The sequence below is a fragment of the Sphingobacterium sp. UBA3549 genome, assembly GCF_002376635.1.
Classification (GTDB): domain Bacteria; phylum Bacteroidota; class Bacteroidia; order Sphingobacteriales; family Sphingobacteriaceae; genus Sphingobacterium.
Genome location: NZ_DFOE01000029.1, coordinates 1 through 96,881, shown reverse-complemented (window position 1 = coordinate 96,881; position 96,881 = coordinate 1). Strand labels below are relative to the sequence as shown.

The 96,881-nt window shown below is 41.1% G+C and carries 81 protein-coding genes, 3 tRNA genes and 1 pseudogene; 35 read left to right on the top strand and 50 right to left on the bottom strand.

The features are described from left to right. Positions 1 to 317: TlpA family protein disulfide reductase (locus B2W36_RS15530; protein WP_293888543.1), on the top strand; the 317-nt coding region annotated here is incomplete at its 5' end. Between the two features lie 137 nt (positions 318 to 454). Here B2W36_RS15530 and B2W36_RS15525 read toward each other — a convergent pair. Further along, positions 455 to 2,014 (bottom strand): Fic family protein, encoded by a 1,560-nt coding sequence (locus B2W36_RS15525; RefSeq protein ID WP_293888542.1) that lies wholly within the window; start codon positions 2,012 to 2,014, stop codon positions 455 to 457. A 289-nt stretch (positions 2,015 to 2,303) separates the two neighbouring features. Here B2W36_RS15525 and B2W36_RS22690 point away from each other — a divergent pair, with 289 nt between their 5' ends. From B2W36_RS22690 to B2W36_RS22685, 3 genes are all read left to right on the top strand, one after another. Continuing rightward, on the top strand, positions 2,304 to 2,480 hold the full coding sequence (locus B2W36_RS22690; protein WP_409530109.1) for a thioredoxin-like domain-containing protein: 177 nt from the start codon (positions 2,304 to 2,306) through the stop codon (positions 2,478 to 2,480). 62 nt (positions 2,481 to 2,542) lie between these two features. Next, positions 2,543 to 2,701 (top strand): macro domain-containing protein, encoded by a 159-nt coding sequence (locus B2W36_RS15520; RefSeq protein WP_293888540.1) that lies wholly within the window; start codon positions 2,543 to 2,545, stop codon positions 2,699 to 2,701. Beyond that, the gene (locus B2W36_RS22685) at positions 2,677 to 2,859 is read left to right on the top strand and encodes a macro domain-containing protein (protein ID WP_409530108.1); all 183 of its coding nucleotides are present in this window, start codon (positions 2,677 to 2,679) and stop codon (positions 2,857 to 2,859) included. The genes B2W36_RS15520 and B2W36_RS22685 overlap by 25 nt, the downstream gene beginning before the upstream one ends. On the opposite strand, the gene B2W36_RS15515 is transcribed toward B2W36_RS22685, so the two are convergent. The 4 genes from B2W36_RS15515 to B2W36_RS15500 form a co-directional block, all read right to left on the bottom strand. Further along, entirely contained in the window at positions 2,825 to 3,586 is a 762-nt protein-coding gene (locus B2W36_RS15515; protein WP_293888538.1) for a S24 family peptidase, read from the bottom strand. The two genes, B2W36_RS22685 and B2W36_RS15515, sit on opposite strands and share 35 nt — an antisense overlap. Positions 3,587 to 3,731: 145 nt before the next feature. Beyond that, the gene (locus B2W36_RS15510) at positions 3,732 to 3,989 is read right to left on the bottom strand and encodes an Imm32 family immunity protein (RefSeq protein WP_293879448.1); all 258 of its coding nucleotides are present in this window, start codon (positions 3,987 to 3,989) and stop codon (positions 3,732 to 3,734) included. A gap of 76 nt (positions 3,990 to 4,065) precedes the next feature. Continuing rightward, complete coding sequence (locus B2W36_RS22590; RefSeq protein WP_313448050.1) at positions 4,066 to 4,977, bottom strand: RHS repeat-associated core domain-containing protein; 912 nt, start codon at positions 4,975 to 4,977, stop codon at positions 4,066 to 4,068. Positions 4,978 to 5,043: 66 nt separating this feature from the next. Continuing rightward, complete coding sequence (locus B2W36_RS15500; RefSeq protein WP_293888536.1) at positions 5,044 to 5,250, bottom strand: DNA/RNA helicase domain-containing protein; 207 nt, start codon at positions 5,248 to 5,250, stop codon at positions 5,044 to 5,046. A gap of 393 nt (positions 5,251 to 5,643) precedes the next feature. On the opposite strand from B2W36_RS15500, the gene tmk reads away from it, so the two are divergent. Both tmk and B2W36_RS15490 read left to right on the top strand, forming a co-directional pair. Beyond that, the gene (tmk, locus tag B2W36_RS15495; protein WP_293888534.1) at positions 5,644 to 6,279 is read left to right on the top strand and encodes a dTMP kinase; all 636 of its coding nucleotides are present in this window, start codon (positions 5,644 to 5,646) and stop codon (positions 6,277 to 6,279) included. A 43-nt stretch (positions 6,280 to 6,322) separates the two neighbouring features. Further along, entirely contained in the window at positions 6,323 to 6,784 is a 462-nt protein-coding gene (locus B2W36_RS15490) for a hypothetical protein (RefSeq protein ID WP_293888532.1), read from the top strand. Between the two features lie 81 nt (positions 6,785 to 6,865). Here B2W36_RS15490 and B2W36_RS22715 read toward each other — a convergent pair. Beyond that, positions 6,866 to 7,059: pseudogene (locus B2W36_RS22715) on the bottom strand (IS256 family transposase); the annotation flags it as partial. Positions 7,060 to 7,658: 599 nt separating this feature from the next. After that, positions 7,659 to 10,955 (bottom strand): TonB-dependent receptor, encoded by a 3,297-nt coding sequence (locus B2W36_RS15485; protein ID WP_293888530.1) that lies wholly within the window; start codon positions 10,953 to 10,955, stop codon positions 7,659 to 7,661. A gap of 465 nt (positions 10,956 to 11,420) precedes the next feature. Here B2W36_RS15485 and B2W36_RS15480 point away from each other — a divergent pair, with 465 nt between their 5' ends. Beyond that, positions 11,421 to 11,897, top strand: a complete 477-nt coding sequence (locus tag B2W36_RS15480; protein WP_293888528.1) for a hypothetical protein — start codon at positions 11,421 to 11,423, stop codon at positions 11,895 to 11,897. Between the two features lie 72 nt (positions 11,898 to 11,969). On the opposite strand, the gene B2W36_RS15475 is transcribed toward B2W36_RS15480, so the two are convergent. The 4 genes from B2W36_RS15475 to B2W36_RS15460 form a co-directional block, all read right to left on the bottom strand. Continuing rightward, a complete protein-coding gene (locus B2W36_RS15475; protein ID WP_293879454.1) occupies positions 11,970 to 12,782 on the bottom strand; it encodes a M48 family metallopeptidase in 813 nt (270 codons plus the stop codon). Positions 12,783 to 12,907: 125 nt separating this feature from the next. Next, positions 12,908 to 13,558, bottom strand: coding sequence for a glycerol-3-phosphate 1-O-acyltransferase PlsY (gene plsY, locus B2W36_RS15470; protein ID WP_209577890.1), 651 nt, complete (start codon positions 13,556 to 13,558; stop codon positions 12,908 to 12,910). Positions 13,559 to 13,572: 14 nt separating this feature from the next. Beyond that, the gene (gene nadC, locus B2W36_RS15465) at positions 13,573 to 14,430 is read right to left on the bottom strand and encodes a carboxylating nicotinate-nucleotide diphosphorylase (protein ID WP_293879455.1); all 858 of its coding nucleotides are present in this window, start codon (positions 14,428 to 14,430) and stop codon (positions 13,573 to 13,575) included. A gap of 77 nt (positions 14,431 to 14,507) precedes the next feature. After that, entirely contained in the window at positions 14,508 to 14,966 is a 459-nt protein-coding gene (locus tag B2W36_RS15460) for a DUF4783 domain-containing protein (RefSeq protein WP_293888527.1), read from the bottom strand. Between the two features lie 171 nt (positions 14,967 to 15,137). Between B2W36_RS15460 and gpmI the strand changes: the two genes are divergently transcribed. From gpmI to B2W36_RS15445, 3 genes are all read left to right on the top strand, one after another. After that, positions 15,138 to 16,670 carry a 2,3-bisphosphoglycerate-independent phosphoglycerate mutase gene (gene gpmI / locus B2W36_RS15455; protein ID WP_293888526.1) on the top strand — a complete coding sequence of 511 codons (1,533 nt, stop codon included), beginning with the start codon at positions 15,138 to 15,140 and terminating at the stop codon, positions 16,668 to 16,670. Beyond that, positions 16,651 to 17,238 carry a hypothetical protein gene (locus B2W36_RS15450; protein ID WP_293888525.1) on the top strand — a complete coding sequence of 196 codons (588 nt, stop codon included), beginning with the start codon at positions 16,651 to 16,653 and terminating at the stop codon, positions 17,236 to 17,238. Before gpmI ends, B2W36_RS15450 begins: the two co-directional genes overlap by 20 nt. A 700-nt stretch (positions 17,239 to 17,938) precedes the next feature. Further along, a complete protein-coding gene (locus B2W36_RS15445) occupies positions 17,939 to 20,233 on the top strand; it encodes a TonB-dependent receptor (protein ID WP_209577885.1) in 2,295 nt (764 codons plus the stop codon). A 54-nt stretch (positions 20,234 to 20,287) separates the two neighbouring features. Here B2W36_RS15445 and B2W36_RS15440 read toward each other — a convergent pair whose 3' ends face one another. Together B2W36_RS15440 and B2W36_RS15435 are read right to left on the bottom strand one after the other, a co-directional pair. Next, positions 20,288 to 20,842 (bottom strand): ferritin, encoded by a 555-nt coding sequence (locus B2W36_RS15440; protein ID WP_293888522.1) that lies wholly within the window; start codon positions 20,840 to 20,842, stop codon positions 20,288 to 20,290. 170 nt (positions 20,843 to 21,012) lie between these two features. Next, on the bottom strand, positions 21,013 to 21,669 hold the full coding sequence (locus B2W36_RS15435) for a tetratricopeptide repeat protein (RefSeq protein ID WP_209577883.1): 657 nt from the start codon (positions 21,667 to 21,669) through the stop codon (positions 21,013 to 21,015). Positions 21,670 to 22,012: 343 nt separating this feature from the next. Here B2W36_RS15435 and lon point away from each other — a divergent pair, with 343 nt between their 5' ends. Continuing rightward, positions 22,013 to 24,490, top strand: a complete 2,478-nt coding sequence (lon, locus tag B2W36_RS15430; protein ID WP_209577882.1) for an endopeptidase La — start codon at positions 22,013 to 22,015, stop codon at positions 24,488 to 24,490. A gap of 59 nt (positions 24,491 to 24,549) precedes the next feature. On the opposite strand, the gene dctA is transcribed toward lon, so the two are convergent. The 8 genes from dctA to B2W36_RS15390 form a co-directional block, all read right to left on the bottom strand. Then, positions 24,550 to 25,812: a C4-dicarboxylate transporter DctA gene (gene dctA, locus B2W36_RS15425; RefSeq protein ID WP_209577881.1), complete on the bottom strand. Its 1,263-nt coding sequence runs from the start codon at positions 25,810 to 25,812 to the stop codon at positions 24,550 to 24,552. A 132-nt stretch (positions 25,813 to 25,944) separates the two neighbouring features. After that, a complete protein-coding gene (locus B2W36_RS15420) occupies positions 25,945 to 27,855 on the bottom strand; it encodes a class II glutamine amidotransferase (protein ID WP_293879472.1) in 1,911 nt (636 codons plus the stop codon). 120 nt (positions 27,856 to 27,975) lie between these two features. Continuing rightward, positions 27,976 to 29,853, bottom strand: coding sequence for an Nramp family divalent metal transporter (locus B2W36_RS15415; RefSeq protein WP_293879463.1), 1,878 nt, complete (start codon positions 29,851 to 29,853; stop codon positions 27,976 to 27,978). A gap of 84 nt (positions 29,854 to 29,937) precedes the next feature. After that, positions 29,938 to 30,540 carry a 2'-5' RNA ligase family protein gene (locus B2W36_RS15410; protein ID WP_293879464.1) on the bottom strand — a complete coding sequence of 201 codons (603 nt, stop codon included), beginning with the start codon at positions 30,538 to 30,540 and terminating at the stop codon, positions 29,938 to 29,940. Between the two features lie 90 nt (positions 30,541 to 30,630). Then, positions 30,631 to 32,586: a gamma-glutamyltransferase family protein gene (locus tag B2W36_RS15405; RefSeq protein WP_293879465.1), complete on the bottom strand. Its 1,956-nt coding sequence runs from the start codon at positions 32,584 to 32,586 to the stop codon at positions 30,631 to 30,633. Between the two features lie 122 nt (positions 32,587 to 32,708). Continuing rightward, positions 32,709 to 34,385 (bottom strand): sodium/sugar symporter, encoded by a 1,677-nt coding sequence (locus B2W36_RS15400; RefSeq protein ID WP_209577878.1) that lies wholly within the window; start codon positions 34,383 to 34,385, stop codon positions 32,709 to 32,711. Positions 34,386 to 34,436: 51 nt separating this feature from the next. Then, a complete protein-coding gene (gene xylA / locus B2W36_RS15395) occupies positions 34,437 to 35,765 on the bottom strand; it encodes a xylose isomerase (RefSeq protein ID WP_209577877.1) in 1,329 nt (442 codons plus the stop codon). Between the two features lies 1 nt (position 35,766). Continuing rightward, positions 35,767 to 37,251, bottom strand: coding sequence for a xylulokinase (locus tag B2W36_RS15390; RefSeq protein WP_293879473.1), 1,485 nt, complete (start codon positions 37,249 to 37,251; stop codon positions 35,767 to 35,769). 121 nt (positions 37,252 to 37,372) lie between these two features. Between B2W36_RS15390 and B2W36_RS15385 the strand changes: the two genes are divergently transcribed. The 4 genes from B2W36_RS15385 to B2W36_RS15370 are packed head-to-tail and all read left to right on the top strand — an operon-like array spanning position 37,373 to position 40,488. Continuing rightward, positions 37,373 to 38,395 carry a LacI family DNA-binding transcriptional regulator gene (locus tag B2W36_RS15385; RefSeq protein ID WP_209577876.1) on the top strand — a complete coding sequence of 341 codons (1,023 nt, stop codon included), beginning with the start codon at positions 37,373 to 37,375 and terminating at the stop codon, positions 38,393 to 38,395. A gap of 27 nt (positions 38,396 to 38,422) precedes the next feature. Further along, positions 38,423 to 38,980 (top strand): hypothetical protein, encoded by a 558-nt coding sequence (locus tag B2W36_RS15380; protein ID WP_209577875.1) that lies wholly within the window; start codon positions 38,423 to 38,425, stop codon positions 38,978 to 38,980. 1 nt (position 38,981) lies between these two features. Further along, complete coding sequence (locus B2W36_RS15375; RefSeq protein ID WP_293879466.1) at positions 38,982 to 39,455, top strand: hypothetical protein; 474 nt, start codon at positions 38,982 to 38,984, stop codon at positions 39,453 to 39,455. A 10-nt stretch (positions 39,456 to 39,465) separates the two neighbouring features. Further along, entirely contained in the window at positions 39,466 to 40,488 is a 1,023-nt protein-coding gene (locus B2W36_RS15370; protein WP_293879467.1) for a WD40/YVTN/BNR-like repeat-containing protein, read from the top strand. Positions 40,489 to 40,565: 77 nt separating this feature from the next. On the opposite strand, the gene B2W36_RS15365 is transcribed toward B2W36_RS15370, so the two are convergent. Next, positions 40,566 to 42,641, bottom strand: a complete 2,076-nt coding sequence (locus B2W36_RS15365; RefSeq protein ID WP_293879468.1) for a Na+/H+ antiporter — start codon at positions 42,639 to 42,641, stop codon at positions 40,566 to 40,568. A gap of 88 nt (positions 42,642 to 42,729) precedes the next feature. Further along, positions 42,730 to 44,112 (bottom strand): phosphoglucosamine mutase, encoded by a 1,383-nt coding sequence (gene glmM / locus B2W36_RS15360; RefSeq protein WP_293879469.1) that lies wholly within the window; start codon positions 44,110 to 44,112, stop codon positions 42,730 to 42,732. Positions 44,113 to 44,312: 200 nt separating this feature from the next. Between glmM and B2W36_RS15355 the strand changes: the two genes are divergently transcribed. Both B2W36_RS15355 and B2W36_RS15350 read left to right on the top strand, forming a co-directional pair. Next, positions 44,313 to 44,894, top strand: a complete 582-nt coding sequence (locus B2W36_RS15355) for a phosphatase PAP2 family protein (RefSeq protein WP_209577870.1) — start codon at positions 44,313 to 44,315, stop codon at positions 44,892 to 44,894. Then, positions 44,894 to 45,703: a ZIP family metal transporter gene (locus tag B2W36_RS15350; RefSeq protein ID WP_209577869.1), complete on the top strand. Its 810-nt coding sequence runs from the start codon at positions 44,894 to 44,896 to the stop codon at positions 45,701 to 45,703. The genes B2W36_RS15355 and B2W36_RS15350 overlap by 1 nt, the downstream gene beginning before the upstream one ends. Positions 45,704 to 45,707: 4 nt before the next feature. Here B2W36_RS15350 and B2W36_RS15345 read toward each other — a convergent pair whose 3' ends face one another. Then, positions 45,708 to 46,157, bottom strand: coding sequence for a MarR family winged helix-turn-helix transcriptional regulator (locus tag B2W36_RS15345; protein WP_209577868.1), 450 nt, complete (start codon positions 46,155 to 46,157; stop codon positions 45,708 to 45,710). Between the two features lie 129 nt (positions 46,158 to 46,286). On the opposite strand from B2W36_RS15345, the gene B2W36_RS15340 reads away from it, so the two are divergent. The 4 genes from B2W36_RS15340 (at position 46,287) to B2W36_RS15325 (ending at position 50,554) form a co-directional block, all read left to right on the top strand. Continuing rightward, a complete protein-coding gene (locus B2W36_RS15340; protein WP_209577867.1) occupies positions 46,287 to 46,526 on the top strand; it encodes a FeoA family protein in 240 nt (79 codons plus the stop codon). Further along, positions 46,526 to 48,628, top strand: a complete 2,103-nt coding sequence (feoB, locus tag B2W36_RS15335; protein WP_293879470.1) for a ferrous iron transport protein B — start codon at positions 46,526 to 46,528, stop codon at positions 48,626 to 48,628. The genes B2W36_RS15340 and feoB overlap by 1 nt, the downstream gene beginning before the upstream one ends. Positions 48,629 to 48,635: 7 nt before the next feature. Next, the gene (locus tag B2W36_RS15330; RefSeq protein ID WP_209577865.1) at positions 48,636 to 48,797 is read left to right on the top strand and encodes a FeoB-associated Cys-rich membrane protein; all 162 of its coding nucleotides are present in this window, start codon (positions 48,636 to 48,638) and stop codon (positions 48,795 to 48,797) included. A 338-nt stretch (positions 48,798 to 49,135) separates the two neighbouring features. Beyond that, positions 49,136 to 50,554, top strand: coding sequence for an amino acid permease (locus tag B2W36_RS15325; RefSeq protein ID WP_293879471.1), 1,419 nt, complete (start codon positions 49,136 to 49,138; stop codon positions 50,552 to 50,554). A gap of 128 nt (positions 50,555 to 50,682) precedes the next feature. Here B2W36_RS15325 and B2W36_RS15320 read toward each other — a convergent pair whose 3' ends face one another. Next, a complete protein-coding gene (locus tag B2W36_RS15320; RefSeq protein ID WP_293888520.1) occupies positions 50,683 to 51,747 on the bottom strand; it encodes a PA0069 family radical SAM protein in 1,065 nt (354 codons plus the stop codon). Between the two features lie 226 nt (positions 51,748 to 51,973). Continuing rightward, complete coding sequence (gene mnmA / locus B2W36_RS15315) at positions 51,974 to 53,065, bottom strand: tRNA 2-thiouridine(34) synthase MnmA (protein WP_293882942.1); 1,092 nt, start codon at positions 53,063 to 53,065, stop codon at positions 51,974 to 51,976. Between the two features lie 187 nt (positions 53,066 to 53,252). Here mnmA and B2W36_RS15310 point away from each other — a divergent pair. Both B2W36_RS15310 and B2W36_RS15305 read left to right on the top strand, forming a co-directional pair. Next, positions 53,253 to 53,325: transfer RNA gene (locus B2W36_RS15310), tRNA-Phe, on the top strand. A gap of 42 nt (positions 53,326 to 53,367) precedes the next feature. Further along, positions 53,368 to 53,440: transfer RNA gene (locus tag B2W36_RS15305), tRNA-Phe, on the top strand. A 127-nt stretch (positions 53,441 to 53,567) separates the two neighbouring features. Here B2W36_RS15305 and B2W36_RS15300 read toward each other — a convergent pair. The 7 genes from B2W36_RS15300 to fucP all read right to left on the bottom strand — a co-directional run bounded on the left by B2W36_RS15300 (position 53,568) and on the right by fucP (position 60,542). Further along, positions 53,568 to 54,359, bottom strand: coding sequence for an SDR family oxidoreductase (locus B2W36_RS15300; protein WP_209577861.1), 792 nt, complete (start codon positions 54,357 to 54,359; stop codon positions 53,568 to 53,570). A 180-nt stretch (positions 54,360 to 54,539) separates the two neighbouring features. After that, the gene (locus tag B2W36_RS15295; protein WP_293882945.1) at positions 54,540 to 55,367 is read right to left on the bottom strand and encodes an amidohydrolase family protein; all 828 of its coding nucleotides are present in this window, start codon (positions 55,365 to 55,367) and stop codon (positions 54,540 to 54,542) included. Positions 55,368 to 55,391: 24 nt separating this feature from the next. After that, entirely contained in the window at positions 55,392 to 56,249 is an 858-nt protein-coding gene (locus tag B2W36_RS15290) for a fumarylacetoacetate hydrolase family protein (RefSeq protein ID WP_209577859.1), read from the bottom strand. 40 nt (positions 56,250 to 56,289) lie between these two features. Continuing rightward, entirely contained in the window at positions 56,290 to 57,054 is a 765-nt protein-coding gene (locus tag B2W36_RS15285) for an SDR family NAD(P)-dependent oxidoreductase (RefSeq protein ID WP_293882948.1), read from the bottom strand. Between the two features lie 218 nt (positions 57,055 to 57,272). Beyond that, positions 57,273 to 58,934 (bottom strand): UxaA family hydrolase, encoded by a 1,662-nt coding sequence (locus B2W36_RS15280; RefSeq protein WP_293882950.1) that lies wholly within the window; start codon positions 58,932 to 58,934, stop codon positions 57,273 to 57,275. Beyond that, entirely contained in the window at positions 58,934 to 59,266 is a 333-nt protein-coding gene (locus B2W36_RS15275; RefSeq protein ID WP_209577856.1) for an L-rhamnose mutarotase, read from the bottom strand. Before B2W36_RS15275 ends, B2W36_RS15280 begins: the two co-directional genes overlap by 1 nt. Before the next feature lie 10 nt (positions 59,267 to 59,276). Next, entirely contained in the window at positions 59,277 to 60,542 is a 1,266-nt protein-coding gene (gene fucP / locus B2W36_RS15270) for an L-fucose:H+ symporter permease (RefSeq protein ID WP_209577855.1), read from the bottom strand. Between the two features lie 143 nt (positions 60,543 to 60,685). Here fucP and B2W36_RS15265 point away from each other — a divergent pair, with 143 nt between their 5' ends. Then, entirely contained in the window at positions 60,686 to 61,549 is an 864-nt protein-coding gene (locus B2W36_RS15265; RefSeq protein ID WP_293882953.1) for an AraC family transcriptional regulator, read from the top strand. Here the strand turns inward: B2W36_RS15265 and B2W36_RS15260 are convergent. From B2W36_RS15260 to B2W36_RS15225, 8 genes are all read right to left on the bottom strand, one after another. Continuing rightward, positions 61,538 to 62,509, bottom strand: coding sequence for an NAD(P)H-quinone oxidoreductase (locus tag B2W36_RS15260; protein ID WP_313448038.1), 972 nt, complete (start codon positions 62,507 to 62,509; stop codon positions 61,538 to 61,540). The genes B2W36_RS15265 and B2W36_RS15260 overlap by 12 nt on opposite strands. Further along, positions 62,506 to 65,178, bottom strand: a complete 2,673-nt coding sequence (locus B2W36_RS15255) for a TonB-dependent receptor (protein ID WP_293882955.1) — start codon at positions 65,176 to 65,178, stop codon at positions 62,506 to 62,508. Before B2W36_RS15255 ends, B2W36_RS15260 begins: the two co-directional genes overlap by 4 nt. A 224-nt stretch (positions 65,179 to 65,402) precedes the next feature. Beyond that, positions 65,403 to 65,930: a ferritin gene (locus tag B2W36_RS15250; RefSeq protein ID WP_209577852.1), complete on the bottom strand. Its 528-nt coding sequence runs from the start codon at positions 65,928 to 65,930 to the stop codon at positions 65,403 to 65,405. Positions 65,931 to 66,255: 325 nt separating this feature from the next. Then, positions 66,256 to 66,630: a DUF6686 family protein gene (locus B2W36_RS15245; RefSeq protein ID WP_209577851.1), complete on the bottom strand. Its 375-nt coding sequence runs from the start codon at positions 66,628 to 66,630 to the stop codon at positions 66,256 to 66,258. 177 nt (positions 66,631 to 66,807) lie between these two features. After that, a complete protein-coding gene (gene hpf / locus B2W36_RS15240) occupies positions 66,808 to 67,167 on the bottom strand; it encodes a ribosome hibernation-promoting factor, HPF/YfiA family (protein WP_209577850.1) in 360 nt (119 codons plus the stop codon). A 14-nt stretch (positions 67,168 to 67,181) separates the two neighbouring features. Further along, positions 67,182 to 68,063: a tyrosine-type recombinase/integrase gene (locus tag B2W36_RS15235; RefSeq protein WP_293882958.1), complete on the bottom strand. Its 882-nt coding sequence runs from the start codon at positions 68,061 to 68,063 to the stop codon at positions 67,182 to 67,184. Between the two features lie 100 nt (positions 68,064 to 68,163). Next, positions 68,164 to 68,358 carry a 30S ribosomal protein S21 gene (gene rpsU / locus B2W36_RS15230; RefSeq protein ID WP_209577848.1) on the bottom strand — a complete coding sequence of 65 codons (195 nt, stop codon included), beginning with the start codon at positions 68,356 to 68,358 and terminating at the stop codon, positions 68,164 to 68,166. A gap of 90 nt (positions 68,359 to 68,448) precedes the next feature. Then, on the bottom strand, positions 68,449 to 69,081 hold the full coding sequence (locus B2W36_RS15225; protein WP_293882961.1) for an HAD family hydrolase: 633 nt from the start codon (positions 69,079 to 69,081) through the stop codon (positions 68,449 to 68,451). An 89-nt stretch (positions 69,082 to 69,170) separates the two neighbouring features. On the opposite strand from B2W36_RS15225, the gene B2W36_RS15220 reads away from it, so the two are divergent. Then, a tRNA-Ile gene (locus tag B2W36_RS15220) sits at positions 69,171 to 69,244 on the top strand. A 79-nt stretch (positions 69,245 to 69,323) separates the two neighbouring features. On the opposite strand, the gene B2W36_RS15215 is transcribed toward B2W36_RS15220, so the two are convergent. Both B2W36_RS15215 and B2W36_RS15210 read right to left on the bottom strand, forming a co-directional pair. Next, positions 69,324 to 70,352 carry a pectinesterase family protein gene (locus B2W36_RS15215; RefSeq protein WP_293882964.1) on the bottom strand — a complete coding sequence of 343 codons (1,029 nt, stop codon included), beginning with the start codon at positions 70,350 to 70,352 and terminating at the stop codon, positions 69,324 to 69,326. Positions 70,353 to 70,455: 103 nt separating this feature from the next. Then, a complete protein-coding gene (locus B2W36_RS15210) occupies positions 70,456 to 72,102 on the bottom strand; it encodes a glycoside hydrolase 43 family protein (RefSeq protein WP_293888518.1) in 1,647 nt (548 codons plus the stop codon). A gap of 441 nt (positions 72,103 to 72,543) precedes the next feature. On the opposite strand from B2W36_RS15210, the gene B2W36_RS15205 reads away from it, so the two are divergent. Genes B2W36_RS15205 through B2W36_RS15180 form a run of 6 tightly spaced genes read left to right on the top strand, consistent with a single transcriptional unit; the run spans position 72,544 to position 80,605 of the window. Then, positions 72,544 to 73,068 carry an RNA polymerase sigma factor gene (locus B2W36_RS15205; protein WP_209577845.1) on the top strand — a complete coding sequence of 175 codons (525 nt, stop codon included), beginning with the start codon at positions 72,544 to 72,546 and terminating at the stop codon, positions 73,066 to 73,068. A 43-nt stretch (positions 73,069 to 73,111) separates the two neighbouring features. Next, positions 73,112 to 74,128, top strand: coding sequence for a FecR family protein (locus B2W36_RS15200; RefSeq protein ID WP_293882972.1), 1,017 nt, complete (start codon positions 73,112 to 73,114; stop codon positions 74,126 to 74,128). After that, positions 74,115 to 77,363 carry a SusC/RagA family TonB-linked outer membrane protein gene (locus B2W36_RS15195; RefSeq protein ID WP_293888516.1) on the top strand — a complete coding sequence of 1,083 codons (3,249 nt, stop codon included), beginning with the start codon at positions 74,115 to 74,117 and terminating at the stop codon, positions 77,361 to 77,363. Before B2W36_RS15200 ends, B2W36_RS15195 begins: the two co-directional genes overlap by 14 nt. 19 nt (positions 77,364 to 77,382) lie before the next feature. Continuing rightward, positions 77,383 to 78,762, top strand: a complete 1,380-nt coding sequence (locus tag B2W36_RS15190; RefSeq protein WP_293888514.1) for a RagB/SusD family nutrient uptake outer membrane protein — start codon at positions 77,383 to 77,385, stop codon at positions 78,760 to 78,762. 42 nt (positions 78,763 to 78,804) lie between these two features. Next, positions 78,805 to 79,458: a hypothetical protein gene (locus tag B2W36_RS15185; RefSeq protein ID WP_293888512.1), complete on the top strand. Its 654-nt coding sequence runs from the start codon at positions 78,805 to 78,807 to the stop codon at positions 79,456 to 79,458. Positions 79,459 to 79,465: 7 nt separating this feature from the next. Continuing rightward, positions 79,466 to 80,605 carry a cytochrome-c peroxidase gene (locus tag B2W36_RS15180; protein ID WP_293888510.1) on the top strand — a complete coding sequence of 380 codons (1,140 nt, stop codon included), beginning with the start codon at positions 79,466 to 79,468 and terminating at the stop codon, positions 80,603 to 80,605. Between the two features lie 57 nt (positions 80,606 to 80,662). On the opposite strand, the gene B2W36_RS15175 is transcribed toward B2W36_RS15180, so the two are convergent. From B2W36_RS15175 to B2W36_RS15155, 5 genes are all read right to left on the bottom strand, one after another. Continuing rightward, positions 80,663 to 84,307 carry a M1 family aminopeptidase gene (locus tag B2W36_RS15175; protein ID WP_293888508.1) on the bottom strand — a complete coding sequence of 1,215 codons (3,645 nt, stop codon included), beginning with the start codon at positions 84,305 to 84,307 and terminating at the stop codon, positions 80,663 to 80,665. Continuing rightward, on the bottom strand, positions 84,300 to 85,184 hold the full coding sequence (locus tag B2W36_RS15170) for an ABC transporter ATP-binding protein (RefSeq protein WP_293882988.1): 885 nt from the start codon (positions 85,182 to 85,184) through the stop codon (positions 84,300 to 84,302). The genes B2W36_RS15175 and B2W36_RS15170 overlap by 8 nt, the downstream gene beginning before the upstream one ends. A 171-nt stretch (positions 85,185 to 85,355) precedes the next feature. Next, positions 85,356 to 87,110, bottom strand: coding sequence for a DUF885 domain-containing protein (locus B2W36_RS15165; protein ID WP_293888506.1), 1,755 nt, complete (start codon positions 87,108 to 87,110; stop codon positions 85,356 to 85,358). Between the two features lie 40 nt (positions 87,111 to 87,150). Next, the gene (locus B2W36_RS15160; protein ID WP_293888505.1) at positions 87,151 to 87,672 is read right to left on the bottom strand and encodes an STM3941 family protein; all 522 of its coding nucleotides are present in this window, start codon (positions 87,670 to 87,672) and stop codon (positions 87,151 to 87,153) included. 3 nt (positions 87,673 to 87,675) lie between these two features. Continuing rightward, entirely contained in the window at positions 87,676 to 88,209 is a 534-nt protein-coding gene (locus B2W36_RS15155) for a hypothetical protein (protein ID WP_209577835.1), read from the bottom strand. 198 nt (positions 88,210 to 88,407) lie between these two features. Here B2W36_RS15155 and B2W36_RS15150 point away from each other — a divergent pair, with 198 nt between their 5' ends. Further along, a complete protein-coding gene (locus B2W36_RS15150; protein WP_293888503.1) occupies positions 88,408 to 89,226 on the top strand; it encodes a hypothetical protein in 819 nt (272 codons plus the stop codon). Positions 89,227 to 89,366: 140 nt separating this feature from the next. Then, the gene (locus tag B2W36_RS15145; RefSeq protein ID WP_293883001.1) at positions 89,367 to 90,455 is read left to right on the top strand and encodes a DUF6688 domain-containing protein; all 1,089 of its coding nucleotides are present in this window, start codon (positions 89,367 to 89,369) and stop codon (positions 90,453 to 90,455) included. Between the two features lie 68 nt (positions 90,456 to 90,523). Here B2W36_RS15145 and B2W36_RS15140 read toward each other — a convergent pair whose 3' ends face one another. Beyond that, a complete protein-coding gene (locus B2W36_RS15140) occupies positions 90,524 to 91,243 on the bottom strand; it encodes an outer membrane beta-barrel protein (protein WP_293883003.1) in 720 nt (239 codons plus the stop codon). A 234-nt stretch (positions 91,244 to 91,477) separates the two neighbouring features. Here B2W36_RS15140 and B2W36_RS15135 point away from each other — a divergent pair, with 234 nt between their 5' ends. Both B2W36_RS15135 and B2W36_RS15130 read left to right on the top strand, forming a co-directional pair. Then, positions 91,478 to 91,792 (top strand): hypothetical protein, encoded by a 315-nt coding sequence (locus B2W36_RS15135; RefSeq protein WP_209577832.1) that lies wholly within the window; start codon positions 91,478 to 91,480, stop codon positions 91,790 to 91,792. Between the two features lie 125 nt (positions 91,793 to 91,917). Next, positions 91,918 to 92,796, top strand: a complete 879-nt coding sequence (locus tag B2W36_RS15130) for a pirin family protein (RefSeq protein ID WP_293883006.1) — start codon at positions 91,918 to 91,920, stop codon at positions 92,794 to 92,796. 71 nt (positions 92,797 to 92,867) lie between these two features. On the opposite strand, the gene B2W36_RS15125 is transcribed toward B2W36_RS15130, so the two are convergent. After that, positions 92,868 to 96,734, bottom strand: a complete 3,867-nt coding sequence (locus B2W36_RS15125; RefSeq protein ID WP_293888501.1) for a TIM-barrel domain-containing protein — start codon at positions 96,732 to 96,734, stop codon at positions 92,868 to 92,870. Between the last annotated feature and the right edge of the window lie 147 nt (positions 96,735 to 96,881).

The window sequence follows — 96,881 nt, the reverse complement described above, 5'->3', positions numbered from 1 at the left end:
TGTACTTGGTAGGATGGATACCCCCATGCAGGGAAGACCATAAGAAAATAAAATTAATGTCGAAATCATTGAAAGATAAAAAAGTCGAAGTTATCGGTCTTTCAACAGATGAAAATATTGCAGAATGGCAAAGATATCTACGAAACAATGAATATGATTGGACAAATTATGCAGTACCTGAAACAAATATGCTTCTCAATGATCTTAAAATAAGTTCTTATCCTTCTTATTTTCTCATAGATCGTAACTATAATTTCATAGGTGTTTTTGCAAATATTGATCAATTTCAATATGATTTTTTGGATAAACTAAAATAATTTACTTTCAGACTCTAAAAGCTCTACATAATTTTATTCTGTGATTTCTCAAATATTTTATGATCTTTTTTACCAGTAAAAACATTTTTACACTCCAAAAGCACTGCATATTTATCTGTATCACTGAAAAGGTATAGTTATGCCGGCAATTCAGCTACAGCTTTTCCTTTCATTCCCTCGTTAACCAGATAACCAACAAAAGCAGCAAAAGGAGCAATATCCTGATCTACGCTTGCTTTTTCAAGCGCTTGCATATATTCACCTCTTCTTTCCACGGGTATCACTGTCCAAGGATAGCCTCCAGAAGCCAGCATGGCATTCATTAAGAATCTTCCAATACGTCCGTTACCATCCATGTAAGGGTGAATGAATACAAATATAAAATGTCCTAAAACAGCCCTAACAGATGCTTCTGGTTCTTCTTCGAGCATTTCAAACAATATAGGCATAGCATCTCTCATAGCGTCTACGCTAAGTGGAACATGCTTTGAATTACCTATATATACCTGATGGTTACGATAACCGGCAAGATCTGATGCTTTCAGTATTCCAGCAGTTACGCTTGGGTCAAACAGCTCTCTATACCATTTTGAATGATCCATATCTGCTTGTATACCGGCATTTTTCCCTTGTAAAACAGCTCTTACACTTTCTTTTACAGAAAGGAAAGCTTGATAGTAGCCTCTGGCAGCCATCGCATCACGTTGCTTAAGGTCTTCCTCATTTTCCTTGGCATTCCATTCGCCTGAACTTACCTTGGCAATAAGCTCGGGCGTTACTCGGTAACGCTCAATGGATAGTGAGTGATAAGCATCTGTCAAATATATATCGTCTATATTTTTAATATACAAATCATGATTGGCTGGAATGCCGGGTGAAGCAGGAAAGCTTTTGATCACAACTTCACGCATTTGTGTCCACATCAGGCGTATACGGTTTGCGTAGGGTGAACGTTCACGGGTGGACAACTTTAGGTCCAGTTTGCTTTCAAAAGGATCTTCTTCACGGATATCATAGTCTGCCTGCTTAAAAGTGTCTATAATTTGATCGGCTATCTTGTCCCTGTCAATATTACGGAAAGCGCCGGCAAGGCGTCCGGCTAAAGTAGTATGTCCGTTCTCTAGAAGTACTGGTAAAAGCTCCGAAGCATCGCGTATCAGTGACAATACTGTGCGTGCATCAATAGCATTACGGGTATAGGTGCTGGCAGAACTGTATATTAATGCCGACTGTAGATTGTACATCCGGATACCATTTGGAGTTACCATAAGCTGATCTGCAGATGGCAGCTCTCCACGCATATTGAACAATGAAGTATTATGTGGCAACGGCGTAGGATTGTTGTTTCCTTGCGGCGAACGAACAAGCAATTGCTGTGGTACCGACTGATTGGCCGCATGTAGCAATAGTGACTGATCGGCAGACAGGCACCAATTATCACCATACTTTCTTTCCAGAAATACAGCAATAAAATCCCAATAAGAGCTATACCAGGCTATTGTCTCACCATCCTTTTCCTCCGGACTGGTGGTGATATACCATCCTTTAGCTACCTCTCGTATAAAACCATTCTTGGAAAGTATCTCACGGTATTTCCGGTTCGGCATATCATCGGTATGAATGCCTACAATCCCCTTTTCCTGTAGTTCTTGCAAGAATTTTAAGGCTTCTACAAATCTTTCACGTGGTGTTGCCATAACCTTATAAATTTATTAAACACTGCTGTGTTATTTTTATTAAAAATAGATGTGATAAATTTAGTAAATATTGTTGTGATTTTTTTATTAAAACAAGACGTGTTTATTTTATTTTATTATGATGTGGTAATTATATTAAACAGTGTTTTTTTTTAAATAATACAGAATTTTCGTAAACTTTACAATTCTGTAAAACTCATACTAAATAGAGGCATTTGTGCAACACCTGAGAAGTTATGAAAGCCAGAACACCGCCTTCACGGAGCATGTCCGTTCCCTTTAATATTATTTGCTGGACTTTTGGTATTTGGGCTGCACCCCATGCAGGGATGACCATACGAAAATGAAGTTAATTTCGAAATCATTGAAAGATAAAAAAGTCGAAGTTATCGGTCTTTCAACAGATGAAAATATTTTAGAATGGCAAAAATATCAAAGAAACAATAAATATGATTGGACAAATTGAAGATATATTAGACTTCAACGCAATCAAGGACATTAAATTCACTCGATTCCAATGCAGAGGCGTTGGTTAATACTGTTAATACGGATGGTGTAACGGGAAAAGGTATTGCACTACAATTTAAGAATGAATATCCCGGCAACTACAAAGAATATCGTAAGCGTGTAAAAACGGAGATATCGGTATCGGCAAGTTATTCGTGTACGAGGAAGAAAACCTCTTAGGCGGGAACAAACTTATAATTAATTTCCCAACAAAGACAATCTGGAGAAAGCGATCTGAATACTCCTATATAGAAGCTGGATTAAGAGATCTAATCAAAATTATAAAACAAAGAAATATTAGATCTATTGCCATCCCCCCCCCCTTTGGGAGCTGGTAATGGTGGACTTGACTGGAATACTTTTAATGGTATAATTGGCTCCAAAATCGCGATCCTCAAAACTACTAGATTCAACCAAACAGATCAATCCGTTTCTGGAACCACCTTGATAACGTTCAAATAAGCAGATCGAACCATTGGAAATAATCTTATTCATGGATTCCCCAATCACTTTACAGGCAAAATAACGTTTTGGATCCTGATAGCATCCTTCAACTTCAATATACTTATACTGCAAAGTCTCACTTTGCTGTAACTCGGAAAAACTGCCTGCTGCGATTTCTAGATCGTAATATGGTATAGAGCCTGCTGTAGGTTCGGAACTAATACGACATGAAGGAATGACTTGTGATTCGTTTTCGCTATTACCTGTCACAACCTCCATATGCTGACTTAAATAGGCTTTAAGATTTGGATTACACACATAAATGTAGACGCCCCTAATCCCTCTAAACATCAATGTCTTGTAGATATTTTTGACATAGAATAATAAATCAAAGTCATCGGTGCTATTCTTCCCATTTGTATCTTTATATTCATCCCGATACACCACGATAGTTTTAGCAATAGGATCATAGTCGATCTCTTTACCAAAAACAATAGCGATATAATTAAGGTCATTGCCAAATACGGTATGTATACTCCCTACTTCATTTATCGCATTTTTTGAATTGATCCAATCTTTAGCTGTCGAATTCCAACGAAGATCTATTCCCTCAATGGTCATATCGTAAAGGTGCCTATTTTTTTATCCTTGGTCTTATATTCCCAGCTAAAGCCTGCAACCAATCTGGACAGTCCTGTCTCTGCTTCTTTGTGGAAAACCTGTTATAATTCAATAAATTTCACATTCAAGCTTATCCTAAAAAGAGCTATAGCTTATGAAAAATTAATGGTATCGATCCCTCTTCTAAGGAATTGTACTCATCCAAATGATAATGATAGTCTTTAGGCACATTATCCTGAGCTAGAGTCAATAATTGCTTTGCTATTGAAACAAGTGCCGCTTTATTAGCTGAAATCATTAAAGATCCGCCCTCTATTTTTGCCTCGATTTCAAACCCATGTTCCCAAGTAATTTGAAAGCCCTTATCTTCTGAATATTCAGGTATTATAACATCTATAGTCATTTTAATCAATTAAAAATATGTGATAATTATCTTTCACCATCATTTTTCCCTGTTTAGCGGGATTAGGAATTAAAGTTTAGAAATTGACATGCGGCCCTCCTCCATGTGCACCTGTAATATCACTCACTCCCATTCTAAATAGTCTTTTACCGTCAGAAGAAATAAATCTCCCACTCCCTGGAACTGCTTCTTTGTATCCCTTTCCAAGAAATTGTTGAGCCATATCCAGCACTTCATTTGCAGACATCCTCATTCCGTCTCTAAGACCTAATTTCGCTAAAGATTTATATGTAATGGTAATATCATTAGCACCTGAAATATTTAACCCTGTTGATAAAAAACCAATCCCAGCTAAAAGATAATTTGGTTTATTTGAAAAACTACCAGAGCCATATTTCACTAATTGATATAACCCTCCAAGAACCGGCCATTCAGAAATCTCTTCATCAGCTTTATCAGCTTTTTTACTAAGTTTATCAACGGCAGATCTATTTGATGAAATCTGTTGAGCTTCCTCAGTATTCTTAGGACCTGACCCCGACCCAATACCCATCATAGCCATTAACTTTTGCAACCATCCATCATCTCCTCCTTGCTGATGATAAGCCATGGCTTGATCAAGGCTTACATCATTCCCTTGCTCATCGCGGTATCGTTGTTCATCATAGTCATAATACATACCATGTTGACCAGCTCTAGGTGCCATTCCGTCAGGATCAATAAACCTGATCGGATTGTTGAAAGCATAATTATACGGACTGTGCCTCCTCATCATATCCGCTGCCGGATCAACTACATTCCATCTTCCTATCTCCGCATCATAAAAACGTGCTCCGTAATCCAGCAGCCCTTCCAGTACATAAGAACTTCCCAAGGTATGCGCACCACCATTCAGGTCAGTCTGCATCTCCTTGCCATTATAAAGATACTTATTATTGATACTCGTTGCAATAGATTTCGTCTTACCGAATGGATAGTAATCCTGCATCTGCATCACTGTAGCAACTGGTGCTGTCGCCGTACCTGGACTTGCAAATAAAATCGGTAGTGCTAGTTAAGCAGTGTAAATACATCCCACCTGATCTATCCCAGCATCTTCGTATGCCCAGTACTTTGACTTCGGGATGCCACGGCACATACCCTTCGTCTTTTCATCTGCATTCCAGGGACGGATATAATAGCCTATAATGACATCTTTTTTCAATTCTCCGTCGGCCTCAGCCTGCTTAGTCCAAGAAAAACCTGTCAGAGACTTTAACATGAATTGTGTAATGGAACAATTAAATAAAATTTTTATATCTCTTCTTCTTTTATTTCAAAAACATTTAGAATAGTAGCCAAATCTGATTAGCATCTGCTCCTTTTATTCCCATTGCAGCAAATATATCCGGTGTAGGTAGGTCATTTTTAATCTGTTTTAAGAAGTCAATTAACATTACACGAATATTTTCTGGAAATGGGAACCTACTCTATAGGTAGACCTATTTTAGCGGACAACGATTACATCTCCAAATATTTTGAAAATAAAACAAATATTACCCACTGTGAATTTTGTAATAAATGCCACTATTATTCACGTAAAAAAGATTTTATTGAATGCAGCGTAAATCAAAAATTATTTTAAGCTATATTTGCGTACTAATATCGAGATGTAATGACGCGAAACAATCTATTTATAGTTTTTGAAGGTATTGATGGTAGTGGTAAAAGTACCCAAGCAAAATTGTTGAAAGAAAAACTTGTAAAGGAAGGGCACAAGATATATAGCACATTTGAACCTACCGATAGTCCTATTGGCTCTTTAATACGGAATATTTTCAATCGGAGAATTATTTCAGATAATCGAGCAATAGCAGCTTTATTCGTTGCAGATAGAATCGATCACCTTTTAAATCCTGTAAATGGAATATTAAAAAAACTAGAAGAGGGCTATACTGTTGTATGTGATAGATATTATTTTTCTTCATATGCGTATCATGCTGATGATATAGATTTAGAGTGGTTAGTTGAAGCAAACTCAATTAGTCAAAATCTTTTAAAACCTGACATAAATATTTATATAGATGTTTTACCGGAAGTTAGTATGGAGCGATTAAATAAAGATAGAAGCTCTTTAGAAATATTTGAAAACCTTGAAAATCTAAAAAAAGTAAGGAGTAAGTATTATGAAGCTTTTGATCATTTAAAAGATGTCGAAAATGTGTCAATTATAGATGGTAGTCGTAGTATAGAAGAAGTAAGTTGTGATATTTTCGATAAAGTCAAAGAATTACAATTCGTCGTTAGGTAATTAGCAATTGTGTATAACTAAATTATTGAGAGGATGGTCAATAATGAAAAATAACATATCTTCTATCTATTCCACATTAAAAGAGAACATCAAGCAAGAGGGATTATTCTGGAGGATAGCAAGACCCGATACTTTTGTGGATCTTTTAATGCTTCAGGCTGGTAAAGCCTCCAAACATGGTATTGATGACAAATTAGCAATAGAAGTTATATTAATAGCTGTAAAGGCGATTATAAATGGAAAACTTGGTGTTAAGGATTTTACTACAGATTATGAACAATTGAATAAAGAATTATTTGACGAACAAGATTTAATACTCAATGAAATAGAGGGTATTATATCATACGGGTTATTAAAATCAGAAACGACAGTCAATCCTCTTCCTGTATCAGACGATTTGAACTATTTCAAAGTTCTAAACAACTTAGAATTAGAAAACTATTCACCCGAAGTATTTGAAAGGATACTGGAAACTTTTCTTAGCTACATTAAATCGAAAGACTGATAATAACATATATGTATTATTAAGCACCCTACAAGTGCAATTCGGGGAGTGTAACGTCAACTTTGTCATTAGATTAAAATCTTAAAAAACTCTTTCCAGTGTGAGTCTGTCCCCAAATCTAATATAAAGTTGGGATATGGTCAAACCCCAGTTATGCATTGGCATCGTCCATTTTTTTGCGATATCCTTTATGATCAAATACATTAATTTCATTAGGTCTGTTGAGAACTGAAAGCGCCTTTAGACTTAGGGATTTTTCGTATCTGACCGTACATTTCTCTCCAATAAATGTATCCGCCCTATGAACTATAGATCTGCTGATTTTTTGAAGGTCTGCGGATAAAGATCCTTTCGATTTTTATGGTTTATGGATGCAATATTAAGCAACGTATTTTTCAGCCATTGGAATATAGTTATGCTGGCAATTCAGCTACAGCTTTTCCTTACCGTGGTATTTAGTTAATCCATTATCAATGATAAACTTCGTGTACGCTTTTTTGTGTTCGTCTATAGTAAATCATCCCTTTCCACTTTTATCTACGGCATTGACAAATTCAACTTCATTGACAGATTTTGGCTAATAGATCAAAACGCTACTGATGCCTTGCGTCCCAAAAGTAAACAAAGTTCTTTTCTGTAGTTTAGTTGTACTGGATAAGTACTCTTATTGTACTTGTCTCCTTTGTCAATAGGCCTACGCAACTGTTGAGTAAACAGCGCTATTACTGTGTTATATCCATTCTTATGAAGCGCTTTATCCATACGCGGGATAACAGCATAAAACACTACTTTAATTATCAGTTTTATAATAAAAACACCCCAAAAGCTATCATCAAGCTTTTGGGGTGTCGTAGATTAATTTATTATATTATTCTTAGTTAAATTTAAATTTAACACCGAACTGCATATAATAAGTTGATGAAATCGATTCATTAACACGCGTAGTTGATCGAATGATATCTCCATTTGCAGCACCTAATTGGAATGTAGGTTTCGTAGTTCCATCGCCTAAACTTGAAACGTTTCTTGGATTAAGTAGGCCATTGTTAGCAAATTTATAAACTCCCCACGAAGGATTCAATAAGTTTCCAACATTGAATATATCCCAAAAGAATTCTAAAGAATTTTTCTTGCCTCCAATTCCGTTGAACAACTCCTGAGATAACCTAAAATCGAATTGATGTCTCCACGGCATAGCTCCGCCATTACGTTCAGCATATTGTCCTTTTCTACTACTCAAATATTTATCACCGTCAACTAGATTCCAAAAGATTTCAGATTGTTCTTTCGCTGTATAGGCTTTACCTGAATAGTCTGATAAACCAGTTGGAATATCGACAAAGGTAATTTCTGATGCATCTTTTGGTACATAGATCAAATCATTTCCATTCCAACCGTCTCTATTAAAGTCCGCCGTATAGTAATAAGATATGCGACCTGTAGAAGAACCAGAATAGAATAATGTCATTGAAGTATTAAGGTTCTTGATCCACTTATTTGTATAACTTGCTGATGCCACAATACGATCAGGAACAATGTTGGATGTATAGCTTAGACTTGCATTGTTAGGGTTTCCAGAACTTTGCATTGGAAGGCTCCATAAATTAGCAATTTGGTCTCCAGACCCATCACCGTAGTTTTTAGCTCCACTACGAACATATGCAATTGAGGCGGCAAAACCTTGATCGAAGCTTTTAGCCAATTGAACAGATGCGGACCAATAATGACCACCTTTTGCATTTAGCATCTTAATCGCAGAGAAACTACCTGTCGCTGTAGATGAAGCTTGCCCATTAGCATCTAATTTATTGATATATTTATCAATATTAGCATTCGGATAAATCATCCTATTATCACCATATCCACTAATACCTAATTCTTTAGGATCAACCAAATTCATATTCTTTGCAACAACAGCATTAATATCTTTATTATAAATCCCCTCTACAGTCGCAACGATTCCATACGGCAATTTATAATCGACAGCTACACTTGATTTCCACGTTGAAGGAAATTTCAAGTTCTTATCCATATAAGATATACTTGATGGAATTTTAGTACCTCCTTCAGGCTTAGTCGTAGGGATATTAGCTGTAATATTTGGGTCGAAATCAGGCATATTTGGGTTTGTCTTACCACTATATGTATCTGTAAATTGGAGCATTCCAGCATCCCCTGATTGGGCTACTATCCAAACAAAAGGAATTCTTCCTGTAAATACACCTGATCCACCTCGAACGATCAACGAGCGATCTCCAAGAGCGTCGTAATTAAAGCCAAATCGAGGAGATACCATCACCCTAGATTTCGGTAGAGTGCCAGTATTAACTTGTTCACCATCTGCAAATGATAATTTTTGTACTAATGGATGGGTTTTAATTTCTGCTACACCAGGAAAGGTCGGCAATTCAAAACGTAAACCACCTGTTAATTTCAATTTTTCATTTACAGTAAATTCATCCTGTAAATACAATGAGTACTGATTAAATTTAAAACTTGGATACGCTTGTGAACCATCAGCCGTTAAAGGATAAGTGATAGCATAATTACTTGGTTTCGCTCCAGATGTAAAGTCCGCCCAAGAATCAAACACGTAGTATCCTGTTCCAAAACGTTGAAAGCCATTCTTTGTCGTACTTGTTTCGAATTGAAAACCTCCAGTGAAATTATGATTATTTACAATATAGTTCAAGTCATAATTAGCAGTAACAGTCGCTACGTCCCTTAAATTGCCATAGGTAAATGGTTCATAACCAAATGTAGTGATAACAGATGCTCCGTCTTTTATATCAACTAATGGAAACAATGCACTATTCGAACTCCTTGGTTCGTTTTGTTTAACATATGAGATCCGTGCAGTGTGATTAAGATTAGCGCCTAAATTTCCCGTATACTCCATCGTTCCTGAATACAAATTCGAATTTTGTAAGTAATTTGAATTAGAAAAGTATAATGCGTTATTAGAAAGTCTGTTATTTGCACTGGAGAATGATACGCCTGAATTTGTCGTTGAAGAACTCAACCCACCAACGTCATGGCTTTTTACTTGGTTATATTTGAAACTTAACTTATGCTTATCGGCTATATTCCAATCTAATCTACCAAAAATTTTGGTGTTACTAATATCATTATCATAGCCTTGATATACACCTGGATCATATCCGTATGTCTTTAACAAGTAATCTTTAACTCCATTCAAAAATGTTTCGGATGGTCTCACAATGTAACTAGCAGATCCCGCAGGCGCAGCCTCTGTAGAGGCAACTTTGTTTGTACCCGGCTCTGTTGTTTCACTTCTTTCAAAATTAACGAAGAAAAACAACTTATTTTTAATGATAGGTCCACCTAAACTAGCCCCAAATTGTTTTACTGACAACTGATTTACAGGAATGGTTACGTCTTTCACCCTTGTACCTTGCTGATTATCAGACCTACCTGTATAGAATGCTGTACCAAAGAAATCATTACGTCCGGAACGGGTAACAGCATTCACGGCAGCCCCTGTAAAACCTGATTGACGTACATCAAACGGTGTCACATTTACTGATATTTGCTCAATCGCATCAATAGAAATTGGCGAGCCATTCGCTGGAATATTTTGACCAATACCGAATTGATTATTGAAATTAGCTCCATCTACGGTAAAGTTATTCGCTCGATAATTCCCACCACCAATAGCTGTTCCATTTGCCTGAGGCGTTAATCTTGTCAAATCATTTACACTACGTGAAATAGATGGCAAATTTTCAATCTGGCGACGTCCAACGATAGTGGAAGCTCCATTCCTTTCACTTTTTAAAGTATTTACTCCAGTTACTACAACCTCTCCTAGTGTGGTACTGTTGTCACTGAAAACAGGGTTCAGGACGAAAGGCTCACCTAATTGCAAATAAACATCTTCATATACAACTGGTTGTTGTCCTACATACGTAACTTCAACCTTATAAGGTCCGCCAACACGCATCGCTGGTAGGTTAAAGCGACCGGCTGCATTTGAAGAACCAGAGTAAACTGTTCCTGAAGGGACGTGCGTAGCCTTAATCGTAGCACCCGAAGTTACACTGCCGTTTGCCTCTTTTACAATACCTGTAACGCTACTTGTTGTAACCTGAGCTTGTACAGCACCATAACTAGCCATAACAAGAGCGAAAAAGAGTAAAGATCTTTTCATATAATGTGATTTGTTAAAAAATGTTAAGCAAAATTACTAAGAGATTTGAAATTACAAAGGACTTAATATAAACTTAACACACTAAACCACACCCATTTCATGAAATCCACACCAAAAATCAGACATCGACATATAATTTATCACGAAAAAAAACGTTGTAAGATGTTTTAAACCAGCATTTACATTCTAATTATCTGATGAAAAATAGTTTTCCACATCGATTCTGGATTTTTTTTTTGTAACAACATTCTTCCAATCGGAATTTAATTTTTTAAAAATTTTTAGCTAATTTCCTAACAGTTGAAAATTACCTTATACAATTGAGTTTCCTGTAGCAATTGCACGACTAGAGCCTAACGAATTGAAAAAATCTAAACGATTGTATACGTTGGACGTTTTGTATAAAAACTTGTTTCAAAAGCCAAGAACATTTCTGAAATTCGCACACCTAATATTTTACGCTTCATGGAAGACGGTATTCAAAATTCTTCTTTTCTAGAACCTGCAGACCTTAAACTGTCTCCAGCAGGACTCGCTTTTTTAGCTTCAGCAGCAAAATGGGCTAATTTTTTGGCCATCGTTTGTTTTATTTTCATCGGCATCTCAGCCATCACCATGGTTAGCCTGATCTTTGGCGCAAGCGCATTGTCACTCGGTGCAGACGAATATGTCACAGCGGGGGCCTTATCCACTTTCGGTGTCCTGTACCTGCTCTTTCTTGCTTTCTTTTGCCTTCCCATCTATTTTCTGTATAATTTCGGATCTAAAGCGAAAAAAGCAATTGAAAACCGCGACACCATTCAGCTGGAGCTGTGCTTGGACGCGTTAAAAAAACACTACAAATTTATTGGCATCATGGTTATCATTACCATCGCTTTTAATTTTATGGGATTGGTCATCGGTGTAGTGCTCGGCGTTAGCGATGCGCTAGCCGGGGTGTAACTTGATAAAATATGATGCAAAAAAAGAGGGATCTGCTCGCGCAGATCCCTCTTTTGATATCCTATCAATCGATTATTTTTTATAATATTTCATCGCATTCGGAATTAATTTTTGAATATCCGCAATACGTCGCTCATCGCTGGGGTGTGTACTCAAAAACTCTGGCTGCCCTTTCTGACTTCCCGAGGCCATACGCTTCCAAAAATCGACCGCTTCGTTTGGATTATATCCCGCCAAGGCCATAATAATCAATCCGGCTGCATCTGCATCGGATTCATCGCTTCTGGAGAATTTCAACTGCGCCAAATTCCCTCCCAAACCGTAAAGATTATTGAAAACTCCAAGGGTACTGTTGCCAGATACCCCGGCTGCGGAACCTAAAATCTGTCCGCCCAATTGCAAAGCAATCTGATTCGAAGCCTGCGCTACGGAATGCTCCTCAATCGCATGGGCTATCTCATGCCCCATTACTGTGGCAAGTCCGGCTTCAGTACGTGTAACAGGCAAAATTCCGGTATAAACCGCCACTTTACCACCAGGCATACACCAGGCGTTCACATCATCGCTCCTTACTAAGTTGAATTCCCAATTGAAGTTAAATTGATTGGCGCGACCAGTGCTTTGCAAATATTGGTTCACCGCTGTGGCCAGTTTATTGCCCACACGTTTAACCATTGCCGCATCAGAAGTTCCAGTGACTACTTTTGAACTATTCTTCGATAAAAAATCTTTATAAGCCAATGCAGCTTGCTCGTTCACTTGATCAGCACTGACCAATTTCAAATATTTTTTCCCGGTAACAGCAGAAGTTGCACAACCTGACAACCCCGATGCCAGTGTTACACACGCTAATACCATAGCTGAATACTTAAACATTCCGTTCATAGTTTATATTTTATTTCAAGGGCCATATGGAGTTTCAAAGCGAAAGATAATCGCTTATCAGCGCATCCAACATGGATATTTTACAATAATTTATTAATCCATCGTAGCGGATGCAATTATTGTGCCTATTCTTTTTCCTTCGCTTTTTTCTTAAAAAGGTAGATCTTGGACTCATGCCCCTTTAACAGACGCTCTATATTCTTTTGGTGGGTAATCAACAAGAGGATACAAATCGCTATTCCGTAGAGAAGCACCGAAGGTATCGTTGTTTTGAATATAAAGGCCAAACTGAATGGAAATGCAAATCCTGCCGAAATGGAACCCAATGAAACGTAATGGGTGGTCAGTAGGATAATAACAAATACAGAAACACAAACCAAGGCTGCAGGTGTATGGATAGCGAGAATCATACCACAGAGCGTTGCTACGCCCTTCCCTCCTCTGAATCCCGCAAATACAGGAAATAAATGCCCCAATACCGCGATAACGCCCAATGCCAACTGAAAGTTAACAAACTGAACATCGCTCGTATTTTGCCCCAGTTCTATTAGATAAGCCAGATTGGTTGCTGTCCAGCCTTTAAAAATATCGACAAACATCACGATCGATCCCGCTTTCGGTCCCAACACACGAAAGGTATTAGTCGCCCCAGCATTACCACTACCATACTCACGAACATCTACCCCATAAAATGCCTGTCCCAACCAAACAGCCGTTGGTATGGACCCAAACAAGTACGCTAGTAATACTGCAATTACTAAATAAATCGATATCATTAATTAATTAGTTCTTATATTAATTTGGCCTTCAGACTAAGATCCAGGCTCTTCACACTGTGTGTCAAAGCACCTACTGAAATATAATCTACCCCGGCCTCCGCATATGACCTAATCGTGTCAAATGTTATTCCCCCAGAGGCCTCTGTCTTGAACCGACGGTCGATAATCTGAACAGCTTTGGCAACATCTTGCGGTGAAAAATTATCTAACATGATTCGATCCACTTCGCCAAAGTTAAGAACTTCATCAAGTTCCACAAAATTTCGGACTTCAATTTCTATTTCTATCGGTTTATTTAGGCTTTTTCTATAGGCATTTGCCCGCTCTAGCGCCGGTACAATTCCGCCACTATAGTCTACATGATTATCCTTAATTAAAATCATATCAAAAAGACCAAAGCGATGATTGGTGCCACCACCAATGCGCACGGCTTCTTTCTCTAGCACACGTAATAAGGGCGTCGTTTTTCGCGTATCCAAAACTTTTGTATCTGTACCTGCTAACAAATCCACATACTGCCGGGTTGTTGTGGCTATACCACTCATACGCTGCATCACATTCAGCACCAAACGTTCGGCCAATAAAATACTTTGGATATTTCCCCTGACATAAAAAGCAATATCACCCATCTTAACCCGACTTCCATCCTGGATAAAGACCTCACAGGCCAAACTATCGTCCACATAGGCAATAATTGCCTGCGCTACTTCGACACCTGCAAGTATGCCGTTATCCTTCACAATCAACTTCGCTTCACCTTGTGCGCCGGCTTCAATTGTCGACAATGAGGTATGATCTCCATCGCCCAAATCCTCCGCGACAGCTTGTTTTACAAACTGGGCCAAATAGTCCTTGATTTCCTTCTCCATAAATGCTATTTATTGGGCTAAGATGTGGAATAATTTTTTAATCGAAAAATAGATTGATAAAAAAAATAGGATCAGGATCAATTTTTGTCGATCCTCAACTCTTCGATGGAGTGGTTATTACTCCCTGCTCCTATTTTCACAAAGACCCGATAATTGGCCTGTTCTGTGGCTAAGGTAAAGGTAAAATATTGATAGCCATTGTTGGCATTGCTCGACTGCGTCAGTTTTACTGTCTTGGGTTTATGCTGATTAAAAAATGTCCCCAACATGATTTCTGATTGGTACTTTGTATAAATACCATTTTCCCCTAAAATCGACAAGGTGATGTTTGAGGCAAAATACTTGGCTATGTTTTTTGCATTACCCTCTTTCAAATATGATTTTAGCTCTTCCGAAATTCTTTCCAAAGAATCATCAGCCCCGGGCAAGTTTTCTTCCATCCGTGGATTTACAGGCATCGAAAAATGACCAAACGCAGCATTGTGTAAAAAAAGATTCGTAATAAGTATAAATCCGCAATGGCTTAAAAGTTTCATATAGCTTAACATGTATAGAACAGATTCTGTAATCAAAATCAATCCTTAGGCAGTTCCATTTATGATGGAACACAAATGATGCCACAAACCTATAAAAATATTGGTGATTAACAAGGGAAGTTTTTAAGATGCGTTGATAGATTCTAAAATTAAGATTATCTTTGTTATACGATGAATAAGAAAAAAGTTGCACTCATGATCCTAGACGGACTAGGATATGGAAAACACGATAAATCAAATGCAGTTGAAGCTGCAAACACCCCATTTTTAGACCATTTATTAGAAGCATATCCAAACTCAACTTTAGAAGCTTCGGGCGAAGCTGTTGGCTTGCCTGCCGGCCAAATGGGTAACTCTGAGGTAGGGCACATGAATCTTGGTGCCGGAAGAATTGTCTACCAAGAATTGGGACGTATTCACAAAGCGGTCAATGACGGCGTATTCAATTCGAATCCAGTGATTCAAGACGCATTTAAATATGCTTTAGCAAATAACAAAAAGGTACATTTTATCGGTTTGCTTTCCGATGGTGGCGTACACGCGCACACGAAGCACTTAAAGGGTTTATGTGATGCCGCAAAACATGCTGGACTGAGCAGTGAACAAGTATTTGTACATGCTTTCTTGGATGGCCGTGATACGGATCCAAACTCGGGCATTAATTACGTGAGAGACTTACAGGCGTATTTGACAACAACAACAGGTACCTTCGCATCGGCAATCGGTCGGTACTATGCGATGGATCGCGATAATAGATGGGAGCGCGTAAAATTAGCATACGATCTTTTAGTAAAAGCGGAAGGTGAAAAATCCAATGACCTGGTGGCCGCTATCCAAAAATCATACGATGAAGGGATAACAGATGAGTTTGTGAAACCAATTGCCTTGGTAGACGCCAACGGAGCTCCTGTGGCTACAATACAAGAAGGCGATGTGGTATTCTGTTATAATTTCAGAACGGATCGTGGCCGCGAGATTACGATCGCACTAACCCAGAAGGCATTCCCAGCATATGATCTAAAACCGTTGGATCTATATTATGTGACCATGACCTCTTATGATGAAACTTTCCAAAATGTGAGAGTGGTTTTTCAAAAAGATAACTTAACCAACACGTTGGGAGAAGTATTGGAGGCTAATCATAAAACGCAAACGCGTATCGCCGAAACAGAAAAATATCCACACGTCACATTTTTCTTCTCAGGAGGCCGTGAACAAGAATTTAAAGGTGAAAACCGTTTGTTGGTTCCATCACCCAAAGTGGCGACCTACGATCTTCAACCGGAGATGTCTGCTCAAGGAATTACAGCGGCTATCGTTAACGATATGGAAACACTTCAGCCTGATTTTATCTGCCTGAACTTTGCAAATCCAGATATGGTAGGCCATACCGGAGTTTTTGACGCGGTCATTAAAGCCGTAGAAACTGTGGATCAATGTACCAAAACGGTCGTAGAGACAGGTCTTAAAAATGGTTACTCCTTTATAATTTTGGCCGATCATGGCAATTCTGAGTTTATGGTCAATGATGATGGGTCGCCAAACACCGCACACACAACAAATTTGGTTCCCTGTATTTTGATTGACGATCAGTACAAAAAAATAGCCAATGGTAAATTAGGTGATATTGCCCCAACCGTCTTACAAATTTTGGGCGTCAATATCCCAGCTGAAATGACAGGAAATGTATTGGTATCAGAATAGTAACGTACATAAAATCAGTAGCAGCGCACGCTCCTTTTTTGCGGGTAGTGCGCTGCTTTTTTGGAGTTGTGGATCACCTTCCGCAACAAAAAGCCCTCAAAAATTTTCCGACATATTTTCTGTCGATTCGTTTTTTAATGCGGAAGTCAATCGCTTGCAACAGCTCAATCCCGCTGTGCTAAAATCTGTCAGCAAAGATGGAGAAAAAGAACAGCGCGAGCTGAAAATTGGGAGCTGGAAAAATGAACTGTCCGCTTTTCAAGCTGCTGATATCAGCAAAAATTTCGATCCCTCATTGTATGAAGTCAGTGCTGTCGACTGTGTGACCGAATTTACAGCGAAAAAGAAAGATCTGCAGATACAGAAACTGCGTATTGAATTTGATAAGAACGAAAAGGTGAAACACATCCATATCGATAAAAACATAACAAATAGCTTATACGATAGTCAAGAAAAATTAGACTACTTCAGCGATTCGCTTTATCGCATTGTCAAATTGCAAGACGTTCAGGGACTAGATGCCAATCAATATGAAATTGTCGGCAAGTTTATTCCTCCCAAAAAGTAACACGATAAGTCTTATACATCAGCAAAAGGCGCTTCTGAGACATTGATTCAGAAGCGCCTTTTATTATTCTATCATATTAATAAATGCAACACGATTGCTTTATATTTTATTTTCATTATCTTTGACCCGATTAATAAAGTGATCCGAGTGACAGCTTGGGTTTAAACGTAGTGATTTCAGCGTGAAAGATATCTCATTGAACAAATTCGCAGCATTCGTGCTCTTGATGACCTTCTTAATTGGTCAGTTCATTGTGTACAGTCATGAACATCCCCAGGCTGCACTGCATATCGTAGATAGCCCAGCAAAAAAACATCAGGCTGATCACCCCAAATGTGCTATCTGCGACCAAAATTCACATCCTCAACTGGTTTTTAATTTTACGCAGGGTGAATTCATACTTCCTGTTAAAATCGTTGAATTTGGTCTTTTCATCATTGGAGACCAGATAGTCAGATCACTGATTTCTGGCAATCGAGGCCCACCCCTCTATTCATTTCTATGCTAATTTCAATAGTGCGTGTTAACATAAGTTGACCACTATTGCTACCAGGACTCCATAAGGGTCTTTACAACTCAACAGTCAAACGATGCATACGACCAGCTATCGGTTCAACCTTGGCACAATAACGCCTTGGTAGCTGATTCAAGCTTCGTCGTTTGTACCGCTGATATTACATACGTAGAAATTATAGTACAGATGAAACTTAAAATTATAGGCTGCATTTTTATGCTTGTCTCCTATTTCTCCATACTTCCGGCTCTTGCCTCAACGATTAGCGGTAAAGTTACGGATGCCAAAACCAACCTTCCAATTGCTGGTGCTACCATATCACTGCAGCAGCTTCGTTCGAGCACGGCATCAGACCAACAAGGTCATTATAGCTTTAAATCTCTTCCTTCAAGTGGACGCTACTTGGTTGAGGTCCGTTTTTTGGGCTATCAGTCCGTTGTCAAGGCCGTTGATTTAACTTCGGAAAATCTTTCCCTTGATTTTTCCTTGACAGAAAGTATTATCGAAACGAATGAAGTAGTCGTTACAGGCACACTCGTCACTTCTCAGAGCCGTCGCAACAGCACCTCAGTAGCTGTTATTTCCAAAGATGAGTTGCAGGGAAATGGAACAAATCTTATTGATGCACTTGCGCGACAAGTTCCCGGGCTAAGTCAGATCACAACGGGACAGGGAATTTCAAAACCTGTCATACGAGGTCTGGGATATAATCGGGTTGTCACGGTAAGTGATGGGGTAAAACAGATGGGACAGCAATGGGGCGACGAACACGGCATTGAAATCGACCAAAATCAACCCGACCGTGTCGAGGTTTTACGTGGCGCGGCTTCATTGATGTACGGATCTGATGCCATCGGTGGAGTGATCAATGTACTTGAGCCCAATGTTCCTACTGAAGGACATATTAAAGGTGAATTACTGACAAGCTATGCTACCAATAATGGGCTGACCAATAGTTCGGTTATGCTAACAGGTAATGAAAATGGCTTCGTATGGCGTGGCCGTGGATCGTATCAAAATGCGTATTCTTATAATACCCCTGCAGGAAGATACGGGAATAGCGGCTTTAACAACAGCAATGTCAGTGGTATGCTCGGGCTAAACAAACAATGGGGCTATTCGCACCTTAATTTTTCGTACCTAAAAAATAACATCGGTTTTTACGATGCCGAACCGGGAGACCCGCTTTACACAAACGCTAAAAGCCGTACATTGGATTTCCCCAAACAGGACATCCGTCACTATAAATTGGCCCTCAACAATAGCTTTGTTATCGGCTCGGGCAATTTAAAACTTGACTTGGGCTATCAAAAGAATCAACGTCGAGAATTGGAAGAAGCTACCCCCTCCCTATTCTTTGACCTAAATACCTATTCCCTCGATGCCAAGTATTCTTTAAGTGAAAGAAATGGCTGGCAACATGTATTTGGCATTAGCGCCAGTCAGGAACACAGTGTAAATAAAGGCAGTGAATTTTTAATTCCAGCCTATGATCAGCTGGAATTGGGAGCTTTTGGTTATGCAAAGAAAAGCTGGGGCGAAAACACGTTTAATGTAGGTTTACGCTATGACTATGTCAACAACAAAGGCAAACAGCTGTTTGTTGAAGATGAGGAGCAATTTCCTGGTTTTAAAAACAGCTTCAGTAATGTCAGTGGCGCCCTTGGTTATACGCATGTTTTCAATGAGGATCTCAACTTTAAAGCAAATGCAGGCTCAGCATTTAGAGCGCCCAACCCCGCAGAGCTCGGCTCCAATGGTGTTCATGAGGGTACTTCGCGGTATGAGGTCGGTAATGAGAACCTGAAACCCGAAAGAAGCTATCAAGCGGATGCGACACTGGAGTTTGGCCATAGTATCGTTACTGGAAGTATCGGAATCTACGAAAATTATATTCACAACTTTATTTATGCATCGACAACAAAAGGGGATACAAAAACTGTGGTTGGTGAAGATGGCGATTCACATACTTATGACGTATACCGCTATGGACAGGTCAACGCCAATCTATACGGTGTTGAGGGAAGCTTGAATTTTCATTTGTTGAACTGGATTCACCTGGACAACACGTTCAGTTATACTCAGGCACAGAATAGAACCTTTGACAGACCTTTGGCATTGATTCCAGCTGGCGTAGTACACAATACGCTGCGCCTCGAGCCTAAAATAAGCGGATTGAATGCCTTCTACTTATCTGTGGGGTTGGACAATTATTTTAAACAGAGCCGCATTGATGAAACCTTCGAAACGCCAGCAGACGGCTACACATTGTTGAATGCCGGAATTGGTACAACATTACACTTCGGGCAGCAGCAACTGAAAATATTTGCGGCGGCGTCCAACCTGACCAACAAGCGTTATTATGATGCGTTAAGCCGATTGCGCCCGGGCCGGCTATCGCAAGAAGATCCTAATTTTGGCGTCTACAATATGGGCAGAAATATCACATTCGGTGTCTATCTACCGCTTAACATCAAATAAAAAAAATGAGGAATCCCTGAAAAGGATTCCTCATTTTTTTTATTCAGTATAGTTTTATTTAGGATCGTCTGCCGTTGCTTCTCTTGCTAAAGTCACTTCGTCTGGCATAGCTTCCAAAGAGGAATCCAAGGCAAATAGTGATTCGTCCGATGCACGGTCTCCACCGGCAATCTTCAATTTATCAATCAATTCCAGCGCTAGCTTCTCTTCTTCGATCTGTTCTTTTACAAACCATTGTGCAAAATTCCACGTTGCCCAGTCTTTCTCGGCCATCGCTAGATTGACGATGTTATAAATTGCTTCGGTATTATCTACTTCGTGTTTGAAAACGCGGTTAAAACATTCTGTCAACGTTTGCGGGTCCGCTGGAGGTTGTGCTATGGCTTCAATTCGTGGCCGGCCACCCCGTTCCAGAATATACCCCATAATCTTCGTCATGTGGTTACGCTCTTCCTGTGCATGTCTATACAGGAAATTGGCCACTCCACCATAGCCCTGATCATCTGCCCAGACCCCTAATGCCAAATAAATTTGTGCCGCCTCAGCTTCCTTAGTCATTTGCTTGATTAAAGTTTCTTGCATTTCTCTTGACAATCGATTCGTTTCCATATTTATTCCTTGTTTGATTTAGAATAATAACAGAATAACACAGTCTTTCGTTTTCATATTGGCAAAGAAAAAGTAGTGGGCCGACTTACTTATACGCTAAAAAGCTTTAGAATTTTAAACAAAAAAAGGGAATTCCAGCCGGAATTCCCTCTCTATAGGCAATAGTGATACTATTTTAAATTATCTCTATATACTTTTGCTTTTTTGATTTCAGTTTGGATGTCTTTCTTCGACGAATCAAAGCTTAACACTTTTTCATAATCTTTGATCGCATTATTATAAGCATCAGTTGCCATCGCCTTGTTATAGTTTGGCGTGCCTGCTGTTCCAATCAAAATACCTAAGTCACGATTAGCAATCGCTCTATTTTGATAGAATTTGGAATCGTTCGGTGTAATGGCAATTGCCTTTGTATAATCTTCGATAGCTCCCTTCAACAACTGTTCTTTATTGGCAACAGAAGCTTTATTTGTCGATTGAACAGCAAGATTGTTAGTCGCTTTTGCTTTGAAATATAAAGCATTCGCATTTTTACCATTTAACGCAACGACTTTACCAAAAGTTTCTGCTGATTTTTTATAGTCACCATTTTGAAACTGGGAATAACCCAACATATATAATACATCCGGATCTTTTCCTTCTTGAGGCAGTGCTTTTGTCAAGTATGACTCGGCATTCTTGAAATCACCATCCAAAAGAGCTTTTTGCCCCATTCTCACATTAGCGTTGCTATGTTCAGCCTGTTTTGGTTGTTGTGCATTTGCGCTAAAAGCAACTAAGGCAAAAACCCCAGTAAACAAACCCAATTTAAATGATTTTAAATTCATATCTAAATAGTTACTTTTTTATATTCACTTCATAATGATCGCCAGCGATCTTTTCTACGTCTCTGAAAATAGCTTCCGTATGATTTCTATAAAATTAGAAACTGCCATCAGCGCCTTTTCACATTCCAATATTACAATTATTATGCCTATTTCTCCAATAAATGGCAGATAAATTTTATTTAACCTGCCTTTTTTTCCTATTCTGGAAAATAGATTTGTAATTTTGCTGACTTCTAGCAATTGGCACTCCCCTTGCATTACAGGGGAAACATTATTAGAAGCTTAAAATTTGAAAGTCTGCCGTCAACATGTCAGCGACTGCCAAATACACAAAATAAACACTATGAGCAAATTCGAAACTTTTGATTTCAGTCAAGCAATTCCAATCGTTGCAGAGGATACCGAATTCTTTCCCTTACTTACGCAAGAGGATGAAGATAATATGGCGAATGCTGAAATTCCAGAAGCATTGTCAATTTTGCCTTTACGTAATACCGTATTATTTCCCGGTGTTGTTATTCCGATTACCGTAGGTAGAGATAAATCCATCAAATTGGTGAAAGAAGCTTATAAGGGCAGCAAGACTATCGGTGTCGTTTCTCAAAAAGATATGACCGTAGAGGACCCAGGATTTGAAGAACTAAACAAAGTGGGCACCGTTGCTCATATCATTAAAGTGCTTCAAATGCCTGATGGTAATACCACCGTCATCATTCAGGGTAAACAGCGATTCAACCTATTGGAAATTGTTGGAACCGAACCCTATTTAAAGGCACGTGTTGAGAAATTCAATGAGGCAAAGCCGAAGATGACCAAGCACTTCAAAGCGACTATTTCCACTTTAAAAGAAATGGCGCTGCAGATCATCCAACTTTCGCCAAACTTACCTAGTGAAGCTGGTATCGCTATCAAAAATATTGAAAGCCCTTCTTTTCTAATCAACTTCATTTCGTCGAATATCAATGTCGAAATGACAAAGAAACAGGAGCTGCTTCAGATACCGAAAGTAGAAAACCGCGCCAAACTTTTACTGGAACTATTGACGACAGAAATCCAGATGCTGGAACTAAAGCACCAGATTCAGAATAAAGTACGTGTGGATCTTGACAAACAGCAGCGTGATTATTTCTTAAATCAGCAGCTGAAAACGATTCAGGAAGAGCTGGGCGGAAATACGCCTGATCTTGAACTGGAAGAGCTTAAAAAACGTGGTAAGTCAAAGAAATGGAGTCATGAAGTTGAAAAACATTTTACAAAGGAACTGGAGAAGCTCTCCCGCATTAACCCTGCCGCGGCAGATTATTCGGTACAGCTCAATTACCTCGAGCTCCTTTTGGATCTGCCCTGGAATGAAACAACAAAAGATAATTTTGACTTAAACAAAGCACAAAAAGTACTCGATAAAGATCATTACGGACTCGAGAAAGTGAAAAAACGTATCATTGAATACCTCGCTGTATTGAAATTAAAAAATGATATGAAGGCGCCTATTCTTTGTTTGGTAGGCCCGCCGGGAGTCGGTAAGACATCGTTGGGAAGATCTATCGCCAAAGCGCTGGGCCGTAAATATACCCGCATGGCTTTAGGTGGTGTGCGCGATGAAGCAGAAATCCGAGGCCACCGCAAAACCTACATCGGAGCAATGCCAGGCCGTATCATTCAATCGTTGAAAAAAGCCGGGACAGCGAATCCTGTATTCATTTTAGACGAAATCGATAAGATGAGTGCTGATTTCAAAGGCGACCCTTCTTCGGCATTATTGGAGGTATTGGATCCCGAGCAAAATACGCATTTCTATGATCACTATGTGGAAATGGAGTTTGACCTTTCCAAAGTGATGTTTATTGCAACAGCCAATTCATTGAGTTCCATTCAGCCAGCTTTATTGGATCGGATGGAGATTATTGAAGTAAATGGATATACCATCGAGGAGAAAATCGAAATCGCCAAAAAACACCTTTTGCCAAAACAACGGGAAATGCATGGGATGGCTTCTAAGAATGTCAGCCTAAAAGGTAAAATTATCGAGAAAATAATCGAGGACTACACACGTGAATCTGGTGTACGTGGATTGGAAAAAAAGATTGGCTCTGTCGTTCGGGGTATTGCGACACGCATTGTTATGGAGAAAGATTACAATCCAAGTATCAGCGAACAAGACCTGCTCGATATCCTAGGTGCGCCAATATTTGATAAGGACATGTATGAAAATAACAATGTGGCTGGGGTGGTGACTGGATTAGCCTGGACGTCCGTAGGTGGCGACATCTTGTTTATAGAGTCATCACTAAGTCCGGGGAAAGGCCGTTTGAGCCTGACGGGTAATCTGGGCGATGTGATGAAAGAATCTGCATCGATTGCACTGGCGTACCTGAAAGCGCACGCTGCTGATTTCGGAATAGACTATCGCGTATTTGACCATTGGGATATTCACATCCACGTTCCTGCGGGCTCCATTCCAAAAGATGGTCCTTCGGCGGGTATCACCATGCTCACGGCACTGACATCGCTCTTTACGCAACGCAAAGTGAAAGAAAAATTAGCCATGACAGGTGAAATCACCCTGCGCGGAAAGGTGTTGCCCGTGGGTGGTATCAAGGAGAAAATTCTTGCCGCTAAGCGTGCTAATATCAAGGATATTATTCTTTGTAAATCCAATGAAAAAGATATTCTGGAGATCAAGGAAGATTATATCAAAGACATGGAGTTTCACTACGTGACTGAAATGGCTCAGGTGATCAAACTCGCCCTCTTGGAAGAAAAAGTAATCGGTGCCATCAATTTGGCGCAAGATGTAGAAAATACAAAAAAAGAGAATTAGCATATTCTCAAATGAACATGGATTAAAATTGGCCCGGAAAGACTGTTTTCCGGGCTTTTTTATCTTTTTGAGCCTAGCTTTTCATGCAGGATCTCCTCGTCCAAACTGTTTTCATATTTCGAAATGACCAGTGTTGCCGCTGAATTTCCGATTAAATTGGTTATTGCCCGAGCTTCACTCATAAAACGGTCTACGCCAAAGATCAACGCAACCGACTCCACAGGCACATGACCAACAACTGGTAATGTTGCAGCAAGGGTCACAAAACCACTTCCAGTAACACCGGCTGCGCCCTTGGAAGTTAACAGCAAGACCAACAATAGCGTAATTTCCTGCTCCAAGCTAAGGTGCATATTGAGCGCCTGTGAAATAAAGACCGCGGCCATTGTCAGATAGATACTTGTTCCATCCAGATTGAAAGAATAGCCCGTAGGAATGACAAGCCCGACGACAGGTTTGGCGCAGCCGGCATCTTCCATCTTTTGCATGATACCAGGCAATGCCGACTCGGAGGATGAAGTTCCCAATACAATCAGAATTTCCTCTTTAATGTATTTTAAGAACTTAAATACGTTTACCTTAAGATAGAAATACAATACTCCTCCAATGACGATAATCACAAAAATGAAACAGGTCAGGTAGAAACTCACCATCAACATACCCAGTTTAGACAAGGCCTGAATTCCAAACTTACCGATCGTAAAGCCCATGGCTCCCATTGCTCCAATTGGAGCGAGATACATGATCATTTTGATAATGGAAAAAAGTACCTTTAGAAACGACTGCAATACATTGAGTACAGGCTCGGACGCTTTCTGCCCTATTTTTGTCATACCAATACCAAAAAGGACTGCAAACACGAGCACCTGCAACATGTTGTCTGAGGCTACGGCAGCGATAACGTTACTTGGAATAATTCCGATGATGAAATCCATAAAACTATGCGGTTCTTTGGATTCTGAAATGTAATGGGATACCGAAGATACATCGAGGCTTGCCGGATCAGCATTCATCCCGGTACCCGGCTGTATCCAATTGACAAAGACGAGACCAATAATCAGGGCGATGGTGGTCATGATTTCGAAATAGATAATCGAAGTCAGGCCGATTTTGCCCACTTTTTTTGTATCCTGCATTCCAGCGATACCGATTACAATGGAACTGAAAATCAATGGTGCAATGACCATCTTAATCAGTTTTATAAAAGCATCGCCCAATGGCTTTAACTTAACAGCAAAGTCAGGGTAATAGATTCCACAGATGATGCCCAGCAGTATACCCAATACGACTTGAAAATAGAGGCTCTTAAAAATATGTTTCATGATCGGTTTATTTACTGACAGCAATCCCCTTTGCTATTGATCGGTCTTTTTATTTAGGATTCAGAATTTTCTGAGTACGAAGATAAAAAAAAGGGATGCATAAATGCATCCCTTCCACTGATATTTTTGAACTTAATTACTGAAATATGCTCTCACATTCTTTCCTTCAATCCAGTTCATATACGCTTTGTTGACAACCTTGTTTCCACCAGGTGTAGGATAATCGCCTGAAAAATACCAATCACCCTTATGATCCGGGCAAGCTTGGTGTAAATTGTCTAAGGTTTGGTACACAACCTCCAGTTCAGCTTTGAGGTGGTGCGGTCTCACAATACGAGCGATTTCTTCGGAGATCTCCTTATCGGTAAATGGGGCGTAGATGGCTTTGACATAATTCTCAATCTCATTGACATCTTGCGTCATCGATAACACACATTTCTGATAAACCTCATCGATAACATGTGCCATGCCACTTTGTTTCAAAAGGTTGATTGCTGCTTCGAATGCAACAAATTCACCCATACGTGACATATCAATACCATAACAATCCGGATAACGAATCTGTGGCGCCGAAGAAACAATGACAATTTTTTTCGGGTTCAGACGATCTAAGATCGTTAATATACTCTGTTTCAAAGTTGTTCCTCTAACGATGGAGTCATCAATGGCAACAATGGTATCTTCATGATCTTTTACAATACCGTAGGTGGTATCATAGACGTGCTGCACCATATCCGTACGGTCTGCGTCTTGCGTAATGAATGTACGCAATTTAGCATCCTTCACGTTGAGTTTTTCAAAACGAGGTTTAATACTCAAGATTTCATCCAATTCTTCATCAGAAATTTTTTCTGAACGATTCAATAAAGTCTCTTTTTGAAAATCACGAACATAGGTATTAATACCATCCATTAGTCCATAGTAAGATACTTCTGCAGTATTTGGAATAAATGAGAATACGGTATTTTTGATATTATTTTTGACAGATTCCAATACCTGAGGTACCAGTAATCTTCCCAGTTCTTTACGTTCTTGATAGATGTCAGCATCTGATCCACGGGAGAAGTAAATCCTTTCGAAAGAACAAGAACGTTGTTCTACGGGTTGTCTAAACATCTCTTGGGATACGGTACCATCTTTTTTGGCAATCAGGGCATGTCCCGGTTTAATTTCCTTAACAGCACCAATAGGGATATTGAACGCTGTCTGGATGACAGGTCTTTCTGATGCGACCACCAGAATTTCCTCGTCCTGGTAATAGAACGCCGGACGGATACCTGCCGGATCGCGCATGACGAACGCATCACCATGGCCAAAGATACCTGCTATGGTGTAACCGCCATCCCACGTTTTGGCCGAACGCTTCAAAATCTTTGATACATCAATATTTTTAGCGATCAGCGAGCTGATTTCAACATTAGAATAACCTTCTTTTTTGAATTGGTCGAATAGATCTTGATTTTCATCGTCCAGGAAATGACCGATTTTTTCCAAAACAGTCACCGTATCAGCCTTTTCTTTTGGATGCTGTCCCAACTCATATAGCTGTTGCAACAATTCGTCCACATTGGTCATGTTGAAGTTACCCGCTACAACCAAATTGCGAGACATCCAGTTGTTTTGTCTTAAAAACGGGTGACAGCTTTCGATACTGTTCTTGCCATGTGTTCCATAGCGCAAATGTCCTAAAAGTACTTCTCCGGTAAAACTTACATTATCTTTTAACCATTGCGTGTCTTTTGACTCCTCTGGAAATGCTTTCTGAACAGAAGCAAATTTTTTCTGCACATATTCGAATATATCTGCCACGGCAGTTGAGCCCATAGCTCTGTAACGCGAAATGTAACGATTTCCAGGTTTTACATCAAATTTAATGGTTGCAATCCCAGCCCCGTCTTGTCCACGGTTGTGCTGTTTTTCCATTAATAGGTACAATTTGTTGATGCCATAAAATGGCGTACCATATTTTTCCTGATAATAAGATAAGGGTTTTAACAGGCGAATTAGTGCGATTCCGCACTCGTGTTTAATAGCGTCGCTCATATCTTGATTTGATGTCGCAAAAGTAAGCATTATTTGGCACTTAGCGATCTACCGGCTCACTTTTTAAGCAATAAAATTACAGTGAATAGACAGACGGTGTTCGTCATAGCGCCTGAGGACCTATTTCGCAATAAAAACAGGTACTTTTACTGCATGTCGCAGCTTGTTGACCGTCTCCCCAAAAATAAAATCCTTTAAACCGCTGTGCCCATGACTGCCAACCACCAACAGATCAGCCGCATATTTTTCACAAACTGCTGCGATACTCTTGATCCGGTTATTATAGCCCAATTCGTATTCCGTCTGATACCCTTTCGATACGAGAAAGTCAGCATATAATTTCAGACGCTCTAAGTCTTGACGTGATTCAAAATCATCTGTCGACTCTCCAGTATATTTTACCGAGGCGCTCTCAACAATATGTACCACGACAAACGCCGTGTCTTTATGAGATAGCTGCAAAGCATATTGAATGATCTTCTGATCCGAACTGGAGAAGTCCAGCGCAATAACCACCTTCTTGAAGGAGCCTTTATGTTCAACATGCAGCGCCTCAAATGGAGGATGGACCTCCAGATCTATCGCTTTAGATTTTAGTAAAATTGGATATAATACCGTCATGACTAACAAAGCGAACAACCCTACGGCGCCCATTATCAGTACCACCGTTACCACAATATTATTGGCTTCGCCAATCCAGCCGACCACTTCGTCATACACCAATTTCAGATTCAGCACAGCGATAATGGCAGCAATCAGCCAGGCCACTCCCTTTGTTAACGGCTTGATGGCAAAATCCCCCATAGTTACTTTATCGCTGACAAAATGGATCAACGGAATGACTGCAAAGGCGAGTTGCATACTCAATATAACCTGGCTAAAGATGAGGAGCTGTCCCACGCGGCCTTCACCCGAAATCAGGATAACCAATATCGCTGGAATAATGGCCAACAGCCGGGTAATAATCCTCCGTAAGGTTGGACTAATCCGCAACCGTAGATATCCCTCCATGACAATCTGGCCCGCTAAAGTACCTGTCACTGTCGAACTCTGCCCGGCGAGAATCAAGGCAACAGCAAATAATTTCGATGCCCATTCCGTTCCGAGAAGGTTGCCCAACAGATGATAAGCATCTTCGAGTTCGGCCACGTCATGCCTACCATTTTTATGAAAAACGGATGCCGCAAGAATCAAAATCGCCGCATTCACGAGAAAAGCCAGATTCAAGGCAATGGCACTATCCCAAAAATTATACTTTAACGATTTTCGGATGGAGCTGTCATCGCGATCAATTTTCCGCGTTTGCACAAGTGCCGAATGCAGATACAAATTATGCGGCATGACGGTTGCACCGATAATACCTATGGCGATATAGAGTGCGGCACTATTGGGGATACTGGGTATAAATCCGGTGGCCACCTCTGCAAAGTCTGGTTTAGCCAAAAACATTTCCACCATAAAGCACATGCCAATAAGCGCAATCAGTCCAATGATAAAAAGTTCCATTTTTCGCATCCCGAGCTTCTGGAGATAAAGCAATAAGAAAGTATCTGCAAAACTGATCATTACGCCCCAGATCAGATCAATACCGAAAAGGAGGTTGAGACCGATGGCCATACCGAGCACTTCGGCCAGGTCACAGGCTGCGATGGCAATTTCAGCAAGCACATACAATACAAAATTCATCCGCTTAGGGTAGGTCTCCCGATTACACTGCGCAAGATCTTTGCCGCGCACAATACCAAGCCGTGCACATAAATTCTGGAGCACTAAAGCCATGATATTACTCATCAGTAAAACCCAAATCAGGGTATAGCCAAATTGGCTCCCGCCGGCAAGATCCGTTGCCCAGTTACCTGGATCCATATATCCTACACTAATGAGATAGGCAGGTCCAAAGAAACTAAGTATCTTTTTAAATTTGGATTTTCCTTTATTGACATCTACACTTTCGTGGATATCAGAAAGGGATTTATGATGGGATTCGTCGTAATGCATAAGGTACTGTAAGTGCAATATCGTCTATTGTCTGGCTTAAAGATAAAAAGCTTTAAACGATTTGGCAATTAAACAGTGATATAATTAGAATTTAAATGCGAGCTGCCCGGAATTCTCTTTTGACTGATTGCCAAATGGTATAAAATCAATGGTTTCGTACTGGCCTAAATCCGGTTTAAACTGTCGCACATGGACACCCTTGCACATAAAACTTAGGTCAACTGACCTGAATTGCTGCTTGGCGATCTCCAGCCATTCTGGCTCAAGCTGCCGCCCGATTGAGATATGAGGTTCGTCGCTAATGTCGATCAAATCAAACTCCGTTAAGGTCTGAACAACTTTTCTCGCGCGATCCTTGAGGTAACTGCGCGCATGTACCGTCGGCGCAATATAGAAGGCACCACTGGAAAACGACGAAAAATGATCAAAGTAAACATACTGGCTCCGTTCGTACACCAAGGTTTCCTGTAAAGCCTCAATGGCCCTTACCAATTTACGCTCATCGGCCTCGAAAGCACATATAGTGACATGCGCCTTGGCATTACAACTGCGGTACCAGCCTTTGTTTGTGTCGGGAAATAGTTCGGCTAACGACGCACGTAACCGTCGCTTCAAACCATCCACCAAAGCAATACCAGCTTCATCAGGTTGAAAAACAAACGAATATGTATTGACACTACCCTCCATAACAAAAATCAATTTTCGATCAGTAGGTAAGATAACAAATACCGCGCAGATAACAAAACCTTAGGCTAGCCTTTTAAACAACAGTACAGCTTACCAACCGATGCCGTAATCCTCTCCATTATTGCTACTACCGCCCCAAAGCGTGTGATGTTGTTCGTCAAAATAAATAGCATTGATCGGTCCGCTGGTACGCTCGCCTAGCTGAATGCTGTAGCCCATTTGCTTTAATTGTTCGATCACAGCAGGCGCAGTATCTTTCGCTAATAATAGGCTACCTGAGCGTGGCTTCCGATCATCGGTCTTGGTTCCACCCAGCGACAGCCAAAGCTGATTACTATTGATATTAGCCGCCTCGCTAGCCTGCTGGGGCGTCATACCAAACTCGACCATATTTAAGAAAAACTGAAGTAAGTTTTGATCTTGTGTATCGCCGCCCTGTACCGCAAAAGAAAGGAAGGGCTTGCCGTTTTTTAAAGCCATTGACGGGCTAAGTGTTACACGCGGTCTTTTGCCGGGCTCGACCACGTTGAACGGGTTAATCAGTGAATCCAGAACAAAACTCTGTAAACGCTGACTCATACCCACTCCAGTGTTGCCTGCGATACAGGCCGGTAACCAGCCGCCACTTGGCGTAATCGAAACAACCCAGCCTTCCGCATCTGCTGCCTCAACGCTGGTGGTTCCCCTTAATAGCCGGTCCATATAGGCACTATCAACGGATAGCGAAGCCACAAGCGCCGCCGCCGACAAGTCCTTCACATAAGAACTTGAGCGTGCGTCATGTTTAGGGACAAAATCATTTTTCAGTTCGGTGTTTGGTTCAAACTGCTGCCGACGTTGCTGCAGCAGCGGAAGATAGGGGTTCTTTTTACCGACATACGGATACGGATCTCCAGGTAGCACATTGGGGTTATTTCGGGCAGAATCAATTGTTGCGGCCCTCGCCTTCGCATAGGACTCATGCAAAAGACCTTGAATAGGTGTCTTTGTATTGCCATAGGGATCACCATAATAAAAATCCCGATCTGCAAAAGCCAAGTTCATCACCTGATAGAGTGTATGAATATAGGAAGCAGAATTATAGCCCATAGCCTTCAAGTCAAAGTTTTTCAACATTTGTAGACTCTGCAGCATCGCTGGCCCCTGGGTCCATTCCTGCAATTTATAGACGTCAACACCTTTATAATTAACGTGCAGCGGTTCCTCCTCGATAGGTTTCCAGCTGGCCAAGTCTGCCTTTGTAATTAAGCCCCCTTGCTCTTGGCTACCACGAACAAATTCGTCCGCGATATCGCCAGTGTAAAAACGATCATAGGCAGCCATAATAGCCGCTTTTCGGTCTTTGCCAGCCGCTATAGCGTTCTTTTCCGCTTCGACCAATTTAGACAGGGTGTGAAGAAGATCCTGTTGCACAAAAACCTCCCCCGCTTCGGGGGCCTCCCACGATTTACCTTCATGTACTAAAAACACCTTTTTACTGTAAGGCCATTCCTTTATGCGTTCCTTGCCTCGCTCGATACTTGTTGCCGTTTGTGCATCAATAGGATATCCTGCAGCCATTTCAAGAGCTGGCGCGAGTACTTCCGCTAAGCTTTTGGTCCCATATTGCGCCAACATATAACACAATCCACCTGGTGTGCCTGGTGTAACAGCGGCAAGTGGACCGTATTCGGGCGGAAATTCATAGCCCTTTGATCTAAAAAAATTGACTGTTGCTCCAGTAGGCGCTACTCCCAATGCATTTATGGCAATGACCTTCTTCAATTTTGGATGATAAATTAAGGCTTGTGTTTCACCTCCCCAGCTCAGCACATCCCACATCGTACAGGTAGCTGCAAGCATTGCGCAAGCAGCATCTACCGCATTTCCGCCCTGTTGAAAAAGTTGAGCCCCTGCCGTTGCTGCTAAGGGTTTTCCGGTAATCGCCATCCAATGCTTACCATGTAACGGTGGTTTTTGCGTACGCTGGGCAGAACTCAGCATTGGCGTACCGGCAGTCAACAGTCCGATAAACATCATCATCAGCGCAGGGTATCTTCTTTTCATAGCAGCAATCTTTCGTTAAGCAAGCGTTTTTAGTAAAAGCAAGATAGGGATTTTTAGGACAAACAAAAAACTCCTGCCAACCGAGGATGACAGGAGTTTTAACTATCTTAATTTCTATTGGTTTACCAATAAATGGAATACAATGCTGTAACTAATAAGGCTACAATCAATGCGATGACCAAGAACGCTCTGTGCGGTTTAAACATGGTGGTATCAATCTCCAATCCAGCGGGTACTACACCACGCTTATTGTCGATGATACTAATAAGAATCATACCGATAATACAGATAATGAAGACAAATCCCATACGATCCAAAAATGGAATCTCGTAAATTCCTGTTGTCGGATTCGGAACGGAGAAACCTGTCGATGACAAGAAAGAAAGGTCGACCCAATCCGGCAATTTCTTGAAGATAATGGAAAAAATAAATCCACCAATTGTCGCGAATAAAGCGGCATTGGAAGTCGCTTTTTTCCAAAAGAATCCCAAGATGAACATAGCGAAAATCCCTGGAGAGACAAACCCCGTGTACTCTTGAATGTATTGAAATCCACCTTTTTTATCTATCCCCAGATGCGGGGCAATCAGCACACCCAAAATCATGGCAACAACGACAGTTAATTTACCAATATTGACCAATTTCTTATCAGATGCTTCGGTATTGAATACTTTCTTATAAATATCCAGGGAGAAGATTGTTGCAATACTGTTTGCCTTACCTGCCAAAGAAGCGACCACCGCAGCTGTCAATGCAGCGAAAGACAGTCCTTTCAGACCGGCAGGCAACAAATTCAACAAAACAGGATACGCATGATCCGGATTGACCTCTCCATGTTGCATCATTTCATTTTGAAACAAGCCATCTTTCCACATTACGTAGGCTGCAATACCCGGCAATACAACAATAATAGGCATCAATAACTTTAAAAATGCTGCAAACAGAATTCCGTTTCGGGCAGTTTTAAGATCTGCCCCCAACGCGCGCTGCGTAATGTATTGATTACATCCCCAGTAATTGAGATTAACGATCCACATCCCTCCGATTAAGACGGTTAAACCCGGCAAATCGAGATAATTTTCATTTTTACGATCAAGAATCATATGGAAGTGGTCAGAAGCCTTTTCGGTCATCAGGTGATAACCTTCCAATACGCCTGATCCGCCATAATGTTCCGAAACAAGGTTCAAGGCGAGATAAGTCGTCGCCAAACCTCCCAATACCAAAAAGAAAACTTGAATAATATCCGTGTAGCCAATCACCTTCATACCACCTAAGGTAATGATAACCGCAAAAATTGCTATGGCATACATACACGCTTCAAGACTGATACCCGAGATACTGCTTACTGCAATTGCTCCCAAATAAAGGATAGAAGTCAAATTGACGACCACATACAACAGTAACCAGAAGACGGCCATAATCATCGCAACAGTTCCATTATAACGTTTATGGAGAAACTGTGGCATCGTAAAAATTTTGTTCTTTAGATATACCGGTATAAAAAATACGGCAACAACAATCAGCGTGATGGCAGCCATCCACTCATACGTCGCAATAGCCAATCCCATCTTAAATCCGGAACCGCTCATACCGATAAATTGCTCGGCAGATATATTGGATGCAATCAGTGATGCTCCAATAGCCCACCAGGTCAATGACCCCTCAGCCAGAAAATAATCTTTAGATCCTACAGATTCAGATTTCTTGCGATAATACACCCATAATCCGTAACCGGCTACAATGACAAAGTAGATCAGGAAAACGATGTAATCTTTTGTGCTTAAATAATTATTCATGTAATGGTAATTGGTTTAATTCGATCGCCTAATATAGAAATATTTTTAGAACTATATATATCTGTTGATCAAATTTTCTAAATACTCCTGCTTACCACTAATCGTTTTTGGTTCTCCCAATTCTACGGCTAAATCTCTTAAGTTCTCCAATGTCAATGCCTGTCCTTCAAATGATGCGCCATGGCCGGTATCAAAAGAGGCATAACGCTCTGCCCGTATTTTTTTGTATTCCGAGTCTTGCAGGATACGATCTGCTGTAAGCAATGCGCGGGCAAAAATATCCATCCCACCGATATGAGCATAAAACAAATCTTCAGGATCTGTCGAGTTGCGGCGTATCTTGGCATCAAAATTCACACCTCCACCTTGGAGTCCGCCACCCTCTAAAATAATCAACATCGCTTCGGTCAATTCATTGATATCGTTTGGAAATTGATCTGTATCCCACCCGTTTTGATAATCGCCACGGTTGGCATCAATGGACCCCAATTTGCCCGCATCTACTGCGACCTGCAACTCATGCTGAAAGGTATGTCCGGCCAATGTCGCGTGGTTGACTTCTAAATTTAATTTAAAATCGTCCAAAAGATTATACTGACGCAAGAAGCCAAGTACGGTAGCCGCATCGTAATCGTACTGATGTTTTGTCGGTTCACACGGTTTGGGTTCGATAAAGAAAGTTCCTTTAAAGCCGTTTTTGCGGGCATAATCTTTGGCCATATGCAAAAATTGTGCAAGGTGCTCCTGCTCGCGTTTCATATTGGTATTTAAAAGACTCATATAGCCCTCTCTTCCGCCCCAGAACACATAGTTTTCACCGCCGAGGGCAATTGTTGCATCCAATGCTGCCTTAACCTGAGCGCCACCATGTGCTAGAACATGAAAATCAGGATTAGTCGCCGCCCCATTCATATAGCGCTTATGGCTAAAAAGGTTGGCTGTTCCCCAAAGCAATTTGATACCGCTTTCCTGTTGTTTCTCCTTTGCATAATCAACAATAGTGGACAGGCGTTTTTCATTTTCAACAACATTATCCGAATAATCCACTAAATCAACGTCGTGGAAGCAGTAATAAGGTATATTAATTTTACTGATAAATTCGAATGCCGCATCCATTTTATCTTTTGCTCTGGTAATTACGTCGCTGCTTTCATCCCATGGAAATTGATGTGTCGGTCCGCCAAATGGATCAGATCCATTACCGTTGAACGAATGCCAGTACGAACAGGCAAATTTAAAATACTCTTCCATCGTCTTTCCCCCAACAAGTTGCTTAGGGTTGTAATAACGGAAAGCCAATGGATTTGTGCTGTCTTTCCCTTCGAATTGAATTTGGCCTACGCCTTTGAAAAATTCTTTTTTCCCTTTGATAACATTCATCTTAATTGCTATTTATTTGTTTGTTTAATAATTCTTTCCATTGTTGATAATGCTCTTCATATTGCGCTACAAACTGCGGTTCCACGGTATATACAGGCTTCAAAGAGCGAAAGGCTTCTTTAAAATCTGCATAATACCCACTTCCTATTCCTGCTCCGAGGGCGGCTCCTATACTTCCATCGTGATTGAAAATCTCTACAGGAACGTTTGTGGCCCCCACAAATGACTCTCTGAAAACAGAGCTCAAAAACAAATTGGCATAACCTGCACGAATCATATTTGGATACAAATTGTTCTCGCGCATGATATCAAGGCCGTAGCGAAAGGCGTAGGCAATTCCTTCTTGTATAGCGCGCAAGATATCGCTGGTCTCATGTCTGTTCAGGTCTATCGCTGAAATTGAAGCGCCAACGGTTTGGTTATTGAGCATGCGTTCGGCACCATTGCCAAATGGGATAACCTGTAGTCCTTTGCTGCCGATAGGTGAAGCTCCGGCCATCGCATTGATCTGTTCATACGATAGATCACTTCCTAGCATCTTTCTGCCCCAACTGTTCATAATACCTGTTCCGTTGATACAGAGCAATACCCCTGTTCGGATATCGTCCTCGCCATAATTCACGTGCGCAAATGTATTTACGCGTGATTCGCGGTCAGCGATTAGCTGGTCGCTGACCCCATAGATCACACCGGAAGTGCCTGCGGTCGCAGCAACTTCTCCAGGCTGTAGGACATTGAGTGAAAGTGCATTATTAGGTTGATCACCGGCTTTATAATTGATGGTCACAGCAGCAGACAGTCCGAGTTCCTCGGCCACAGTAGCTTTAATCTGACCATGTGTTGAAAAGACAGGTAAGATCTCTGGAATAAGATGATCATCAAAACCATAATAGTCCATTATTGTGCGCGACAACGCATTATCTTTAAAATCCCAGAATATACCTTCCGAAAGCGCGGATATGGAGGTTGTCACTTGTCCCGACAGCTTCATCGCTATAAAATCTCCCGGCAACATAATCTTGTCTATCTTTTCATAAACCGCAGGCTCATTTGCTTGGACCCAGGCCAACTTGGACGCCGTAAAATTACCTGGAGAATTCAAATGATGGCTTAAATTAAAAGACCGTCCGATTTCTTCAAAAGCGATATTACCCAATTCAACAGCCCTGCTGTCGCACCAGATAATTGCATTGCGTAGCACCTGCTGCTCTTTATCAACGACAACCAATCCGTGCATCTGGTAAGCAATTCCAATGGCCGAAATTGCTTTAGGATCGTAAAGTCCCAGCGCATTGGCTTTCAATAAAGCCTGTTTAAAATAATCCCACCAGTCGAGCGGATTTTGTTCAGCCCAATTGGGTTCTACAGTAATTATTGGAGCTTCTACATCGGGATATTGCACCGAGCACACCTTGTGTTGCGAAGAAGCTTCAACAATTGAAACTTTCACAGAAGAAGTACCTACATCTATACCTAACAAATACATGGTAATTAATTCTAATTGGTTATAAAAAACAACGGCGGCTCCTATCTTGCAACCGGTTGCATAAAAGTAGGACATGTTTCTGACTATTCAAAATATTAAATAAAATTATTTACTTTGGAGCGTGAATAAAAAAACAACCATTTACGATATCGCCCGTGAGCTAGGAGTAACAGTCTCTACTGTATCCCGTGCATTGAACAATGTGCCTACGATCAGTGAGTCCACACGAAAAATAGTGCTGGAAAAGGCAAAGGAATTAAATTATAGTGTCAATAAGCTGGCCTCATCCCTTTCTTCGGGCAAGTCCAATACCATCGGTGTCATTGTACCAACCATGCAAATTCATTTTTTTGCGGAAGCCGTACACAGCATTGAAAAAGAATTAAAGAAACACAACTATAGTTTATTGCTCTATCAATCGAATGAATCGTTTGCCGACGAGGTCAATGGCGTAAAAACTTTACTGGAAGCGCAAGTAGCTGGTATCATCGCGTCTTTGTCTCTGGAAACTCAAGAAACACAGCACTTTCAAGAAGTGATCAATCAGCGCAAATGCCTTGTTATCTTTGACCGTACCCACAAAAATATTCCTGCACCCGTGGTAAAACTCGACGATTATAAAGCGGGTTATCTTGCAACACAGCATCTACTCGAAGAGGGATACAAAAACATAGCCTTTATTACAACAGACAAAGAGATCGCAATTTTCCGGGATCGGTTCCTCGGTTTCGAAGCCGCGTTAAAGGATGCGCACATTTCACCGCGCGAAGATTTTATTATCCGCGGCGACTTATCTATTGAAGCCGGTATTAAAGGCACGGAACAGATTCTACAATCTGCCATCCAACCGGATGCCTTCATTGGAGGCGATGACTTTACAGCTGTAGGGATTATCCAAGCCTTAAAAGCTGCCCATATTGATATCCCAGCAACGGGTGTTATCGGTTTTGCAAACCAAACCTTTTCCTCCTTCATTACCCCCACACTATCCAGTATAGACCAACAGGCCAACAAAATGGGCGAAGAATGTGCAAAGTTATTTTTGAAAATGGTCAAACAAAAAAGTCCTTATGACATGATCGAGCAAATTGTTCTTGATCCTGTATTGATAAAAAGAAAATCTACCCATAGAATAGACAAATAATCCCTACCTTTGCCTAAATTTTTTTAAATGCAAGCCCGGCACAGATTTAGGACAGCAAGCATCTGCTTATTATTTGTCATTCAGGCCCTTTTTTTATTGGCCATCTTTGTAGAAAATAGAAATTCTTATCTTATACTGGCCTTTATAGGTCTACTCTCCTTACTTATTTTATACAGTTACCTTCGTTCGCCGATTCATCATCATAAACATGAATATGAGTCCATCCGAATTGCCGTTTGGGTTCCTGTCGGAGCGATTATTTCCTACTATTTCAATCATACATTTGGGTTAGGTCCGGTCTTGGGTGCTGCACTCACAGGTACACTGGGCTCCTTCATACCCAATATCAATAAAGATTCAACGTATCTCCCTCATCTTCCGGCGGCAATTTATTGCGGTGCGTTTGTAGGCATGTCCAATGCCCAGGTAGCTCATGGCTTCTCCTTTGTTCTAGCCGCCAGCATTTTTACTGCGATCTTTCTGATTGTATCGAAAAGCCTGTTAAATGGGGTCGGTGGCAAGCTGGGTACATTGGCTTTTCTCGGTGTTTCGCTGACCTACCTACTGTTGTACATTTTTAAGTAATATGGAAACATTCATTTTATACCTAGTTGGTGTTATCGCGAGCACGGCCACCTACTACGTCAATACCAAATTTAATCAAGGTGCGGTACGTTCCTCGGCATTGCTGACATTACTTGTCGCTGGCTTTCTTCATTTTTTCCCGCAAACTGTCACGCCTTATCTGGCTCAATATATTCCTCCGGTTTTTATTGGGGCCTCATTTATAGGCATGGTATCCAAAAGCCAGTTATCAACCTATTTCGGTTTGGCCCTTGCCGGCATTATCTTTACGACGATCCTGCTCCACACGAGCAAGTTTTTTGCCGGGTATGGTGGCGCACTGGGCACATCAGCCTGCATTGCTTTATTGGTCGTTTTAAGTATTCCTTATTTCAAATCACGCCGAAAAATGACCGTTGGCTTTCTGCAGCTCCGTAAAACAATCTTAAAAAAACAAAGGAAAGTATCGAAAAGACAAGTAGATTTGTTTAAATAAATATTTAAACATGAAACCTTTATTTCTGGTCTTTATTATTCAGGCCTTCTGGCTAAAAACGCTAATTGCTCAACAGGCAAACCTTAGTTTGGTCAATCAGGAGCGCAACAGTAGCTACAGAGGGCTTAGTGTGGTCGATGATGAGACCGTATGGGTGAGCGGTAGCAATGGCACCGTTGGACTCAGCACCGATGCTGGAAAAAACTGGCAGTGGGTCAACCCAATTGGCTATGAAAAAACAGATTTTAGGGATATTGAAGCGTTTGATGAAAATGAAGCCATCGTTATCTCTGCGGGTTCACCAGCCATCATCTTACGTACCCGCGACGGCGGGCGAAGCTGGAAGGAGGTTTTCAGTGACAAGCGACCAGAAATATTTTATGACGGTATTGCATTTACATCAGCAGGTGTGGGTATTGCTTTCGGCGATGCCATTCAAGGTAAAATGCCGCTATTAAAAAGTGTCGATTTCGGAGAGTCATGGAAAGATATCACAGCAAATATGCCCTTTTCGATAACTGGTGGAGAAGCTGGTTTTGCTGCTAGCGGGACATCCATATACTGCAACAACACAGGAACATACTGGATTGCCACTGGGGGAACAGTTTCCAATATCTATCGCAGCGACGACCAGGGAAATACATGGGTACGTTACAGCTGCCCGATCCTGCAGGGAAAAAATAGCACCGGCCCCTTTTCTATTGCTTTCTATTCATCAACGACTGGAATTGTCGTTGGCGGAGATTACAAAGACGACACAAACAAGGAGAAAAACAGCTTTCTGACCAAAGATGGTGGTAAAACTTGGTTTGCACCACAATCAGCGCCCGCTGGATTTAAATCCGCTGTTGTTTACCGCTCCAAAAAACAACTCATCAGCACGGGTACTTCGGGCACAGACTTGTCGAATGACGGTGGTAAAAACTGGATAGCGATCGGAAAGGAAAGCTTCAATGCGGTTCAAAAAGCCAAAAAAGGCAGCGCCATATATCTGGCCGGAGATAAGGGAAAAATAGCGAAGTTAACATTGTAAGTTAACTTCGCTATTGCTCGCCACATCATGATCTTGCCCTTATCGGGCATAAGCCCGTGATATGGTATTAATACCGATTATTTACGCGACAAACGCGATTCTTCCAGATCTAGAGAATACTCCATTTCTCTAATGACATCGCTATCGTAAGCCTTACTTTCTTTGATCTTATACAATCCATCTCGACGTAAGGCCAGAAGTTCCAACATTATTTTATTATACAGTCCTCTCACTGCCGAAAGCTGTGCACGTGTATCTTCTTCTTTTGCACGCTCGGAAGCATTTACACTTCGGATGATCTGCTCTTTCACCCGGGCGATGGTCTCATACTCCAACATTTCCTGTGCATAGTGCTTATCCAAATAGGCAATAGATTCTTTACCAAGGCGTAAGCGGATCTCATCAATCTGCTCTTCCATGGAAACTTGCTCGTCGACATCTTCCATCTTTATCAGCTTAATTAAAAAGGGTAATGTTAGCCCCTGAAAGACAAGCGTCACCAAAATAACGACAAACGTAATAAACAAAATCAGATTACGGTGTGGGAAAGCTGTGCCATCATATAAAGTCAACGGAATCGCTAATGCTGATGCCAACGAAACCACCCCTCTCATTCCTGCCCAGCCAATAACCAAGGGCAGTTTCCATCCCGGGCTTTTTTCCTTTACCCGAATCCGCTTAAATAATATTCTAGGAACAAAAGCCGAAAGATAGACTGCAATCAATCGCAAAATAATGACGATCACGGCGATCGCCAGCGCATAGTTAATGGCCTCCGCCATCGAATATTCGCCCAATCCATTAATGATAACGGGTAACTCCAGCCCAATCAAAATAAAGACGAATCCATTTAAGAGAAAACCTACCGTTGCCCATACTTCTTTCGTTTGAATACGGGTATGATAGTTGAGATAATCCCCTGCCCGAAAGGAGAGAAACAATCCACCACTTACCACAGCCAAAACGCCCGACCATTCAAAATGTTCTGCGACAATATACATTAAGTAGGGTGCGATGAGGGTAATAGGTGTTGATATGCTGGATGATTTCGCCACATACCTTAAGAAGACATAGAGGATGTGGCCGATCACCAGGCCAACCACAACGCCCATCACCGATAATACAAGAAATTGCGTCGCCGCATTGGTCATTACAAACTGGCCCGTAAGAATTGCAATCGATGCAAATCGAAACACAGTAAGTGAGGCAGCATCATTGACCAGGCTTTCTCCTTCCAATATCGCTATTCCTCGTTTCGGAATACTGATACCTTTCAATACTGAACTCGCCGCAACAGCATCGGGAGGCGAAATGATCCCGCCTAGCAAAAAGCCAAGTGCTAGGGTAAATCCGGGAATAATACTCACTGAAAAGTAGGCAATGGCCAAGGATGTGAAGAAAACCAGACCGAAGCCCATGATTAAAATAGACCTGCGCCACTTTAAAAAATTACCCCAATTGGTGTACCACGCGGCTTCAAAAAGTAAAGGGGGCAAAAAGACCATAAACACAATATCAGGGTCCACACTAATGACTGGGACACCGGGAATCAAGGAAATCACGAGTCCACCAATCACTAATAAGATTGGATAAGAGACCTTTAAGCGTTGACTCAGCACAAACAACATGGCCATAAAGAAAAAGAGCAGCATCACCAATAAGAGATTGCTATGAATTTTCTGGCCAGCCTTTCCGCCTATTCCAGCTTTCACATCCGAATAGGGCGCCAAAACTGACATACTGTATTGACGGATCTTCCACACATTGTCCAGCTTGCTCAGTACCCCTACTCCACGAAAAGACTTGGTATTAATCTTAAAAGATTCATCAAACCAAGCAATGGTACTATCTGCATTGAAGCTGATATGCCTAGTGTCATACGTGTATGTCCATGCATTCTTGGGATTGAAATATTGATTGGCGAACTTTTCAGCATGTGCTTTATCCCATCTTTCATTCTGATCAGTCCCCATAATGATTCCATCGGAAGCAATCACATTCAAAAATGGGCCATACTTCACCTCACCTGAAGACTTGTGCCATTGCGCTAACACCCTATTGATTTCTTCTACAGTTTGCTGGGCGCTTGTTGGTAAGGCGAATAACACTACATGAAGAAAACAACATACACTTAAAATGATTTTTCTAATCATAAATTCTAAAACATCTTTCTATCTAGGCCTATTTTGTATTCGTCAACTTAGTCCTAAAACAAAAAGCTGCAGATGCAGCTTTTTGTTTTTATTTGATTATTTCTTCAATTTCACTGATAATCTTCTGCGCGATCTGCTCAGCAGCTTCGGGCGTCGGGCCCTCAGAATAGATGCGAATGATCGGTTCGGTATTCGATTTGCGTAAGTGCACCCATTCATTTTCGAAGTCTATTTTCAGTCCATCAATGGTGGAATGATCTTCATTTTTATATTTCTCCTGCATTTTCGCCAATAGATTGTCAATATCTAATTCGGGCGTCAGGGTAATCTTATTTTTGGACATAAAGTACTGCGGTAAAGAAGCACGGTATTCTGATGCCTTTTTACCAAGTTTTGCCAAGTGCGTTAAGAAGATCGCCACACCGACCAGCGCATCACGGCCATAGTGAGATGCCGGATAAATTACGCCACCATTTCCCTCTCCGCCGATGACCGCATCGACTTCTTTCATCTTTGTAACCACATTGACTTCACCCACGGCCGCTGCATAATATTCACCTCCATGTGCTTTAGTGACATCACGCAGTGCACGTGTAGAAGATAAATTAGAAACGGTATTTCCTTTTTTATGCTGCAACAGGTAGTCTGCTACGGCCACTAGTGTATATTCTTCACCGAATAATTCGCCGTCTTCCATCATAAAGACTAATCGATCGACGTCCGGATCCACAGCAATCCCCAAATCAGCCTTGTTCTCGACCACTGCTGCAGACAAATCTGTAAGATGTTCTTTCAACGGTTCGGGATTATGCGGGAATTGGCCATTGGGTTCACAATGGATCTTATAAATGGTTTGTACCCCCAGTGCATCCAACAACGCAGGGATAAAGGTACCGCCCGTGCTATTGACTGCATCTAAAGCGACTTTAAAATTAGCGGCTTTAATGGCTTCTTTATCGACATATTCCAAAGCCAAAACAGCGTCTACATGTTTCTGCATGTAGGAATAGTCTTTATGGAGCTGTCCTAATTCCCCCACTTCGGAAAAATCGAAGTCCAAAGACTCGCCAAGAGCCAATACTTCCTGTCCTTCGGCATCTGAAATGAATTCACCCTTCGCATTCAACAATTTCAGCGCATTCCATTGGCCAGGATTATGTGAAGCAGTCAAAATAATACCGCCAGCTGCCTTTTCCATCGGTACAGCAATTTCTACTGTTGGAGTCGTGGATAGACCCAGGTCAACCACATCAACACCGATACTCTGCAAGGTACCTATCACCAGATTACTGACCATCTCACCAGAAACACGCGCATCTCTACCGATGACAATTTTTTTGATACCGCTCTGCTTGACAATGATTTTGCCATAAGCTGCTGTAAACTTAACGATATCTATGGGGGTAAGTGCTTCTCCAGCACGCCCGCCTATCGTACCTCGTATCCCTGATATTGATTTAATTAAAGTCATTTCTTTTGAATTGATTAACGCGTAAATTTAGCACAATGGCAATAAAATATCGAATTAAAATTATAAATAATAAATATTTAACGTATATTTGTTGCAACAAAGTTGTTTTTAACAGAAACAGTTCTTTGCAATGAAATTATTTTTACTTTTGAAAAACGAGTTTTTAAAGTTTGGGAGTTTCATTGTCATCAGCAACATTTATGATTCAACAGTTAATACACATCGATCAAGAGATTTTTCTAGCCATCAATCAAGGCTTGAGTAACCCGGTGTTTGATTGGTTATTGCCTATATTGCGCAATCCATATACCTGGGCACCTTTGTATTTGTTTCTGGTCATATTTTTCATTAAAACCTACGGTAAAACAGGTATACTCATTGTTGCCGTGACCCTGGCCACCTTTGGAATTTCCGATGGTCTGTCTTCTCATTTGATCAAAAAAACTGTCAAACGTATTCGACCTTGCAACGATGTGGAGTTTAAGGAAAATATTAACATCCGGGTGCGCTGTGGCTCTGGCTTTAGCTTTACTTCTTCGCATGCTGCCAATCATTTTTCCCTAGCGTTCTTCTGGATTGTTCTTTTTCGGAGAAGGTGGAAACATGTGCTTTGGCTTTGTATTGCCTGGGCGACGTTAATTTCAGTCGCTCAAATTTATGTTGGTGTTCATTACCCTTTTGATATCCTCTGTGGTGCCGTTTTAGGTATCTTGGTTGGTTTGGCAACAGGTTATTTATTCAAACGATTTGTACCAAGCTTTTTTAAAACTGAACAAGTATAATGAATTCAATTTTATTGATTTTAATTTTATTCGTACCTGCATTTGCAAGTGGAATTGCCGTATTTTTTGTACAAAAGAAAGGGACTAATTTTCTTAAACTGATCCTTTCTTTCAGTGGAGCCTATTTATTCTCCATTACTGTACTTCACCTCATGCCCCATGTTTATCAGTCGACCAATACCTCACCCGAAGTATTGGGTATCTATGTGTTAGCTGGATTTCTTTTTCAGCTTTTTCTTGAACAGTTTTCCCAGGGGATCGAACATGGCCATATCCATGCGGACAATGACCACGACCATCATAACCATCGTTTTCCAATCGGTATTATGTTCAGTCTATGCCTTCATGCATTCCTCGAAGGTATGCCCTTGGCTGCGACGCACCAGACAGAGCTTGCACTGGGGATATCCATTCACCATATTCCAGCAGCATTTGCATTGGGAAGTATTTTACTCAGTACGCATGTAAAGAAAAATACCATCCTGATTACGCTCGCTTTATTTGCGGCAATGACCCCTTTTGGGTTTTTACTGAGTAAAGCTATCAGTGCAGGAGAAGTGGGCAATATCCAACAATATTTCGATAAAATCATGGCAGTAGTTATTGGTATTTTCTTACACATATCCACGACTATACTTTTTGAATCGGGCTCTATTGACCATCACAAATTCAATAAAAAGAAAATGATAGCTGTGATAGCAGGAGTTGCCATTGCACTGGGAAGCTTCTTATTTGTTGGAGATCATGACCATGGGCATGATCAGCATCATCAAACGCATGATCATGAACATCATGATCATGCGCATTAATTTTTTAGCCACGAAGTTTATCTAGCAAGGCATTTAATGCAATAGCTTCTTCCTCGCTGATTCGGTTGGGCAAAATATCCATCATCAACATATCCTCATCAAGTCTTTTTAGAATTTCCAGGCCCTTGTTTGTGATAAAAAGATCCACAGCCCTTTTATCCGCTCCCGACTGACAGCGCGAAACCAGTTCTTTAGAAACCATACGGTCTATCATACGCGAGATATCTGGTGTAAAACTCAGCATTCTTGACCTAATGAGACTATTGGTTGCAGGCCTAGGATATCGTCCTCTTAATATACGCAGGACATTAAATTGTTTCAAAGTGATTCCTTCTTTAGCAGCTCGCTGTTCGAGCGCGTTGCTTATACAGTTATAGGTGTAGAGAATATTCACCGTACAACGATGCCATTCATTGCTGAATTTATTTACTTTGATTTCGTCCTCAATCTTCATTCTGGTTGATAATTAATCGTTTTATAGCATAAAGATAGCTGTTTTTTAGTAAATACATAACTATGACATTAGAATCATTCTAAATGGCGGAAATTCTGTATATTTGAGAAATTCAAAAAAAACAGGCAGATGCGTAATAGAACTAGCTTAGATAAGCTAAAAAAAGGGGAAAAGGCGGTAATTATTGATTTTGAATCACACGATATTCCAGCTAAATTTTTCGAATTGGGCTTTATACCCGGTACTGAGGTCGAGGTAAAACATATTGCCCCGCTCGATGGGCCAATATGCCTAAATATCCGTGCGAATAACGCCCTTATTGCTATCCGCAAATCAGAAGCTAAAGTCATCCTTATTGATCAGAAATAATGAATAACCCGATTATTGCACTTTTGGGGAATCCAAATGTGGGTAAAACATCTCTATTTAACCGGATTACAAAATTAAATCAGAAAGTAGGAAATTATCCTGGAATTACGGTCGAGAAACGTGAGGGGCAAGTAAAAGCCAACAGTAAAACGTATCGTATCATTGATTTACCCGGAACCTATACTTTGTTTCCAAGTTCGATGGACGAAGAGGTTGTTTTCAACACTTTAGTCAATAAAGATAGTAGTTTCAGACCAAACCTTGTCGTTGTCGTTGCCGAACCCACCAATCTAAAACGGTCGATCATCCTTTATCAGCAAGCTCGCGAGCTTGGCCTACCGGCTATCTTTGTCATCAATATGATCGACGAAGCCAGGGAAAAAGGTATTACCATAGATGTTCAAAAACTTGAGCATTTGTTAAATACCAAGGTATACCAAACCAATGCACGTACAGGGCAAGGTGTAGATCAGTTAATCAAAAACTTTGATGCTGTTCCACCCATGTATATCAGTACATTTAGCCTACCAAAGGAAGCGGATGCTGCATTGGAAGAAACGAAACGTCTCTTCCCGTTAGAGACTGAATACCATACCTGGCAATATTTAGCTAAGGGCGAAGTATCGTTTTTGTCGAAGGAAAAGAATCAGGCTATTCAGCAAATCCGCGAGAAATATCAATTAAGGGCTGATAAACTACAGAAAGAGGAGGCCATATTACGCAGCAAATCATTAGATAATAGCCTTGGAGAAATCTATGTAAAAGATGAGGCTTCGAATAAGAATAAAACAAATTCGATTGATAGCATTCTGCTTCACCCGATTTTTGGTTATGTGATCTTTTTTGGAATCTTATTTCTTATTTTCCAGGCAATTTACACGTGGTCTGGACCTGCGATGGATTTTATAGACGGTCTTTTTGGCGATCTTGCGGCCTATACACAGTCGGCACTTCCTGCGGGACCATTGACAGACTTGTTGAGTAACGGTATTATTAAGGGAATCGGCGGGATCGTCATCTTCATTCCGCAGATCGTCATCTTGTATGTCTTTATTTCGATTATGGAAGAAACGGGCTATATGAGCCGTGTCGTTTTTCTGATGGACCGCTGGCTTCGTCCCTTCGGATTGAGTGGAAAATCAGTCATTCCGTTGATTTCTGGCGTTGCCTGCGCTGTTCCTGCAGTGATGTCTGCACGTAACATCGAAAATAGCAAAGAGAGATTAGTGACTATTCTAGTGACACCTTTTATGACCTGTTCTGCACGTCTGCCTATTTATATTGTGCTGATCGGACTGGTGATACCAGATACACGAGTAGGTGGATTTCAAATTCAAGGGATTGTATTGTTTGTCATGTATCTCCTCGGGATATTTGCAGCCCTGCTATCTGCTATTATCCTTACCAAAGTGATTAAATCGAAGCACAAATCATTTCTCATCTTTGAACTTCCCACTTATAAGACTCCGGATTGGAAAAACGTTGCCTTAAATGTATGGGAAAAAGCGTCCAGTTTTGTCTTTGGTGCTGGTAAAATCATTTTGGCGATTTCCATTATACTATGGGCATTGGGCAGCTTTGGACCGAATGACAAATTTAGCCGGGCAGAAGAATATGTAACAAAGAATAACCCGAATTTACCCGAAGCAGATTTAGAACATGAAGTTTCATCTTATCGACTGGAGCACTCTTTCCTGGGCTATCTTGGCATGGCTATTGAACCTGTAGTTGAACCATTGGGGTACGATTGGAAGATGGGCATCGGTCTAATTTCTTCTTTTGCTGCACGTGAAGTATTTGTTGGCACAATGGCTACGGTATATAGTCTCGGAGATGAAGTGGATATCGAAGATGAAGCGTCTAAAACAACGGTATTAGGCAAAATGAAAAGTGAAATTAACCGAAATACCGGTTTACCCGCTTACAATTTGGCGTCAGGTGTATCCTTACTATTGTTTTACGCATTCGCTATGCAATGTATGAGTACGATCGCGGCGGTAAAAAGGGAAACAGGATCTTGGAAATGGACTTTAATACAACTTGGTTTTATGACGGGCGTAGCCTACCTCAGTGCATTAATCGCTTATCAACTTTTAAAATAAAAGAGCTATGGATAATGTAACCGTACAATATATCATCGTGGGAATTCTCGTTTTGGCGGCTATATGGTATGTCGTTAAAAATGTCCGAAAATCATTAAAGGGCAAGTCGAGCTGTTCCAAAGGTTGCGGATGTGACTGCAGTGCTGAAAAAGCTTCAAAAGCAAATTAATTTGTCCTTTTAAGTAGCATTTGCAAATAAGATTTCGTTATTAGTTAGCGTGGCCAAAAATCACACTAGCTACTATAAAGTAAAGCGCCGTTTTTTTTAAGAAAATTACGGCGCTTGCTGTTTCTTAGCAATAATGTGCACAAATACCTAAGTGTTTTATTAACTTTATGCGCTTAGAACAAAATATGGGCTGAGGAGCCACGTTATTCAAACGCAATTTCGCTCGACAGTATTCATTTTGGACAACCTGATTCTGGCTGAACGCTACCGCTATGGTTGGAGGCTTTCCGAACCAAGAACCAGATCAAAACAGATTAGTAACCGTATTAACCATTCATATGGAGAAACAGAACAATAAGGAAGAGTTAAAGAGAGGTCTTCAAAATAGACACATTCAATTGATTGCCCTCGGCGGTGCAATCGGAACTGGCTTATTTTTAGGCATTGGAAAAGCAGCCACATTGGCCGGACCTGCCGTTATCCTTGGTTATGCATTTGCTGGGATTATTGCTTTTTTTATAATGCGACAATTGGGCGAGATGGTGGTCGAGGAACCTGTTTCAGGAAGCTTTAGCTACTTCGCCAATAAATACTGGGGCTCTTTTGCCGGTTATGCTTCGGGCTGGAACTATTGGGTCCTTTATATTTTGGTAAGCATGGCCGAACTGACCGCAATAGGTGTTTATGTACAGTTTTGGTGGCCCGAAATACCGTTATGGGCATCAAGCCTATTTTTCTTCTTTGCGATCAACGCCCTGAATCTGGCTTCCGTAAAAATATATGGGGAGACGGAATTTTGGTTTTCCATTATTAAAGTAGTCGCCATTATTGCAATGATTGTTTTTGGTGTTTACCTGCTTCTAAGCGGTACGGGAGGTGAGCAGGCAAGCCTCAGCAACCTGACTTCACATGGCGGTTTCTTCCCCAAAGGCTGGTTTAGCGAAACAACGGACGGCAATTTTGAAGGACTCCTTTCTGCCATGGCCTTGATTATGTTTTCTTTTGGCGGACTGGAATTGGTTGGTATCACCGCCGCTGAAGCCGAAAATCCGGAAAAAAATATCCCGAAAGCAACCAACCAAGTGATCTATCGGATTCTGATCTTTTATGTCGGCGCTTTGATCATTCTTTTCTCTTTGACACCATGGACAAACATCACCGCCGATACAAGTCCCTTTGTACTGGTGTTTGACAAACTCAATGGATTCGAATTTACCCTCTTTGGAAAGACTTTTTATTTCACTAAAATTATCGCAAATGCGTTAAATCTTATTGTCCTTACAGCAGCATTGTCTGTCTATAACAGTAGTGTATATAGCAACAGTAGAATGTTATATGGATTGGCAGAACAGGGTAATGCTCCTCGTTTTCTATCAAAACTCAACAAAAACCATGCTCCTATCAATGCGATTTTGGTCTCTGCATTGTTTGCCGCTGTTTGTGTATTTATCAACTATGTTGCACCAAAAAATGCCCTGGAGATTTTAATGTCACTGGTGGTTTCTTCACTGATTATCAACTGGGTCATGATTTCCATTACACATTTGTACTTTAGAAAGAATAAACTCGACGCGCATTTACAAACCAAATTCCCATCTTTTCTATATCCATTGAGTAATTACATCTGTTTGGTCTTCTTAATTGCCATGCTCGGCATTATGTGGCTAACAGGCATGAAGCTACCGGTAGAATTGATTCCTGCTTGGCTTGTATTACTTTATGTGAGTTATGTATTGATCAAAAGAAAGAAATCTTAGTTCACTGGAACCTCGATCTTATCAATAAAAAAAGCCTGATTCATTGCATGAATCAGGCTTTTTTGCTAAAATTTAAAGCGGGTATTCCTCCTCGAGAATAGCAAATTCATAATTGTCGCTCCAACCATCTAAAACAAACCCAGCTGCGTGCCTGCATCGGGTAAGCGGAAAAGATCCCTTCTCAAGGATGGAAGCACCCCATTATCCATATACTTCTTGACGGAAAGCTTAAATAAATGCTGTAAGCTCTCGGCCATATGGCCATCCCCTTTTATCCTTCGTCCGAAATCGGTATCGTTAATTTTTCCGCCATGGCAGGCTTCAATCCAATGCAATACTTTTTCAGCACGATCAGGATAGTTCTGATAGAGCCAATTCTTAAAGATGCCACCGATCTGTCCATTGAGCCGCACGATGGTATAAGAGGCTGTAATTGCTCCCGCATCTGCTCCCGAACGAATCAGATCTGAAATCTCATCACTATTGATCCCCGGAACGATGGGCGCCATCATCAGCATGACGGGTACACCAATCCCTGTCAATCCCTCAATCAATTTCAACCGGGCCGATGCCGTAGCCGTACGGGGTTCCATTTTCTGACGTACCTCCTCCCGCAACGAATTGATGGTCACGGCAACGGAAACCAGATTTAGTTCCGCAAGTTCGCGCAAGAGATCAAAATCCCGTCGCATCAGTACATTTTTACTGATGATAGAAACAGGATGCTGGTATTTAACCATCAATTCTAAGATCGATCGAGTGATGCCCAATTTTCGTTCAATAGGTTGATAACAATCTGTATTCCCGGAAAGCATAATCAAATCAGGCTGATAGCTCGCTTTCCTGAATTCCTGTTCGAGCAGCTGCGCCGCATTATGCTTTACCAAGATCTTCCGTTCAAAATCCAGTCCTGCACTGAACCCCCAATACTCGTGTGAATTGCGCGCGTAGCAATAAATACAGCCATGCTCACAGCCCTGATAAGGATTAATAGACCTTTCGAAACGCAGGTCAGGACTATTGGATTTGGATATAATCGATTTCGGATGTGTCGGAATAAACTGCGTTTTTGCAGTACCCAAAAATTCCTCATCCAGCCCCTCGACATGCTCCTGCACATATTGGTTCACAAAAAACTTGTTATTGGGATTAATCTGTGCCCCTCTACCCTTTAAATATTCCGACCAATTCATAGGTTAAAATTACTAATTATTTTAGTAAAAACAAAACAGGCAATAATTAGTTGAACTTTTAACCTTAAGGTGTAAAGCTAAAAATTGCTATTAAATAGGTCGATCAAACTCGTCTACCCTATAGTAAATTTAAATGGATAGTATATAGAATGAATAAAAAATCCCTATACTGTATCTACAGCATAGGGATTAAAACTCTTATTCTAAATCTCAGGTCAGATTCCTATTATTTCATTAAGAAACCACCACCGAGTAGATCATTCCCTTCATAGAAAACGGCAGATTGCCCTGGAGCAATACCTTTTACATTATGCACAAAGTCGATACGGACTTTATCATATTCTTGCGAAATGGTCGACAAGGCACCTGAATCTTTATAACGCACTTTTGAGATAGCTTCCATCGGTTGATCCAGTCCTGCATATTTCACAAAGTTCACATTACGAACGTACGCGTGTGACTTTTCAAGTTCATGTTCTTCACCCAAGACCACCGTATTACTTTCTGGAAGAATTTCGATCACAAACATCGGTTTACCTAAGGCAATACCTAAGCCTTTACGTTGACCGATGGTGAAATAAGGGTAGCCAATATGTTTACCGACGACGGTACCATCAGATAGGATAAAATTACCCGGACCAATTTGTTGATCCAATGTTGGCACCTTATGTCTCAAAAACGCACGGTAATCGTTGTCAGGAACGAAACAGATTTCGTAACTCTCCGACTTATTGGCCAGTTCCTTTTGTCCCATATCTAAGGCCATTTGGCGAATCTCTTTTTTCGTGAAAGATCCTAAAGGAAACTGGGTGCGGGCAAGGTTCTCTTGTGAAACGCCCCATAAAACGTAGGATTGATCTTTATTCTCATCTTTACCTTTGGAGATCACATAGCGGCCATTGTCGTGCATGCGAATATTTGCGTAGTGTCCTGTAGCGATAAATTCACAGTCCAATTTGTCGGCACGTTTCATTAAAGCCTCCCACTTGATATGGGTATTACACAATACACATGGGTTCGGCGTGCGACCAGCAATATATTCTTCAACAAAATTATCAATTACAAAGTCCCCAAACTCATCGCGTATATCCAATATATAATGCGGGAAACCATAGTTTACGGCTAATGTACGAGCGTCATTAATGCTATCAAGGCTACAACATCCGGTCTCTTTAGACGAACCACCTGCGGATGCATAATCCCACGTCTTCATCGTGATACCGATAACCTCATATCCTTGTTCGTGGAGCATAACAGAAGCAACGGAGCTATCTACCCCTCCACTCATTGCAACTAAAACTCTTCCTCTTTTACTCATCTCTATTTATTGAAGTGCAAAGATACAGCTTATTCCTTTTTCTGTATGTTAGTTTCTTGTAATTTTATCTCAATCAAAATCAACATGTTCGAAAAAAGTACGAAAATAATCTGCATAAAAGTTTTAGAATTCAAATTATCAGACTATATTTGCATCGCAATAGGGGAACAAACCCATAGCAAAAAGCGGTGCCATAGCTCAGCTGGTAGAGCAAAGGACTGAAAATCCTTGTGTCCCTGGTTCGAACCCAGGTGGCACCACGCTTCAATCTGATGATCACAGATTTAAATAAAAGGTCAACTGGTGCCATAGCTCAGCTGGTAGAGCAAAGGACTGAAAATCCTTGTGTCCCTGGTTCGAACCCAGGTGGCACCACAAAAAAAGCTTGTTCAAATGAACAGGCTTTTTTTATTTTAATAATACACTACTGCATAAATTTTGGAAATTGAACGAAAGTCTCACTTATGCTAAAGTCCAATTTCCAACATCCAATCGCTGTTTACTACGATTCAGCGATAATCGAACGGTCTAGATGCACATATCCACCATCGACATGAATCAACTGTCCTGTTGTATGGCTTGACTTATCGGAAAGCAGAAAGACTGTTGTATCGGCAATTTCCGCAGCTGTTGTCATCCGATGCCCTAACGGAATGCGATCCGTTATTTTTTTCAATGTCTCTTCTGGATTTGCTAAAGTTTGGATCCAGGTATCGTATTGGGGTGTTGCGCATTCTGCTACGATAATAGCATTTACACGAATCGAATAAGGCAACAATTCTACGGCCCATTCCCGTGTAAGCGCATTACGTCCACCATTAGATGCCGCATAAGCTGAGGTATTCCCCTGCCCTGTTTCGCCAGTTTTGGAAGAAATATTCACGATACTGCCTTTCGATGCTTTCAATGCATCCAAAGCATGATGGGCCATTAGGTAATAGTGAATTAAGTTCTTGTGTAGAGAAGCAACAAATTTCTCGTAATTTCCAGAAGCTAGTCCAACACCGTCATTCTGTCCGGCATTGTTCACCAAACCATCAATGCGACCGTATACTTCCAATGTCTTTTGGACCGCTCTTTCACAATCTTCGGGCCTAGACAACTCTGCTTCAATACAGAGTGCCTCAATACCAAACTGTTGGATTTCTGCCTTTACTTTTTCATTATCGGCCTGTTTACGGCCAACAATGACCGGAATAGCCTGTTCTTTAGCCAAAGCATGGACTACTGCGCGTCCGATGCCTTTTGCTCCACCGGTAACAATAATAACTTTATCTTTTAAATGAAGATCCATAATACTTTTATTGAATGGTTTGATTCATTGATTGTGGTTAACATTCGCAACAATGAACCTATTTCACTGGTTATTGATTAATTTATATTGACGTCATTGTGCCTATTAACTAGCTATATGACCAACAAAAGCTTCAGCATGCTATTTTTCATTTTCATAACATGCTGAAGCTTTTCTTTGTTAAAGATTATACACACGTATAGCGTTCTCTGCCCAAAAGGCATTCTTTTCTGCAGCTGTAAATTGCCCCAATTTATTTTCGACGATGGCAATACTCTCCTCGTAAGATGCCGCTAGGAGGCATACTGGCCAATCTGACCCGTACATGATACGTTTCTTCCCAAAACATAAAAATATATGTTCCACATATTGTTTGAAATCATCCAGCTTCCACCCCTCCCAATCGGCCTCTGTAGCTAGCCCCGAAACTTTACATACGACATTCGGAAAAGCGGCAAGTGCATCAATAAATACTGACCATTCATCAAATTCCTTTGATTTGATGGGTGGCTTTGCAATATGATCCAACACAAACTGAAGTTCGGGATTTTGTCGTACACAAGCGAGCGTTGAAGCGTAATGACGTGGGCGAATAAGCAGATCATATGTGTAACCATAGTCCGCCAAAGCTTTCAGCCCATTTAAAACTGCCGGACGAATGAGAAAATCGGGATCCGCTTCCCCTTCAACAACATGACGAAATCCTTTGATGACTGCAGTCGACTGATACGCGTCCAATTGTTGGCGGATATCTTGAGCCTGAAGATCTATCCAGCCCACAACCCCTTTTATAAAAGAGTAATCGTGGGCCAATTGAACCAAATAAGCGGTTTCCTCGTCAGATTCTTGCGCCTGAACAGCAATACTTCCTCCAAATCCATTCCGCTCCAGCAAGAACTGAATATCTAAAGGGGTAAAATCACGTTTTATAACTTGCATTTCTTCTGTAATCCAACTATATCTAATTGGATCGAATTTCCAGAAATGCTGATGGGTATCTATACGCATAATGAAAAGAAAACTTGTGAGCAATTAGTTTTTTGAATAGGCGACAACAGTCTGACGGGATTCACCAAGACCATCGGCTCCTAATTCGATCACATCGCCAGGCTTCAAATAAATAGGCGGATTAAACCCTAAACCTACTCCCGCAGGTGTGCCGGTTGAAATAACGTCGCCAGGCAACAGGGTCATAAATTTAGATACATACGATACAACATGTGCTACCGAAAAGATCAGATCCTTCGTATTTCCATCTTGATAGGTTTTTCCGTTTACCTTTAACCATAGACGTACGTTGTTGATATCTTTGATCTCCTCTTTTGTCGCCATAAAAGGTCCCATAGGTGCAAAAGTATCACATCCTTTTCCTTTATCCCATGTACCACCGCGTTCCAGCTGATATTCACGCTCAGAAACATCGTTGTGCAATACATAACCGGCTACATAGTCCAACGCTTCACCTTCTTCTACATACGATGCTTTCTTACCTATGACAATACAAAATTCGACTTCCCAATCGGTCTTTAACGAGTCTTTTGGAATCATTACGTCGTCATATGGACCAATCAACGATGTGGTCGATTTCATGAAGATGATTGGTTCGGCCGGAATAGGAGCATTTGTTTCCTTGGCATGATCTAAATAATTTAATCCAATACAAACAATTTTGGATGGGCGGGCAAATGGTGCTCCTATACGTTCGCTTTGGGGAACTTCAATCAACTTACCATCATTTGCTTTTACAAATTCTTCTAAACGAGCTATACCATTCTCTGCAAAGAATTGTTCATCATAGTCACCACCAAATGCGCTTACATCGTAATTTACGCCATCGATCTGAACACCGATATTCTCTTTGCCTTGAGCTCCAAAACGTATTAATTTCATGTTTATAGTATTGAGATAATAGATATTTATTTTTAGCTTATTAATTATTCAATTTAATAAAACCACCATCAATCGGGTAGTCATTTCCGGTAATAAAGGCTGCATCATCACTGCACAAGAAAAGGGCTAATTTTGCAATTTCTTCCGGTTGTGCCATACGGCCTATTGGCTGGCTTGCCGATAACTTTTTAAACATCTCGTCCTCTTTGCCTGGATAATTTTTTGCAATAAATCCATCCACAAACGGTGTATGTACACGCGCAGGGGAAATACTATTGCAACGAATCCCATAGGCCATGTAATCTCGTGCAACAGACATCGACATCGCATGGATAGCGCCCTTGCTCATCGAATACGCGAAACGGTCGGTGATACCCACCCATGCCGCAATTGAAGCGAGATTAAGGATTGCTCCTGAACCTTGTGCTTTCATCAAAGGCACCACAGCAGACAATGCATTATAAGCGCCTTTGACATTCACGTTAAAAACACGGTCAAAATCTTCTGATTGACAATTTTCTAAATTACCAACATGAGCAATGCCAGCATTATTTACTAAAATATCAATTTTTCCGATATTTTGTGCTATAGAAGTAATTTCTTGCTGATCAGTCACATTGCACCGATGAAGCACAGCTTGTCCTCCCGAAGCCAAGATCTCGGTAACCACAGCCTTGCCCCCCTCTTCATTTAAATCCAAAATATGAACTTTTGCTCCTTCTGCAGCAAATTGCAAACTGATCGCACGGCCTATCCCACTACCACCCCCTGTAATAACAGCTACTTTTTGTTCTAATTTTCCCATTTTCTATTTACTTATTAGCGTCAACCCCAAATTTCCTTAATCTGTCGATGCAACAAATTTCTCGCGTTGACTATTCTTTTTATGACTATTCAATCGTTTTACTTTCCAATAAAGGCATCTACTTTTTCACCTGACTTTTTCATTTATCGGCAAGTACTTCCTTTACCGATTTTTTCCAACATCAGGTGCTTCCGCGCAAGCCCTGTGGTATTTTATCGCTACAAAGAAACACCTCGACGCCAAGGGATGAAATCATCTTGCCCCAACAACACGGCCTTTGGCTGTATTCTGCCAGAAGCAACTTCAATCACATAATCCAAAATGCGGTGTGCGGCTTCCTCAATAGTTTCTGTTCCTTCGATGATCGTACCACAGTTTAGATCCAGTATATCCGGCATTTTCTCAAAAGTCTTAGTATTGGTCGAAAGCTTTACCACTGGAGCGATTGGGTTTCCTGTCGGTGTACCCAGCCCTGTTGTAAACAGGACAATATTGGCACCAGCTGCCACCTCTGCAGTGGTACTTTCTACATCGTTACCAGGAGTACATAATAGGTTTAATCCCGGGCGGTTAGCGAGTTCAGGATAATCGACCACCGCTATAACAGGCGATGTTCCTCCTTTTTTTGCAGCTCCGGCAGACTTAATGGCATCAGTTATCAAACCGTCTCGGATATTGCCTGGTGAAGGATTCATATAGAAACCTGAGCCGTCCGCTTCGGCTTTTGCATTATATGTACGCATCAACGACATAAAACGATCTGCTGTGGGCTCATCGATACAACGATCACTCAACTCTTGTTCTACACCACATAACTCTGGAAATTCCGCCAAAATCACAGAACCGCCTAAAGTCACCAAAATATCCGATACAAAACCTAGTGCTGGATTGGCAGAGATGCCTGAAAAGCCGTCTGAGCCGCCGCATTCCAAGCCGATACACAATTTGTCCAGCGGAGCTGGTCTGCGTTCATTTTGATCGGCTTGCATCATCCCTGCAAAAGTTGCTTTGATCGCCTTTTGCATAAGTTCCCTTTCGGTTCCCTCTTTCTGCTGCTCGAAAATATATAAAGGCCGATCGAAACCAGGACTTCGTTTTTCGATCTCCGCCTTCAAAATTGACGCCTGCGCATGCTGACATCCTAAACTCAACACGGTTGCCCCTGCCACATTTGGATGCGTGATATAGCCAGCCAAAAGGCCACATAGCGCATCCGAATCCATACGCGTTCCACCGCATCCCATCTCGTGATTTAAAAACTTGATTCCGTCAACATTTTTGAACAGACGGTCGTGCTCTCCCCCACTCGAATTCGCCAATAGCTCGTGGTTAAGGATGTCGTTAATATCCGCACCAGACTTATAGCGCTCAATCAAATCTTCTACCTCGGAAACATAATTATTTGCTTTTACTTTATAGCCGAGTTTCTCCTCAAAAGCAGTTTTTAAAGTCATTACATTCCTGTTTTCACAGAACACTAACGGAATAACCAACCAGTAATTTGCCGTCCCCACAGTACCATTGGAACGGTGAAAACCATTAAACGTTTTATCCTTAAAGGCCGAAACATCAGGTTTTGTCCAAGAGGTCTTCCGGTTACCCATTCTAAAATCTTCCGAAGCATGACGCAAGTTTTCAGTGGTAATAAGTTCACCTGCATTTAAAGGGATATTCAATTTTCCAACTAACACTCCGTACATCAATACTTCAGCATCTTGCTCCATGGGCTGGATGGTAAATTTATGTTTGGCAGCAACAGCTTGCTTTAATGGAAATTCTTTACCATTAAAAACAATCGTTGTTCCCTCGTCCAAGTCTTGTAAAGCGACAAGGACATTATCCATTGGATGGATCTGTAAATAGCGCTGTATAGCCATCATTATACTAATTCAAAAATTTTAGTCATCATTACCCATTTCTCCCCTGGCTTTGTCCCCGGAATTGCAGCCTGATATTTCCACATCAGCTGCTCCCATTCCTGCACCTTTTCATTGGCTTCATCCATAGCTGCTTTTCGCTCAAATGAAAAGTCGTCGCCCACTTCCATATTCATAAACAATCTATTTTCAAAACGATAGATTTCCATCTGCAGAACGCCGGCATCCAGAATCGAACGTTTTATTTCTGGCCATACCTCACGGTGATAATCCTCATACTCCCGGATCAATTGCGGATCATTCACGAGATCCAATGCCATAACATATCTTTTCATTTTAACTAATTTAATGTGATTTTAGACTTTCAGTTTCCACAATACTGACCCTTCTATTTTGGAAGGCAAACAACAGAACAACAATAAAACAAACCAAAGGCACAAAATAACCATATTGGAAATTTCCTGTTTTATCAGAGATAAAACCCAAAATTGGAGGTAACAAAGCACCGCCCACAATTGACATGACGATCAGACTGGATGCCGACTTCGTATCTGCTCCGATCCCCTGTACACCAAACGCAAAAATCGTTGGGAACATAATTGACATAAAGAAAGCGATACCAATTAGCGCATATAAGGTTTGAATGCCTGATCCGAAGATGACGAATAGGGATAAAAGGATGGCGATAAAGGAATAAATAATCAGCAGTTTGGATGCGGATACAAAACGCATAAAAAATGTACCTATAAATCGTCCCAGCATAAAAGCCAGTCCGGCAAATCCGGCGTAGTCAGCCCCCTCTTTACCCGATATGCCGGCAACTTCCGTAGCAAACAATACCAGAAAACTTAAAACACAAACCTGGGCTCCGACATAAAAGAACTGAGCCACCACTGCCCATCGAACATTTGTGTGACGAAAAGCATGAAAAAAACCTGCCTTACCTTCTTCTTCCGCATCTTTGATATCAGGCAATTTTGTAAAGAAAAACAAGGCTGCGATCAATAAAATCAATATACCCAATACCACATAAGGCAATTTTACAGAAGCTGTTTCGGACTGGATATAAGCCATTTTTGCCTGTTCAGCCAATTGCGCCAGTTCCTCCTGCGATTTAGGCTCATGAGATAAAATAAATTTCCCACCAAAGATCGGAGCCACAAAGGCTGCCAGACCGTTAAAGGACTGTGCAAAATTAAGTCGCTGCGCCGATGAAGCCGGATCCCCCAATATAGCGACGTAAGGATTGGCAGCGGTTTCTAGAATCGTAAGACCACAGGCGACAACAAATAAGGCTCCTAAAAAGAAAACATAACTGATCGTGTTGGCAGCAGGTACAAAAAGAAAACAGCCAATCGCAAAAAAGATCAATCCGATCAAAATGCCAGCTTTATAGCCGTATCGTTTCATAATAATACCTGCAGGAATGGCCATCACAAAATAAGCGATGAATACGGCAGAATCGACCAATGAAGCTTGAAAGTGCGTTAAACTAAATGCATTTCTCAAATGCGGAATTAAGATTGGATCTAGGTTATGAATAAATCCCCAAAAAAAGAATAAGGATGTCACCAAAATCAAGGCAAATGTGTAACTCTTTTTATTCGTCATATCTTTCAAATGGTTATAAGTAGTTATTTATGTAAAATAAGCTTAAAAATCCTAGACAACATTCAAGTATATTATCAAATTATTAAGCTATATTACCATATCCAAACTCAAATTGGTAACTTTACAGCATATATTTCACAATTATGAAAGCACAGCTGCTTCATTTAAACAGTAACCCTGAGCATTCATTCAATGCCAGAAGAGACAATACCCCGCAATACCACAACCTTTGGCATTATCACGAAGAACTGGAGTTGATTTATTTTGCTAAAGGCTCAGGTACTCAATTTATTGGTGATAGCGTTAGGCGTTTTGAATCGGGCGACATCACACTGGTGGGTTCAAATTTACCTCATTACTGGCTGTTTGATGCCATTTATCTGCAGCAGGAAAAAGCAGAATGCGCAGATATCCGTGTAATTCATTTTAAAGAAAACTTCTGGGGAAATGATTTTATCAATTTACCTGAAAATAAAGCCATCAAAGAGCTTATTCGGGTATCCAAGAGAGGCATTTCATTAGCAGCGCATAGCCGATTAAAAACTATGCAATTAATTGATGCTATTTTGACGACAACCGGCACACCACGTATTATTCATTTACTGGAGATCTTAACGTGCATTTCGGCCGAAGAAAAACATGATTTATTGACCAGCGCCACTTTTACCATCCAACTGCAAGATCAGGATGCCAACCGTATGCAGGTTGCGATGCACTTTATAGGTGAAAATTACCGCGACCAAATACGGCTGCAGGACCTTGCTTCGCTAACGGGTATGACACCAAATTCATTCTGTCGCTTTTTCAAGTCACAGACCGGAAAAACACTCTTTCAATTTCTGATCGAAATGCGCGTGAAGACAGCCTGCAATTTATTAATAGAAAACAAACAGACGGTGAAGCAAATCTGTTTTGAATCCGGTTTTCAAAACTTCTCCAGCTTTCACAAGTACTTCAAAACCGTAACCGGCACTACTCCCCTCAACTTTCAGCGATCAAAAGCTTAAGACGATCTTACCCAATAAGCTTGAGTCTTCCATCAGCCGATGAGCCTCAGGGGCCATAGCAAAAGGAAGCACTTGGTATATAGAAGGTTTAAAATGTCCAGCACTGAGCTTGGGCCATACCTGAGACCAGATCTCGTCACGTAGTATTTGCTTAAATTCGCGGTCTCGCGAACGCAGTGTACTTCCAGTTAAAAGGATGCGTTTTTGCATCAATTGCAGCAAATTCAATTCAACTTTTGCGTTTTCCATCGCGTTAATATACACCAGTCGGCCATCGGGGTTCAAGAGACGGATATTTTTCTCAAAATATGAGCCACCAATGCTGTCTAAAATAACATCCACACCCAGCCCCTTGAGCTGCTGCTCGAAATCTTCTGTTTTATAATTTATAGTTTTGACGGCTCCCAATGATGCGCAAAAACTGGCTTTCTCGGGTGAGCTGACTGTCGTATATACTTCCGCACCAAACAAAGAAGCGAGCTGAATTGCTGTACTACCAATCCCACCAGCACCACCATGTACCAAAAAGTGCTCACCTGTCTGCAATTTCCCCCGTCGGAAAACATTGTCCCATACCGTAAAAACGGTTTCTGGAAGTGAGGCTGCCTCGGCAAAATCCAGATGATCTGGAATAGGCAAACAATGCCCTTGATAGACTTTGGCATAGGTGGCATAACCTCCGCCCGCTACGAGTGCACAGACGCGGTCGCCGATATTCCACTCGGTGACATCCTTTCCTTTCTCAACGACAATACCAGCAATCTCCAAGCCAGGTATCCGAGGATTTACTCCGGCTGGCGCAGGATAACTTCCTTTACGTTGGAACACATCAGGTCTATTGACTCCTGCCGCTTTTACTTCCACTAAAACTTCGTATTGTCCGGGCTGCGGCATTTCCTCATCGCTAACTTGCAAAACTTCCGGCCCACCGGGTGCAGTAATAATAACAGCTTTCATCATGATTTTTTAGGGTATTTTTGTAATCTTATATTAAGGGAAAGCATAAAATAACGCGCCAGTCGATTATTACGGACATCCAAAATGTCATTTCCTAAGACGACACGCGAAATCCCGGTATTCTGGTTCATTAAATCGAATCCCTGAAAACGCAGCATACCGAGGTTATTCCGTCCAAAAGTATATTCCATATACGCATTGATTATCGTCGGGCTAATATTGTTCCACGAGCTTGAATATCCTGCGTTAAACTTTTGGGAAAGCTCAAGTCCCATCGTAAAATGTGTACCCAGATATGCTTTAGATCCCAGTCCAACAATACCCGAATGCACGGTGATATTATCTTGCACAGGCCAATCAAATGTCGCCCTGTTCAAGGAATAGTTACCATTTAATTCGGCTTCGAAGATATCACTCCAGGTATAGCGAAACTGAATCGCTTGAGTAAACAAGAAGTGTCCACCAAAGCTCTTCTTATCGTTTACATAAGAGATATTGTTATAATAATCGGCATTTCCGTTCAAGCTCATCTGCAGGTTATCGGACAATAACGAGGCTGTAAACAAATAATAACTCTTAACATCATAATATCCTTCTGTGTTGCGATAGGTCGTTTTTTGTATGGTCGAATTGGGATCAATTGTACGGTTGGCAACAATCTTATCATTCACCAGATTAAGAGCAAGACTAGCTTCAAAGTACTGACCACTGCGTGTCATTGATTTCCGGTATTTTGAAACAAAACTATGTGCAAATTCCGATTTTAGATCTTTATTTCCGACCACAATATTTTGTGTGTTGGTATTGTCCACCACAGGTTGTATTTGATAGAAACTCGGTTGATTATTACGCCCATAATAATCCATCGAAAGATCCTCCTCTTTGCTGAATTTCCATTTCAGTCCGGCAGAAGGTACAAGGTTCACATTGGAATAAGAGGTTTTTATCAGCTTGTCTGTTGAACTTCCTGTAAGCTCCGAAGGCTGAACCGCAAAGCCGAAACTCACTTTCACTTTGTCACTCAGATCTTGCCGATAAACCATACCGACTTTATTGCTTGCAAAAGCATAGTCGTACTTCAAACTCAGCGAATCCACCAAGAGAGGTCCATTGTCAAAGTTGTTGTCAAAAGTGGAACGTCTAGCATCAATCTTGGTATAGTCAAAATCGTAATTGATTTCTAAAGTCCCTCCTAAATCAACGGGTTCGACCAGGGACAGGCGACTTTGGATATTTTTATTTTCACTGCTGGAACGGACGCCTTGATTGAGATACGTCTCCGTTATTCTGGGCACATTTGAGCTACTATCGATTGCTTTATTAAAGTCGCGGACTTCCTCGTCTTTATCCAACGAATTAAAGTCAGTATGCAACGTATAAAGCACTTTCCGCCCCGGTTTGGTAAAACTTCTGACATAAAAAAGATCTAAAGCTGCCGCCGGACTTTCCGTGCTACTGCCCGCATCATAGTTACCCGTACTACTCAACAAATTATTTTGTATCCTCCTATCTTTCAACGTATTGCTTGTAGCATTGGTATAAGATAATTTGGGCGATATTTTAAGCTGATCTTTGGGAGACAGCTTGATATCAAAGTCCCAGTCCATTTTGTGTGTACGATCAATCGATTTTATGCTGTAGTTTTCAGAATTGCTGATCAAATTATTCCCCCCTTTCCCATATCCGTATATGGACTGCAACAAAGAATTTCCCTGGATGTAATTATTCCGCTGCGTAAAAGAATATTTACCACTGGCGGTCACATTTTTAGAAAGCGGACTGGAAAAACTGCCTCCTACGGATCCGATTTTATTCAGTCCATCTGTAGGGTCTGCAAAGTCGGCAAGTTCGCCCATTTCCCGCTCCCGCTCTCCACCATTGGGGGAACCAAAAGAAAAGAGGTTTGTGTTGGTATTGTTTACTGATGTGATAATAGAATATTCTCTTCCATCATTAAAGCGGTTCAGCCCAGCACTACCCAGATAACGATCGGCCGAACCACCGCCCAATGTGGCCTGTCCAAAAGTAATTTTCTTCTTATCATCTTTGAGGACGATATTGAGGATCTTTTCCGATTCAGCACTTTTAATTCCTTTTGCTGTAGCCTCGTCTCCATAAAAATCGATCACCTGAACACTTTTTACAAAATCTGCGGGTAGATTGCGTGTTGCTGTGAGCACATCGCCGCCAAAGAATTTTTTTCCATCGACCTTAACGGAGGATATAGGTTTGCCAAAGGCATAGACAGAACCATCCCTTGAAACCTGAACATTTGGCAACGCTTTGAGAGCCTCCTCCAACAGCGCGCGGTGATCGAATTGGAAGGCATCCAGATTAAATTGAACGGTATCCTGCTTATAGACGATAGGTTTATATTTCAGTACAACAACCTCTTTCAGCAGGGATACATGGGGGAACATCGTTAATTTTCCGACATCCAATGTCGCTGTTGTACTATTGTACAAGGGATAGCTACGTTCCAATATACTTAGGCCCAGCTGACTACAACTGATACGAATATCATTACCTTGCACACGGCTGAAATGAAAATAACCTGTATTGGACGTTGATGAGAACAAGGTATCGCGAGAGCTTGTCAGATGGACACTCACACCGTTTAACGGTTTTCCTGCTGTATCTACAACAATACCATACACCTCTTTTTTTGACACCTGCCCTAAGGCGCTTTTAGGTAAAAAAAACAAGTTCGTTATAGCTAAAAAAAGTACTAACCGGATAATATTCCCGTCCCTTAGTTCCATCAAACAGACTTTGCGATAATACAATTCAATATAAGAATTCTTAAGCTATTAACGTAAAAAGTTGTGATTTTGTATATAAAAAAACGAGCTGTCGGATAAACAGCTCGCTTTTTTATACCTATTTTTAAAAATTACTATTCACCTGGAAAACTAACTTTAAGAAGGTGTTTGTCAATTTCCCAACGGCCAGTACCTTCTTCACCGATTACATCGAATAATTCAAGAATGCGTCTTGCTACATACTCTTCTTCCACCTGCTCTGCCAAGAACCATTGAACAAAATTAAAAGTAACATAATCTTTTTCTTTCGCACATCTATCAGCGATGTTATTGAATTGTTCAGTAACAAACATTTCCTGCTCCAGTGTTTGTTCAAACACGCCACGGAACGACTCAAAATCTTGAGGAATACCGATCACCTCCGGAGAAATTGCACGTCCACCGCGATTGTTGATATAATTGAAAAGCTTCAACATGTGTTCACGCTCTTCGTTGGATTGCTTTGCAAAAAATTCTGAAGCGTTTTCCAAACCTTGATCATCACACCAAGATGACATAGCCAAATATAATGCAGAAGAGTGAGCTTCAACTTTAATTTGCGCATTCAATATATTTTCGATCTCTTCTTTCAAAGAAGATTTTAATTTCAATAAATCTTTCATATTTACCTTAAGTTTAAATTCTAAAACATGCACAGGTGAAACACATCCTCACCTGATTGTATCACAAAGATACAGCAGAACTTTAAAATTTGTATCAAGAATATGTAATACGAATTCAGTCTAAATTAGGCCAAGCGGGCACAACTTGTTTAGAATCAATACAATTACAAATACAGCTCATCAATACTTTCGATAAGCGATCAATTAAAACGATTGGAGACATTATTGTTGAAAATAGTGTATGGCAACAAAAGAGAAAGGACAGCAGTATGAACTGCTTGTTTAAAATAAAAATTAGCTTAATACGATTCGTTTGATGTATTTACTACGCAAAAACTGCAAATGGCGAAACCTGAAGACACGTTCTGATTACGCTATTCAGCTCGATCATAAATTTAGCTCCGTCTAATAATTCACGTAACTGAAGCACATCTTCTACCGCTAAGATGAAACATCTTTCCGTACGGAAGGGCATGATGATTTCGAAATCCGACGAACGGGTAGTGTCATGAAGCATATGTTCGACATCAATGGCATCTATACGTTTTTTGAACATTAAAAAATCAGATACCGAGAAAGAAGTAGTCTCCTTATTATATTCCAACCAGAAACAATTTTTGCGGCTACATTGATAGACTTTACCTGTTGTAGTTGAAAAAACTTCCTCCACCTGTGCTAACGGACAAACCAATTCTGACATTTTTATTTCGCTTATCATTTAAATCGATCAAAAATAAATATTATTTATAATCAATCCAACTAAAACTGTAGATTATTTTGATTTAATATAAATAAGCCTTTTAATTCTTCACTATCCATAAAAAAAGAGGCCAGTTGATACTGACCTCTTACATGAATAACTTTATTTCAATCGTTTTTAATCGTATTCTTCTTCCTCTTCTTCCTCTACTACAAGAACGTCATTACGACTATTAATCACGGTATTTTTAGTTTTTGTTTTATGCTTATTTATCTGTCTACGAAGAGATTCCACGGCAATATCTGTTGCCTCTTCAAAACTTTTTGCCTGCCCCTTTGCAAAAAGCTGACTTCCTGGGATATTCAATTTAATTTCCGAAATTTTGTTTGCCTCATCATCGACATTTTCCAATCGCAGATAGCATTCGCCACCAATAATGGAATCCAAAAACTGCTCCAATTTTCCTGTTTTCTTTTTAATAAAATCGATTAGCTTTTGATCAGCAGTAAATCGAATAGATTGCACAGTAATGTTCATTTTTCCTCCTTTTTTTAAGCTTTTGGATGAGCTTGTTTATAAATTGACTTCAATCGTTCTGCTGAGTTATGCGTGTATACTTGTGTTGCCGCAAGTCCTGCATGCCCCAGCAGCTCTTTAATTGCATTTAAATCTGCCCCATTATCCAATAGGGCCGTTGCGAACGTATGCCTCAAAATATGAGGACTTCGCTTACCTTGTGTGGAAATAAGTGTCAACTGCCGATGTACGATATCGTAGATCAGCTTGGCGTATGCCGGCTTCCCCTCTTTAGTAACGATCAGTAAGCTATTATTAGTATCAACAAATTGTGTCGCTTTTTGTTGTAAATAGTTTTTCAATTCTTTCAATAAAAGATTATTGATCGGAACGAGGCGTTCTTTGTTCCTTTTACCTAATATAAGAATGTTTTTATTAAAAAAATCAATATCCTGTTCTTTAATTTTCAACAATTCCGCTAATCGGATGCCTGTACCAAACAATAATTCCATCACCATATAATCACGGCAGGATTCAAATCCATCCTGCTCCTGCTCCATCTGATCCAATAAGCGCACCAATTTTTCCTTTTCGACAACTACCGGTAATTTTTTAGGAGTTTTTAACGCTTTGATAAGTGTCATGGGATTTTTGGCAATACATTCCTCACGTTGCAAAAATTTAAAATATGTTCGCAATGCAGACATGCTTCGGTTTACGGAGCTGGCATTCTTTCCAGATTCCACCATTTGCGCAAAATAATGCCGCAAATCACGGTACACGATATCCTGCACCATCAGTCCTTCCCGACCCAAAAAATAATGAAACAGATCCAGCTCATGCTTATAAGCGACAACTGTGTGTTCTGAATATCTTTTTTCAATTTGCAAAAACCGAATAAACTCCTTTTCCAACATTTTTCCCTTGCTATATGGCTTAAATTACAAACTTAAAAGCACAAAAAAAAGGGAAAAGCATTGCTTTTCCCTTTATATTTTGAAATTATCAACGAATCAACTAGTTAGCTAGATCTTGATTCAAAGATTGTTTGTAAATCGCTTTTTTCACTTGAATGCGACGAGTTACAGATCTCTTTTCGTAAGCTTGACGTGAACGCAACTCTCTTAAAACTCCAGTTTTTTCGAATTTCTTTTTGAAACGTTTCAATGCTCTATCTAAAGATTCTCCTTCTTTTACATTTACGATAATCATGCGTTATATATACCTCCTTTCGCCGCTTTTAAATTTAAAGTGGGACAAAGGTAAGCTATTATTTTTAAAAAGGGAAACAAAATTATTTTTTTATATCAATTTGAATTCTTCCAGTAAAATTTGCAGGGGTTTCTCTTTGGTACACAATGCCGTATGCCATCCCAACTGATTAGCTGTTGCCAAGTGCTGCGGACTATCATCGATGAACAAAGTTTCTGCAGGGTCCAATTGTTGTTCTGTCATAACCAACTCAAAAATCTCCGCATCAGGTTTACGCATTCCCACCAAATGAGAGTAATAGGTCTTTTCAAAAAAAACTTCATTGTCTGCAACGCCATATTTCTGCTGGATATCATTCATACAATAGGCATAGTGAATAGCATTGTTATTGCTTAATAAGAAGGTCCGATATCGATCTTTCAACTGAAGTAAAATTTCATGATTACCTTGTGGCACACCAATCAGCAGGCTATTCCAGGCAGCGTCTATCTCGTCGTCCGCCAATGCCGAATTTTGGGTCAATTCTCTTATTCCATCCCGAAATTGAGCCGAATCAATTTTTCCTTTATCAAAATTATCAAAAAGTGCACTTTGACCATGATGTCCAAATACAGCATCTACATTCCCTATACCTAACTGAGTAAAAGCATCTTTCAATTTCACAAAGTCGATCATAAAGATCACATTCCCATAATCAAGAACAATATTTTTAATTTTTTCCATCGAATTATTTTGAAATATCGATACAAATATCGATAATTGCATCGTCAAAAGTGCACAACAGCTGTTTAAATTGACAAAATTACAGACCTGCTCCTATAGCTCAGTCGGTTAGAGTAGAAGACTCATAATCTTTTGGTCCCTGGTTCGAGCCCAGGTGGGAGCACAAAGCAAAAAAGCGGATTTTCTAGCTAGAAAATCCGCTTTTTTGCTTTATCACACCGACCGCCTTTTTGGTGCAACAGCTACGGCGTGATCATCTTTTTAACGTTCCAATCGCCCAGTACACGATCCAGCTTATATATATCCCGTTTTTTTTCCGGAAGCTGATGTGACCATTCCACACGCTTGGAAAGATTCAATGCCCCGGCTCCTTTCGATCCCAATTCGGCGTAAAACACGGTTTTATGCTTATCTGGAAACAAGCTATCACCCTTCCATTCATTCCACCCTTCAGGAACAATATGAGCTCCCAAAGTACAATCTACCAACACCGTATTGGCGTAGGGACGCCATGGTCTGCCGAGAAATACTTTATCGACAGCTGCATCTGCAGCGACAAAATCACACTGCTCAAAGACATAACCGTACTTTTGCCCCTGAGGTGTAGCAGCAGCTGTGACATACGAATTTCGCAGGGATAGAATCCGGCATTGCTGAAAAAATGCAATGCCCGGCCCGAAAATAAAATCTGTTGTTCCGCTGATACTGCAATCGAAAAAATAGCTCCTTGCGCCGCTTTTACCCAGATATAAAGTATCCTGAAAACCCAAAAGACGGCAGTTGACCAATGCTATCTGGTCACCTTCCAGATGAAGTGCCACCGCCTGCCCCACTGGACCAGCTGCATTTTCGATCGTTAAATCCTTGATGAGCACCCTACTTCCACGAACCAATAAGGTATAACTACTGAATGTCCCAAGCGTAAGATCCCCTCGCTCATCTGGACAGTCAACCTGCTTACCCGCATAATCATTAAAAACAATCTTGGTATGGATAGCATCCTCACCTATAAGCTCAATATTTTCGATATACGTTGGGATCACTATTTTTTCATGATAAATCCCTTTCCTGATCCAAATCCGAACGGCCTGTTCACCGCGAAAAGCACGAACTGAATTTACTGCAGCTTGTATACTTGTAAAATCACCCTTTCCCTGTTGGTCTACTGTAATCAATTCGGGAGGAGCAGCCCGCCCACATAGCGCGGTGAACAGTATACCCAACAGTAGGCCGACAGGCAGCATCTTAAATACATTTATTTTTCTCTTCATGAGTGTGTTTTTAGCATAAACCCTATTGCTGAGCTTATTATATTATCATACAATTTTAACTACCCTAAACGGTCAATAAGACTAAAGTAGGATAGCAGCATCCTTATTTTTCTATTCTAAACCAGTCTACTTCAGCATAACCACTATCATTGCTGTGCTTTTCTCTACTTGCATAGAGGCCTAATGCTGCACCAACCCACTTCCCTGGCTTAGCCTCAAATTGACCTCCAACGGGTATATAACTTTTGCCATCCAAACTATATGACCATTGACAGGAATTTCCATCTTTGACTACTACACGGATATACACAAAGTCATCCGGCAAAGAAGAAACGGACTGCACATTTTCCGCATGACCAGCATAGGCCCCTGAACAACGACCAGAGTAAAGTTGAAATTGACCTTTATCTTTACGTATAAAAAGCTGGGAATAATCTTCACCGACCACCACCAGTCCTGCTTTTTCACCAAGTTCCTTCTCATTGGGACGCAGTCGTATTTTTGCTGTCGCACTGAAATTTTCTGCAGGAAACTTTTGCGTCATAATATAAGGCGCCGACATTAGGTTTTTACTTCCTTGAGGCTCTTGTTGGCTATAGAGCCGGAGCTTACCCTCATGTGATGGCATAAGCCAAGTGCCATCCGGATTAGCCTGCCATTGCCACTGCAATCCTAAATGAGGAGACTCAAACTCGTCAGATTCCCGAGGATTGACCGAAGCAGAGACCTGCTTTCCGACGTTAGGTTTTCTATAGGTCGTCACGGGGGTACCTATGCCATTTCCATCGCTATCCTCGCCGATGATGGGCCAATTCTCTTTCCAGACCATCGGCTGAAGATGCACCACACGTCCTAGGGCTTCTTTATCCTGAAAGTGGAAAAACCAGTCCTCCCCAGAAGGAGTATCTACCCAAGCACCCTGATGCGGACCATTAACTGCCGAATTGTTCTGCGCCATAACCACCTTACGCTCATAGGGCCCATAAATATTTTTCGAACGCAAAACCAATTGCCAGCCCGTGGAAACCCCACCCGCTGGTGCAAACAAAAAATAGTATCCATTCCTCTTATATACTTTGGGTCCCTCAATTGTAGGGTCCAATTCATGCCCATCATAAACAATTATACCGCGATCCAATACACGAGTTCCGTCAGCGCTCATCGTTGCTATTGCCAGAACACTTTTCAAGCCTGCACGGCTCCCCGCATAGGCATAAGCTAAATAAGCACGACCATCTTCATCCCAAAACGGGCAGGGATCGATCAATCCCTTTCCTGGGAAAACCAACGTTGGTGCTGACCATGTCCCCCGGATATCCTTTGTTTTTATTTGATAGATTCCAAAATCCGGATCGGGATAATAGATATAAAACTCGCCATTGTGGTATCGAATTGAAGGTGCCCATACTCCTCCGCCATGTTGCACGCTACGGAATACTGCTTCGGGCACTTGCCGCTGCAGCGCATGACCTACAATCGTCCAGTTGATCATATCTCTGGAATGTAGAATGGGAAGGCCTGGACTGTGATGAAAACTGGAGGAAACCATATAATAATCTTTCCCTACACGGATCGCGTCCGGATCGGAATAATCGGCATGGATAATAGGATTTTTAAATTTTCCATTTCCAAGATCCGGACGCCACACCTCAGAAGTGTAATTCTGTCCGAATGCTAATAAACAGCTAGTCAAGGTCATATAAGCGATCAGGCAACTCGTTCCAATCGTTTTATTTTCAATTCTTATCATAAAATTCGAGCATAAAATATTCATTTAAATTCTTAAGCTCATTTCTATAACCAGCATGCTATGAAATGACACCTTAGGTTTATCTGCTACTTTTTAAAAATTGGTTACCAGTTAAAAATAGCTTTTTACGAATGTATTCTACTATTTTTTCTACGCAAACGATCTCAAAAGAACCATCGAAACCGACCATTCAATCTGCTTAACTAGCAATCGTCTTTGAACGCACCAACCGCCAATCATACGCTATTGACCTTTAAGGCTTTTGCTGCAACTTTTTAACAATAGTCAAAATTTAATCGACGGGAAGAATGAGAAATACGTTTGATCTAAGCCACGTGATATCAACAGCAAGAAGCGAATAGATCCATTCAAGCGCGATCCAAACAGCAATCTTATTTGTAATTATTCTAAATAAAAATGTAGATTTGCGCCATTCACACCATGAGACAACATTGGATAGCTACATTGAAAGGGTCGAGTGAGGCCTTTGAATCCTTATATGACTTAGTATACAGAGAGCTTTTTGCCTATGGCATGATGCTAGGATATTCGCGTGAAGCCGTAAAAGATGGTATACAACATCTATTTTTAGAATTATGGGAAAAACGTGACCGCCTGCCTCCTGTCGATAATATCAAATCATATTTGATGACATGGTTGCGCCGTATTCTGAATGACCGTCGGTTATTGGATGAAAAATTGGCGATAACAAATTATCGGTCCAATGACAATGCTCCTTCACACGAGACGGTCCTCATACAACAGGAATCCATTCGCGAAGCGAGTACCCGTTTAATTCAAGCTTTGGAATCCCTCACCCCGAAACAAAGACAGGTGATTGATCTCAGGTTTTTTCAAAACAAGTCTTATGAACAAATTGCATCTGAAACTGGAAATAGTCAACGAACAATCTATAACCTTGTTTATGAAGCCATTAAGGTTTTAAAGAAAAAAAATGAAAAATAATCCGGTAAAAATCTGGATTTCTCTCCTCTACACTCATATATACATGAAAAAAATTTACAACGACAGCGTTGATTTAGTAACCGATGAGAGTTTTGTGTCTTATCACAATGGAAACGCAAAACGAGCGGAAATTCATTTTTGGACGACATGGATTGCAGAAAATCCAGATAAATTACATCTTGTTACTGAAGCAAGGACCATGTTGGATGCCCTAAACGTGCATATCAGCGAAGGGGAATTGCAAGTTGAAAAAGATAAACTATTTGCAAAGCTGGAAAGCAAAGCAACTGCAAAAACACATCAGCTAGGAGGAAAATGGCGATGGATTGCTGCAGCTTCTATCCTACTCATCGGTGCATTTTCATTCCATCAGATTTTTCTTAAAGGCACGACTCAACCTACGCTCGCCTTACATCCTACCTCTACTGAAGAATGGCTTCATGTCGCTACCAAAAATGGCAGAATGATCAAGGTTAACCTCAGTGATGGAAGCCAGATTACGTTGATGGGTGGAAGTACACTACATTATCCAAAACATTTCAGTAAGGATACCATGTGTGTTCTGCTGAACGGTGATGCACACTTTAATATTTCAAAAAACGCAGGCCGCACATTTGCAGTAAAAACAGATAATGCCTTAGTGACGGTATTGGGGACACAATTTTTGGTGGAGCAAGTTGATTCAAAAAACACCCGTGTAAGTTTGTTTTCCGGAAAGATTAAACTGACCAACCGCAACAATAAAAAACAAATTCTGCTCAATCCTGGGCAACAGGGGTATGTCACCACTACGAATATCCATCTCGATAAATTTGCGCCCACACAGATCAATAATTTTCCGGAAGGTATTTTACATTTTCAAAATGCTCCTTTCGCTGAAGTCGCCCGGAAAATGACGCAATATTATGGCATCCACCTCTCCCTCCGCAAACCCGATGCGCGATGGAGATATACCGGGCATTTTGAGAAGCTGCCTGTTGAGGCTGCACTCGCCGCGATTTGTTTTTCAAAAGAATTGTCATCAAAAAAAATAGCAAAAGATACGTATGTGCTTTATTAAAGAAACAGTAAGACGAACCTTCTTATTGAACACCATTTTCCTACTATCCGCTGGGGCCGTTTCCGCACAAAGCACGCCCGGGCAAGGAACCTTGGAAACTGCTTTTAAATTATTGACCCAGCAGCACGCCGTACATTTTTCCTACGACGCTTCCATCGGACTGCAGCGCCGTGTTCCTCTTCCCACGGCCAAAGAGAACATAGACACGTATTTGTCTAGGCTAGCATCGACACATCAGCTGCGCTTTCAGCGAATCAAACGCTCTAACGTTATTGCCGTCAGCAAGGCAGCTAAGCCCATATTGCTCAACGGTGTAGTGACAGATGCAAAAAAAGGCTTGCCATTGGCCGGAGCGACGCTAATACTTAGGAAAGAAAACAAAACCTATCGCACTGATAGTTTAGGACGATATCGCATACTGACCGCAGCTGAAAATCGCGGCCAGGAAATTGGAATACGTTACTTGGGCTATCAAAATTACGACATTAAGGTGGATACCGCATTTCAGCGGATCAAACTGGTTCCATTAGATCAACAACTTGAGGAAGTATTTGTCAGCAGCACCTACGAAGCACCGAAACTACGCGAAGAGATGATTGGGAGTGTGTATACGATCAGCGCCAAGGATTTGCAAGCCGACCGGCCAATAGAAAGCGTAGATAAAATGCTGGAAGGACTAGTGCCGGGATTATATGTCGAACCCAGCACTTCCCTAGGCACCCCTGTTAAGCTTCATATTCGCGGCCAGGGAACACTGACAAACCTAACAAGCAATACCGGACGATCGACCTCTTCGCAGCCGCTGTACGTTGTTGATGGTGTTGTTGTACAAGAACAGGAAATAGGCGATGCCAATTCACTATTCACGGGGGAGACCTTGCTGAATCCGATCGCAGGAATCAACCCATTGGATATTGAATCCATTTCAGTACTTAAGGATGCTGCCGCAACAGCAATCTATGGCGCAAACGCGGCAAATGGTGTTATTTTGATCACGACCAAATCTGGTCGCAGTGGCAAGGCACAGCTAACAGCCTCTTACAATACCGGGGTCTCCACGTTTATCAACCAAATGAAATTACTCTCCGGACCGCAATACTACGAATTACTGCGAGAGTTTTATATAAATACGGGCTCAACGGCAACTGATGCCTCAAAAAAGGCAGGTAGCAACACCATCGATACCGACTGGTTTGGACTGACGTCACGTAATGCACGTTATGATAATATCAATCTGTCTCTTTCGGGCGGGAAAGGTAAAGATACATATTATCTTTCCATGGGCTACCGTAATCAGCAAAACGCCAGTCCTGGAAATGGTTTGAAGCAATACACAAGCTCTATACGTTATTATAATCAGTTTAGCGACAGGCTTCAAATGACCACCACCATATCGCCGGCACTGATGCGGCGGGAAGGTCTCGACCAATTCGCCAATGCCGCTTATATGCCGCCCAATATACCCCCCTATCAGGAAGATGGAAGTTACAGCACCTTCTTAGGCCTCGTCAATCCAGTCGCAGCATTAGCCGAAAATACGGATAAAGCGTTGGCTTTTACAGGGACCGCACGGATCGAACTGCAATATGCACTTTTACCTTTTCTAAGCTTGCGCGGAGCGATAGGCGGAAATATGCTGCAGTCCAAGCAGGAAACTTTTCTTTCGGGTATCGCCGGCGCCTCCATTGCCAAAGATGGGCGTCTGCGCATCAATGACCGAACGACATACAGCTGGACTTCCATGCTACAGCTTACCTACAGTCCAAAATGGCGAAGTGGACACCGCTTTGTCGGAATTGCGGGGATGGAGCTAAAAGATCAATACAGCAATTTACTAGTTGGGCAGGGTAGCGGATTTACCTACGACCGCGTCATCGCAATCGGGCTCGCAAGCACCAAGACGTCTTCTTCGTCGAAAATCTCGGACGCGACAGTATCCAACTATGTCCAGATGAACTACGACTATGACAAGCGATTTTATGCTTCTCTCAGTGGCCGTGCAGATCAGTCGTCTATGTTTGGTGGCGACAAACAGGTGGCGCTGAATGGAGCGCTTGGATTGGGATGGAATATCAGCAATGAAAAATTTATGCAAGCCATTCAGGCAATAGACTTTTTGCGTTTACGCGGTAGCTTCGGAACGACAGGCAATTCGCGGATTGGATCCTATGCGTCGAGAGGTTTATACAAATTCAACAATGTGACCTATGGCGGACAGATAAGTGCAAGCCCATCTTCTTCTGCGGCGGAAAATCCGGACTTAGGCTGGGAAACGAATATCAAGTTTAATGTTGGCGTTGACCTGAATGCTTTCAATAGGTTACGTGTGGCACTGGATTTATACCGAAACAATATCCGCAATCTGATCGCAAATATCAGTGTGCCACTGGAAACAGGTTATGGTGGTATGCCGCTCAATTCAGGAAACATGTACAATCAAGGACTGGATTTGAGCGTTGCCTACCAATGGTTAAAACAGTCCAAGGTCACATGGAACAGTATGCTTATCGGTGGCTGGAATAAAAACAAGGTGACTTCGTTTAATAATCCATTGATTGAGCTGTATGCTGCAAACTCCTCAGATAACATAGGTGCAGGCCAGCGGGTAGGATACAGCGCTACATCATTGTGGGGGATCAGATGGGCCGGCGTAAATCCCAATACCGGGGAGGAAGGTTTCTACACCCCCAATGGTGATGTGGTCAACAGAACCGAAATACGGGCTTTGGGGCAGAGCGCCTACCAATTGCTGGGGAATGCGATGCCCGATTTTCAGGGTAGTCTTATTAACAATTTGGGATGGAAGGGATTTCAGCTTACGCTCAATTTACAATATAATCTTGGCGGCAACAAGTTTGTAGCCACAACCTATTTACGGGATGGAAATAGTCTGTCAAACTCCAATATGTCGGTCAATTTACTGGATCGATGGCAGCAGGTGGGCGATATCACGGCAATTCCAAAGCTAAACTCCAGCTCACCACTTAATAACTCTTCCCGTTATTTGTACAGCATGACCTATATCAAGCTAAGTAACGCTTCCTTAAGCTATCGTCTGGCCGATCGTTTAATGAAACGGATGGGTATAGGACAGACAGCATTGAGCTTCAATGTGACCAATGTATTCTATTGGTTCAAAGACAAAAGTCCGGCGGGCAGAAACGGCATCCGCGAATACCGATTTATCTATCCTGAGACACGTAATTTTTCGATTGGTTTACGAACCACACTTTAATCTTTCAATAATTCCAGTTATGAACATAAAGACACTAAGTGTTGCTTTCCTTTTGGCCTGGAGCACAATGAGCTGCTCAAAATTCTTAGATAAAGAACCGGAAAACGAGGTTTCGGTAGACCTTATTTTCTCCGATATGCAGGGCGCAAAATCAGCCCTTGCAGGGGTGTACAACAACCTATTTCAGTCGGACTACTACAATGGTGTACGCATGGTTTATCCCGATCTACTCGGTGGCAATTTGACATTTGCCGCAGCGGGTAGAACAACGCTGTTAGATGTCTATTCATTTGAGACTGATGCAGACAATGATTCGATGAACAAGCTATACAGCTATCAGTACACGTTGCTCAATGCCATCAATAATATCATCAAACGCGTCCCGGCAATAACCAATATCAGTACACTTGAACGCAACCATATCATGGCGCAGGCGTATGGCTTGCGGGCATTGGTTCATTTTGATCTCGTACAGTTCTATGCGCAGCCCTATCTTTATACAAAGGATGCTTCGCATATGGGTATCATACTTGCCAAAAGCACAATTCTCCCTAAAGATGCACAAATAGCACGTTCTACGGTGGCAGAAGTATACCAACATATCGAAAGTGATCTGAATCTGGCTGATTCGTTATTTGCCAATAGCAAAACCGTATTTGAGGGCAATACCAAAATATACATGAACCTACAGGCAAGTAAAGCGCTTCAGGCAAGGCTGGCCCTCAATCGCAACGATTGGCAAAAGGCTTATGCCTTCAGCGCCGAACTGCTCAAAGCAAACTATTCCCTTTATAACCATGCTGAGTACATCGACAGCTGGAAACAGGCCAATACCAAAGAATCTATTCTTGAGCTGGCCGTTCCGAGCAATTATTCCGGCAACTCAATCGGTAGTTACTATGTCAAGGAGGCCAGTAATTCCTATTATCAGTTTAGGCCAAGTCAGGATCTCCTCGGACTGTTTGGCCAAGATGATGTAAGAGCAGCCGGTGGGATATTTAAATATCCAACACTACAAACGGCAGTAACTAGTGTCAAGTTGATCCGCCTCTCGGAAATGTACTTGATTCACGCGGAGGCAGCAGCTGAACTAGGCTATACCGATGAGGCTGTTTTGAGTTTGAATGCCATCCGACTCCGCGGTAATCCGAAGCTCGGAGCTTACGTTTTCAACACAAAAGATCTGTTGATCAATGAGATCCTCGACGAACGTCGCCGTGAGCTTTGTCTTGAAGGACTTTTATACCTTGATTTGATGCGCAGGGGGCTATCTGTTAAGCGCAATGACTGTACAGGGACAAACTGTAACGTCACTTTTCCAAATGATCATATGGTATTGCCCATCCCAAAGCAGTCGGTGCTTTCCAATAAGCGCATGATACAGAATCCTGGCTATTAATATTAATCAGCAACACTAAAATACAAATTAATAAAATACGACATGAACAGTTTAAAAGCAATCCTTAAGTTATCCAAATTCGTCACTATCTGCAGTATCCTATTTTTCACCATCTCCTGTAGTAAAGATAGTAATGTGGCTCCAGAGCCCGAATATGTTCCTAAGCCGGACAACAATGCTATAGCTACCTTTACCAGTACAGATCCTTATTTTGAACTATACATCTACCGCTTTGATGACGCCACAGAAACCTGGGGAAAACGTATTCGGGCACATTATCCTACAGTGTCCACAACGGACACCACCTATATGGGATTTACGAATCCCTATGTAACAGATAGTGGCGTCAATCTTTTCCAGATGGTCACACTATATAGCGATAAGATCGGTACGACAAACATTAAAACGGCAGGTATCAATGTGGACCAGGTATTGCAATTCTTACCAGATCAGCATAACGACCAGCTCGGCAAAGTGACTGTAAAGGAGCAACAGGTAAAAATCTACAAGAAAACCGAATCTGCCACAGAACGGAAAGATATGGAATTTTTCGAAATCGGTATCAGTGGTGCGGGGACGTATGATTTAAAACAAGGCTTAATCGACCTGGAGGTGAATTTTAACGAAACAGCGATCGGTGGATCCAATAAAGTATCCCGTAAATACAAATTAAGCACCAAAGCGTTAGAATTGTAAACAACAAATGATACGAAGATTACTTGTATTTGGTTCATTGGGCGTCATCCTGATCTTACTGTCTTTTGTGCAGGATCAGGATATTCCTGATATTGCCTTATGGCGCAAATTATATTCCTCCGGCGATAGCAAGCGATGGCCGAAACCACATCTGGATGATGATGTAAAGGCAAATTTTGTCGATATTGGCACCTTGCCCAATGTTCAATATCCTGCCGATAATGCGTTTAGCAAGGAAAAGTCGGCGCTGGGAAAAATATTGTTTTTCGATCCCAGGCTTTCGGCAACAAAACAGTTGGCCTGTGTGAGCTGTCATGATCCGCAACTGGGCTGGGGCGATGGCAAGAGTCTGGCCCATGGACATAGTCGACGGGTAGGAAAACGAAATGCCATGACCCTCTACAATGTCGGTTACTACCGCTCCTTCTTCTGGGACGGACGGTCATCTTCCTTGGAAGCGCAGGTATTATTTCCGCTGACCGACAGTGTGGAGATGAACACCGACCACCAAGTAGCTGTGCGCCATATTCAGGAGATCGCTGGTTATGCACCGTTGTTCCAATCGGCCTTTGGAGACAGCACGGTCAGTATCTTGCGTATTCAACAGGCGATTGCAACTTTTGAAAGGGGCATTCGTAGTTATAACAGCAAGTTTGACCGCTTTGTTCAGGGAAATAAGAATGCTATGACGGATGAAGAGGTATGGGGGCTGCATCTTTTTCGGACAAAAGCACGCTGTATCAACTGTCACAATACGCCTTTATTTTCAGATAATCAGTTTCACAACGATGGACAGACGTTATATGGTACCAAGCAGCAGGATTTCGGCCATTACCATATTAGCGGTAAACAGGAAGACATAGGCGCATTCCGGACGCCTTCATTGCGGGAGATTACGCTAACTGGCCCCTGGATGCACCACGGTAATTTTCCAACGCTGTTAGATGTCGTACAGCTCTATAATCTCGGTAATCCCGAACCAATACAACGCAGCGTTACGATAGACCCAAAAACAAGGCCTATACATTCGGCAAAGCTGAAAAAGCTAAACCTTACGAATGAAGAGATTAACGCTGTGCTTAAATTTCTGGGAGCGATCAGTGGTAGTACGCAACAACGTATGATGACTCCAAAATTGCCCGAATAAAAAAATCCTCATCTTGCGATGAGGATTTTCATATCCTTTTCTATTTGACAACCTTTTCTATAGCTCTTTCCTGTTGTCATCGGATTCAATATCAATCAGTTTATTGTAAGGATCTATGCCTACCTGTTCGGGCTTTTGATCAACAACTAGCGTCAGGGTATTATTGATCCGATCAATTCTATGCTTTTTGAGATAAAGTTCCTGCCGGTTGTTTCCACCTTTACCTTTTTTACTGGAGAAAATACCAACTTCAATATAATCTGCAAGAGGCAAAGACTTTATTGTCAGCCGATCTGATTTTTTAAATGACAGCGCCTGCCCCCCTGCGTCGATATAGCTCTTTTTCCCATTGCCATCCACGCGATATTTAGAAACTTCAAACTGAATATCAACCTGATATTTGCCATTTTTAAGTTTCTTGGCGCTCACTTTGTCAACTTTATTGTTATACAAAGTAATCGTTTCAAACATATCCTTGATCAGGTAACGCAGTGAGTCTGGAGTTACCTGCCTAAAGCTATCCACAAACTCGGTTGAGGTTGTGTATGGCGGATTTTGGAAAGCTGTGCGTTGCAAATAAGCTCGCGCAGTACGATTAAAAACATCCTCTCCCAGGTAATCGCTCAACGCATAAAGCACCAAAGACCCTTTTTGGTAATGGATGTACATTTGATTTTCATTGTACATCAATGGCTTCTCGCCTAGTTTTTCGGCACTTCGCCCCTGCAAATAGCCGTCGAGTGCATCTTTAAGAAACTTACGCATCTGCCCTTTGCCATATCTTTTTTCCAAAACCTTGAGCGATGAATATTCAGACATACTTTCGGACAATAAGGTCGCGCCTTGCACATTAGCCCCTACCACCTGATGGGCCCACCATTGATGGGCTATCTCATGTGCTGTTACTGCATAAGGATAATCAACTGCATCATCCTTCTTCTCATCAACATCGGCAATAAAACCGATTGCCTCAGAAAAAGGAATGGTATTGGCAAAAGACTGCGCAAACGTTCCAGCGGTACGCGGAAATTCAATAATACGCAATTGCCGATGTGGATAGGCACTATATTCTTTCGTATAGTAAGCCAGAGAGGCTTTACTAGAAGCCATCATACGATCGAGGTTGTAGATATGCCCTTTGTGGTAGTAAATTTCGAGGTTAACACCATTCCACTCGTCTTTTTTGACTTCATACTGCGCCGAATTAAAAGCAAAAAAGTTGAGGATCTCTGAATCCATTTTATACTGATAATACTTGCGGCCATCTTTTTCCCATTCCTTCGTCAGATATCCCGGGGCAATAGCCAACTGATCTTTAGCGGTGCTTACGGTAGCTTCGAAACGGATCCAATCCGCATCGTTGGAGATATAATTATCTTGCAGTGCTCTTCGATCACTCTGCGGGGCCATCCGATTTCGAAACGGTAGACCATACTTCTTGCGCACATCATTATCCACCAGCTCGCCCCGGTCCAGATAGCCTATATTCGGAAAAAGCATATTATTGATAAAAGTACCATTTCCTTTCACTGGTGACTTTTCATTTATCCAGGTATTGGCTGGACTTTCCGTACTAAATTTCAACACAATGGAATCTCCCGGAGCCATGGGCTTATCGAGCTTATAAATATTAAAATTATATATATCGTCGGCAGAAAGCAGCTTATTTGGCACATTGAAAGAAAATTGATAATCGTAATCATTATAATTGACAAAAATAGAATCGATAGCGATATTGGTCTTATTTTTCAGTACATACGCTGCTGTTGCTTTAAAACTACGCGTATCCGGAAAAATATCGAGATTAAACTTAATATCCACGACGCGTGGCTGCGGGCGATATTGATATTTCTTATATTTCTTTTCCCATTCGACGGACTGTTTTTCATGATCCAAACTTGTATAATAGGGGTTTTTGACGTGGTTTTCGTAGTATATTGCACTGCCGATACCAACAAAACCTAAGAAAGCGATCACCACTATCGCACCTGCCGTCGGGCTCCAGTTGGCCCTAAGAATAGCCCAACGCTCCCTAAAGCCCGAAAAACTACCTCTCCGCCACAATAATAGTGCGAGCGTAGCAAAAACAACCGCGAAGAGCAGCCAATAGATCCGATACGTTAAAAAGGGAAGTACATAACCAAACCCGTCCATATCGGAGTAGTCAAGATCTGGCCCCTGATTAAACTGATAGATTTCCTGTTCAACTCCGACCATAGACAAAAATGGCAATCCAATAAATAAGGTCAGCAGTACAAAAAATCCAGCCAGGTAGTTTTTGAAAACCGTATGGACAAACAATGAAATAAAAAGCCATACCACATTGGACAGCATACCATAGACCATCAAATGCAGCACATATTGTTTGATTTCAAAATTGTAATAACGATGGTAAACCTGAAAAGCCATACAGGTTAAGATCACGACGCCCAACAGGGTCAACTGCATCAGCAGGACAGCAATAATTTTAGATCCCATAAAAGCCCAGTTGGGAGCTGCTGTGGTGTCCAGTAGTCCCGCCATCCGCGTAATGGTTCCACGGTGGACTAAAAGCCCCATAAAAAGAAAAGTCAGGATCAGCAGGAAAAACTTAAACGTACTCCCCGGGATCATCAGCATTTTCCAGGTAACGGGATAAGTCGACGTTCCAAATATCGAGCCAATGGTGCTTGCCATCAAGATAATGAACAAAACCCCTACTAAAGTCAATATTAAAAACACCGGATTTTTGACGATATAGCGATAGTCATATCGCGCCATTGTCCATGTCGTTTTCAAATAATGAAATGTCGAAAAATCATAGCTGACCTTAGGCAAATTGATCCGGAAGATACTGTCAAAGTTATTCTTTGTCAACCAAGCTCCTTTTTTTGACGATTTAAAGGAAATCGAATGTTGCGAAAATGAAAATAACATGTAAAACCCACCAATGAATAATGCTGCTACAGCGAGCCAAATGAGGCGGTTATAAATAACTGCTCCGGTAAAAGGCAGATTGTTGACATTCTTCTCATCTGGCGACCAGTACTGAGTATAATACGAGATGGCACTATCGCCAAACGGATCGATCAATGCACCGACAAAACGATTGTCCATGTTGTTTGCCAGACTTTGAACAAGCACCTGAAGAATAATAAGGATCAGCACGGCAACAAAACCAACGTATACGTTTCTTGTCAATGTTACGAGTACGAAGATAATGGCACTAAAAATAACCAGATTGGGAATAACCTGTACGATATAAGTCTGTAGATAAGCCCAAATATCAATCGGCCCCAACAAAGATTGATTGATGCCGGGTACAAATTGTGCCACAACAATACCAAGGGTTGACGCCAATACAATAACCAATACCACGGCTACCGACCCAAAGAATTTGCCCAACAGGTAATCCGTTTTTGAAAAGGGGTAACTGAACAGTATCGTATGCACCTGATACTGAAAATCACGATAGACACAGGCTCCAACAATGGAAGGAATCAAAAAATAAATAATTGTTGACATCCCATTGACCATACCATTAATTGCCCAAGGTGAGTTTCGGATGGTGTTGGATGAAGTGGTCGCCGTTACACCGTCAAAGATGCCCAGCGATGAAAGCATGATAAACAGCGAGAGTGCAAAGAACAGCGCCATGTAGATATAGACGGCCGAACTTTTAAACCAGCGCGTAAATTCAAAATTAAAGATAGCTTTAAACATGGCGTTGATCATTTTTTAGCGCAACAAAATAGACATCCTCCAATTGACCTTGGGCATTCACAAATGACTCATCCGGACGCTCATCACTGTGCACCCGAATGTTGAGCGTATTGTCCTGATTGTAATTGGTCGAAATGACGTTAAACTTCTGAGTATACTCGTCCAATTGATCTCTACTGATGATACGCACCCAGATCTTGCCCTCCAATTGGTCGATCGATTCTTTCGGAGTACCTCTCAAAAGGATCTTACCACCATTTAGAATAGCTAACTCATGACATAATTCCCGTACATCATCGACAATATGGGTAGAAAAAATAACCGTATGATCTGTACCTATTTCCCGTAGGACATTCAAAAAGCGATGTCTTTCCGCTGGGTCAAGTCCCGCGGTTGGCTCATCAACGATAATTAATTTTGGATCATTCAGCAACAACTGTGCAATACCAAAACGTTGTTTCATGCCCCCCGAGTAACCGCTTACACTTTTATTGCGCACGTCCCAAAGATTGGTCACTTCAAGAACGCGATTGATAATAGCATTGCGGTCCGCTTTGGATTTGATTCCTTTAAGTTTCGCAAAGTATTGCAGCAGATCGGAAGCGGAGAGGTTGGGATAAACACCAAATTCCTGAGGCAGGTAACCCAAAACTTTCCTCAAATCCAGCTGATTTTTCAACACATCGATATCGCCGAAAGTGATACGGCCACTGTCGGGTTTCTGAAGCGTAGCGATCGTCCGCATTAAAGAAGACTTACCCGCACCATTCGGGCCCAGCAAACCAAACATTCCGGGTCTGATTTCCAAGTCTACATTGTCTAACGCTTTGACCCCATTCGAATAGGTCTTACTAAGGGTTTCTATGGATAAATTCATAATTAATTTTAACTGTTAATAGTAGGTTAGTATACCAAAACAATGATATGTTACATGAATATAGTAAAAGTTAAAAACAAACGAAAAGGAAAGACCAAAATACCCACACCCACCCTGCCTGTAAACAACTGAGCCACTCCGGGGGAGTGGCTCAGTCATTGGTCGCGATGGCTATTTTAGCATCATCTCGCGGATATACTTCACTGGCGAATTTCCAAAACTCAGGAACGTCTCATGGAACTTTTTCAAATTAAACTGTTTCCCTTCTTTTTGCTTAACAGCCTCTCGAAGTTCATAGATTTCTTTATACCCAGTATAATAAGAAGTCAGCTGAACACTGCTTACCGACACACGTTTCCATTTACCCGCTGCTTCGGCCTGTTGTTGGAAGGCTTCATCCACCAACAGATGCATAGCGTCTTTCTCGCTCATATTCTTCACATGTACGCTGTAGTCCAATATGGCATTGCAAACTGCACGCAGATGCCATTTATACCACATCAACCACATTTCGGGCGCATTGTCACCGTAACCGTTTTCCAGCATCATCTGCTCGGTATACACTGCCCAACCTTCAATCATAGCACCATTTCCTAAAATACTCTTGATGAGACTTGGCGATTGGTTGGCATACACCAATTGGGTGTAATGCCCCGGAATAGCTTCGTGGATATTGAGTATCTGCAGGATGTAATGGTTATATTCTCTCAGATAACTCTCCTTAGCCTCTTTCGTCCAGCCACTTAGACTACCGACATTATAATAAGTGTTACCTCCTTTATCATATGGCCCCGGCGCACTGATTGATGCGCCCGCGACACCAGCCATATAGGCGGGCTCTTTGCGCACCACGAGCGGTTTACTCTCGTCGATATATAGTAAATCTTTCTGTTTGACAAAAGCGACCAATTTAGGTATCTGCGCTTCGATAGCCGACTGAAAGTCTTCTGCTTTGACATGATTTACCGAAAGGGTATCGATCATTTTTCGGATGACAGCCAAACTATCTGCAGGCACAGCTGATTTCCCAAAATACTTTGGCCAAAGTTCCTTGCTGATTTTATACATTTCGCCATGCAAATAAGTTTTCCTTGCAAGCGCAGCCTGATAAACCTGTTCGGCAGTGGATCCAGACTGTATATCAAAATCGAATTTTTTGTCGTAAAGCGCTTTTCCCAATCTAAAACTCCGTGGCGACGGATTAGGCGTCACTTTTAAAAACTGTACATACCCGTTTATCGCCGCAACAGCTTGCTGGGATGCCTTCCCAATGGCTTCTTTTTCCGCAATTGATAGATCTGATTTTTTCAGTGAATCCAGTAAGTCGCTTTCAAAAACAGATAATCCGCCCAAATTCTGTTGAATGGCCAAATCGGTCAATACCTGAGCTGGATTTTTAAGCTGTTTCTTTGCAGCCTCATAATAGGCCGGAATTTTTATTAAACGCTGTTGAATGGCTTTAAGCCGCGTCGATAACGGTGCATAACGCTCTGCGAGCATAAAAGCGATTGTCCCTCCAACGTTGTAAGACGACGGGTTCCATTCATAGGCACGCTCTTGCTCTATCGACCAAATATTTGATTCAAGATAATTTTTAATCAAATGATAATCTGTCTGTTGCGATAAATTCAAAGAACTCAAATCAAAGCTTTTTAGGCTGTCCAACTGGTTCTTTGAAAATTCTAGCCGTCGCTTTCTGGCATTCGCATCTGGTATGGTTAATAGAGAATCATACTGATGAAAACCAACTTGGGTAGCCCATTCTGGATTTTCTTTCCAAAGCTGCAGAATAAAACGGTCTTCATACGATTTAAAATTTTCATTCGTAGCGGTATCAGCAACAGTTTGACTGTTATGAGCTCCTGATCCACAGGAAGCCATCAGCCCCAGTCCAGCGATAGCAAGGGTATATATTTTAAGTTTCATTGGAGTAATTTGGCTAAAATTAACAAAAAAAAACGAGCCATTACTTTTGCTTGTCCCAATAAGATAAAAACAGTTGATGCAGTTCTGAAGGCTTCAGATCAATGGTTGACGCCGAATACATGATATTTAATTCCTGAGCAGATTCCTGATAGGCCATCTTCCATAGTAGTGATGGTAGTCTATCTTTATACATACCTGAATTTTTTAGGGTAACAATGATCATGGTATCCCCACCCACTTTCTCTAAATCAATAGACTTTACATCTTGCCAATTCCCTTGACCAAAAGCTTTTGCCAATGGCGTAGTTTTTCCGAAAAAATATTTTTCACTAAGAACAATCTGGGCTGATTTATCCCGAAGACTCAGCAAGTTTACAATCAACAAGATGAGAAGTACCAACAATACTCCTGCAGAAAAGATCGTGGGCTTAGCTTTAAAAACTCCATCAAACAATCCAATACTATAAAGTAATATGATTAAGAGTAGCAAACAAAATGCTGCTGAAATTAGCAGCATTTGTGTTGTTTTTCGCTTATTTCTGTAAAGATGTGTTTCATTCATCAGTTAGTTTCCCCAATTCACGTTTAGGTTGTGCTTTTCTGCGTAAGCTTTCCCTAAGGTATATACATTGTCGAAAGCACTATTGATTTCGGGCATGTCATTCTTCTCAATCTTTTGGAGTAAAGCCTGCTTTTCTTCAGCCGAACCTTTACGATCACATAACTTTGCATAGGCCGTATATTCATTTTTATAAACGGGCAGGACTTTCTCGAATAATGCAATAGACTGTTCTTTCAATGCTTTCGCTTCCGCATCGGAAACATTCAGCTCTTTGATATCCTTTAAAGCCTTTTCGACAACCTGAATCTTAATCTCAACTGACTTTTGAGCTTCATCGCCCACTTTCTTACTGGAAGGCATGTCCGCAAATTCCACAGTCTCCTGCTCGAGGCTTTTGCCGTAGCGCTCAGGCGCAAAATCCGCAATAAGATTGGTATTTAAAACAACTTTTCCGAAAAACTTATCCGGACTGGGAGATTGACAAGCCGTAAAAAACATGCTCGACAACATAAGAATAATAACTAGTAACTGCTTCATATATACATATTGTTTGTTCCCAAAATAATTAATAATTATGAAACAGGCAAAATATGTAGTCCTCTGACTGTCGCATACACTTTCAACCAGTTGCCCCTTTTCAATGATAAAAGAAGAGATATGAACGATAAGTATTGTACAAAATGTTAATTTTTAATACCTTAGCAATTAACATACAAGAGATTAAAAAAAGTCATTATGGGCTATGATATTAGTTACCACCCGATCTCAGAAAAACAAATAGAAACGTGGTATTTTGATTTACTCCAAAATCCCGAAAAGCTTGAGGAAATATCCACATTTCATCAGCTCGAAGACTTCTATAAAACCAAGTACCAAGACACTTTAAATGCGGGCCGTGAAACCGGAAAAAATGATTATTTTGACAAGACCCACGGTTTTTTTATAGCGGTGGTACAAGGTTTTTTCGAAAAGTACTTTTATGTTCGCGGCGGAGCTTTGTCCTTCTCCCAAAATGAACATTTGTCTGTCTATTACAAAAGATGGGAAGAATTTATACAACCAGAATTCCTAACCAATACGATCGAAAATAGGCTTGTTGAAAACTATTGCTCGGGTGTCTTTATTCCAGCAGAGAAAACCGCTCAATTATGGATAGACTATCATCATAACCCAGCCATCAGGGCTGAATTAGATACACTTTTTTCAGAGAACCGGATTTCAATTTTTCTCGATGCATTGCAATATGCCAAGGAGCGAAATCTCGGCGTTTTGGAAGCAACCGAAGTCGTAGAACCACAACCTTTTGACCTGAATGAATCGAAAAGTTACTCCAACCTGTTTAACTGTGACAAAGCAGGTCTACTCTTATATCAGGCTACAGCTTTAAAACAGATTCAGGATATAGCACAACGCAGCGGACTTCCTGAAAATGAGGCTTTGCCAAATGTCAAGACTGATACGATACATGTGCAGCCGGAGAAGCCTGAAACGACCGAAAACTTTCCAAACAGTAAAAAAAGAAATTTCTGGAACAGGTTATTTGGAAAAGATTAAACCAGCTATTTTGCGCTCAATAATAACACTGTTTTCAACACTTATGATGATTTCTGGCATATACGTGTATCACGTCGAATCTGAATCCAGCACACTGATTTGACTATATTCTTCTTCGCATTATAACTGCTCATTCTATTATGATTTTAATTCTTCTTTTCATTATAATCACGCTTTTCGGAATTTTATATCTGCTGCGCGCGCTCGTGAAAAAACAACAGCGGGATGTATCCTTTGTTGAATATACCGTTGTCACTGCTTACCTTTTAGCGCTGCTGCTTGCGGGGATTGGTTTTGTATTCCATTCGAGCCAATATAACCAACCCGTGGACCCTGTGGATGGAGACTGCTATATTCCCTTCGGCGGCAAACACATCTTATCGCTGTTTATCTATTTCGTTGCATTCAATATTTCAGCAGCTACCATCTGGATAAAAGGGCGAAGAATTCCACCCATACCTCTCGTTATGATGCTGGTGATGTTATTGATAGGCAGCGTAATGAGTGTATTTGTACTTATTCAGGTCAGTCACCACGATACATCCACACTGGATATGTATGTTGGCAATGAAGGAACTTTATACTTTATTTTTACACCAATTTGCAGCTTAATTATCGGTGTCGGATTAATCCGTAGAGTCATCGTAGAAGAAAAGGGTTACGCCATGAACAGAACTTACACCAATCCCACCCTCAACAAGATCAATACCTTACTTTCTTCCAAGCTGAATTATCCCTTATGGGCTATTGTATTACTTGTTCCGGTCTTTCTGATACTGACCCTCATCCTCATCTTATTGGGGCAGGATCACGATTCCATGGCGAAAGTTTTCACGGAGACAACTACTTGGGCATTTTCACAAAAAATGCATCCTCCCATTTTGGATCATAAAGGACATTATTTATGCACAGTCGCCGCGAAAGGTAATCCTGCCCTTGTAAAACCGTTGAGATTAGGCAAAAGGCACGGCAATACCATTATCGTCAATAGACAGCTTCAGATTGCCAATGCGTTTGAAGAAATTTTGAGTGATCTATCACCTTCGATACACCGGTTTGTGCGGTATTGCTATGATAAATATGGTTTCAACATCTCCATCAAAATCAATTCAACCGGTGCATCAAATATGACTTATATTTTAATGAAACCCTTAGAATATATATTTCTATTTTTCTTATATATGCTTTATATCGAACCCGAGAAGAAAATTGCCAAACAATACAACTAATATCTTCGCGCCCCGATCTGTTATTTACGAAAATGACCTATAATCGAAAGCAAACGTGGGAGTAAGCTTTATTCATTTTTAAATATCGGTCTTAGTAACTGATATTGTAGGCCCAATCGGAATACATTTAGTCGTGCCGCACCAAGGTCGCTACCCAGCATCTGTCCGGTATAATCCTTCAATCCCCATGAATAACCGGCAAACACGGTATAGCGGTCATAATTTACGTTAAATTGTAAACGTGGCCGCAGATCCATATCAATTACTTTACCTCTGTCACGATCAAATGTTGTTTTATTTCCCTGTTTATCCTCAATACTACCTTTTTCCTTGATGCTCAATACTTTGGCAATATCCATCCCCAGCTGAATATCCATCGTCATGGGTTCAAAAAAGACGCGATAACCGACAAACGGATTAAAATTGATAAACTGTTGATTAAGTTGGGTTTGACCACGGCTTCCATTCATAAATTCGCTTCCCTCCAAATCAATCTTTGTCTGCAATCTTTCGTAGGCGCCTTCTAGACCTAATATCAAATTGTTGGCAAAAATATAACGGTAGTCTAAAGCCCCACCTATGTTTATTCCATATTTTTTTCCATAGGGATTACTGGTATAAAAGTCCTGCTGCGTGGATCCAATCAACGTGCTCTTGGCCTCACTCCCTTCTCCCGTAAAGTTGGATACCCCAGAAGTAACCCCCACACGTAGTTCGTGCGTTTGCGAAAAAGCTATAAAATGAGTTACACCGGCAAAAAGCCCGACAAGTAAAAGTCTCTTCATCATAAACTAAATAATAATTAAAATCGCTAAAAAATTATATACATCCGATTACTAAAAGTAAGAAATTTTATGTGATTGTACTTATTTCACCCCTTTCTTTTTCTGTTGACATATTGCGTATTGATCCAAATCGTTCAACGGCGCCCCTTCATGATGAAAACATGCAGAGAGTATATCGCTGTATTTATTAAACTACATCAATGGAAATGAATCAGTTCATGTTTACTTTTGTTCATTATGAAGACCTTAACATTTCTCCTATTTGGCAAAAATGAAGAAATTTTGCTTACGCTAAAAAGAATCATTGAGAGCACTCCTATGTGGAACGCAACATTACTGCAAGAGTTGGATAGTTGTAAAAAGCAGCTAATTAATCATCCTGTAGATGTATTATTATTAAGCTCGGGGCTCTCGCTGCAGGAAGAACAAGAAATAACGGATTATCTTTCGCAACTCCCTTATTCCATCGGCCTGATTACCCATTATGGTGGCGGCAGCGGGATTTTGAAAAATGAAATTTATACGCTGTTTCCAGACTTACTGCCAGGTTAATGCAACTTTGAGCAGCGCAATATGAGAACGATACAACTGGAAACCGCTAAAATGTTTCTTTATTGAACTAGATCAATGGCGATCGGCTACTAAAAGGCTAATTTTGGATACTAAATAAAATGATCATGAACAAACAGAACTTTATAAAAAAGGGACTTTTAGGTTCCGGAATATTTACATCGAAAGAATCTTCAGCTGATATCTTGAAAAATGATATCGACGAGATAAGCCCCCTTGAAACTTTGAATGTGGAAGATACAAACTATCCATCAGACAAATTGGAAAACCACAGTGTCCTCCATAAAGCAACTACTCGCGGGCATGCGGATCATGGCTGGTTACAAAGCAATCATACGTTTAGTTTCGCCAATTATCACAATCCTGAACGCATGCATTTTGGTGTATTGAGGGTACTCAATGACGATACAGTCGCTGCGGGAAGAGGTTTCGGTAAACATCCCCACGATAATATGGAAATTATCAGCATCCCATTGGAAGGCGACCTGGAACATGAGGACAGCATGGGCAATAAAGCGATTATACGAAAGGGAGATATTCAGGTTATGAGTGCAGGCACTGGCATCATACACAGCGAGTATAATAAAAACACCGATCAGGCAGTCAAATTTCTACAGATTTGGATATACCCTAATCAACGGAATGTGAGTCCGCGATACGATCAAATTACCTTGGATGGTATGCAAAGACAGAATAAATTTCAACAGATTCTCTCGCCAGATCCAGACGATCAAGGGGTATGGATTCATCAGAATGCCTGGTTTTCGATGGGCCATTTTGACCAGGACGTTCAAGTAAAATACCACGTCAAACAGGCCGGTAATGGTGTCTATATTTTTGTGATAAAAGGCAGCGTTAGCGTTGAAGGGCAGGCATTAGAAACCAGAGATGGTTTTGGAATATGGGATGTATCAGAAATCAACATGAAAGTAACCTCGCCGGATACCGAAATCCTGTTGATGGATATCAGTATGGTATTGGACTAACGCAGGGAGCAGATAGCAATGAACAAAACTGGGAGCTTCATAGGCGCCCAGCTTCGTTCATTTGTTGGCTTTTAGAAAGTGACAGCATTTAGCTTTTTATCCACCAAAACACCATCCTTCGCCTGGAGGTTGAAGATGATATTGCGCCTCGCTTTTAATCTAATCTTAAATAAAACCTCCGATCCATTTAAGACCTCTTTGTTGCCTAGATTTACAAAAGTAGGATACAACACCTTACTGCCGTTGGTATGGAGACGATCGTTCGTATAATTGTTCATCTCTTTTAGATGCAAAGGCTCGATACCGACATATTCAAAATCTCCCTGATTATAAGGGAGGGCAAAACTAAGTGCATTGACTGCGTTGAGCTGTTCTCCACGTACACTGATTTCAACTATTTCGCCTAACTTTAAACTCGTTTTTGATGGAACCAATTTCAGTTTACCAGCGACTTTCTCCCCTTTGGCAGGCTTTGCCCCCCCTTCGATGACGACAGCAACGTTGGAAATATCATAAGCATCAATCAGTTTATTTTTATTGACATCACCGTTGCTAACATACCCCTCGAAATCTCCATCTCCAAAGCGCAAGCCCATATAATTAATATAAGATGTTAAATCATTGTGGTCGATCAATCGGTCATTATTGATATCACCCGGTAGGTAGCTTGATGATCCTGGCACTTTAAACACATACAATTCTCTGCCAGAACCAAATCCACCCACAGCTTCAGAAATTGAAAGTTTGATAAATCGTGCGACCGGATGTGATCCAAACGCAAAACGTTTCATTTCGCCATCACGTTTCCAGTCAAAGCTGCCTGCTTCAGTCCAGGTCACCTTGTCATTGCTATAGAAAACTTTTCCTTTCAAAATTATACCATTCCCGCCGTCAGTCCTTGGAAGATACTCAAACTTATCCAATTGATTGACAGATTTTAAATCTAAGGTCATATCAAAAGGAACTGCTGTCTGCCCCCATTTCGTATGCCACATATCTCCCTCATCGTAATTGAACAATTTATGGATACCGTTCCCACCTTGGTTATCAACAGACGTCTCTGCTTTGATGCCATCAATAGCAAACTCCAAGGGGTTAGCTTTTGTTTTTGCCGAAAATGTACTCCAATCTGAAAATCCAGATTTATTGACTGCCCTGATTTTAAACTGATAATCCGTTTGAGCTGCTAGTCCATCAAAAAGCAGTTGCGTGTCCTGGATGGTCGAATAGATCAAGTCATTGCATTCAATTTCATAATAATCAGCATTCACAACCTTTCCCCAAGTTGGATTTAAGGTATACGCTTGCGTATTCTGATCGGTGATTACAGCCTTAGGCGATTCTAAAGCACCTGTTTGGGTTAGATACCTGTCGGCAGGTGCATACGTATAGCCTTCCAATTTGACTTCAACTGCAGTTGATGAGACATCCTGTTTGGCTAGTCGTACCAACAACATCGGATTTTTAACCAATGGTATTTTCTCGAATTCAGATCCCTGGGTTGCAAACTGGTTCAAATTTGGATGTGGATCGTAGAAATAGACATTTTCAGAAGAATTAAATACATCTAAACTGTTTACTTCTTTGAGTTTTATATTTTTTCCATTGATCTTTACTTTCAACGCCTTGGGTGCTTTACTGACGTTAAAACGAATTTCGGTAGACTTCATCATTTCAAAGCCATCAAATTCACCCTCCGTTGGCGCAATTGTAAATAACACGCTATTGCCTGCAAGGTGAGACGTTAGTGTTGTTTGAACACCCTTTCCATAACGATATGCTTCAGTCTTTCCGTCGTCGTCATATTCAACAAAGCTGGAATTTCCGTAGGGATAAACCTCATAGATACGTTGATCTGTTTTGATTTCCTGCACGTTATTGTTCGGATGGGTTACCGGAATAATAGCACCATTTTTAACAAAAACGGGCAGTTTCCAAATGGGAGCGTCAAAATTATTGATGATACGCCCACCTGCATACTTCTCACCGGTAAAATAGTCTATCCATTCACCATCTGGCAGGTAGATACCATTGCGGATATCATTTCCGTTATCATCAACATGAGTTTCCTGATAAATTGGTGCTACAAGAAAACTAGGACCATATAAGTATTGATATTGAGTAGCTTTGCCGAGCGTAAAGCTGTTTGCCTGCTCCAAAAATATGGCACGAATGATGGGCAGTCCATCGATAGCTTGTCTGGCGACGCTATAACTATAGGGAACCAATTGTGACTTTAATTTGAGATACAAACGGTTGATCGACGTAGCGGGCTCACCTAAAGCATGTGGGTATTTCTCATTTGAACCCCAACCATCCATATTCAGTTCCATCGGCGTCCAGGTTTTCCACTGGAAATCACGAATATTAACTTTAAAATTTTTCCCACCAAAGATTCCGTCCATATCGGAGGTAATATTAGGCTGGCCTGAAAGCCCAGACCCGATGTAAGTAGGTATATGGAATCGAATGTACTCCCATACACCGCCCGTTTGGTCACCCGACCAGATAGTAGCATAGCGTTGTGTGCCTGCCCAGCCATCCAATGAAATAATAAATGGACGCGCATTGTTTCCATAATAAGGCATGGTATGCCCGACGTCAGCGACTCCATTGAGGCCAAAAGAATATCCGGGGCCAACCCAGGCAACATCCGTTTTTAGAACCCTGACACCCGCATCCCGCACTTCTTTTACGATATCCCGTTGCAGTAATGCACTTATACTATCTTTGGGATGGAGATCTGACTGTGTCCATAAACCGATTTCGACACCATTTTTACGTGCATAATCGCCAAATTCCTTCAAATTACCGATATTTCCATCTAAGGTTTCCGTTTGTCCATAACCAGCACCATAACCGTCATTCGGAAGGATCCAACCCAAAGGCATATCATGTACCTTATAGCGGTCGATCACGGCGCGTGCTGAAAATTGATAATTGTTTTTCTCCCCGTTCAGGGATTCTTTGATTCCGCCGTTGTCCTTTTGGCTTTCTTTATAACGCTTGCCATCTTCAAATAAAATCCCTTGCTCATCTTCCTTCCAGAAATCGCGATTATAGGCGTTAAGATGGCCTTCATATAATCCAAATTTCGGTAGAAGGATCGGCTTACCCGTCAATTGATAGAAATCATTCAGCAAAGATTTAGCGCCATCATTCACCATAAAAAAGACATCTAAATAGTCGGTATCATGTGTTAATTTTACCGTGCCTTTTGTTTTGGCTCCAAATGTATAATTTCCCTTTTTGAACGTATGCCACATCAAGCCATAACCTTTTGTAGACCAGTAAAAAGGCGTTGGGGAAGCTACACCACCATCTGTCCAGCTATTCTGGTTTTCAATGGCGATTGTGTTCCCCTTATGAGAAAAGCGTCCATTCTGTACACCACCTCCAAAGAAATATTCGTCTGCCTGTTCTTTCAATTCGAGACTGACTTGATGCTGATCAAAATTGATTGGCTTTAAGCTTTCAACGACTACCCTATTGTTTTTACGATTGAGGATACTAAACTGTGAAGTCTGCTTATCCATTGAAAAAAGGATATCTTTGGTGGAGATGCTTACCTTATTTCCTTCATCCTTGACCTCCAGTCCAGTGACAGTTTTGCGGGGCTGCTCTACGAGAATTTTTGCGGCGGGTTTTGCTTCAGGATCACGGATAATACCCCCATGAATATCTTGGAACATTCTAAAAATATGATCGCCATAGAAATCTAAAGTCAACCGTTGATTATTATCGTATACAATCTCTACTGTCGTTGGGTTAATTTTTTGAACGGTGCTAATCTTAGCCGTAGGATCAGCGCGATCTGTACTCAAATAATGGATTGTATTCGTTCGGGCTTCAAGCCTATTGGATTGAAAAATAAAAGGTGAAGCCAATCCTATTAGTAAACTGACCTGTGCTTTTGCGCGCCAAAAAGATATCTTCATGCGTATGATTTATAATGCATTAAATTAACTTAACAATAATACAATAGTAAATCGAAGTAAAAAAGCGATTATGAAATGCAAACGATTGTCCAATAATAATGTTGCGAGAAGGAGGAAATGTTGACAAACGAAAGAAGCCCTTGACTG

Excerpts from the sequence above, each read along its gene's own strand:
- B2W36_RS15525 (WP_293888542.1), bottom strand. The coding sequence starts at position 2,014 with ATGGCAACACCACGTGAAAGATTTGTAGAAGCCTTAAAATTCTTGCAA.
- B2W36_RS15515 (WP_293888538.1), bottom strand. The coding sequence starts at position 3,586 with ATGACCATTGAGGGAATAGATCTTCGTTGGAATTCGACAGCTAAAGAT.
- B2W36_RS15510 (WP_293879448.1), bottom strand. The coding sequence starts at position 3,989 with ATGACTATAGATGTTATAATACCTGAATATTCAGAAGATAAGGGCTTT.
- B2W36_RS22590 (WP_313448050.1), bottom strand. The coding sequence starts at position 4,977 with ATGCAGGATTACTATCCATTCGGTAAGACGAAATCTATTGCAACGAGT.
- B2W36_RS15500 (WP_293888536.1), bottom strand. The coding sequence starts at position 5,250 with ATGTTAAAGTCTCTGACAGGTTTTTCTTGGACTAAGCAGGCTGAGGCC.
- tmk (WP_293888534.1), top strand. The coding sequence starts at position 5,644 with ATGACGCGAAACAATCTATTTATAGTTTTTGAAGGTATTGATGGTAGT.
- B2W36_RS15490 (WP_293888532.1), top strand. The coding sequence starts at position 6,323 with ATGAAAAATAACATATCTTCTATCTATTCCACATTAAAAGAGAACATC.
- B2W36_RS15485 (WP_293888530.1), bottom strand. The coding sequence starts at position 10,955 with ATGAAAAGATCTTTACTCTTTTTCGCTCTTGTTATGGCTAGTTATGGT.
- B2W36_RS15480 (WP_293888528.1), top strand. The coding sequence starts at position 11,421 with ATGGAAGACGGTATTCAAAATTCTTCTTTTCTAGAACCTGCAGACCTT.
- B2W36_RS15475 (WP_293879454.1), bottom strand. The coding sequence starts at position 12,782 with ATGAACGGAATGTTTAAGTATTCAGCTATGGTATTAGCGTGTGTAACA.
- plsY (WP_209577890.1), bottom strand. The coding sequence starts at position 13,558 with ATGATATCGATTTATTTAGTAATTGCAGTATTACTAGCGTACTTGTTT.
- nadC (WP_293879455.1), bottom strand. The coding sequence starts at position 14,430 with ATGGAGAAGGAAATCAAGGACTATTTGGCCCAGTTTGTAAAACAAGCT.
- B2W36_RS15460 (WP_293888527.1), bottom strand. The coding sequence starts at position 14,966 with ATGAAACTTTTAAGCCATTGCGGATTTATACTTATTACGAATCTTTTT.
- gpmI (WP_293888526.1), top strand. The coding sequence starts at position 15,138 with ATGAATAAGAAAAAAGTTGCACTCATGATCCTAGACGGACTAGGATAT.
- B2W36_RS15450 (WP_293888525.1), top strand. The coding sequence starts at position 16,651 with ATGTATTGGTATCAGAATAGTAACGTACATAAAATCAGTAGCAGCGCA.
- B2W36_RS15445 (WP_209577885.1), top strand. The coding sequence starts at position 17,939 with ATGAAACTTAAAATTATAGGCTGCATTTTTATGCTTGTCTCCTATTTC.
- B2W36_RS15440 (WP_293888522.1), bottom strand. The coding sequence starts at position 20,842 with ATGGAAACGAATCGATTGTCAAGAGAAATGCAAGAAACTTTAATCAAG.
- B2W36_RS15435 (WP_209577883.1), bottom strand. The coding sequence starts at position 21,669 with ATGAATTTAAAATCATTTAAATTGGGTTTGTTTACTGGGGTTTTTGCC.
- lon (WP_209577882.1), top strand. The coding sequence starts at position 22,013 with ATGAGCAAATTCGAAACTTTTGATTTCAGTCAAGCAATTCCAATCGTT.
- dctA (WP_209577881.1), bottom strand. The coding sequence starts at position 25,812 with ATGAAACATATTTTTAAGAGCCTCTATTTTCAAGTCGTATTGGGTATA.
- B2W36_RS15420 (WP_293879472.1), bottom strand. The coding sequence starts at position 27,855 with ATGAGCGACGCTATTAAACACGAGTGCGGAATCGCACTAATTCGCCTG.
- B2W36_RS15415 (WP_293879463.1), bottom strand. The coding sequence starts at position 29,853 with ATGCATTACGACGAATCCCATCATAAATCCCTTTCTGATATCCACGAA.
- B2W36_RS15410 (WP_293879464.1), bottom strand. The coding sequence starts at position 30,540 with ATGGAGGGTAGTGTCAATACATATTCGTTTGTTTTTCAACCTGATGAA.
- B2W36_RS15405 (WP_293879465.1), bottom strand. The coding sequence starts at position 32,586 with ATGAAAAGAAGATACCCTGCGCTGATGATGATGTTTATCGGACTGTTG.
- B2W36_RS15400 (WP_209577878.1), bottom strand. The coding sequence starts at position 34,385 with ATGAATAATTATTTAAGCACAAAAGATTACATCGTTTTCCTGATCTAC.
- xylA (WP_209577877.1), bottom strand. The coding sequence starts at position 35,765 with ATGAATGTTATCAAAGGGAAAAAAGAATTTTTCAAAGGCGTAGGCCAA.
- B2W36_RS15390 (WP_293879473.1), bottom strand. The coding sequence starts at position 37,251 with ATGTATTTGTTAGGTATAGATGTAGGTACTTCTTCTGTGAAAGTTTCA.
- B2W36_RS15380 (WP_209577875.1), top strand. The coding sequence starts at position 38,423 with ATGCAAGCCCGGCACAGATTTAGGACAGCAAGCATCTGCTTATTATTT.
- B2W36_RS15375 (WP_293879466.1), top strand. The coding sequence starts at position 38,982 with ATGGAAACATTCATTTTATACCTAGTTGGTGTTATCGCGAGCACGGCC.
- B2W36_RS15370 (WP_293879467.1), top strand. The coding sequence starts at position 39,466 with ATGAAACCTTTATTTCTGGTCTTTATTATTCAGGCCTTCTGGCTAAAA.
- B2W36_RS15365 (WP_293879468.1), bottom strand. The coding sequence starts at position 42,641 with ATGATTAGAAAAATCATTTTAAGTGTATGTTGTTTTCTTCATGTAGTG.
- glmM (WP_293879469.1), bottom strand. The coding sequence starts at position 44,112 with ATGACTTTAATTAAATCAATATCAGGGATACGAGGTACGATAGGCGGG.
- B2W36_RS15355 (WP_209577870.1), top strand. The coding sequence starts at position 44,313 with ATGATTCAACAGTTAATACACATCGATCAAGAGATTTTTCTAGCCATC.
- B2W36_RS15350 (WP_209577869.1), top strand. The coding sequence starts at position 44,894 with ATGAATTCAATTTTATTGATTTTAATTTTATTCGTACCTGCATTTGCA.
- B2W36_RS15345 (WP_209577868.1), bottom strand. The coding sequence starts at position 46,157 with ATGAAGATTGAGGACGAAATCAAAGTAAATAAATTCAGCAATGAATGG.
- B2W36_RS15340 (WP_209577867.1), top strand. The coding sequence starts at position 46,287 with ATGCGTAATAGAACTAGCTTAGATAAGCTAAAAAAAGGGGAAAAGGCG.
- feoB (WP_293879470.1), top strand. The coding sequence starts at position 46,526 with ATGAATAACCCGATTATTGCACTTTTGGGGAATCCAAATGTGGGTAAA.
- B2W36_RS15330 (WP_209577865.1), top strand. The coding sequence starts at position 48,636 with ATGGATAATGTAACCGTACAATATATCATCGTGGGAATTCTCGTTTTG.
- B2W36_RS15325 (WP_293879471.1), top strand. The coding sequence starts at position 49,136 with ATGGAGAAACAGAACAATAAGGAAGAGTTAAAGAGAGGTCTTCAAAAT.
- B2W36_RS15320 (WP_293888520.1), bottom strand. The coding sequence starts at position 51,747 with ATGAATTGGTCGGAATATTTAAAGGGTAGAGGGGCACAGATTAATCCC.
- mnmA (WP_293882942.1), bottom strand. The coding sequence starts at position 53,065 with ATGAGTAAAAGAGGAAGAGTTTTAGTTGCAATGAGTGGAGGGGTAGAT.
- B2W36_RS15300 (WP_209577861.1), bottom strand. The coding sequence starts at position 54,359 with ATGGATCTTCATTTAAAAGATAAAGTTATTATTGTTACCGGTGGAGCA.
- B2W36_RS15295 (WP_293882945.1), bottom strand. The coding sequence starts at position 55,367 with ATGCGTATAGATACCCATCAGCATTTCTGGAAATTCGATCCAATTAGA.
- B2W36_RS15290 (WP_209577859.1), bottom strand. The coding sequence starts at position 56,249 with ATGAAATTAATACGTTTTGGAGCTCAAGGCAAAGAGAATATCGGTGTT.
- B2W36_RS15285 (WP_293882948.1), bottom strand. The coding sequence starts at position 57,054 with ATGGGAAAATTAGAACAAAAAGTAGCTGTTATTACAGGGGGTGGTAGT.
- B2W36_RS15280 (WP_293882950.1), bottom strand. The coding sequence starts at position 58,934 with ATGATGGCTATACAGCGCTATTTACAGATCCATCCAATGGATAATGTC.
- B2W36_RS15275 (WP_209577856.1), bottom strand. The coding sequence starts at position 59,266 with ATGAAAAGATATGTTATGGCATTGGATCTCGTGAATGATCCGCAATTG.
- fucP (WP_209577855.1), bottom strand. The coding sequence starts at position 60,542 with ATGACGAATAAAAAGAGTTACACATTTGCCTTGATTTTGGTGACATCC.
- B2W36_RS15265 (WP_293882953.1), top strand. The coding sequence starts at position 60,686 with ATGAAAGCACAGCTGCTTCATTTAAACAGTAACCCTGAGCATTCATTC.
- B2W36_RS15260 (WP_313448038.1), bottom strand. The coding sequence starts at position 62,509 with ATGATGAAAGCTGTTATTATTACTGCACCCGGTGGGCCGGAAGTTTTG.
- B2W36_RS15250 (WP_209577852.1), bottom strand. The coding sequence starts at position 65,930 with ATGAAAGATTTATTGAAATTAAAATCTTCTTTGAAAGAAGAGATCGAA.
- B2W36_RS15245 (WP_209577851.1), bottom strand. The coding sequence starts at position 66,630 with ATGTCAGAATTGGTTTGTCCGTTAGCACAGGTGGAGGAAGTTTTTTCA.
- hpf (WP_209577850.1), bottom strand. The coding sequence starts at position 67,167 with ATGAACATTACTGTGCAATCTATTCGATTTACTGCTGATCAAAAGCTA.
- B2W36_RS15235 (WP_293882958.1), bottom strand. The coding sequence starts at position 68,063 with ATGTTGGAAAAGGAGTTTATTCGGTTTTTGCAAATTGAAAAAAGATAT.
- rpsU (WP_209577848.1), bottom strand. The coding sequence starts at position 68,358 with ATGATTATCGTAAATGTAAAAGAAGGAGAATCTTTAGATAGAGCATTG.
- B2W36_RS15225 (WP_293882961.1), bottom strand. The coding sequence starts at position 69,081 with ATGGAAAAAATTAAAAATATTGTTCTTGATTATGGGAATGTGATCTTT.
- B2W36_RS15215 (WP_293882964.1), bottom strand. The coding sequence starts at position 70,352 with ATGAAGAGAAAAATAAATGTATTTAAGATGCTGCCTGTCGGCCTACTG.
- B2W36_RS15210 (WP_293888518.1), bottom strand. The coding sequence starts at position 72,102 with ATGATAAGAATTGAAAATAAAACGATTGGAACGAGTTGCCTGATCGCT.
- B2W36_RS15205 (WP_209577845.1), top strand. The coding sequence starts at position 72,544 with ATGAGACAACATTGGATAGCTACATTGAAAGGGTCGAGTGAGGCCTTT.
- B2W36_RS15200 (WP_293882972.1), top strand. The coding sequence starts at position 73,112 with ATGAAAAAAATTTACAACGACAGCGTTGATTTAGTAACCGATGAGAGT.
- B2W36_RS15195 (WP_293888516.1), top strand. The coding sequence starts at position 74,115 with ATGTGCTTTATTAAAGAAACAGTAAGACGAACCTTCTTATTGAACACC.
- B2W36_RS15190 (WP_293888514.1), top strand. The coding sequence starts at position 77,383 with ATGAACATAAAGACACTAAGTGTTGCTTTCCTTTTGGCCTGGAGCACA.
- B2W36_RS15185 (WP_293888512.1), top strand. The coding sequence starts at position 78,805 with ATGAACAGTTTAAAAGCAATCCTTAAGTTATCCAAATTCGTCACTATC.
- B2W36_RS15180 (WP_293888510.1), top strand. The coding sequence starts at position 79,466 with ATGATACGAAGATTACTTGTATTTGGTTCATTGGGCGTCATCCTGATC.
- B2W36_RS15175 (WP_293888508.1), bottom strand. The coding sequence starts at position 84,307 with ATGTTTAAAGCTATCTTTAATTTTGAATTTACGCGCTGGTTTAAAAGT.
- B2W36_RS15170 (WP_293882988.1), bottom strand. The coding sequence starts at position 85,184 with ATGAATTTATCCATAGAAACCCTTAGTAAGACCTATTCGAATGGGGTC.
- B2W36_RS15165 (WP_293888506.1), bottom strand. The coding sequence starts at position 87,110 with ATGAAACTTAAAATATATACCCTTGCTATCGCTGGACTGGGGCTGATG.
- B2W36_RS15160 (WP_293888505.1), bottom strand. The coding sequence starts at position 87,672 with ATGAATGAAACACATCTTTACAGAAATAAGCGAAAAACAACACAAATG.
- B2W36_RS15155 (WP_209577835.1), bottom strand. The coding sequence starts at position 88,209 with ATGAAGCAGTTACTAGTTATTATTCTTATGTTGTCGAGCATGTTTTTT.
- B2W36_RS15150 (WP_293888503.1), top strand. The coding sequence starts at position 88,408 with ATGGGCTATGATATTAGTTACCACCCGATCTCAGAAAAACAAATAGAA.
- B2W36_RS15145 (WP_293883001.1), top strand. The coding sequence starts at position 89,367 with ATGATTTTAATTCTTCTTTTCATTATAATCACGCTTTTCGGAATTTTA.
- B2W36_RS15140 (WP_293883003.1), bottom strand. The coding sequence starts at position 91,243 with ATGATGAAGAGACTTTTACTTGTCGGGCTTTTTGCCGGTGTAACTCAT.
- B2W36_RS15135 (WP_209577832.1), top strand. The coding sequence starts at position 91,478 with ATGAAGACCTTAACATTTCTCCTATTTGGCAAAAATGAAGAAATTTTG.
- B2W36_RS15130 (WP_293883006.1), top strand. The coding sequence starts at position 91,918 with ATGAACAAACAGAACTTTATAAAAAAGGGACTTTTAGGTTCCGGAATA.
- B2W36_RS15125 (WP_293888501.1), bottom strand. The coding sequence starts at position 96,734 with ATGAAGATATCTTTTTGGCGCGCAAAAGCACAGGTCAGTTTACTAATA.